The sequence below is a fragment of the Kordia sp. E genome (genome assembly GCF_056033805.1).
Window position 1 is genome coordinate 460,925 of sequence record NZ_JBRASR010000002.1, and the last position, 115,343, is coordinate 576,267.

Below are 115,343 nucleotides of genomic sequence, written 5' to 3' on the forward strand. Positions count from 1 at the left end.
CGTATGGAAAAAAAATCCTATTCAGTCACAGAAGCCAAAGCGAAGCTTCAACAATACTGCGCATATCAAGATCGTTGTCATAAGGAAGTCATTGAAAAACTAAAGTCAATGAACATGATTCCTGAAGCAATTGACATGATTGTTTCTGAATTGATTCAGGATAATTTTTTGAATGAAGAACGTTTTGCAAAAAGTTTTGCCAGAGGCAAGTTTAGAATTAAGAAATGGGGACGTTTGCGTATTGTTAGAGAATTAAAGTTTCGAGCTATTTCTAAGTATAATATTGATACAGCTTTGAAAGAGATTGAAGAAATCGCGTATTTAAATACGCTAGATGAACTTGTTAGAAAACGCGCAAATGCTGTGAAAGAGACAAATTCGTTTAAGCGAAAGAAAAAAATTGCTGATTATTTATTTTATAGAGGTTGGGAATCTCACTTGGTCTACGAAAAGATTAATGAGTTGGAAAAATAGTTCTTATATTTTATATCTTTTTGTGTGTTCGTTTGATGGCTTGCTCATTTTTCCAATCAATCCATTTTTGACCTTTCATTCTTCTCATTAAGTTGTCGTAATGCCTCATGATAAAAAAATTATATACTGCTTTTCCTAAGTTTTTAGGATTTTTAGCAAAAGAGCGTAAACTCATAGAAAAACCTGGCGTTATGTATTTCATATAATGCCAATATCCTTCAGGCATGTATAAAATATTTCCATGTTCTAATTCTGTGGTGTGTCCTTTTGCTTTTTGCAACGCTGGCCATTTTTCAAAGTCTGGGTTTGAGAAATCGATGTCTTCACGAACAATCAAAGAGTGTGGAATTTTATAAAGAAAGTCGTTTTGTTTTTGATCAAATAGAATACATTGTTTTTTCCCTTCAAAGTGAAAGTGAAATATATTTGCCAAGTCAATATCGTAATGCATAAATGTATGTGAATTTGTTCCACCAAAGAACAACATTGGCAACGATTTTATTAGTTTCAAACCAAAATCTGGATATACAAAATCATCTTGAAGTGCAGGTACTTCTTTTAGTATGTTCCAAAGAAAGATGCGATATTTTGTAGGTTCACGCTTAAGTAAATCTACATATTCTGACATTTTCATTTTCGCATGTGGTTCGTTAAAACCATCTTTATAATCTACAGGTCTGTCGTCATATAAAGGCACTTCTACATTACCCGCAATTTCTTTCATATAGGCTAAACTCCATTTGTGATATGCAGGCCAACCTTCTATAAAATTTTCTATCACCACAGGTTTTTGTGGAGTAAAGTAATTTTTTATAAAGTCTTCTTTGGTAATTGTTTTAACCCTTGGAATTTCTTGCAGATTCAATTTCAATATTCTAACGTTAATTAAAGCTAAGTTACTAAATTGTTACGTAATTAGATATTTTGAGCATAAAAAAAGAGCTCATTTCTGAGCTCTTTTATGTTAATACTTTGGTAATTTTTTATTGTTTTTTCTCTAGTATTGCCGCTTTCATTTTCTCCTTCGCTTCTTCATTTCGGTCAATTTTATGATCAGGTCTTGACCATTTTGGCTTTTCACCTAATGACTCGTATGCTGAGTCTTTTGCTTCTACCGTTTGTGGCTGTGTCTTTTTTGTGAATGGTTTTTGAGGATTTAATCCTAACATTTCAAACATTTTCATGTCTTCATTTACATCCGGGTTTGGTGTTGTTAGTAATTTATCTCCTGCAAATATTGAATTCGCTCCTGCAAAGAAACACATTGCTTGTCCTTCTCTACTCATGCTTGTTCTTCCTGCCGATAAACGCACTTGTGTTTCAGGCATTACAATTCTAGTTGTAGCTACCATACGAATCATTTCCCAGATTTCTACTGGTTTTTCATTTTCTAATGGTGTTCCATCAACTGCAACTAAAGCGTTAATTGGAACAGATTCTGGTTGTGGATTTAATGTTGCTAATGCTACGACCATTCCTGCTCTGTCAGCTACAGATTCTCCCATTCCAATAATTCCACCACTACAAACTGTTACATTTGTTTTACGAACATTGTCAATCGTTTCTAAACGATCTTCATATCCACGTGTTGAGATTACTTCTTTATAGTATTCTTCCGAAGAGTCTAAGTTGTGATTGTATGCGTATAATCCGGCTTCAGCCAAACGTTGTGCTTGATTTTCAGTTACCATTCCTAACGTACAGCAAACTTCCATGTCTAGTTTATTGATTGTACGTACCATTTCTAGTACTTGATCAAATTCTGGTCCGTCTTTTACATTTCGCCAAGCTGCTCCCATACATACACGTGAGCTTCCTGATGCTTTAGCTCGTAAAGCTTGTGCTTTTACGTGGCTAACTTTCATTAAATCATTTCCTTCAATATCGGTATGGTAACGTGCTGCTTGCGGGCAATAGCCACAATCTTCTGGGCAACCACCAGTTTTTATAGATAGTAATGTAGACACTTGTACTGTATTTGGATCGTGATGCAATCTGTGTACAGTCGCTGCTTCATATAGCAATTCCATCATTGGTTTGTTGTAAATTGCAATGATTTCTTCTTTAGTCCAATTGTGTCGTATGTTGTTCATAAAAAAGTTATTTGGTGACAAAAATAGTTATAACCATTTAGATTCTGCTTCTGTTGCGTCTAAAATATCAATTTTTAATATTCCAGCAATTTGTTTCGCCATTTTAAACGCATCGTCTTTGTTTTTTGTTGTGTATGCTTTGATGCGGTGATTTCCATTGTAAAATAAGTTTAATACAATAACATCACTTTTTACATTTGCTTCTGCAGATCTAGAACGAATGGTTATGGTTTCGGTTGTACTAAACACAGAAACATATTCTATTTCAGGTAAGTCTTCCCATTTTCCGAAACGAAATCCTAAGACTTCAATAAATGTTCTGTATTTTTCTATTTTTAAATCAATCTCAGTTCCATCCTTGTGTAAAAAAAATACAGAAATCCCGCAGACTATGAACCCATAATAGCCGCCTGCAAGTACTGAAAGTGCTCCAACAGAAAAAATAAAAACCCCAAAAACAATTTTTATTACTGGAGGTTTTCGCTTGAATTCTATTTTGTCATTATTCATTTATAAATTTTGTAAATAGTTTGTAAAATTTTTCAGTTTCTTCTAAGTATGGATTGTGCCCACTTTGCTCAAACATTACGAATTTTGCTTGTGGCATAAATTGCTTGTATTGTACTGCAAATTCTGGTGTAGAAACTCCATCATAACGACCAGCTATGATTAATGTCTTCGCTTTTACATCTTTTAATTCTTTTCGATAATCTTGATTGATCATACTTCCAGAAACATCAAAATCACCATCTTTTCCAATGATAGAAACATATACGTCATTTGCCCAACCACGATGCTTGTATGATGGTTTGTTTTGCTTGAGTTTTGTATTGTGATAGTATACATATTTGGTTGGAAAACTTCCGTAGACTTTTGAGAATTCAGGATCGCTTGAAACGTATCCTAATGCTCGAAGTGAATCTACTTTTTTCCACTTTTCGGGAAAATGTGTTTTTGCATAGCGATTGTAGCTATCGCAGTTTGCTTGCCACATTGCGCCACTATGAAAACCGTTAATCAACACCATTTTGTCTACATTGTCTTTGTATTTGATAGCATATGCTTGCGCAGGAACTGTTCCATAGGAATGACCAACTAACGAGATTTTTTTGAATCTTAAAAGTTTGCGTAGTTTTTCAATGAGTTCAACATCGTTTTCAACTGAGTATTCAGATTTATCTTTGGCGTCATCACTTTTTCCTCTTCCTAAGAAGTCAAAAAATACAACTGTATGTGTTTTGTAATACTGTCCAAAATTCCCTTCTAAATAGTCGTGTGAGTTTCCTGGACCGCCAGGTAAAAAGAAGATTGGATCACCTGTTCCTTTTATTTCAACATTTATTTTGTAACCATCAATTGTGTAGAATTTTGATTCAAATTTATCATAAATGTTTGCTTCTTGTTGTGCATAGATTGAAGAAGTTGCACTGAATAAAATTATAATTAAAAGACGTGACAATAGTTTCATATAGCTAGTGGTTTCTTGTAAATATAGCTATTTGACGGGAAAAGATGAATTATGTTACATAAGTAGAAAAGCATATGTAACCTATGCTTCTATTTTTTACTATAAAATTAGAATTCCCCGAAAATAATCACTTCCGAGGAATTAAATAAAATTAATAAGATGATCAGAACTTCTTCTGACCATAACTGACCGAAGTTAGCTTATGAATTAGAACGGAGAGCATGAAACAGCTCTACTACAACTAGGTCTGAAAGTTCCTCTACCACCTTTTACGTGATTTAATTCATCAAATTTAAAAACAGAGATTGCTTTTTTATTAAGACTCAACGATTTAAGATTCTTTTTTTTCATTGTATTGATTGTTTAAATGTAACCTACTCTATTAAAGGTTTTCGGTTTTCCCTTATTGAAATAAACATGTTAGTTATGCTTAGGTTTCAATACGAATGTCAATCATTTTAAGGTTAAATAAAATATTCATATCGCGAGATTAAAGAAATTAGGGTACAAAAAAAGTCTTGTGAAATACAAGACTCTTTTTATAGATTATAATAAGTTCGTTATTATTTAGAATGAGACTGGCAATTTTGCTGAAAAGTGACATTATCAAAATCTGTTGGAATACTTGAACCACCTTTAATTTGTTCGATAGTTTCTAAGTTTACTGTAGCTATCGTTGTTTTTTTGAAACTAATTTTTGTTACATTTTTTTTCATAATTGAAAAGGTTTTGATTATCTGATCTAAATATATGTTCTAGATGAAAATTAACGAAATTATAATACCCGATTTTAGGTAAAATAGGGCGCATTTTTAATGATTAGCAGCTTCCATCTTATTCAATTCTTTTATGTAGTAAGATGGGTTTAATTGTGTTTTATTTTTAAAATGTTTCACAAAAGAATCATCGCTTTTATATCCAAGTTCTGTTGCAATTCCTTTTATTGAGAATGACCTGAATTTTCTATCATTTTTTAATCGTTTTAAAACGTATTCTATTCTTAAATCATTGATGTAATCGTTGTAATTTTTCCCTTTATAATTATTAATTATTTGAGATAAATACGTAACATTTGTTTTTGTCCTTTTTGCGATAGATTGTAAACTACAGTTCGCATTTAAGAAATATTCCTGAGTTTCTAGCTTATCTAATCGTACAATTATTGCTTTAACAGTAGTATCATCAACAGGAATATTTTTTAGTTCATTTTTAGTTTTTTTAGGAAATGTTTCTTTTCCCTGTTCTTCCAAGATTGAGATTTTTTTAAGCAATGTTTTAAAAGTTACTCGATTTGTCTTTTGCTTTTTAACATATAGAATTAGTGTTAGAAAAAAAGCCGAACTAGCTATTACAATTCCCCATAGCATATAATTCATTGTCTGTTTGTCTTCTTTTCCTTGATTTCGCAATGCCACAATTTGAAGCAAAATACTTTCATTGTCCTGTTCATAGAATTTGTTTGCCGCTATATCTTTATTGTGTCTTGCTGTATTATTTATATTTATTACTTTGTTTAGTATTATTGTCGCTTCTTTATAATTTTCCTGTTTTGAGTAACATTTAGCTAGTAAGTTAAATGTATTTATGACACTATCCTTTTCTAGATCTTTATCTTTTATAAAAGCAGTAGAATTTAACAAATACTGAATTGCATTATCATATTCTTCAAGATCATAAAAACAACTAGCAATCGCATAATTCGTATTTATTTTAGGAAAAAAAGGATTGGCTATATAGTTTTCTTTTATAATTGCTTCTGCTTTGTATAAACACTCAAAAGCCTGTTTCCACTTTTTTTTATGCCTAAAAAACCTTCCTTTTTTAATGTATAAGTCAACAAGTCCTTCTTGGAAATTTAGTTTTTCTGCCAATGCTATTCCTTTTTCTATATGAGAAAACATTGTATCATAATTGCCTTGTGCCATGTAAGCATCACAAATAGTTGTTAATACTCTGACATGATTTTCTTTATTTTTAAAAGAAGCTTTGTCAATTAAGCTCAGCGCATACACAGAAAATTCTATTGCTTTTTCTTCTTTGTTTATCAAAGGAAGAAAAGCTATTAAACCAGAATATGCAATCAATTCCTGATCTATACTTTTATTCTTTTTAGCAATTGTTAGTGCATTATAATATGCTTCTATCGCTTTTTCACTTTTCCAACTATAGAAATAAGAGTTCCCTAGTTTCATATATGATTTAAATAAGAGATCGTTATTTTTTACCTCTTTAGCAATTTCGATAGCTTCTAAAAAGTAAGATATACTCTTTATATAGTTTTCATTTTTTTGCAATTCACTACCTACATCTATATGATGTTGTAATGTAGTTTTATTATTATTTTGAAAATTAGCAACTACTATTAGTTGCTGTTTTGAATATGAAACAGTCCTTGTTAAAAGAAAAAGGATTCCCAATAAAACAATTCGCATTACTAATAGTTTTTTATCCATTATAAACTAGAAAAAGAAGGTTCAACTTTCCTGATTTCGTAAATATACTAATTAACAATTGAGAATGAAGCACATAAAAAAATCCGCACGATGGCGGATTTTTTGTAATGTGAAAATTGAGAAATTATTATTCTCCTGTTGTTCCTTTATCAGAATCTTTTTTCGGAGTTTCTTTTGAAGGTTTTGGTTCATTTACTGGTTTTACATCTGTTGCTGCTTCCGTAGTAGCTTCAACATTTACAGTAGGCTTCCCTTTATCTGCAAGGTCTTTTCCTTTTAAGTATTCTGGCAATTCCATACCAGCCATGTTAAACATTTCCTGTAATGGCGGAACTGCTTTGTACATTCCTGAGATAAAGTTTGACGTAGACGTTTTACCATCTTTTCCGCCGCCGCCATTTTCCCAAACGGTCACTTTATCAATTTTGATGTTTTTAATTGCCTCAGCTTGTGTTTTCACTAACTCTGGTAATTTGTCAGCTACTAATAATAATACAGCATCTTTTGTATTGTTTCCAGCTGCTTTTACAATTTGATCTAAACCAGCTGCTTGCTTTGTTAATACTTCAAACTGACCTTGTGCTTCTGCTTGTGCTTTAAATAGTATGGCATCTGCTTCCCCTTTTGCAATTCTACGGATGTTTTCTGCTTCAGCTTCTGCATCAATTTCAATTTTCTTTTTGTCGATTTCTGCAGGTACAATAACGTCTGCCATTTGTGAAGCTCTTTCTCTTTCTGCTCTCGCACTTTCTGCTTCACGCTCTGCTGCATACGATTCTTCCAAGGCTTTTGCAGCTTGCACTTTTTCTGATGCAATTGCTCGCTTTTCTGCTTCTGCTTGCTTTTCTCTTCTTGAAGCATCCGATTCTGCAATCGATATTTTTGCTGTGTTTTCTCCATCAATTGCGCGTGCATTTGCTTCTGATGTCTTTATCCGTTCATCTTTTAATGCTTCTGCTTCTCCAATTTTTGCTAAAGCAACTGCATTCGCTGTCTGTACTCTTTCATTTTGGTTTGCGTTTGCTTCTCCAATTTTTGCTTCTGCCATTGCCGCAGCTACTTGTGTTCTTTCGTTTTGAGCTGCGTTTGCTTCTCCAATCTTAGCTTTCGCTTGCAATTCAGATACTTTGATACGCTCATCTTGTACGGCGTCTGCCTCACCAATAGAACCATCTCTGTTTTTCTCAGCAACCGATTTACGAGCTGCGTTTATTGCATGTGCTGCAGCTTCTTTACCAAGTGCTTCAATATATCCAGATTCATCAACGATATCTGTAATATTTACGTTGATCAGTTTTAAACCTACTTTCTTTAATTCCGTTTCAACACTTTCTGAAATATTAGTTAAGAATTTATCACGGTCATTATTAATTTCTTCAATATCCATAGAAGCTACTACTAAACGCAACTGTCCAAAGATAATTTCTTGTGCTAATTCTTGAATTTCATTTTGTCCTAATCCTAACAAACGCTCAGCTGCATTTTGCATAACGCCTGGTTCTGTTGAGATACCAATAGTGAATCGGGAAGGTACGTTTACACGAATATTTTGCTTACTTAAGGCATTTACTAAGTTTACCTCTATTGAAATTGGGGTTAAATCTAAGAATTCATAGTCTTGAATAACTGGCATTATAAACGCCGCACCACCATGAATACATTTTGCAGACTGTCCGCCACCAACTTTTCCATAGACTACTAAGATTCTATCCGAAGGACAACGTTTGTATCTACGAATAAATACCGTGATTATAATAAAAATAAAAAGAGCTATAAAAACAAATAAGATTAATGAAGATGCGCCCGCAAGCGGATTTCCATCACTGCTCTGCAATAATAAGTGTGTCATAAATTTATTGATTTAATGGTTGTACGATTAATATTCCTGTTCCTGTAATGTCTTTAACTTCAACTACGGTTCCTGTTTTTAAGGTTTCTTCACTATCTGCGAGTGCATCCAATTCGCGCAAAGCACCTTGAATGTTGACATGAACTTTCCCTATTTTAGAACGATTGGCTCCAATAGTAAGATATACTTCTCCAACATTTCCAACAGCATTTTCAAGCTTCAACGTTCCGCTACTTACTAATTTATTGATATAATAGATTAAAGCTCCCATAATGAACATCATAATGAGCCCGGCAATAGTAGAAACTAGAATGGTGATTCCTTTTCCATATCCTGCATCCATGCAAGAAATTCCTGCCCAGCTAAAGATTGTAAAGAATGCTACTAAGTTTTTGAAGCTAAAGAATTGAAAACCAATTCCTGTATCGCTTTCTATTTCGGCATCTACATCACCATCAACGCCATCTGCATCACCAACTAAAAATGTAGTGATGAGAACAAATACGAAAATTGTAGATGAAATTCCTGCAATAACCCAATAGAATTTCTCAAAATATGTCAATGCTGAAAACCATTCTGCCATAGCTAAAAGTTTTTAAATAGTTAATTTTTAATGTTTTGTACTAAAATTAGTCACGTGTAAGTAATATAGAAACTGCATTTCCTCCAAATCCAACCGCATTTACCAAAATATTTTTGAGTTGTGCAGGTGGTTTTTCCTCGTCAAGATAAGGAATAGAAATGAATTTTTGATATTGTATCATAAGTATTGCAAGTTCTACACTTAACATTCCTGAAGCTCCAAATGTGTGACCTATCTTCCACTTATTCGTAGTGAGTTTTGGCATTTTGTTACAAAAAATCTTTTTGATTGCATTATATTCTGCTAAATCACCTTTTATTGTTCCAGGTGCATGCATTACAATAGCATCGATTTCTTCAGGTAGATGATTGCCCAAAGCCATACACATCGATTTTTCAAAACATTCTCCATCGGCTGAAATTGAAGTATTGTGCTTTAAGATTTCTGTAGCATACCCAATTCCTCTAATTTTTGCCAATGCATTTGGTTTTTCACCTTTTTCCAAACAGATTGAAGCAGCTCCTTCACCCAAAATCATGGTGTTTCGCTTTTTTTCTAAGTCAAGTGATAAACAAGGATATGCTACTTCTTTTTTTGCATAAATGTGCAATGCTTTCATTTGTGCAATTGTAAACGGTGTTAACGGCGCTTCACTTCCACCAACTAAGAATGTTGAAGCCATTCCCGACTGCAACCAAGCAACTCCATTTAATAAAGCATGCAACGCTGTAGAGCAGGTAATAGAATGTGATATTTGCGGTCCTGTAGTTTGCAAATCGTGCGCAACCCAAGATGAAATATTCCCTAATGTTGTGGTTGGAGAACTTAGTGTTTGTGCGTGTTGACTTTCTAAGAAATCTTTATGATATTTTTCAAATAGTGTTGTGGCTCCTCTTGAGGAACCAATGTTGATTCCGAAGTCATTTTCATCATTCCAACCTGCATTTTTAATGGCAATTCGCGAAGCAAGTATTGCATACAATACACTATTATCAAGACTCTTATATTTAGAATTGGAATTTTTTAACGCTTCTATTTCAGTTTTTGCTGTTGCAGAAAGTGGCGCTGTGTACACATTTTTATTTTGAATTGTTTCTATCTGGAAACAATGTGAATTATTTGTATAATGTTTCCAAATTTCGGCTTGTGTACTTCCCAATGGAGACACCGAACCCAAGCCAGTTATTGAAATACAGTCATGCATCATATAAACATATATTGAGAGTGCTAATATCGTAAGAAATGTGATGATTTACTAACATTTATAGTCTCTATATTTTAGAAATTATATTAGCTTTTACACTTATAAAAAATTAGATATTATATCTTGTGTTTTTTAACCGTGATACAAAACTACTGTTGGATGAATTTTTCTAAAATTTCCTTGTTGTTCCTTTTTCTTCCTTTTTTGCTTTTGGGAAACAACAATGATTCTATTGCTGATTTTAAAAATAAATCTTTAAAAAACCAGCACTTTTTCCTAGAAAACCAAGTAGATGTTAATTATAATATTGAACCTTTTATTAGTGTTTTTTTAAAGAATGCTACCCAAAAAAAAGACACTATATATCTTACCAAAGCGTATTATTTTCTTTATAAATTAAGTAGAAAGGAAAAACAATTAGATACCGCTCATAAACATATAGATACTGCCATTGAAATTGCTAAAATGACAAATAACGATTCTCTGTTAGGTTCTTTTTATCATGCAAAAGGCGCTATTTATAATGCACAGTCAGCGTATTCAAACACTATAAATTATTATTTAAAAGCATACGATATTCTGAGAGTTAATGGAGCTACAAGTAATCGACTTACTTTAGAGTTTGATATTGTTAGCTATAAATTAAAAACAAAAAATACACAAACAACTCTTGATAATTATAAAGGCATTATTCATGCTTTTGATTCTTTAGTGAAGAAAAATCCAAATTCAAGACTCATCAATATACGATTCATTAAAATGCTTTTGAACGTAGGACAATCTTATACTAAAAAAGGATTGTACAACGAAGCTTTTAATTCATATAATAAAGGTTTAAAACTTAGTAATAAACACAATTATTTATTTGGTCAATATATTGCTACTGGAGGAAAAGGAAACGTGCTTACTGCTCAAAAAAAATATGAAGAAGCAATCCTAGAACTTGATAAAGCATTGCTTTTGACAGCTAAATCGAACTTGAAACTCGTAGCGCCTTTTTTATTGTTGGATAAAGGAAAATGCTATTTTGGTTTAGAAGATTATAAAAATGCACTTAAAAGTTTGACAAGTGTAGATTCTATTATTCAAAAAGAAAGTTTGCATTTTATTGGTTTAGACGCAACATACAAAGTATTAGCAGAAACCTATATAAAATTAGAAAATCCTGAAAAAGCAAACACAGCTTTCCAAACTTATATTGATAGAAACAAATTTAGTGCTGAAAAAAAGCTAGAGTTATACCAATCTATTTTTGAAGGATACGATCTTAAGAACGCAGAACAGATTATTAATCGTAAAACTGAAAAAACAAAAATACTGGAAAATCATTTAACCAAAACAATTGCCATTATTGCCTTATTACTAATAAGTTTAATTGGTTTATTTATTTTTTACAAGCAAAAACAACGATCAAACATACTTAAATTTGAATTGCTTTTAAAAGAGTTAGCAACTAAAGAAGGCCATAAATCTTCCACAAGTATTGAACACCCTAGATTTACTTTATCTGATGAAAAAGCTACTGAAATTCTAACTATTTTGGAGAAATTTGAATCGGATTTATCCTTTTTAGATAAAAAATACAACTTAGCTACGTTGGCAAAAAAATGCAATACAAATTCTAATTATTTATCTAAAGTAATTAACCAATATAAAGAAAAAACATTTTCAGAATATATAAACTTTCTTAGAATAGAATATGCCATAAAATCCTTAAAAGAAGATAGAAAGTTGCGTTTTTACACTATACAATCTATTGCAGAAGAAGTTGGTTTTAACAAAGCTGAATCATTTTCTAAAGCTTTTAAAAAAAGGACTGGAATTAATCCTTCTTTTTATATTAAAAATCTTAATAATCAGTAAATATAGGAAAGTCAGAATTTCACGACTTTCATGAAAATCGTGAATCAACATTATGATTTCACTATTGTATAGAGTTTCTTGCTTATATAAACCACATCAAAGTTAACAATATGAAAAACATCAAAAGTAAAAAGTTACAATTAAAGAAAACCACAATTAGACGCTTAGAAACTTTACATGAAGTTAAAGGTGGAACAAGTGCTTTTGGAGGATCAACTGAAGGTTTAGTAAGAGCACTTTCTGTCGATTTACCAATTAATGAATGTCTATAACCACTACTTTGATTAACTCTAAAAAGAGGCTAGTTTTTATATAAAATTAGCCTCTTTTTTTCTTTAGTTTAAGATTTATTCCTTTTGAGAATAGTTGCATCTACTAGCGACACTGATGCATTGGTAAGTCAAGTGATATATTTTGACAAACTCTGTTTTCAACACAATTAGTTTGAAGACTTACTACTGGAACTGGCACTAAAGTAGTCATTCCTCCTTTAATACTATTGTCAAAGTTTGCTATTGTCTTCTTTTCTAATTTCAATGTTTTTAATTCTCTTTTTTTCATTTTATAAAGTTTTTATAATTAGTAATGATCCAAAACTATAGCCGAAAACAATAATTTACAAGACCATACTAACGACTTTCGTGAAAATCGATATTGATTTTCACGAAAGTCGAGTACAGAATATTTATGAATTTTTTAGACCTCTTTTTGTTTTTTGATTATTTTTAAAACTCCTTTGTATTATATTAAAACTGCTATTATGATTTTGAGTTATCGACGAATGCTTTTTACATTTTTTCTCTTTTTTTCTACTATAGTATTCTCACAAGATGATTCACTTGCTGTTTTTAAAGAAAAAAATCTTTCAGAACAACATGATTATTTAAAAGAATATATTGGTCCTTCACAAAATATAGAGGCATACATTGCTGCTTTTTTAAATCAGGCAACTGAAAAAAAAGACACACATTATATTGCTACTTCCTATTATTTTAAAAATCGTATTTACAGAAAATCAAAAGCATACGCTAAAGCACATTTAGCTATTGACAAAGCTATTTTTCTAGCAACTAAGAGTAAAGACGATTCATTATTAGGTTCTTTTTATCATGCAAAAGGTGCTACATTTTATTATCAATCAAAGTATACTGAAACCTTAGATTTTTATTTGAAAGCAGATGAAATTATGAAGACTAAAGGTTCAGTAGAGAATCGGTTAACGCTTCAGTTTGATATTGCAACTTATAAATTAAAGATTACTAAGGAAAAAGGAGCCTTAGCCAAATTTAATAAAATTTTACACGCATTCGATTCGTTACTTTCCACAAAACCTGATTCACGTTTTTTACAAAGACGATTTATAAAAATGCTAAACAGTACAGCATTACGATATACCGAAAAAGGTGTATATGATAAAGCAATTGAACTGTATTCAAAAAGTCTTTCTTTGAGTAAAACGCCTTATTTTATTACTGAAAAATGCATTGCTATTGGAGGTAAAGGAAATGTATACACTACTCAAAAAGAGTATAATAAAGCTATTACACAATTAGATGAGGCACTCGAAATTTCCACAAAAAATCCTGATTTGTATTTAATAACTCCATATTTATTATTTGATAAAGGAAAATGTTTATTTGGGTTAAAAAAGTATGATGAAGCGCTTGAAGTTCTTCAAAAAGCACATACAATTATAACGACCAAACAGTTAAATTTCATCAAATTGGATAAAGTATATCCATTACTAGCTAAAACACATGTGAAATTAGGAAATCATGAAAAAGCAACCACAATATATAGTGAATATATTAAGCGTAATGATTTAAATAAAGATATGCGTTTTGCATTACATCAAACTATTTTTGGCAATGATTTAAAGAATGAAAAAGAGCGTGCTGATAAAGCAGAAGAAACGTCTAGTTTGTTTAAAAAATATTTTATCCAAACTATTGTAGTTGCGGCATTATCTATTTTGATTGCTATTATTTTCTTTGTGTATTATAGAAATGTACAAAAGCAGAAACTGATAAAGTTTCATGAATTGATTCAAGAATTAAAAACGAAGGAAGTTAAAACTCAAAAAGTTACTCCTTCTGGATATGTATTATCTGATGAAAAAACCGCTAAAATATTAGACAATTTGGAAGTACTTGAAGCAAAGCTGTTTTTCCTAGACAAAAAATATAACCTTACTACGTTAGCAAAAAAATGTAACACAAATTCCAGCTATTTATCAAAAGTAATTAATTCACATAAAGGAAAAACGTTTTCAGAGTATATGACTGATATGCGCATTACATATGTATTAAATGCACTGAAAGATGATAAAAAACTACGTTCTTATACGATTCAATCTATTGCAGAAGAAATAGGTTTTAAGAAGTCAGAGTCATTTGCAAAAGCATTTAAGAAACAAACTGGATTCAATCCTTCTTTTTACATCAAAAACCTTGATAATCTATAAATTACAACATAACCTTAGTAATCTATTTTTATAAAAATCGAGAGTAAGTATTGGGATTGTAATACGAAATTGATTTACTTCATGCTTATTAATTAACTCTAAAACTTGTATTATGAAAAGTAAAACTTATAAAAAGTTATCCCTTAAAAAAATCACGATTTCTACACATGAAATTTATGGCGGTACAGATGATGAAATTAAGTCTAGTGCATTTGATGAACCTACAGAAACTCCAACTCCAATAAATGAAGAGTCTAGATTAATTAGCGCTAATAATGAAACCTGCGTTTAATACTCTTCGTTAATAAAAACAAAAGCTCTTGAGTTATTCTCAAGAGCTTTTTTGTTGTTATACACACGGATGTACTGACAAACAAGGATTTGGAATGTCTGTATTTCCAGTAAATGAGTTTTCACAAAGTCTGTGTTCTTTAGTTGGCTCAACTGGACATAAAATTACAGAGATAATTCCTCCTTTAGCGCTTTCTAAATTAGAGATCAATTTCTTGTTTAATTTTAAACTTTTTAAACTTCTTTTCTTCATAAAAATATAATTTTAAGATTAATAATTTGATTCAAAACTATATTGAATTTCAACGCTTTACAATCTGTTATTCACTGCTTTTATAAAAATCTAGGTTGTTTTTATAAAAATCGATTCTATAAAAATTACTATTACATCTGTAACATTTTCTGTATTTTAGAACTTATCTATAGAACTCTTAAAAAAATAGTATGGATTACAACGACGATTTTCAAGAACCTAGAAAAAATTGGTGGCAACGCAACTGGAAATGGTTTGTACCCACAGGTTGTTTAACGCTAATAGCCGTTTTTATAATTTTTATAGCTGTAATGTTTTTTACGGTGACATCAATGTTAAAAGAATCTACTCCATATGTTGATGCGTTTGAAAACGCAACAACTAATAGCTATGTTATTGAACAACTTGGTGAACCTATTGAACAATCTGCATTGATTCAAGGACAAATTTCTGTTTCTGATACTGAAAGTGATGCAAATATTCGTGTGCCGTTAAAAGGTCCAAAAGGTGGCGCTTTGCTACATGTTATTGGTACAAAAAACAACGAGGTTTGGAGTTACAGTAAAATGAAGATCTATTTTGTAACTAGCAAAGACAGTCTTGATTTGTTAGAATGATAGTTTTATATTTATCATTAAATTAGATTGGAACAGAACCTTGAATTAACATTTTTTAAAGCTCATTGAGAGTTTCTCGTATCGAATTGTATATTTTTTGTAATTGTTCGTCAGTGGTAATGTATGGCGCTAAAATGTATATCGTATTTCCTAACGGACGCAAACAAACACCTTTATTCATAAATGAACTGAATAATTGATCACGTAAGTTTCCGTAACGTTCCATTGTAATATTTAAATCGAGCGCATAAATCTGTCCTAGTTGTCGTGTTGAACCAACTTTTGGGTGATTTTTTATACTTGCGTCAAAAGCTTTGTGCGAAGCTTCAATTCGCTTCATGCTATTTTGAATGTCTTCTGATTGTAACAATTCAATTCCCGCTATAGCGGCAGTACACGCAACCGGATTTCCCGAATATGTATGTCCATGAAAGAATCCTTTTTTCATATCATCAGCATAGAAAGCATCGTATACTTTTTGACTGCAACTTGTAATTGCCATTGGCACCATTCCGGCAGATAATGCTTTGGAAAGACACATGATATCTGGTTTTGTTTCTATATACTCAGAAGCAAAGTTTTTTCCTGTTTTTCCAAAACCAGTCATTACTTCATCTGCAATCGTTACCACATTATGTGCTTGTGCAATTTTTAAAATTTCGTTGATGTGTGTTGCTTCATGCATTTTCATTGCCGCAGCACCTTGCACTAAAGGTTCGTAGACAAATGCAGCAACTTTATGTTCTGTAATGAGTTTTGTAAAAAGTGCTTTTACTTCATCTATATTTTCAGCATTTGGAACAGGAATTCGAGCTACATCAATAAAGAATTCTTCAAAAGGTCCATTGTAAACCGATAATCCTGAAACTGACATTGCGCCAAAAGTATCACCATGAAAACCGTTTTCCAACGCAATGATTTTTGTACGTTTTTCATTTTGATTGAAATGATATTGCAGCGCCATTTTTATTCCAACATCAATTGCCGTAGAGCCATTGTCTGAAAAGAATAGTTTTTCTTGATTCTCTGGAAGAATTTTAATGAGTTTTTCCGAAAGTTCCACAGCTGGTTTATGCGTAAATCCTGTAAAAACTACATGATCTAAGGTTTTCATTTGCTGATGAACTTTGTCAATGATATACTCATTACAATGTCCGTACATGCATGTGTACCAAGAAGCAATTCCGTCAATATATTCGTTTCCGTTTTCATCATACAAAACTGCGCCTTTTGCTTTTGTAATTGCAATATGATTTGGATGCGATTTGTGCTGGGTTAGCGGATGCCAAAGGTGTTTTTTATCTCTTTCTTGTAAACTCATTATAACTTTTCTTTGAATAGTTCCGCGTATTCGCGAATTACATTTTGATCAAAATACGGTTCTTCTTCAATGCGTCCAATTACGGGAACATTGGTCATTTTTTTGATAATTGCTTCTGTAGTTGGATGTTCGTTTCCACTAAAAATAATAGAAACATTAAACCCTTTTTCTTTCAATAAAGCAACCGTTAATAAGGTATGATTGATACTTCCCAAATAGTGACGTGAAACCACAATAACGTGATATTCTGGCTTTATAATATCTAAAACAGTGTGCTCATTGTTTAATGGAACTAATATTCCGCCAGCACCTTCAACCACTAAATGATTTTCCGTTTTAGGTTCTGTAATCTTTTTAAGATCAATTGTAATATTATCAATTTCTGCAGAAGCATGTGGACTCATTGGCGTATTGAGCGCATAACTATTTTTGTGAATTTTAGTTTTATTATTTGAAATGTATCGTTCAATTTTATGACTGTCCGAATTCTCTAAATCGCCTGCTTGTATTGGTTTCCAGTAATCAGCTTCCAACGCTTCTACTAAGATTGCGGAAGTGACAGTTTTACCAACTTCCGTAGAAATTCCTGTGACAAATATTTTTTTCTGCATTTGTTATTTTGCTTTCTTATTGAAAATTTCTCCACATTCTCCACACAAATAACGTGTTGGTTCAAAGAATGGAAATAATAAATAGAGTAGTTTTTTTCGTGGTGGTGCAATTAATATCCGATTTTCTTTACAGTTTGGACATGTAATTCTGTTTCCTTGCCTGTCAACTTCATATTCACGAAGTTCGTTATACAATGCTATTGCCTCGTCTTTATCTTTTATATGAACTTGCAATTTCACACCTCCAATTGCATTGCTTATTAACGGATCAGCGTCAAGCGTATGCTCATCTTTTAGAAAGACTTCAATACCTTGCGATTCAAATCTTCCTTTCATGACCTGTGCTTCCGCTGTGAAATCAAAAGCAGCTATTGTATAAAAATCGTTTTCCATAGTATTATTTGTAATATAAACTTGAGAGTGTGTTGATCATTTCTTTGATTTCTTGTGTCGAATTGTACGCGTGTAAACAAAATCGTAAACGTTCTTTTCCTTCTGGAACTGTTGGTGATAGTATTGGTTTTACATCAAATCCTTTTGCTCGCAATGCTGCTGCTGCTTTCTTTACGTTATCATTTCCAGGTATGATATAACAATGAATTGCAGATTCACTTGGAATGAATTTTAGCAGTTGCGTTGCTTGCATAAATGTAAAAATTCGAAGTTTTAAACGTTTTACATCTATACAATCTACCAATTTATCATACGCTATTTTTATCGTTGCAATTGCATGTGGTGATAAACCTGTTGTGTAAATAAAGCTTCTTGCAAAGTTGATTAGATAGCTTTTTAATTCGTTACTTCCTAAAATAACAGCTCCATGGCAACCTAATGCTTTTCCAAATGTATATATACGAGCAAATACTTCTTGCTCTAAGCCTAATTGTTGCAATAATCCTTCTCCATCATCTCCAAAAACACCTAATGCATGCGCCTCATCTACAACAAGGTAACAATTGTTTTTATTACAAAAGTTTACAAACTCAACTAAGTTTGGTGAATCTCCATCCATGGAAAACACAGATTCTGTAACTATATATATTTCTTGAGAATCTTCAAGTTGTTTTGAAATATTGCTGACTTTTTTGGCTACATCTTCTAAGTCATTATGCTTGAATTTGTATGATTTGGCATTACTCATGGCAATTCCATCACGAATGGACGCATGAATAAATTCATCATATAATATTATATCTCCACGCAATGGAACAGCTGAAAAGAAGCCAATATTTGCATCATATCCCGAATTGAATAGCAAGGCAGCTTCACTATTGTGAAATGTACAAATTTGTGCTTCTACTTCTTCATACAGTTCTGAATTTCCAGAAAGCAATCGTGAACCTGTTGCTCCATTATGTTTTAGATTTCGATCGACTAAAAGTTGATGTGTTTTTTCAAAAATCGATTCCGATGTTGCAAAACCTAAGTAATCATTAGACGAAAAATCGATTGGTTTTTTTTCTATTGAAAGTGAACGTAATGTATTTTTTTGAGTACGTTCTTGAATTTTAGCTTGAAGCCTTTTAGGTGTTCTCATAACTCAATCCATTTTGAATCATTTGCGACCGTTGCGTCCAATAAATCTATTCGTAAAGATGTTGCTAATTGTTTTCCAGTTTCCATTGCTTCTTCTTCATCAAACATGTGATATATTTTGAAATGCTTGTTTCCTAAATACCATAAATTGATTTCAAAGATGCCTTCTTCTTTTTGAAATACCGAAATGTATTCGAGTTCAGGTAATGGATTCCATTTTCCTAGTTTGAACCATAAAACTGCACGTTCATGCTTATATAAATTATTTTTGAAATCGAAATAGTACGTTTGAATTACAGAGTAATAAAAAGCAGCTAATAATGCCACTGCTCCAATTTGTATCAAATCCATTTGTTTTAGCACATATTTCCTATCAAAAGAAAATTCCAACCAAAAAAAGAAAAGAAAAGCACTACCAATCACAACAGAATATAGAAATGCTGCTATGATATTATGCCAAAGCGATCTTTTCCCTTGTGATATGATAACTTCATCTTTCATAGTGTAAAAATACTGATTATGTTTTATGTACGCTGATCTATTTTATATCAATTTTATCACCTAAAAATTTAGGTTGTTTACCAATAATTAAATCTAAACACATAGCAACACGCGCCAATAATTCTCTAGCTTTTACTTTGAAACCATTGCGCCCACCAACATTTTTTGCATTGAAACCGACTGCGTTTATCCCTTTGGCTTTTGCAATGGCAATAGCGCGTTCATTGTGAAATTGTTGCGAAATGATGGTAATGTTTGCTTGCTGAAATATTTCTTTACTTCTAATCACAGAATCTAAGGTTCTAAATCCTGCATAGTCAAGAATAATTCGCGATTCAGGGATTCCGGCAGCAATTAAATCTTCTTTGAACGTTGTTGGTTCATCATAGGTTTTACTTCCATTATCTCCACTTACCAAGATATAACTAATCTTTTTTGCTTTGTATAATTTTACAGCTGCGTTAATTCTGTATTTATAGAATAAATTTATATTTCCATTTTGCAGATACTTTCCAGTTCCTAAGAGCAAACCAACTTTGTTTACAGGGATTTCAGCCGTTGTATTAAACGTTTTCCCTTTGGTACTGATTTCAACATATGCATTACAACAAACGATTCCTATTAGTATTAAAAGAAGACTTATTCCAATTCGCTTTGCCCATTTTTTCATAATTATAAAGATACTTTTTATTCCATAAAAAAAGCACCAAACGAATCCGTTTGGTGCTTTTATATATTTTAACTTGAAATTTTACTTAGTCTGCAAGTACAATTACTCTGTTGTCTTTCATTTCAATAGTTCCAGAGTTGATAGATAATGTTAATACTTTATCATCATCATTGTGAGGAACAATACGTCCGTGTAAATCATCTAATTCTAAATGACTTTGCGTGTGCGTATGAATTTTAACGATTCCTTCTTTTAATAGAGATACAATTGGTGCGTGACCATTTAACATTTGAAATTCTCCATTAATTCCTGGAACAGCTACAGAATCTACTTCTGAACTAAATAAAGTCGCTTCAGGTGATACTATTTCTAAATACATATTTTTCAATTATGAATTATGAATTAAGCTTCTGCTAGCATTTTCTCTCCAGCTTCAATCGCTTCTTCAATTGTTCCTTTTAAGTTAAAAGCAGCTTCAGGTAAGTTATCTAATTCTCCATCCATAATCATGTTGAATCCTTTGATAGTTTCCTTGATATCTACTAATACACCTTTAAGTCCTGTAAATTGCTCTGCTACGTGGAAAGGCTGAGATAAGAAACGTTGTACACGTCTTGCTCTACCTACGGCCATTTTATCTTCTTCAGATAATTCTTCCATACCAAGAATTGCAATAATATCTTGTAATTCTTTGTAACGTTGTAATAACTCTTTTACACGTTGTGCACAGTCATAGTGCTCATCTCCTAAGATGTCTGCTGTTAAAATTCTAGATGTAGAATCTAATGGATCTACCGCTGGGTAAATACCAAGTTCAGCAATTTTACGAGACAATACTGTTGTTGCATCCAAGTGAGCAAACGTTGTTGCTGGTGCTGGATCCGTTAAATCATCTGCAGGTACGTAAACCGCTTGTACAGATGTAATAGAACCTTTTTTAGTTGATGTAATACGTTCCTGCATTGCACCCATTTCAGTTGCTAATGTTGGTTGGTATCCTACCGCTGATGGCATACGTCCAAGAAGTGCTGATACTTCAGAACCTGCTTGTGTAAAACGGAAGATGTTATCTACGAAGAAAAGTACATCTTTTCCTTGTCCATCTCCAGCTCCATCACGGAAATATTCTGCAATTGTTAATCCTGATAAGGCAACACGTGCACGTGCTCCAGGAGGCTCATTCATTTGTCCAAAAACGAAAGTCGCTTTAGATTCTTTCATGATGTCTTTATCTACTTTAGATAAATCCCATCCACCTTCTTCCATTGAGTGCATAAAATCATCACCATACTTGATAATTCCTGATTCTAACATCTCACGTAAAAGGTCATTTCCTTCACGAGTTCTTTCTCCTACTCCTGCGAATACAGAAAGTCCACCGTGTCCTTTTGCAATATTATTAATTAACTCCTGAATCAATACTGTTTTACCTACTCCGGCTCCACCAAATAATCCAATTTTACCACCTTTTGCGTATGGCTCAATTAAATCAATTACTTTAATACCAGTAAATAAAACTTCTGTAGAAGTTGATAAGTCTTCAAATTTTGGTGCTTGTCTGTGGATAGATAAACCGTCATCACCTGTTTTAGGCAATTCTCCTAATCCATCGATAGCATCTCCAATAACGTTAAATAATCGACCGTATACATCGTCGCCAATAGGCATTTTGATTGGATTTCCAGTAGGAAGTACATCTGTACCTCTACTTAGACCATCTGTAGAATCCATAGAGATTGTACGAACAGTATTTTCACCAACGTGAGACTGTACTTCAAGTACTAATTTTGTACCATCAGCTTTCGCTATTTCTAATGAATCGTAAATTTTTGGAAGTTCGTTCCCAGCGCTGAATTCTACATCAACAACAGGACCTATAATTTGTGCAACTTTACCTGTAACTTTTGACATTACTTAAGTGTTTAATGTTTAGGTTATTAAATACTGAAAAATGGATTTCATATTTTATGCTAAAACATGACCTTTTTTCGCGGTGCAAAGATATATTTTTTTACTTAAAACAAATAGTCTTTTCATTATGTTTTTTTAGAATTCTGAAAAATATTTTATTTCTACACGTATTCATAGGCTTTACAAGTAGTTCAGATTTTCACTACAGATTTTTATTTGAAGACATCTTTATATAACATCTGCAAATTTATTTCTATATTTCAAGCATCAATATTGCAATTCAATACAACCTTTTATCTTTACTTCCCCCAATTTATTTTACAATACGCTTAAGTGGCGCTAAGTTTAAGAATGAAATTTTGATCGTTACCACATGACCAAAGCATCGACTATTTTTTTAAAAAAACTTTCGGAAGGAAAACAAGAAGATATCATTTTATTGTATCAAGAAGTTTTCCCAAAGATTGAGCGTTTTGTATTGCGCAATAATGGTTATGCGTCAGATGCAGATGATATTTTTCAGAAAGCATTGTTGCAACTTATTGTTCGCTATAGAAAAGAAGTTTTTGAGATTACAACTTCTTTTGATGCTTATTTTTTTAGTGTGTGTAAAAATTTATGGAGACGAGAATTGAATGCTTCAAAGCTTACAGTAAACAATCTTGAAACGATTGAAAATTTGAGCGACACTTCAAATACAGCATTTGCAATTGTTGAACAAGAACGCTACGAATTGTTTTCGGAAAAATTAGCTTCTTTATCAGAGAACTGCATGAACATCTTGAAGCTGTTTTTTGTAAAGACTTCTTACGAAACGATTATGCAAAAATTTGATTATACTTCTGAGAATGTTGTAAGGCAACGTATTTTTAAGTGTAAAAAACGATTGATTGAGTTGATTCAAAAAGATAGCCGCTACACTAATTTAAAAGACTTATGAAGATGGAAGACGATATATTGATTGAACAGTTTTTACGAAATACACTTTCCAAGGAAGAGAGAGCTTCTTTTTTAGAACGAATGAAGTCAGATGATGCTTTTAAAGAACAAGTGCAACTGGAAGAACAATTAGTGAACACGTTAGGAGAAACCTATTGGAGTTTTGCTCATAACGACTCACATGCTAGAGTTGAAGCGTATAAAAAAATGCTTGAGAGTGCAGAAACTAAACAATTGAAAGAAAAGATTGCTGCAGCTATTCAACAGTATAAAGACAAGCAAATTGTTAAGCAAAAACCAAGTCGTATTTTTAAGTTGCGTTTTATCCTTAGAATTGCAGCATTGTTTTTAATTTTCTTTTCCATATTCTGGTATTTTTCTAAAGATGAAAAAATAGATTATGATGCTTTGACAGCAAATGCATGGAATAAGAATGTTGGATTAGATTTTACATTGAGAAGCAATCCTTCTGATACTATTAAAATAGATTTAGAGAAAGCGCTCAATTTTTATAAAATGAAACAATATGATAATACACTTATCGTACTTGAAAAATATACTGCTTCAAGCAATCAATATAAAGATGTTTTGATATTGCGCGCTTTGGCAAATTATAAATTACAGAAACCAAAAATTGCATTTTCCTCCCTAGATAGTTTAAAAGTATATAATCCTGATGTTGCTAATTGGTATAAAGGACTTATCCATTTAGACCAAAAAAACCATGAAAAAGCAGCATTGTACCTAGAAATACCTTCTGAACCAAATCAAGAAATTAAACTTAAATAATAGATGAAGAAGATTATTTGTTTTGTATGCACGTTCTTTTTTATAGGAACGCTTATTTACGCACAATCAAAAGATACAAGTGCAAAAAGTTATTTGGAAAAAGGAGAACAGTTATTGTTTTACGGAAAGTATGACGAAGCAATTTTGGAGTTTCAAAAAGCGCTCACAATATCAACGAATTCAAATGATTACGCAGATGTTGCGACTTCTTATAATGGATTATCGCAAGCATGCAATTACAAATCACAATCGAAAGAAGCGTTTCAATACGCACAAAAAGCATTACATTTTAGTAAAAAAGATGAAGCACTTGGCAAACGCGCAAAAGCAAATGCACTGAACAATATGGCTATTGCTCAGGGAAAAATGCGCAATCCGGAAGAAGCACTCAAAAATCACACAACTGCTTTAGAAATTCGACTAGCTCATTTTAAAGATGAAAAACTACAATTAGCACGTTCGTATTTTAATGTTGGTGTTGCTTTTCATCATAATAGAAATCTGGAAGAAGCATTAAAAAAACTAGATGCTGCTTTAGCAATTGAATTAACTGATTCGCCACAAAAAACAATTCTCCATGCAGATATTTACCAAGCTAAAGGATATTTACAGTATGATTCAGGGCAGATGGATACAGCATTTTCATTGTTTCAAAAAACTGTTGATTTAGCTCAAAAAGTCTATGAAAATGATCATCCATATTTCGGGAAAGTCTATAATAGTTTAGGCTTAATTTATTCCAACAAAGAAGAATTTAACAAAAGTCTGGAGTATTATAAAAAAGCACTGAGTGTTAGTATTAAAAATTATGGTGTAGACAATCACGATGAGCAAGTACGCATTCATTTTAATATTGGCACTATTTATCAACGACAAGGTTTAACAGAAAAAGCGTTGTTTCACACACACAAAACCTTGGATTTAGGAGCGCGATTTTATGGCGCTGATCATCCAAAAATGTCTCTTCCGTATAGTCAACTCGGAACTATTTATGGTGACGAAAGAGGCATTCCATATTTAAAAAAAGCAATTGGTATTTGCCTAAACGCGCCAAAAATAAATTATGTAATGTTGACTTTTCAGTACGAATATCTTTCACATATTTATTATCAACTTAAAAACTACACAGAAGCACTCAAGTACAATGAAAAGTCATTAGCAATTCGGCAAGCTCGCGGAGATAAGAATATAAATACGATTCGTAATTATAATAATATTGCCAAAATTCATGTAGCTATGAAGGATTTTGACAAGGCTTTATTGTATAATCAAGAAGCACTTGAAAGTAATCATCTCACCAAAATAACAACTACAAACCGATTTTCGGTTTCGAGTTATGTAAATAGCGATTTGCTACTTGAAACCCTAAAAACCAAAGCTGATATTTTATTGTTATTGTTTGAAAAAACTAATAAACTAGCATATTTAGTAGAAAGTAACGCGTTTTATAAAGAAGCTGCTTTGTTTATTAATATGGTCCGAAAATCAAAACAAAATCATCAAGATAGGATTGTCTTTTCTGAAATCGTAAAAGCTGTGTATGCAAAAAACGTACAAACAACCGTAATGCTTCATGAGCTAGAAGATACTTCTATTTCGTTGGAGAATTCATTTTATAGTTCCGAAAAAAGCAAAGCGCATGTATTGCGAGAATTGTTAAAGAATGCAGCAGCAAAACGCAGTTCCAATCTTGATAAGAACATTCTAACATTAGAAAAAAACATAAACATTGAACTTGCCCGATTGCAATCAAATATTTTAAAAGAAGCTAACCGAAAGGAAACTGATTCCGTAAAGTTATATGCATTAGAAGGATTGTTTTTTGATGTTTCTAAACGAAAAGATTCACTTGAGAAAAGTATTGAAATTGCGTTTCCAACTTATTATACTTCTGAATCTAAAGACTCCATCATTCAACTCGAAACACTTCAAGAAAAACTAAATGATAGTACTACACTTTTAGAGTTTTTTAAAAGCAAAAATCACTTATATGCTTTTATCATTTCTAAAAACACATTTCATGTAGAAAAATTAAAAGTTGATAGTTTAGATTCCAAAATTGAAGAGTTTAATACTGCGATTATTTCCAAAGACCAAGAGAAGTTTACACAAAATGCATCGTATTTATATAGACAGTTACTTGCACCAATTAAAAAACATTTTGTAGGTAACGAATTGATTATTATTCCTGATGAATCACTTTGGTATTTACAGTTTGATTTATTGTTGACAGAAGATTCAAAACACACTAAAAAACCAGCTTATTTGCTATATGATTACGCTATTAGTTACGCCAATTCAGCAAGTTTATTGTTTGAAGAAACTAAAATAAATGATCTAGATAATTTACAAAATGATTGTATTGCGTTTTCATACACGAGTAAAGATAGCATTCAAAAAAACACAAACGTTATTGCATTATCAGATTTACGAAATTCCAATATTGACTTACCTGGCACTAGAAAAGAAATTACAGAAATTTCTAAAATTTTAGAAGGCTCTTATTTTTATGGTTCTAATGCCAACGAAACAAATTTTAAGCAATATGTCGCTAAATTCAAGATTATACATTTAGCACTTCATGGAGATATTGACAATCAGAATTCAAATAATTTAAAAATTTATTTTTCTGAAGGAAGCGAAAACGAAGATGACCAATTATTTGGTCATGAAATATACAATTTACAGATTCCAGCGAGTTTGGTAGTTTTGAGTGCGTGTAATACTGGAAACGGTACTATTAATAAGGCAGAAGGTATTCAAAGTTTAGGAAACGCGTTTCAATACGCAGGCGCGAAAAGTTTATTATTAAGTAGCTGGGAAATTTCAGATAAAACGACGCCTGAATTTATGGGTTATTTTTATAATCATATTAAAGCAGGTTTGCCTAAACATAAAGCCTTACAACAAGCAAAAATCGATTTCCTTCACCATACAGATCAGTTTACGAGCGCGCCATTTTATTGGGGAAGTTTTTATGTGTTAGGAAATACTGATCCTATTATTTTTGAACCACATACTACAATTATACCAACTATTTTGATTATAGCTGGCATCTTTCTTATACTGATACTTTTATATGTTTTTAGACGATTTTGGAGAAAAGCCCAATTCAAGCCTTAACAATTCAATAAACTTTCTCAATATAAAATATTGAGTGCTTTCAAAATATTTTTTACCAAAAAAAGTATTATTCACTATTATTCAAAATAACATTTAAACGAGTAAAAATCAGTTTCTATTTTTCATTTTCTTTGCTTGCCCAAAGAAAACGAAACAAAAGAAAAGGCACTTTTCCAGAGGTATTTTTAGCCGAAAAAGCTAAAACCGTAAATCTTTCTCTAAATTTTCTCCAAGGTTTCAAAAATTTTTAACGAGAAAGTTTTACTACACTGCGGAAAAGAACAAAACAAGATTACTTGACTCTTCATTTAACTTTAAAAGTTAAAGTTTTTCTTTTTTTGAAAAAAAGTCAAAAAAACTGGGTAACAAATCTGTTTTTTCTGAACTATAAGATATGGGGATCTTTTGTTTTATATCGAAAAATAGAAACACACACGTTACAAGCACTCTTTTTAATACCTTTTTCTTTCTTTTCGATTTACTTAAAAAAAGTATTCCTTCACATTATTTCAATACCGAAACCAAACAATTCTATTATATCCCCTTTCCCACATTAAAACCAAATAAAGTATTGCTAACTACTACACAGCAGTATTTTCAAAACAATATTCTTTCGCGAAGAATAGACACACTAGTGAGTGTCTTTAAATGTTCACTTTTAAAGTTAAATTTTACAATTTTATATTATGAAAAAAAGAAATCTTAAATCATTAAAACTTAACAAAAAATCAATTTCAAACTTTGACAACAGTGAAATTATTGGAGGAACTGGCGTAACTAACGTTTTTGAATGTCCTTCTATATTAGTAAAACCTCATTGTTTTTCACGTCCGTCTGACTATTCAGCATGCAACTGTCCATCAGCAATATGCTAATTGGAATTTTGCAAAAACAATAAAGCAAATTAGAATTGCTTTTCTATAAAAAAATAGGCTACCAAATTGGTAGCCTATTTTCATTTTTATAAAGTATATTTTTTATTTAGTTAATTACCCAAGAAATATAGTATTGAGAACCGATGGTTCCAACTCCTGGTGCACTAACATATTCGTGTCCTAAAACGTTAGCCGCTCCTAATTTGAACGTTGACTTTTTGTAACGATAGTTTACTTGTACATCCACTAATGAACGTGCAGATACGGTTCCGTCAGCAAATGTTGATTCCCATAAGAAAGCATCATTCCATCTCCAGTTAAGGTTGAATCCAAAGTTTTTGAAAAGGTTTCTGTTTCCAAAAGACGCTTTTACTTTGTGCTCTGGCGTATTGAAGTTTGTTTCAAAATCTGGATCACTTGCCTGATCGAAATCAAGTTTTGCGTACGTATAGTTTACACCAAAATCATAATCTCCAAATAGTTTAGTATTTACTCCAATTGCCACACCATATGAATTAATGTCTGCATTAGAGTTTGAGTATAATTGAAAAGGTGTAAAATCACCATTTCCTGCTGCAATTAATGCATTTGGAGTTGGCGCTCCACCAACTGGTGTTAAATCTGTAATATCTGAAAAATCTACATTACCATAGTTAGGAACAATTACTGTTCTGTTCGCAATGAAGTCTTTGTATAAGTTGTAATATGCACTCACATCTACAGAGATATTGTCATATACAATTCCACGATATCCAACTTCAAAAGCAGTTACTTGTTCTGGCTTTACAAACTCTACATTCGCTTGTTGTAACAATGCTGGATTTGGCGCTCCTGCTGCTGCACTTGCTCCAAATGCCTGGAATGATGAAAGTGTATATGAGTTATTGTATGCATCATTTCCTGAAAGCGTTACTGTTCTGTCTAATCCAAATGCTTCTAATCCTGCTGGGAAATTGTTTGTAATTGGTCGTGTTGTATAACGATCTAAGTTATCTGGAGCCGATCCTACTAAGATTGCGTTTCCAACATCTAAACCAATGTATTGATCCTGTGTAGTTGGGTTACGGAATCCTGATTGGGCAGATGCTCTAAAGTTGTGTTTTTTAGCTTCATCTGGAGAGAATACTAATGATAATCTTGGAGAAATGTTTCCGTCAAAGTTTTGTGCTTTGTCATAACGAATAGATCCAGTGAATTTCATTTTATCCTCCCAAAACTTTTTCTGAACTTGTACATACGCACCATATTCGTCATATCGAATTGGTCCGTCATAATCTGTAAAGATTGTTCCTTCAGAGTTTAATACATATTCACGGTACGATCCACCAACTTGAATATCGGCAAAATCGATTAAGTGTGAAAAGTTATAGTTTACATCAGAGTGATATAGTTTTGTATTGTCAATAAACTTAGCTCCTGTAAGTAAATCTCCATCTGCTGTTACTGTATTTAAAGCTGAGCGGAATCCTGCTGTTCCTGGTTGAAGACGACCTGTATCTGCCAATCCTCTTGCAAACGCATGCGCTACATCTGGGTTTCCTGGTGTTACTCCTGGAATTGCACCTGTGATAGCTCCTAAATATCCTGTAGCATATTCTGTAAACCATTGCTGATCTGATTTCCATCTTCTGTTTACGTTGATCGCTGCAAAACGTGTATCATACGAGTTTCCTGCTTTTTCAGCAGTTACATAACCTCTTATAAAGAAGTTGTTGTTACGAATTTCTAATTTGTGCTGTTGCATAAAGAAATCCTTGATAGAGTATCTGTTTGCTCCTTGATAGATAGTATTTCCTCTACCAATTTTAGAATTCCATATGATTGTGAAGTCGTCAGCAAAAGGCTTGTAGTGTAATGCTAAATCCATTTTTACACTTTCCGCATCATAATCCATTAGGTCACGCTCTTCATAACCCGTTCTAGAGATTGCTGCAGAACCAAATGTTCCTGCTGGCGCACCAGATAAAGCATCAAAATTTAAGGTTGTAGAAACCTCATCTCCGTATATGTTTAGTCCATTAAAGTTTGGATCACTTTGTCTGTTTCCTTCAATTGCATTCCCTGTTGTAGCATCGTAGTTTGTATAGTCTGTTGCAAACCACTCTGTACCACTTAAGAATGAGAAAGAAGCTTTTACTGCTAATTTATCGGAAAATGCATATGCACCTCTTATTCCGAAATCAATAAAATTATTATCACCTGCATTTTCAGAAGATGTCATTCCAGTTTTTGCATAGAAACTAAGTCCTTGTTTTTCATATGGATCTTTACTACGCATAAACATAATTCCGTTAAAAGCATTTGCTCCATATAATGCAGAAGATGCTCCTGGAAGTAATTCTACTGTTTGTACGTCTAGTTCAGACATTCCTAATAAGTTACCTAAAGCAAAGTTTAAGGCTGGTGAAGAGTTATCCATTCCATCTACTAGTTGCATAAATCGAGTATTAGCAAACGTAGCAAAACCTCTAGTATTTACAGATTTGAATGTTAAACTGTTTGTATTAACATCCACACCTTTTAAATTTTCTAAAGCATCATAATAACTTGGAGAAGAAGAGTTTTTTATAGCTCTTGCATCCATTCGCTCCACAGTTACTGGAGATTCACGAATTCTTTCAGGTGTTCTTGAGGCAGATAATACAATTTCATCTAGCTCTGTTCCTTCTTGAAGAACGATTGTTACTTCTTCATTGTTTTTTGTAATTTCTACTGTTGAAGAATCAAAACCAACACTAGTTACGCTGATTTTAAAAGGTGGTTCTTGATTTACCTTTAATTTAAATTTACCATCGAAATCGGTGCTTGTTCCTGTAGAAGATCCTACTACGACAATATTTACGCCTGGAATCGGATTGTTATTGCCATCAACAACTTTTCCGCTAACATTGGTTTGTGCAAATAATCCGACACAAACCAACATAGCTAAGATTGATAGATATGCTCTCATAAGTCTTTTTGGTTTAGTTATTATGAGAACAATATACACTTTTTTTGAGGTATCTCTAAAAAAAGTGTTAATATTTTAAAGTTATTCTACTGTTACCGATTTTGCTAAATTTCTCGGTTGATCTACATTACATTCACGCATAACAGCAATATAATACGACAAAAGCTGCAATGGAATTGTAGTTAATAATGGCGTTAATAATTCTAATGTTTCAGGAATTTCAATAACGTAATCTGCTATTTTCTTGATAGATTTATCGCCTTGCATTACGACAGCAATAATTTTTCCTTTTCTAGATTTAATCTCTTGAATGTTACTTACTACTTTGTCATAGTGACCTTTACGTGTAGCAATAACTACTACTGGCATTTGCTCATCGATCAATGCAATAGGTCCATGCTTCATTTCTGCTGCTGGATATCCTTCTGCATGGATGTATGAAATTTCTTTTAGTTTTAATGCGCCTTCTAATGCTACTGGGAAGTTATATCCTCTTCCTAAGTATAAGAAGTTTGTAGCATCTTTATAGATGTTTGCAATCGTTTTTACATGATTGTCTGACGTCAATGTTTTTTCAACTTTAGCAGGAATTGCGTCCATTTCAGATAAATACTGATGAAATTCTGATTTAGAAATTGTTCCTTTTTTCTGAGCTAATTTTAATGCGATTAGTGTTAATACAGTAATTTGTGTTGTAAATGCTTTTGTAGAAGCAACTCCAATTTCTGGACCTGCATGTGTATAGGCTCCAGCATGTGTTTCTCTTGAAATAGATGATCCAACTACATTACAAACTCCAAATACAAAAGCTCCTTTGCTTTTTGCAAGTTTGATAGCAGCCATTGTATCTGCAGTTTCTCCCGATTGAGAGATTGCGATTACTACATCATTTTCAGTGATCACAGGGTTTCTGTATCTAAATTCAGAAGCATATTCAACTTCAACAGGAATTCTTGTTAAGTTTTCAAACACATATTCAGCCACTAATCCTGCGTGCCATGATGTACCACATGCAACGATTAATATTCTGTTTGCATTTAAGAACTTTTCAATATTATCATCAATTCCGGCCATTCTAATAATACCATCATTGGCTAACATTCTTCCTCTGAACGTATCCAAAATTGCTCTTGGCTGCTCATAAATTTCTTTTAACATAAAGTGATCGTAACCACCTTTTTCAATTTGCTCAAGGTTTAATTGTAATTCTTGTACGTATGGATCAACTAAAGAATCATCTTTAATTTTACGAACTTTTACTTTTTTACCTCTACGAACAATTGCCATTTCTTCATCTTCAAGATAAATAGCATTGTTTGTATATTCAATGAATGGAGATGCATCAGAAGCGATGAAAAATTCATCTTCTCCTACTCCAATTACTAACGGACTTCCTAAACGTGCTACTACAATTTCGTCTGGTTTGCTTTTATCAAACACTGCAATTGCATATGCTCCAACTACTTGGTTTAAGGCAATCTGAACTGCTTTTCCAAGTTTTACGTTTTCGTTCTTTTTTACATCCTCAATTAAGTTTACTAAAACTTCTGTATCTGTATCTGAGTGAAATACATATCCTCTATTGATTAACTCTTGTTTTAATGGCTCATAGTTTTCAATGATTCCATTATGAATAATTACTAATTCACCTGAGTTAGAATAGTGTGGATGTGAGTTTACATCATTAGGCTCTCCATGAGTAGCCCAACGTGTATGCCCTATAGCTAGCGTTCCTTCATTAGAAATTTCTTCTTTTACACGTTTTTCTAAATCAACAACTTTTCCTTTTGTTTTGGATAGTTTTATGTTTTTACCATCATAAATAGCAACACCTGCACTATCATATCCTCTGTACTCAAGTCTTTTTAATCCTTTTAGCACTACAGGATATGCTTCTCTATGACCTATATAACCTACAATTCCGCACATAATTTTTTCTTAATTATTGATATTTAATTGGTTTCTGGGATTGAATAAAATATTTCCAAACTTAGTCGTTTGTCTGCTGGCGAAGCAGCTGTATTACCATATAATATTGTTCCAAATGGATTCATATTTGATACTGTTGGGACAAATTCTTGTTCAGAACTTCCAGTATTTTCGCGACCGCTTGAAATAATTCGAATATCAGAAGATGAAACCAACCCAAGTCTTACGTTAGTTGAATCTCTTCTGATTAAATTGTTAATATGTTCTGTGATTCTAATTTTGTATCGAACACCATCTCCATCATCATCGCGTTCTAGAATTCCACCATGTAAAAATTTAGAAAGCCCTACAGATGTTGCACTTACTGACATGTCAACATTGTAATCTGCTAAAGGAATATTGTCATCCATATTGTATAAATAAATACGTTGTGGATCTTGCTCATCTCCTTGAATAGCTTCATTTACATGAAATACCAAGCTTGCATCATTTATAATCCAGTTTTCCTCTCTTATTTCTTCTAATTGATCTGCAACACCATTATTGTCTGTGTCAGGTCCAAAAAGATCTATAACTGCCATAGAACCTTCTCCACCTTTTAAATATATATTATCATTTGACGCTTCAACATTTGGAAATGGTGCTAACGGCGTAAATGTGTTTACAATATTACCTGTAGACAAACCTAATGAATATGAACCTGTTTGAAGTAGTACATCATCATCATCAGGATCATCATTCCCTTGTGTTTCAAGTTTCCAATATTGATATTCAATAACAATGTTTGCATTTTGAAAATCGAGCATCATTAACAAATCAGAATCCTGTCCTATTGTAAGTTGTATACCTCTAAATAAATCTTCAGCTCTAAATACATTATTGTTTGAAAGTTTTATACTTCCCTCATTATTAATAATTCTATCTTGAAAAAATTGTGTATCTAGTTCTACTCGTATTCTTGGTGACAATACCTCAACAACTACTTCTTCACCTGTTTCATTATCTAATTCTGTAATTTCAACTTGATCTTCATTCACAGTAATATCATCTTGAAATAATGTCATTCCTGTATAAATTGAAAAATCTTCATTAGAATAGTATGCTTGCAAATCTCCTTCTTCATCTACACTTCTTAGAAAATGTGTAAACTCATTCACCGTAAATGTAAATGACTGTGTAATGTCTCCATAAATAGAATCAACCGCTGTTGTGATGCTTCCATCAGTTTCAGTCGTACTATTACTAAAGTAAGGAATGTTTAAGTATACTTTTGTTACTGTCTCCTCTTCTTCTAAATCGGAAGAATCTGCATCTTCATCTGCTTGTGATTTTTCTCCAAATGTAGGATCTTCATTTCCAGATATTAAATTTGCTTGTACTGTAAGACTAGCCACTGTTGCACCAAATTCATCATTTGTGTTTTTACCCAATTGATATACTGGCAAACCATTAGTTTGTATTGGCGAAATACGTCTGTTAGCAACAGTCATAATCGTCTGGTCGTAGAGATTTGTAGAAAAATTATTGTTTTCAATAATTTCACCTCCAACCGTACTAAATTCATCGTCACACGCAATAAAGCCTACAAGTATTAATAATACTACTGAGGCACTTGTGAGTGTCTTCTTCAATTTGTTCATAATGTAATTTAATTAACCTTAATTTAAAACTTTTGTATTGTAAAAATCTGTGTATGCATCGGCAAATTCTTCACTGTTTTTATATTCAAGAACTGGCTTTTCAAGACCTGTGAGATATTCTTGAACATCAGCAGGAATTTCCTCAGATGCAATTACCACGGCATCCGAATGATCCACAGCAACTTTAAGAAGGTTAGAGTAGTTTGGCTCAGCTAATATTTCCACATTACCATCACCGATATTATCAAACTTGATTTTGTTTAGCATTTCTTTATCTAAAGTTCCATCAAATTCTTGTTTATAAACCGAAGTTACAATTTTACTATCTGTAAACAATGGTTCGTCTTTATAATATTTTCTTAAATATAAAGGCAATAAAGAAGCCATCCAACCATGAACGTGGATGATGTCTGGTGCCCAGTTTAATTTTTTCACAGTTTCAATAACACCTTTTGCAAAGAAAATGGCGCGTTCATCATTATCCGGAAATAAATTCCCTTCTTCATCTGTAAATGTAGCTTTTCGCTTGAAGTACTCTTCATTGTCAATAAAGTAAACTTGAATTCTCTCTTTTGGAATAGATGCTACTTTAATAATTAATGGCATATCCATGTCATTAATTACTAGGTTCATACCAGATAAACGAATTACTTCATGTAATTGATGTCTTCTCTCATTGATATTTCCAAAACGTGGCATAAATATCCTAATTTGTCCACCTTTACTGTTTACCATTTTTGGTGCTTCAAACGACATTGACGAAATTTCTGTTTCTGGCAAATATGGTACTACCTCAGATGAAACGTATAAGACTCTTTTATTATTCATAAAAATACTTTTCCTTTAATAATTAAGCGTAAAACATGCAAAATTACAAAAATTATGTAGATTAACAGTAATATATTAAATTTGCAAGCTGTTAATTTTTTGCAAAATGACTATACACTACTCTCAAAACACGCTAAAACCGTTCATTCAACGCCTGAAATCTGAAGGGAAAAAAATTGGTTTTATTCCCACAATGGGCGCGCTTCACAAAGGACACATATCTCTTGTAGACAACGCTATGACTGACAATGATATAGTTTTCGTAAGCATTTTTGTGAATCCAACTCAGTTTGACAACGCCTCCGATTTACAAAAATACCCAAGAACTTTAGAAGCTGATGTTGCATTGTTAAAAACAGTAGGAAATAATGTGTATGTATATGCTCCAAGTGTGGAAGATATCTATAATTCTGATGTAAATTCCGAAAAATTTAGCTTTGATGGACTCGAATTTGAGATGGAAGGCAAATTTAGAACTGGACATTTTGATGGTGTCGGAACGATTGTAAAACGTCTTTTTGAAATTGTTACACCTGATAATGCATACTTCGGTGAAAAAGATTTTCAACAATTAATGATTGTCAAAAAATTAGCCTCTAAATACAAATTACCCGTAAATGTAGTTGGTTGTGAAATATTCAGAGAAACTTCTGGCTTGGCGATGAGTTCTCGAAACAAACGTTTATCAGAGGAAGCAAAAAAAGAAAGTGCTTTCATTTACAAAACACTTTTGGAAGCAAAAGAAAAATTTGACACAAAAAGTGCATCTAAAGTAAAGGAATGGGTTCAGAAACAGTTTGAAAAACATTCGCTATTAACGTTGGAATATATTGAAATTGCAAACATTAAAAACCTAAAAACTGTACAACGAAAATCTAAAAACGAAACATATCGCATATTCATTGCTGCTTTTATTGAAAACATTCGTTTAATTGATAACATTGCACTGAATTAAAAACTTTAAAATCATTAACTTTGCCCCATGCAAGTAAACGTAGTAAAATCTAAAATACACAGAGTAAAAGTCACAGGAGCTGATTTAAACTATATTGGAAGTATCACAATTGATGAAGATCTTATGGATGCTGCAAACATTGTTCAAGGAGAAAGAGTTCAAATTGTAAATAATAATAACGGAGAACGCCTTGAAACATATGCAATTCCTGGTCCAAGAGGAAGCGGGGAAATTACTTTAAATGGTGCCGCAGCTCGTAGAGTGGCCAAAGGAGATATTCTTATCTTAATCACGTATACGTGGATGGATATCGAAAATGCAAAACAATTTAAACCTTCTCTTGTTTTTCCAAACGAAGCAGATAATACTCTCACATAATTGAAAATATCAGTATCAAAATTATTAAAAATAATACTCCCACTTTTTTTGGGAGTTTTTTTAGTTTGGTACTCACTATCCAAAACACCGCTTGATGAATTGATCAATCATTTCAAAAAAGCAAACTACACATGGATTGCACTTGGCGTATTTTTTGGAATTTTAAGTCACCTTTCTAGAGCTTATCGCTGGCAATATATGCTAGAACCTATGGGTTATAAACCAAAATACCCTAATAGCATTATGGCAGTTTTTGTGGCGTATTTGGCAAACTTAGGAATTCCAAGATCTGGCGAAGCGTTACGCGCTTTAACATTTACAAACTATGAAGGCATTCCATTTGAAAAAGGATTTGGAACTATTGTCGCAGAACGTGTTGCCGATTTAATCATTATGTTATTTGTAATTACTGCAACACTTTTTATTCAGTTCGATTTTATTTGGGAACTACTAATGACAAAATTAGATCCTACAAAAATTATTTTACTAATCGGAGCTGGAGTCATTGGCGGAATTGGACTGATTATTTTTATAAAAAAGGCAAAAAAAGGAATCGCCCTAAAAATCAAGAATTTCATCTTAGGAATTTATGAAGGTGCAACCAGTATCTTGAAAATGAAGAATAAATGGGGATTTATTTTCCACACACTTTTCATTTGGGCAATGTATGTTCTCATGTTTTATGTTACGATGCTTTCTGTAGAAGAATTAAACGGACAAGTTCCTGCCGGAGCTGTTCTCATTGCATTTATAGCAGGAAGTTTTAGCGTCGCAGCAACAAATGGCGGAATTGGCTTATATCCTATTGCTATTGCTGGCGCATTCTCCCTATTCAACATTGCACGTGTTCCAAGTGAAGCTTTCGGTTGGATTATGTGGTCGTCACAAACCTTAATGATCATAATTTTAGGTGGTTTATCATTTCTTTATTTACCTATTTTTAATAGCAAAAAATAATCTTTACCTTGCTATCATAAACTAACCTATTTCTAAACATGAAAAAGTACATCTGGCTTCTTATTGCACTTGTATCTGTTACTTTCGCAAATGCTCAAACCAAAATTGAACAATTAAAATCTAAAAAATTAAACGAAACTAGAGATATCCAACTGTATATTCCTGAAGGGTATTCAGATGAAAAAGTATATCCTATTATTGTTGTGCTTGACGCGAATTACCTCTTTGAGAGCGTTGTAGCAAACTCTCGATTTTATAGTTATTGGGATGAAATGCCTGAATCTATTGTGGTTGGAGTTAATCAATACAAAACAGAAGATCGTCAACGCGATTGCATGTATGAAGATGCAAGTGGATTGCCAACGGAAAAAGGAAGCAAGTTTTTTGAATTTATTGGCATGGAATTGATCCCATATATTGAAAAAAATTACAATACAGCTAACTTTAAGATGATTGTTGGACATGACCATACCGCAAATTTCATCAACTACTATTTATTCAAAGATGTTCCATTGTTTGATGCCTATATTAACTTAAGTCCATCATTTGCTCCAAAAATGGAAGATCGTATTGCAAAACGCTTGAGCGAGTTTGAAGATAAAAAGTTTTTCTATCTAGCAACAGCAGAAGAAGACAATAAAAAAGATGCTAAAAGAATTCGTGCGTTAGACGCTTCACTAAAGGAATTAAAAAAAGACAACATCTTTTATTATTATGACGATTTTAAAGATGCAAATCATAACTCATTAGCCGTACAAGCAATTCCAAGAGCTATGAGTCAAATATTTTCTATGTATCGACCAATTAGCGTTAAAGAATACAAAGAAACCATCTCAAAACTGAACACATCACCATATTTATACTTAACAGACAAGTACAAAACCATCAAAGATCTTTTTGGATTTGAAAAGCGTGTTTCTGTAAATGATTTTATGGCAATTTATTCTGCAGTTCGTAAAGGTAAAGATGTAGAAGATCTTAAGCTTTTAGCAAAACTTGGCAAAAAAGAATATCCTGATACGGCATTATTTCATTTTTTCATGGGAGAATATCATGAAAAAAATGGCTCGCCTAAAAAAGCATTGCGCTTGTATCAAAATGGTTTTAGCATGAATGCGATAGATTTTATCACAAAAGATTTAATGCTTGACAAAGCTGAAAAACTAAAACAAGACTTCGGTTGGTAATATGGCAAAAGTAAAAACGACCTTTTTCTGTCAAAACTGTGGATCACAATTCGCAAAGTGGCAAGGACAATGTACTTCGTGCAAACAATGGAATACAATTGTTGAAGAAGTAATTCAAAAAGAAGTAAAAGCCAATTGGCAAAAACAAGAAAAGGGTGTTTCTAGGGTTTCTAAACCTACACTGATTCACGAAATAAGTTCAGCTACAGAAAAACGCTTACCAACTTCTGATCAAGAATTAGACAGAGTTTTAGGTGGCGGAATTGTACCTGGCTCATTGATTCTTTTAGGCGGTGAACCTGGCATCGGAAAAAGTACGTTGTTACTACAAATATCTTTAAAATTACCATATAAAACGTTATATGTTTCTGGAGAAGAAAGTCAGAAACAAATTAAAATGCGCGCCGAACGTATCAGTCAAAAAAACTCCAATTGTTTTGTATTGACTGAAACAAAGACGCAAAACATCTTCAAGCAAATTGCAGAAATTCAGCCTGATATTGTCATTATTGATTCCATTCAAACACTGCATTCTGACTATATAGAATCGTCTGCAGGAAGCATTTCTCAAATTAGAGAATGCACAACTGAGTTAATCAAATTTGCCAAAGAAAGCGGAACACCTGTATTATTAATTGGACATATTACGAAAGACGGAAATATTGCAGGTCCGAAGATTTTAGAACACATGGTAGATACCGTTTTACAGTTTGAAGGCGATCGAAATCATGTATATCGCATCCTTCGTTCCTTAAAAAATCGTTTTGGATCAACATCTGAACTTGGAATCTACGAAATGCTTTCCGATGGTTTACGCGAAGTAAGCAATCCATCAGAAATTTTAATTTCTAAAAATGCGGATGAACTTAGCGGAACAGCTATTGCTGCAACTTTAGAAGGTGCACGACCATTAATGATTGAGATTCAAGCATTAGTGAGCACCGCTGTTTATGGAACGCCACAACGAAGTACAACAGGTTATAATGCCAAGCGTTTAAATATGTTATTGGCAGTTTTAGAAAAAAGAGCTGGTTTTAAACTTGCTGCAAAAGATGTATTTCTAAATATTACTGGCGGAATTAGTATTGATGATACTGCTATTGATTTGGCTGTAATTGCTGCAATATTATCGAGTAATGAAGATGAAGAAATCTCTAAGACAAATTGTTTTGCTGCCGAAATTGGATTGGCTGGAGAAATTCGTCCTATAAACAGAATTGACCAACGAATTCTAGAAGCTGAAAAATTAGGTTTCAAACGCTTTTTCACTTCAAAACACAACAAAATATCACTTAAAAACACAAAAATAGAAATCGTACTAGTTTCAAAAATAGAAGATTTAGTTTCACATTTATTTTAACACAATTAACTCACTATCAAATTCTTATTTGTTTTTATTCGACTAAAATTAGCATTTTATCGAAAAGAAGTTTTAAAACATTCTTACTAAACAATATTAAGGTATTATGCAGAGTTATTTAAATGTAAGATTACCTAGAAAAACCAGAAAAGGGAATATGACGTGATGTCTATTCCCTTTTTTTTCATTTGTCATTCCATACTTAATACGGAATCTATTTTTAAGGTGCTGGATTTGGAATACTATTATGAATCGCGTTGATTTCGTTTATAATTTCATCTGATAAATCCACATCAATACTTCCTATATTTTCTTCTAACTGCGTAAGATTGGTTGCACCAATAATATTACTTGTTAAAAACGGTCGTTGATTCACAAATGCTAACGCCATTTGCGGTAAACTTAAACCGTGCTTTGCAGCCAATGCAGCATATTTCTCTGTTGCTTTTGTAGCTTCCTCTCCACTGTAACGCGCAAATCGTGGAAATAAGGTTAACCGTGCATTTTCTGGCATTTTTCCACCTAAGTATTTTCCAGACAATACACCAAACCCAAGTGGCGAATAGGCTAATAAACCAATGTTTTCACGCATAGCAACTTCTGCCAAACCAGTTTCAAAACTTCTACATAATAAAGAATATGCATTTTGAATCGTAACCATACGTGGCAATCCTTTTTTAGATTCTTCCATGTAGCGCATTGTTCCCCAAGGCGTTTCATTTGAGATTCCAACTTGACGAATTTTACCTTCTTTGATCAATTCATCTAAGGCTGCTAAACTTTCATGGAAATTGTCTTCCCAAGGATCGTTTGGATTGTGTGCATAATCACGTTGTCCGAAGAAGTTTGCCTGACGTTCTGGCCAATGCAGTTGGTATAAATCTAAATAATCGGTTTGCAAACGTTTCAAACTATTTTCAACAGCATCTTTAATCGCTTCTGGCTTGAAACCATTTGTTCTAATATGCGCTGTATAATCACCAGGACCTGCAATTTTAGAAGCCAACACTATTTTATCTCGGTTTCCAGTTTTCTTAAACCAAGTTCCAATAACACGCTCCGTTTCCGCATATGTTTCAGCAGTTGCTGGCACTGGATATAATTCGGCAGTATCAAAAAAATTGACACCTTTATCAAAAGCAAAGTCCATTTGTTCGTGACCTTCAGCTTCTGTATTTTGATTTCCCCAAGTCATCGTTCCTAGGCAAATCTTACTAACTTTTATGTCTGTATTTTGTAATGTTGTGTATTTCATTTTTTCTTTTTCAACTTATTTTTCAAGCAATTTGTGTGATGCTGAATCAAGTTCAGCATGACGAAAACAATAACAGGTTTATCTATCAAAATTACACATCTACCTCAACCAAAATAGGACAATGATCTGAGTGTTTAGCTTCAGACAAAATAGTAGCTCTAGCAATATTTTCTTTTAATGGTTCACTTACCATATTATAATCTAATCGCCATCCTTTGTTATTCGCACGCGCATTTGCACGGTAACTCCACCAACTGTAATGATGTGGTTCTTTGTTTAGGTGACGAAACGAGTCAATAAATCCGCTATCGATCAAACTTCCAATCCAGGCGCGTTCTTCTGGTAAAAACCCTGAAACACCTTTCATTTTTGGGTTGTGAATGTCAATTTCTTCATGACAAATATTGTAATCGCCACAAACCACCAAATTTGGTAACTCGGCACGTAATTCTGTCAAATATTCTTTAATTTCGTCCATGTACTGAAACTTGAAATTGAGTCGCGCATCATTAGTTCCTGATGGCAAATACATGCTCATGATAGAGATTCCATCATAGTCTACACGTAAGTTACGACCTTCAAAATCCATTGTTTCAATTCCTGTTCCATATTCAACATGATTTGGCTCTTCTTTACAAAGAATTGCCACTCCACTGTAGCCTTTTTTTTGTGCACTAAACCAATAGTTGTATTTATATCCTGCTTCCGCAAAAATGTCTAAATCGAGTTGTTCTTTTAGTGCTTTAATTTCTTGCAAACAGATTACATCTGGATTTGCTTGTTGCAACCATTCAATAAATCCTTTTTTTATTGCTGCGCGAATTCCGTTTACGTTATATGATATTATTTTCATAACCTATTTTACTTTTGCATCAGATGAAGTGTATCGTATCTATCTTTTTCAATTAAAATTTAAAAACACTAAGCAACTTCTGTTATAAATATTTTAGTTTTTCTTTTTCTTTGCTTTCCCAAAGAAAAGAAACAAAAGAAAGGGAATTTTTAGTTCATGCATTCTTATTTTATGTTTTGGTATTCATGAATGCAAAGCATTTCCAGAGGTATTTTTAGCTGAAAAAGCTAAAATCACAATTGCTTTTCTAAATTTTCTCCAAGGCTTCAAAAATTTTTAACGAAAAACAATCGTTATACTTCGGAAAAAGAAATAGTACTTTTATTCTTTTGAGAACTCTATTCTTCTTCGTTATCGTTTAATCTACGTTCTAGTTCTGCCTGAAATTCTTCCATTACAGGTTTTACAGTACTTTCAGGAAGATCAGCAATACGAATATACATCAATCCATCAACCGAATTATTGAATAATGGATCTACATTAAAGGCAACTACTTTTGCATTTTGCTTTACATATTTTTTAATTAGTACAGGCAAACGCAGGCTTCCCGGTTCAAGTTCGTCGATAATTCTGTCAAACTTTACTAAATCGGCTGCAGTTTCATCAAAAATAAAGTCTTTGTCAGCATCTTTAAGCTTGACTTTAAATTCTTTTTTCGGATGAATATATTGTGCAATGTATGGATCGTAATAGTGTGATTTCATGAATTCAATCATGAGTGATTTTGAAAAGTTTGAAAACTGATTACTGATACTTACACCACCAATTAAATATTTGTGTTCAGGATGACGCAATGTTGTGTGTACAATTCCTTTCCAAAGTAAGAATAATGGCATTGGTTTTTGCTGATATTCTTTGATGATAAATGCTCTTCCCATTTCAATGGATTCACTCATCATTTTGTGCAATTCAGGCTCAAAACGAAATAAGTCTTGTAGATAAAAACCATCAATTCCGTAGTTTGCATATATTTGACTTCCTAAGCCCATTCTATACGCACCAACTACTCGTTTGGCTACAGTATCCCACAAAAACATATGGTGATAGTAATAGTCAAACTTATCTAAATCAATTGCCTGATTGGTTCCTTCTCCAATTTCTCTAAAAGTAATTTCTCGAAGTCGTCCTATTTCACGTAATAAGTTAGGAATTTCTGAAGCTTCTACTAAAAATACTTGATAGTTTTTACTTGTCAATAAGTGGTGCTTATTTGACAAACCTTCTACTTCTTGCTGAATAACTTCTGCCGAAATTGGCGTGATTATTTCTTTAGGCGCTTTCGGTATTTTTGGTATTTTTAATGATGTTGGTACTTTACTAAGTAAGTTTTCTTTTTCATACGCATTGGACAACATGTATGTTTTTTTACGTAGAAATTTTGTGTAATCTCCTAAATCTGAATATTCATCTTGTGCTTTTAACGAAATTGGTTTTCCGATACGAACTTTGATGACTCTATTTTTTTGTGTGAGTAATTCTGAAGGTAATTTTGCAGTTCTGAATGTATCACTTATTCTTGATAGCCTGTAAAAGAATCGACTGTTTTTCGCGTGAAAATAAATTGGAACTATAGGAACTTTTGCTTTTTTGATTAATTTCATTGCTGATTCTTCCCATGGTTTATCAACAATTAATCGCCCATCTTTATACGTTGAAACTTCTCCTGCCGGAAAAACACCTAATGGTCTTCCTTCACGCAAATGCATGATGGATTGTTTGAAACCTGCCAAACTCGATTTTGCGCCTTTATGTTCCTCAAAAGGATTTACAGGCATCACATATGGTTTCAATGGATCAATTCGGTGTAATAAGAAATTTGCAATGATTTTGTAATCAGGTCGTTGCTCTATCATGAGTTTTAGCAACAGAATTCCGTCAATTCCACCAAGTGGATGATTGGAAATTGTAACATACGCTCCATCTTTGGGAAGACGTTTTAAATCTTCCTCAGGAATTTCAAATTTAATCTGAAATTCGTCCAGCAAAGCATTCAAAAACTCTAAGTCGCTCAAATGCTTATGCTTATCATACACTTTATTCAAATTAGATATCCGTAATACTTTCATAAGAATCCAACCTACGAAGGTTCCAATGAATCCGTATTTATCTAATTTGATTGCTTTTGCAACTTCTTTTGCAGTTACCAATCCCATATATTTACTTTAAGGCGAATTACAAATATAGGAAAACAACCTTAATTTGTATGATTTATTTCACAACTAGCTGAATGGTTTGTTCTGCACGTTGTTCTAATAAAATTTCTTTGTCTTTTTGTAATCCTCCAATTGCTGCTTTTGTAAAGTGTCTAATGGTATATAAAGACACGTTTTCGTGATGTGTTACTTTAAATTTTGAACGTAAAGTATTGAGCAATTTTTCTAAATTATTAAACTTATTATCTACACAAACAGAGAAACTAATTGCTGAATTTTGGATCACATCAACTTTCATTTTACAATCGTGCAATAACTTGAATATTTCACTAATATTTTCTTCTACAATGAATGAAAAATCTAGTGAAGAAAGTGAAATTAGCACTTGATTCTTTTTAACAATAAAACATGGAACATTTGGCTTAATTCCAACACCTTTTGCAACAGTAGTTCCATCTCCTTTTGGGTTTAAAAACGATTTCACATATAATGGAATCTCTTTACGTTGCAATGGTTGTAATGTTTTTGGATGAATGACAGAAGCTCCATAAAACGCTAATTCAATAGCTTCACGATACGAAATATCATGTAATAATTGTGTATTTTCAAAATACCGTGGATCTGCATTCAAAACGCCAGGAACATCTTTCCAAATTGTAACATTTTCAGCATTTAAACAATACGCAAAAATTGCTGCTGTATAATCCGATCCTTCTCTTCCTAATGTTGTCGTAAAATTGTTTGGATCACTTCCAATGAAACCTTGTGTAATATTGAGCTTATTGGTATTTACTTTTTGTTTGACTTTTTCCTGTGTAATTTCCCAATTTACTTTTGCATCACGATAGTTTGTATCCGTTTTAATCATTTCACGAACATCTAACCAAGTATTATCTACTGAAATACTATTTAAATATGTGCTCACAATTTTTGTTGAAATCAGTTCTCCAAACGAAACCAATTGATCGTATACATAGTTATAATCAGGTGATTTGTTTCTACCTAAAAACCCTTGCATTTCTTCGAATAATTGCTTGATTTTCCCAAATATTTGATGGTTTTCATTTGGAAATAACTCTAGCAAAATTTCATTGTGATATTTGGCAATTTCCTGAATAGAAGCTTGCAATTCTTTGCTTTCTTCAAAGTAATTTTTAATCACAACTTCGATTGCATTTGTTGTTTTCCCCATGGCAGATATGATAATAAGCGTATTATCATGTCCAACTTCTTGTAATACTTTGACAAGATTTTTAACGCCATTTGCGTCTTTCACAGATGCGCCACCAAATTTGAATATTCTCATTGTACTTTTTTTAGTATTGAGATTTAGCTATAAGAATTGAGACATTTTCAGATAATCTCATTACTTAATTCTAATATCTCATAACTGATTTATATTTATATTTTTTTATTCGTCAAGTATTGTTCAATTCCTTTTTCGTTTAGTTGCACTACATGCCAATCGCGTTTTACATCAGCTCCGATATGTTCGTAAAACTCAATCGCTGGCGTATTCCAATCTAACACTTCCCAACCAATTCGCTTGACTCCTAAACTGTTTCCAAATTTAATGATCTCGGTTAATAAAGCGCCGCCAATTCCTTCACCACGAGCTTTTTCGTTTACAATTAAATCTTCTAAATGCAACACTTCTCCTTTCCAAGTCGAATAACGCATGTATACCAATGCAATTCCCAAGACTTCTTCAGGCGTTTCAGCCACAAAACAATGAAACTTTGGTGAAGTGCCGAAACCATCTTTACGCAAATCTTCTGGTGTAATAATAACTGCCTCTTCTTCTTTTTCAAAAATGGCTAATTCTCGAATTAATCGAAAGATTGCATCAACATCATTTTCAACGGCTTTTCGGATTGTATAGTTCATAAATTTTGAAATATTTACACAAAGGTAACAAGGCTTAAATTATAATTTTAACGAAAACGTTATAGTTTTACAAAATTATCGATATTTGTGATCTGAGAAACAAAGTAGACAAAATGGCTAAAAAAAATCAAACGTTAGGAGAGTTTATTATTGAAAATCAATCTGAGTTCAAGTACTCTTCGGGAGAATTGTCTCGATTGATCAATTCTATTAGACTTGCGGCAAAAGTTGTAAACCACGAAGTAAACAAAGCTGGCTTGGTTGATATTATTGGCGCTGCTGGCGAAACCAATATTCAAGGAGAAGATCAACAAAAACTTGATGTATATGCAAATGAAAAGTTTATACAAACACTAAACAATAGAAATATTGTTTGTGGAATTGGCTCTGAAGAAAATGATGATTTTATCGCAATTAATAGTTTAGATGAGAATAATCAGAATAAATATGTTGTTTTAATTGATCCGTTAGACGGTTCTTCCAATATTGATGTAAATGTTTCTGTCGGGACTATTTTCTCTATTTACAGAAGAGTTACTCCAGTTGGAACTCCTGTTACTATTGATGATTTTCTACAGAAAGGGAATGAACAAGTAGCCGCTGGTTATGTAATTTACGGAACATCAACAATGTTAGTATATACAACTGGACATGGCGTAAATGGTTTTACTTTAAATCCAGCAATTGGAACGTTCTACTTATCGCATCCAAATATGCAATTTCCAGAAACTGGAAATATTTATTCTATCAACGAAGGTAATTATGCACACTTCCCGCAAGGTGTAAAAGAATATATTAAGTATTGCCAAGAAGAAAAAGAGGACAGACCATATACGTCGCGTTATATTGGTTCGTTAGTTTCTGATTTTCATAGAAATTTGATAAAAGGTGGAATTTATATTTATCCACAAACATCTAAAGCTCCAAATGGAAAGCTTCGTTTATTGTACGAATGCAATCCAATGGCATACTTAGCTGAACAAGCAAATGGACTAGCAACAGACGGTTTTCAACGCATTATGGATATTAAACCAACAGAGTTGCATCAACGTGTTCCAATTTTCTGTGGAAGTCGCAAAATGGTAGAAAAAGCAAATGAGTTTATGAAGAACTCATAGGAAAAGTACTAACTTTCCTAAAAATTACTATTTTTGTGTAAAACCTATTACGATAAAATACTTCTAAATGGCAACAAAAGGTAAAAATACCGCAGATGCTGATCAAACAAACACGAACGTTTCTGATCCATCTACTAAGATTGAAGCAATAAAGAATTTAATTTTTGGAGAAAACATTCAAGAGTATAATTCTGAGTTTGACAATATCAAGAATGATATTCTTGCCAAAAAGGAAGCGTTAGAAAATCTTATTGAAGAAGTTCGCGGACAATTGATGCAGAATATAGACAACCTAAGTACTGATCTTAACATTCGTATTACTGAATTGGAATCTAATATTGAAAATAAATTGGATGACATGGACGAGAAAAAAGTAGACCGAAGACATTTAGGACAATTACTAGTAAGCCTTGGGGAAAAGATAGGAAAAGAGTAAAATCCAACATAAATCTTATTGTGTATTTATGACGGAAGCTGATAAATTAGCGTTATTAAAAGACTTATTACTCACGGATGATCGTGTGTATACGGAATCTATACACGCTAAAATCAAGCAACTTGAAGATTTAATTCACAAACAACAAAAGCTTTCTGTCAAGGTAAATCCTATTATTGACGAGAAGTTAGAAGAGTTTATAGAACAAATTCCTGAGACTCTTGGTCCAACAATTACAAAAACTCTTGGTGAACAGATTAAAAATTCCAAAGATCAAGTTGTAGAAGCATTGTATCCAATTATGGGTAAAATGATTAAAAAGTATATTTCGCAAGAAATTAGCTTGCTTACTGAACGCATCAACAATCAACTAGAAGATAGTTTCTCGGCAAACAGTTGGAAACGAAAGTTTAAATCGTGGTTTGGTGGTGTCAAAGAAGAAGAATTATTACTGAGTGAACTATCTGCTATCTCACAAGTAGAACAGGTATTAGTCATTGAAAAAAATTCAGGCATGCTTATTGGTCAGTATGCTAAGACAGAAACAATTGATAAGGATATGATTTCTGGAATGTTAACAGCTATTAAAAGTTTTGTTGAAGACGCTTTTAATGAAAAAAGTCAAAATTTAGAGTTGATTGAGTACGAATTGTATCACATTCATATTCAAAGCTTTGTATCTTTTTACGTTGCTGTTGCTATTTCTGGAGAATATAATCTTATCTTTAAGAACAAAATCCAAGATATAATCTTTAATTTTACAGATAACTTCCTAAATTTATTTGATGATTTGGGTGAAATCAAGGAAAAAGATATTACTAACGAATTAGAATTCTACTTTAGTACGAATGAAAGCCTCTAAAAAAATAATCTTACTCGGTCACTTTGGTGTTGGAAAATCCTCGTTGATTCGACAATTTGTCGAAAACACGTTTAATTCTGATTATAAAGTAACTATTGGAGTTCACATCTTAAAAAAAGAAGTTGAAATTTCAACCGACGAAACTATTTCTCTTATTATTTGGGATTTAGAAGGGTATGACGACATCAAAAAAACAAGAGCATCGTATTTACTTGGGACACATGGATTTATTTACGTGTTTGATGTAACACGACCTGCAACGTTTGAAAATTTAAAAGACGATATCGAATATTTAACAAATCAATATGCTAATACACCTCTAAAGATTGTTGGAAACAAAGCAGACTTAGTTACTAAAACTTATCTCAAAGAAAACAAAAACACTTTTGGTGTACAACCTGACTTTTTTACCAGTGCAAAAACAGGTGATAAAGTAGATGACTTATTTACTACATTGGCAAAAGAACTTGTGAAATAATTACTATGCTAGAAACGTACAGAGGAAAGTATTTTCATCCTAGAACACAGTTTATAACTATTGACGTTGAAGGAAAAGTATTGGAAAGTGATAATTTTTTATTTTCACTGAAAAAAGGAGACGAAATTAGTACAGTAAGCCCTTTTTTTGAAGGACTTTCTAATTATTTTGATGTTACTGAAGACAACGATATTAAGTTTACATGTGTTCATTTAGAGAATAAAGACAAGAAGGAATTTACTTGTGATATTGAATTTAAAACATTTGCCAATGAGCAAACTACATTGGTCATTATTCACGATTTTTCTGATCATTATCAATACTATCAAGAAGTTGCACAAAGCAGAAATGAATCTGTAATCAACTCACAAGTTTTAGAACTTCAAAACAAATATCTCAAAGAAAAAGAAGACTTTAAAAATACCTTCATTGCAAACTTTAGTCATGAATTGCGCAATCCATTAACTGGTGTTACTGCGTTTTGTTCTGTATTACAGAAAACAGATATGTCTACAGAACAACAGGATTATGTAGAGGTAATAAAATCATCAGCAGATCATTTAAAAAATATGATTGGTGACATCTTAGAAATGTCAAAAATTGAAGTTGGAAAGTTATCTATTGATGAAGAGCTATTCAATTTTCATGAGCTTATTGAAATGTTAGAGTTTACGTATAGCGTAAGAGCAAAACAAAAAAATATTGCCTTTGAAGTAGATTTTGATGAAAAAATTCCACGTTTTTTTGAGGGTGACAAAACGCGCATCAAGCAAATTTTTGAAAACTTATTAGAAAATGCTTTCAAATTCACAGCAACAGGAAAAGTAACATTTTCAATACAAGAAAATCAACGAAGAGCTCGAAAGGTAAACCTAAATATTAGCGTAAAAGATACAGGAATTGGAATTCCTGCTGAAAAACTCGATATTATATTTAATAGCTTTACACAATTAGATAGTTCTCAAAAATATTCAGGCACTGGTCTTGGATTGACTATCATCAAAGGATTGTCCGAATTAATGGATGGAAAAGTTTCTGTAGAAAGTAAAGAAGGTGAAGGTTCTACTTTTAAAATAAATATCAATTTCAAATATCCAATCAATCAAGAAAATACATCGTTAGAAAACAAATCTGATATTGAACATAAAAATTCTTTATCAAAAAAGAAATACAATATATTATTAGCAGAAGATTCAGAATTAGCGCAAATGGCTGTTTTGAAAATTTTAGCACAAGAAGGACATTTCTTTTTAGATATTATTAGTAATGGTGAAGATGTTATTGAAAGTGTAATTCACAACGAATACGATCTAATTTTGATGGACATTCGCATGCCAGGAACTAACGGAGACGAATTGACAAAAATGATTCGTTCACTTCCTGTTCAAAACTGCAAAACCATTCCTATTTTGGCAATTACTGCTAATTTATACGATGACGATAAGAAACGTTATAAAAAAATGGGTATGAATGATATCATTGAAAAACCATTTGATGAAATAAACTTGTTGAAGAAAATTTACAAGCATTTGAAGTAATAGATTCCGCATCAAGTGTGGAATGACAAAAAATAAAAAAACCGAGCAATTTGCTCGGTTTTTTACTTTATATCAAAATCGTTTCATATTAACGATTCATATTTTTGATTTCATCTTTAAAATCATCAGCATCTACACCTTTACTCACTAACATTAATGCTTTGTGTACTACATAAGCAACGTTTTCTGGAGAAAACCCTAATCCAATTCCCAAACGCTCTAAAATAACCGTTTGCTTTGGTCCCAACTCATGATCTGCGTATACCATGCGCGTTAAATCGAACAAACGATCTAAACGTTCGTTGTACATTGTTGGTGGATTTACAGGATGCGTTCTGTAATCTTTTAAAATTTCTTTGTAATTACTTTCAGAGATATCTAAATTTCTAGCCATTCTATCTAAAAATGCTTTTTCCTCATCTGTAATAACATCATCACTCATAGCAATACGAACAATTGCTGCAAAATGATCTTGGTTTCTTTCACGAAATCCGCTTGAATATAAATCTGATATAGACATTTCTTAATTTTTAGTCCTGCAAATATAAATAATCTATCTTCTTTTTAAACAAAATTTTAGGTTCATTTTCTATGGATTATCCTTGTTTGGATAGTATATTTGTGTCTAAATTTTTTCATCCGTGAGTATATCTAAAATCTCGCAACATTTTTCACAATCTCCTGAACTTAGGAAATTGGGGCAAGCTATTGCCAAAAATCAAGAAAAAGTACATGTAAAAGACCTTACAGGATCGAGTTTATCGTTTGTTGTTTCCGAAGTTTTTAAACAAAGTGAAATGCCTTTTTTGTTTATCTTAAATGATAAAGAAGAAGCCGCGTATTACTTAAATGACTTAGAACATTTACTGAATGATAAAGATGTACTTTTTTATCCAGGAAGCTATCGCAGACCGTATCAAATTGAAGAAACCGACAATGCCAATGTATTGTTACGAGCGGAAGTATTGAACAGAATCAATTCACGCAAGAAACCTTCATTAATTGTAACCTATCCTGATGCGTTGTTTGAAAAAGTGGTAACACGAAAAGAGTTAGAGAAAAATACACTCAAAATTTCTTTAAATGATAAATTATCAATCGATTTTGTCAATGAAACCTTGTTTGAATACAACTTCAATCGAGTAGATTTTGTCACAGAACCAGGAGAGTTTTCAGTTCGTGGTGGAATTGTAGATGTATATTCATTTTCAAATGACGAACCATATAGAATAGAGTTTTTTGGCGATGAAGTGGATAGCATGCGTACGTTTGATGTAGAAACGCAACTTTCAACAGAGAAAGTAAAGAAGATCAGCATTATTCCAAATGTTGAAAATAAAGCCTTGCAGGAATCTCGCGAAAGCTTTTTAAAATACATTCCAGGAAAAACGATTGTTTTTGCAAAAAATACAGAATTACTTTTTGGTCGAATTGATAAATTATTCGGAAAGGCCAAAACCGCTTTCGCTGAATTATCGGAAGAAATTAAACACAATACACCGGAAGAATTATTCTGCACAGCAGCATTAATACAGCGTCAATTTTTAGACTATACTATTGTAGAATTGACCGCAAATCCGTTATTGAAAGCAGATACTTTTATTGCTTTTCACACAACGCCACAACCTTCATTCAATCGTCAGTTTGACTTATTGATTGAAAATTTAGACGAAAACCACGCAAAAGGATATACCAATTACATTACTTGTGTAAGTGAACAACAAGCAAAACGTTTTCATGATATTTTTGATGATGTAGAACAAAAAGTACATTATGAAACCATTGTACTTCCACTTTATCAAGGGTTTATTGATCACAATCAAAAAGTAGTTTGTTATACAGATCATCAAGTATTTGAACGTTATCATAAGTTTCATTTAAAGAATGGATATGCTAAAAAGCAAGCCATTACACTAAAAGAATTGACCAATTTAGAAGTTGGCGATTATGTAACACATATCGATCATGGAATTGGAAAATTTGGCGGTTTAAAGAAAATAGATGTTGAAGGGAAAAAGCAAGAAGCCATTAAATTAATTTATGGTGAACGCGATGTTTTGTACCTCAGCATTCATTCATTACACAAGATTACAAAGTTTAACGGAAAAGATGGAAAACCACCAAAAATATACAAGTTAGGTTCTGGCGCTTGGAAAAAACTAAAGCAAAAAACCAAAGCACGCGTAAAGCATATTGCATATAATTTAATTGAATTGTACGCAAAGCGACGCATGAAAAAAGGAATCCAGTACGGACCCGATACACATTTGCAACACGAGCTGGAAGCTTCTTTTATTTATGAAGATACACCAGACCAGTTTACAGCAACACAAGATGTAAAAGCAGACATGGAAAGCGAACGTCCAATGGACAGATTGGTTTGTGGAGATGTTGGTTTTGGAAAAACAGAAGTTGCTATTAGAGCTGCGTTTAAAGCAGTTGACAATGGCAAACAAGTTGCTATTTTAGTACCAACAACTATTTTAGCGTTTCAACATTTTAAAACGTTTACTGAACGTTTAGAAGATATGCCAATTACCGTTGATTATTTGAATCGTTTTAGAAGTACTAAACAACGAAATGAAGCTATCAAAGGACTTGAAAATGGTAGTGTTGATATTATTATTGGAACACATCAATTGGTGAATAAAGCAGTGAAATTTAAGGATCTTGGTTTATTAATTATTGATGAAGAGCAAAAATTTGGCGTTGCTGTAAAAGATAAGTTGAAAACCATTAAAGAAAACGTAGATACACTTACATTAACTGCAACTCCAATTCCGAGAACCTTGCAATTTAGCTTGATGGCTGCACGTGATTTGTCAGTCATTAATACGCCGCCGCCAAACCGTTATCCGATTGAAACAAACGTGATTCGTTTTCAAGAAGAAACCATCCGTGATGCGGTGAGTTATGAAATTCAACGTGGCGGACAAGTATTTTTTATTCACAATAGAATTGAAAATATTAAAGAAGTTGCAGGAATGATTCAGCGTTTAGTTCCTGATGCAAAGATTGGAATTGGGCATGGGCAAATGGACGGAAAGAAGCTCGAAAAACTCATGCTAGCTTTTATGAATGGTGAATTTGATGTGCTTGTATCCACAACAATTATTGAAAGTGGTTTGGATGTTCCGAATGCAAATACTATTTTCATCAATAACGCTAATAATTTCGGATTGAGTGATTTACACCAAATGCGCGGACGTGTTGGACGAAGTAATAAGAAAGCATTTTGTTATTTTATAACACCGCCAGATTCTGTAATGACACAAGATGCACGAAAACGAATTAATGCATTGGTACAATTTTCTACCTTAGGAAGCGGATTTAATATTGCCATGAAAGATTTGGAAATTCGTGGTGCAGGAGATTTATTAGGTGGAGAACAAAGTGGATTTATCAATGAAATTGGATTTGAAACGTATCAAAAAATATTAAACGAAACCATAGAAGAACTCAAGGAAAACGAGTTTAAAGAATTATACGAAGATCAAGAAAGCAAGAAAGAAAAGGTATATCTGAAAGAAACACAAATTGATACAGATTTTGAATTGCTGTTTCCAGATGCGTACATAAATACTGTTACAGAACGCTTGGCTTTGTATAATAAACTGAGTACATTAAAAACTGAAGAAGAATTGCAGGTTTTTGAAAATGAATTGATTGACAGATTTGGACCATTACCAGAACCCGCAATTTCCTTATTAAACTCGGTTCGTATGAAATGGATTGCTACGAAATTAGGCTTGGAAAAAATTATTATGAAAAAAGGAAAATTGGTTGGTTATTTTATTTCTGATCAACAATCAGATTTCTACCAAAGTCCTAACTTTACTAAAGTATTACAGTTTGTACAACAAAATCCTTCCATTTGTAAAATGAAAGAAAAACAAACTCGAAATGGATTGCGTTTATTGCTTACTTTTGAGCGAATTACGTCTGTAAAAAAAGCATTGCATGTATTACAAATAGCAATTTAATTGGTTTGGCTCAATTATTGGGTAGTAACAATTGTGATTAAAACATTAAGAATATGATTAGAAGATTACTTTTTATACTGTGTATGATTCCGATGCTTTCGCAAGCGCAGAAAAGCATTTCAGGAACTTTTTCACCTGTGGAAGATTATAAATGGTTTATTCTGTATAAGCTAAAAACGACTCATCAAGAATATATTGATAATGGAAAAATTGTTGATGGAAAGATGAATTATACGTTTAAAGTCGATGCATCAAAAGGTATGTATCGCTTGGTATATGGAATGCCGCAAGAATCTGAGAATTTCGATTTTATTTATAGCGGAGCAGAAGATATTACATTTGTTTTTAATGAAGAAGGTTCAGATTTTACCATTTCTAAAGAAAATAAATTGAACACCTCTTATTTTTCAAGTGTGAATTTGATTAAAAGAGAAATTAATCAGTATTACCAAAGCGGACAAACGAACAAGGAAGCGTTTTTAACGATTTTTAAAACATTAGAAGACACACAAGGTATTTTCGAAAAAGAAGCCGAAGGAACGATAGCTTATGACTTTATAAAAGCAAGTCGCGCATATATTCCAATGAAATATGAAGAACCTGCTGAAATGGTTGATAATATTAGAGTACATTACTTTGATCATGTTGATTTTTCAAATCCACAATTGCAGAATTCAGATTTTATTGCAGATAAGGTTTCAAATTATGTGTTTACAGCATTGCCTTTGAAAGAATATACAGGAGATGAATTAACGGAAGCGTATAAAAAGAATATTGAAGTTGTTTCAAAAAAGATCGCAACTGTTTCTACTGAGTATCAAAAAACATTGTTTAATGTGCTTTGGGAACAAATGGTTGTGTTGGAAAATGATGCGATTGCAATTTATGTCGCCGACACTTATTTAATTCCGTTAGCAAAACAAGAGAAAGATGTTGAATTAGTTAAAAGATTAGAAACGCATAAACGTTTGGCTTTTGGTGAAATTGCTCCAGAAATTACATGGGTAAAAGATAATGAAACACAGAAGTTGAGTGAACTAGAAGGCGCAGAAAACTATATTATCGTTTTTTGGAGTAGCACGTGTTCACATTGTTTGAAAGAGTTTCCAAAGCTGAAAGCCTTTGTGGAAAGTAAGGAAAAAGGCAAATTTGAAGTTATTGCCATTGGTTTGGAAGATGAACGCGCAAGTTGGGCAAATGAAACATCATTTTACCCAAACTTCATTCACATTTTAGGATTGGACAAGTGGGACAATGAAATCGGAAATACCTATGATGTAAGTTCAACTCCTACATTTTTCGTATTAGACAAAGACAAACGTATTATTGGAAAACCATATGGTGTAAAAGAATTAGAAGAGTTTTTCCAAGAAGAAGAATAAGTGCATTTTATAAAAAATAAAAAAGGCTTGTAACTTAAATTAGTTACAAGCCTTTTTTATTTGTGTTTATTATATTTCTAACAATCATTACCAAATGTATTTAAATCTGGATCACATGGATTTCTAGGATCCGATTTAGGATATGTACGTGTTCCTCCTTTAATTTCTATAGCATAAGCGTTAGATAGTCTTGCAATATTCATTTTTTTTAGATTGAATGTTTTCTTTTTCTGTGTTCTCATAAAATAGTTTTAAAGTTAATACTTCAAGTTATTATTTTTTGGAAAACTTCATACTGTCTATCACATTTTTTTAACATTCAATCTTTGTAGTTTTTGTATTTGTATTCTTAAAATTGTTTAATTCGAGTTTCGAAACTAGATATTTCGAAATATATGATTCTTTGAATTATCAGTTCTTTTTAACTGATGTAAACCTCGTAAATAATAACCTTTATAATGATAAAAAAATAGAGGAATATAAAATTCCTCTATTTCGATATTCTATTCTGTAACTACAAAAAAATTATGGAGTACAACCTTGGCTAGGCGCTAGCTCATGCGAATCAACAATTGCTGGTTTACACTCAGAACCTACTCGCTCTAATGATTTTAAATGACTTTGAGATGTACATGTTATTATAGGCTCACTATGCAAATAACATACAGGTGGTTGTGAATCTGGACACGTTATCACAGTTGCAACAGTACCTCCATAAATAAATTTTTGATTAAGGTTTGCAATTTTGAACTTTTTCAAGTTGAGGGATTTCTTTTTAATTTTCATAATATATCGATTTAATAAATAATTTGGTTAAAACTACTAATCTAACCTCTAAATAACCTTTAAAACAGGTAATTAAATACAATAATTCCGTGAATCGTCAGTTACTTTTTTGATCTTCTATAACTTTTCGAATAAAATAAGAAGGTTTTAACCCTGTTTTCTTTTGAAAGGCTCTTGAAAACCCTTCAGGATTGGAAAATCCTATATCTTCAGCAATTGCCCGAATGGTATATTTACGATACTTGGAGTCCTTTTGAATTTGATTTATAAAATAGTCAATTCGCAAATCGTTAATGTAGCTTGCAAAATTCTTATTCTTATGAGAGTTTATAATTTTTGATAAATACTTGGAGTTTGTATCTATAATTTTTGCAACATCTTTTAAGGAAATTTGATTGGTAAGATATGTTTCTTCTTGTTCAAATATGTGTAATTGCGTCAAAATATGCTGAACTATTTTCTCATCAATATCCATAGAAACTGGCTGTACTTTTGCTTCTTTGATTTCAATTTGTTCTTCTATAATTGAGTTGGATGTATTTATAATTGCCTCATATCTTTTCTTGTATTCTTTTTTTAAGCGGTAGTAATATAGTAATCCACCTAAAGCTAAAAGGCAAACCAATAAACTTATGATAATAATCCATTTTTTTTCTTCCGAAATAACCTCATTTTCCTTCTTTAAATTGATAATGATTTCTTCGCGTTCGGCAACATATTTAGGAATATCATATTTTTTTACAATTGTTTTTAAAACATATCCATAGTCTTTGTCTGTAATACTATCAACCTTCAATAATTGATTGGTATAATATAACTGTGCTTTTTCGTCTTTTTTGACTTTGCTATCATTAATCAAATATTCATAAGCAGGAATTAATGATGGATATAGATCATTTGTAGTATTTAAAATTGAATCATTTTTTTTAAAATAATACAATCCTTTTTCTTTTTGTCCTAGGTTGTAATAGGTATTTCCTAAATAGTAGTTCATAAAAGCGACATTCACTTTCATTACATGCGGAAGCGCTTTTTCTAAACTATCCAAGGAAGCTCCATAATCTCCTTTTTTATTTAAATTGATTCCTTCATTCATTACAAAGGAATAATACATAGGATCGTTCTTTTGTTTTTTTGACCAATAAATACCTTCTTCATTAATAGCCTTTCCTTCTTCTATCCTACTCATTTCAAAATAAATACAGGATAATTGATATAGTATTGAAGTGTAGCTAGCATCATCTTTTCTTTCAATATTCTCTTCATATGTTTTACATTCAAGAAGTAATGCTTCTGCTTCTTTATAGTCTCCAATATGTCGTTTAAGATACCCAATATTGTATTTTATAGCAAATTGGAATTCTATATCGCCGTTTTGTTCCGCATAACGCTCAGCCTCTATAAAACTATTGATTGTTCCTTTTAAATCTTTTTGGAGATATAATGTAGCTCCTTTATTCATGAAAGCTTGCACGGGAAAAACAGCATCACCTTTTATATGTTTGGTATAAAATATAGTGCTATCTAAATACTGTAATTTTTCTTCAATATTTGGATTATTACTTGCTAATAGATAAAAACCTCTTCCTATAAGTTCCTTATTATGTGTCTCTTTTGCTTTTTCTAAATATGCTTTTGCGCGTTTTTTTCTTTGCTCAGGTTTTAGTTCTTTAATTTTAAATTCATTTCGCAACAATTCAAATTCATCAAACATGGGATGCTGTTCTTGTGCAAACATGTTCATTCCTAGAAATAAAAAACTTAATAACAATAGAAAATTCTTCATAAAAACTGTCTTGGATTTGAACAAATATAATTGAAAAGAAGGCTGATTTATGTATTTTAATTCCAAATTATACCACAATTCACCGAATTATAGTACTGATTCTATAAATTGTACATGGCTTCTGTTGACTGGCATTAAATTTACTTGTTATTTTGATATTCTATTGAAAAGGAGCTATCTATAACTATATTAAAATCAACAATCTATGAGAAAACAAAAACAGGAATTCTGCTGATATTCATACCTTGCTTTTTGTAAAGTATACAATTGAATATGATATTGCGAATGGAAATAATTGTACTCAGTTTTATAAAAGAGAGAATACTATAATTAATAAATTATTCCCTCTTTTATAAAGTTATGCAACACTAACTATAATTTTTTAGAAGCTTCTAAAGCATTTATCTTGATTAACTGAGTTACCTGGACGGCTTCCAAAACAAAAATCACTACAATCATTACCCGCATCTGAAGCTGGTATTGGTGGATTTTCACATGTAAGTTCAAATCCTATCGTTTCACAAAGAGTATTAGCTGAGACAACATCATCATCTCCTCCACCTTTAATAAAGTTTACATTTGCTATTTTAACTTTATTAAACTTCAATATTTTTTTATTTCTTTTCATCATGTATTTATTTTTTAACTTAACTAAGTTTTAATTTGTTAATGTAAACAATACCCCAAGTAACATTCATTTTCACCTGCTGAATTCTGGTAAGGTTTCACAGCGGAGACGTAACAACCATCGCTACATAAATTTCCAGGAGTACTAGCCTCATTTGGTGGTGGTGGTGGACAATCAACTCCACTATGACAAACATTTATTCCAGTTGCAGGACTACCTGTATTATCTCCACCTTTAATAAAGTTCATATTAGAAATCTTAATCTTTTTGAGCTTTAGAGTTTTTTTTCTTCGTTTCATATTATAAATAATTTTTAATTAACAATGTTCTGACATGAAAATAGTTCGAGTATCTGGTTGATTTGTAAAGCAAATGTCACTATAAACACAGGCATCACTACATAGATTTCCAGGAGTACTAGCTTCATTTGGTGGTGGACAATCAACTTCACTTTGACAAACATTTATTCCAGTTGCTGGACTGTCTGTATCTCCTCCACCTTTAATAAAGTTCATATTAGAAATCTTAATCTTTTTAAGAATTAATACTTTTTTACGTTTTTTCATACTATTGATTTTAGAGAATTAATGTTCTCAAAACTAAATTTTTCAGGTGTTAAAAAAAGTTAAAAGCTCAATATACAGACTATAATTCCGCGAATTATTGTTTATTTTCTTTACTTTCTCTAATCTTTTTGATGAAATACGAAGGTTTTAATCCTGTCTTTTTTTGAAATGCTCTTAAAAAACCTTCAGGGTTTGAGAAACCACCTTCTTCAGCAATAGCACGAATGGTATATTTTTGATATAGAGGATCATGTTGCATTCGATCAATTAAATAATCAACTCGTAAATCATTGATGTAAGTTGCAAAGTTTTTTTCTTTGTACGAATTGATAATTTTTGATAAGTATTTTGAGTTTGTATTTACAATTTTTGCGACGTCTTTTAATGAAATTTGATTGGTGAGATAATGGTTTTCTTTTTCAAAAATATCTAATTCTTCTAAAACTTCTTGTACTATACCTGTGTCAATATCCTTAATTACAGGCTGCAACTCTGCATCTTTAGCTACAATAGTTTCTTCTATACTTATATTTGATTGTTTTATAATGTCATCATAGCGCTTCTGATATTCTTTTTTCAATCTATAGTAATACAAAATCACTAACGCAATTATGAATAACACAACCAGTATACTTCCAAAAATAATTTGCTTCTTATCGTTTCTTAATTCTTCTATTAAAGTATTTCTACTCTCAATTAACTCTGGAATATCATACTTCCTTATAATTGTATTGGACAAATACTTATAATCAGCATGAATTATACTATCCACTTTTAACAACTGAGTCGTGTAATATAATTGTTGCTCTTTATTTTTTTCTTTCTTAGCATTTTTAATCAAATATTCATAAGATGTACGTAGCGGTGGAAATAAGTCATTCGTTTTATTAAAAAAACTATCTACTTTTTTAAAGTAAAACAGTGCTCTTTCTTTTTTTCCTATTCTATTATAACTTTTTGCTAGATAGAAATGAGCAATTACGCGATGTGACTCTCTTATTAAATTTGGAGCTCCTTTTTCTATGCTATCGATAGAAGCCTTGTACTGTCCCTTTATCTGTAAGCTGATACCTTCATTCACTACAAAATTATTGTATAAATCATATTTTTCATCCTTCATTTTCACCTGAATACCTTGTGAGTTTATTTCAGAACATTTAGCTGCTTGCCCAGATTCATAATAAATAGAAGAAAGTTGAAATAATACATTTTGATATCGGGATATATTGATATCCTTTCCTTTGGCTTTTTCGTATACTTGACATTCTTTAAAAAGTTTTATAGCTTCTTCATAATTCCCTAATCTTCTTTTAAGTAAAGCTATATTAAACTTAATGTCGTATTGAGACTTAATATTACCACTAGTTTTCGCTAAAGTTTCCGCTAAAATATATTTATCTAATGCACTCGTATAATCATTATTTAAACTAAAAAGCACTCCTTTATAAAAATAAGCTTTCATAGGAAATATGGAATCTCCTTTTAAATTTTCAGTGTAAAAAAGAACACTATCTATATAAAGTACTCTTTTTTCTAATTCCGTATTCTTGAAACTAAGTAAGTAATAAGCTCTTCCTATCAACTCCTTTCGTTCACTTTTTTGTGCTTTATGTAAATAATTACGAATAAGTGTTTCTGCTGTTTCAGAAGTTACTTCTTTTTTCACCACCACTTTTTTCAATGCTTTGTATTCATCAAACAATGCATCATTTTTTTGCGACTGACATAGCATCCCATATAACAAGAAACAGAAAAACAGTAAATACTTATTCATATAAATTGTTGTGTTTATGGCAAATATAACTGAAAAGGGGCATGTTTATTTTTATCTACAGTGCAAGTTTTATGACAATTCCGTGAATTAAGGGTGAAATTCAAGGAATTGTATTGACCTTCAATTGACTAGCATCAAAATTAGTCATTGTTTTGCTACTGTGATCACATTACAAAATTATTAATCAAACCTTATACATATGAAAAAGCGAAATGTAAAAAGCTTACGATTAAACAAGAAGAAAGTCGCTGACTTTAATCCAATTATGGGAGGAAGACCTCCTAAATCACACTTTAATCAAGAATGTGAAGGACCAGTAGTTCAATCAGATGCATCATGTTTTATAGAATCTAACTGTATTGGATGTACCGTTCATGATACCGTGAATTGCCAAGCTAATACTGATGCTACAGTATGCAATTGGGGCTCTTGTAATTGCTAATAATTTAAAACTCATATTATGAAAAAACAAAATGCAAAAAGCTTAAAGCTCAACAAAAAATCAATTTCAAGTCTAAAAGAAGTTTTAGGTGGTAGACCACCATTATCATTTCGCCAAACAGAATGTACATGTAGTCCTTCTCAACTTACGCATTGTCTTGCAGGTTGTACTAAGGTAAGCTATGATGCAAGTTGCTAATTTAAATATCTATAATTATGAAAAAAACAAAAACATCATTTAAAAAAATCAATCTTAAGAAATTCACTATTGCCGAACTAAATAAGCAGAACAGTATAATTGGTGGTGCTACCAACAGATGCACTTCTCAAGGTTGTGCTAACTACGAATGTAAGCCCAGAAGAACTGTATAAACTCTTCATTTACAATTACTAATATTTAAAACTTACGATTATGAAAAAACGAAATTTAAAAAGTTTAGTATTAAACAAAAAATCAATTTCCTCATTTGAAGAGGATTACCAAAAAGTAAAAGGTGGCCGTACAGTAAATCAAACCTGTGAAGCCAATGGGACCTTAGGTAGAAATTGTCAGATTTGTCATGAAGTCTAATATTTATTAGTAACACTTTACACCGTGAGTTCTTATTCACTTTTCTACTAAAAAATTAATTCAAAAACTTTATTAATTATGAAAAAACAAAACATCAAAAATTTAAAGTTGAACAAAAGTTTGATTTCAAATTTCGAAAACGTTTCAGGCGGTAGGCCGACGAAATCACATTTTGAAACTGAGTGCAATAATTGTAGTCCATCTGAACAAACAAATTGTTTGCATTGTGATATAACTGCTCCAAATCATATTTGTACAACATTTATAGATTGCACTTTAGATTGTTAACATTTTAAAAACAAGTATCATGAAAAAACAAAAAATCAAAAGTTTAAGACTTAACAAAAAGTCAATCTCAAATTTCAATTCTTTAACTATCCGCGGAGGAGACAGATATGAGTCTGTAAGAATCTGTGAAGCACCTGCAACAGATACATGTTCCATAAACAACGTTGCTTGTAATACAGGTACTGGTGGCGGTAGCGGTCATTCTGCTAACTGTTCAAATAATTGTGGTACACAATTACAAGATACATGCGGTTGCGTAGATCCAGGTGGTACTTCTAATTTGGCAAGTCCTTGTTAATATCAAAATAAATTAAACCTTAAACACAAATATTATGAAAAAACGAAATCTTAAAAACCTAAAATTGAATAAAAAATCAATTTCAAACATTAATACTGATACTTCTGATGTAAAAGGTGGAAGAACATACAGATGTGGCGCAAGTTGGATTACTAGATGTGATGCTTCTCATTGTTATTGCTTATAATTTAACTATATATCATGAAAAAAAGAAAAGTAAACAGTTTGCGTTTGAACAAAAACAATGTTTCAAATTTGAATAATGTATTTGGAGGAAGAGCTCCAGGTAATGGATCTGTCTCTGATCCAATTGGAATAACAGATGGATGTCCACCATCATTACCACACACAGATTGCAATTGCGGTTCTAATTTCAATTTAGGTTGCGGTTCAATTATTAATCATTGTAGGTAATAAACAATGTACAAATAAATATTTTTAGATTACTGTTAGTTAGAGTGGGCTTCTAAAAAGAAGCCCGCTTTTTTTCGTTAAAAACGTTTCATCAAAAATGAATTCTATCGAAATCTTGAAAAGGTGTAAATCAAAAATTTACACAAAAAACTCAAAATTGAGTTTCTATATATATAAAATCCCGCTCATTGCTGAGCGGGATTTCTCGTAAAACTAAATTACGCTTTGGAGTTTTAAATTTCAGGATCTGATAAATTAATTTCTCTAAAAAGAAAAATACCCTTTCAATTTATCGTATCAACTAAACAGAAATCACAAATCTTCCACGCAAGTCTTTATGCTATACAAAACATAAAATTTTGTAATAGATATATTGTTTTTCACTTCAGTTTTTAAATAAATGTGATAGCCGTTTTTATGTACAGTCTATCATACTTACAAAAATGTGTAAAAATTAAAATGCAATTATTTGTCTATAATCGATTCTTCACAGAATCTGCAAAAAAGTGGTCGTTAGGGGGTAACGCTATACGGAAATAAATAATCAAGTAATACTACTTATTGAATTTGTTCTATCACGAACAATATTCAACTTAATATCTAAATTTACTCAAATGTTATCTATTTACAAAACAAATAACCGAATTTATATTCAACCTTAATAGCGTAGAAACACCTGTTTTTAAGAATTGAGGAGAAATACGCGCAGAAATTTCAATATATAATGCTACAGTGATTTCAGGTTTTTAATTACGGTAAATGCCTTATCTACTTGTTCATCATTTACTAAAATAGTAAACTCATTTGTTGTAGAAATTACCTCGTAAATATTTACACCTTCCCAAGATAAACGTTGAAAAATGAAATAATAAATACCAGGTACATTCACATTATCTTTTGGCAATTTAACGGTAATAGAAGATAAATTCTCTTGCTTTTCTAGAAGAATTTCATGCTTAAAAGCTGTTCCTACTAATGCTGCAACTTCACTACTTACTACAATATTAGACTCATTAACACCACGAGAAGAAGTATAAAAAACAGTATTCAACCCTTCAATTTCTGACATAAAAGCTGCCTGATTTTTTAAAAGTGTTTCAGAAACTTTAAAGGTATAATCATTTAAAGATGATCGGACTGTGATTTCTCCAATATTACGGACAAATTTCAACACACGATGCGTTACTCTAAATTCCAATTCGGATGACAATCGTTTTAGAGCCATTACTATAGCTCCGTTTTTGACTTCTTTCCCTAATTGATGCTCAATCTCCGGTTTAATTAATCGTGATAAAGATGTCAAATTGATAATACCTTGTGATAAAGCACTTGATAAAAATGGCTTAGTTTTTATGTACTCTTCTACAATTGAGGAAATGGTTTTCATTAAGTCTATAATTTTAGTAGACTGCGAAAATACAAACATAAAAAGAAGTTTCAAAACAAATTGTTATAATTATAACAGTAAATTTCAAAAATGATAAAATGCATCTTCCATGTGTTTTATTGTGACATTATTTTTGTCATGTAATATTGCGATAATATCAAATCTTACTTCAATATCCAAATCATTAGAAACAACATACTCATCAACAGCCTTCACCAATAATTTTATTTGTTTGGGCTTTACAAAGTCTTCCGGATTGCCAAAATCGGCTGAAGTCCTCGTTTTTACCTCTACAACTGCCAATATATTCTCCTTCTGTGCAATAATGTCAACTTCCGCTTTCTGAAAACGATAATTCCGCTCTAAAATTTCATAGCCATTCTTTTGTAAATAATTGACAGCCAACTGTTCTCCTTCATTTCCTAAATCATTATGTGTTGCCATATATGGTTCTATTTAATTTCGAATAAAATACGTATCTTATTCTTGTTAATCAATAGTTTACATCAAAAAAAACACATACCGCTATTAATTTTTATGATAAAAAACAATCGATTTCATTTCTAATTGCTACTATCTTTAAGCTAACTAAAAACTATACGATATGAATGCAAAATACGATCATATTGGAAACGGATACAACAACACTCGAAAAGCTGATCCTTATATACTAGACAGACTTCACTATCATTTAAATCCAATTAAAGAAGGCGTGTATTTAGATATTGGTTGTGGCACAGGAAATTACACCGCAAAACTGCATCAAAAAGACATTCAATTTATAGGTATTGATCCTTCTGAAAAAATGTTAACGAGTGCTAAAAAAGCACATCCAAACATTACTTGGAAACAAGGAAAAGCAGAAAATATTCCATTAGAAGATGCTAGTATTGAAGGCGCTATTGGAAGTTTAACATTACATCATTGGGATAGTTTAGAAAAAGGATTTTCAGAATTATACCGTATCCTAAAACCATATTCAAACTTGGTGTTTTTTACGTCAACGCCAATACAAATGCAAGGATATTGGTTGAATCACTACTTTCCAAAAATGTTAGAAGATTCCATCAAGCAAATGCCATCATTGGAACAAATTTCAAATGCGATGCAATTAGCTGGATTTAAAAATATTTATACAGAAAAGTACAATATTCAACCCAACTTACAAGATCAATTTCTATATGTTGGAAAAGAAAACCCTAAGCTCTATTTAGAGGCAACTATTAGAAACGGAATTTCTTCTTTTTCACACTTAGCCAATCAGGAAGAAGTTCAAAAAGGACTCGAACAACTAGAAAAAGACATTAATTCTGGAGCAATCAATACCATCATACACAATTATGAAAACCGTGATGGTGATTATCTTTTTATTTTGGGTCAGAAAGAAAATTAAAACGTCAATTTTACTTCTGTGCCAACTTCTAATGTAACTTCTTTTCCAAAAATCATTGCACGATTATCATCTATATGTCCTGCTGGAAAATTAAAACAAATTGGAAAATCATATTCCGAAGTAATATCTAAAATAATTTCATGTACATCCTTTCCAAACGGAATTGTGTTATCATGCATATCAGTCATTCCACCAATAATTAATCCAGCCAAACCATCAAAACAACCATTATGTTTTAGGTTCATCAACATGCGATCAATATGATACAAATATTCATCTAAATCTTCTAAAAATAGAATTTTTCCACTTGTGTTAAGGTTCAAATCTGAGCCAGTCATACTATACAACATACTCAAATTCCCTCCAATTAATTGGCCTTTTGCATTTCCTTTTTTATTTGCAGCAGTACTTGGAATTGTATAGTTTAGGCTTTCGCCGAATAATACATTCTGCAAACTTTTAATTGATTCGGGCGAATTCTTTGCAACATTAATTGGCATGGTCGCATGCAACGTTTCGAAATTTAACTGTTGTCCTTTGCAATGTAGTACAGTCACATCAGAATAGCCAATAATCCATTTTGGCTTTTGTATAAATCGTGAAAAATCAAGTTGATCAATCATACGAATCGTTCCATAGCCGCCGCGTGCGCACCAAATAGCATCAATATGATCATCATCTAAAAACTGTTGAAAATTTAAGGCTCGCGTCATATCATCACCAGCAAACTGGTTTTTTTCAAGATCAATAGTTGTTCCTAGAACAACTTTTAAATCCCAACTGTGCAATAGCTCAATAGCAGCTTCTATTTCCGTAATGGAAATCTTCCGTGCTGTCGATAAAATGCCGACAGTTGCTCCTTTATGTAGTGTTTTCGGTTGGTTCATATACTAAAAGTATGAGAAAATATACAGATTCCTTTTTTCAATCAAAACTAAATTCTTTTTTAGACGATCTGCAAAAAAACTCGTTTTTGTGACTTTTGCACCTTCAATTAATACGATTTCATTTCATTTTCAATACAAAAATCACATAGGAATCCTTATTTTTGCACGTTAATTAGACGATTTTCAATTGAAAATCTAATTTTATTGAATTGAAACAAAACGAAATGACTCAAAATCCGAAACGATATACAATTACTGCTGCTTTGCCTTACACCAATGGACCTATTCATATTGGACATTTGGCTGGTGTGTATGTTCCTGCTGATATTTATGCGCGCTACTTGCGATTAACTGGTAATGATGTTGCTTTTATGTGTGGAAGTGACGAACATGGTGTTGCCATTCCAATGCGTGCTAAAAAAGAAGGTGTATCTCCGCAAGATATCATAGATAAATATCACGGAATTATCAAAAAGTCATTTAAAGACTTCGGAATTTCGTTTGATAACTATTCTAGAACTTCAGCGGAAATTCATCATGAAACTGCTTCTGACTTTTTTAAGAAGTTATACAAAGATGGTGAGTTTATTGAAGAAGTTACCGAACAACTATATGATGCAGAAGCTGATCAGTTTTTAGCAGATCGTTTTGTGGTAGGAACATGTCCAAAATGTAACTACGAAGAAGCGTATGGTGATCAATGTGAAAATTGTGGAAGTTCGTTAAGTGGAACTGAACTTATTAATCCAAAATCGGCAATTACTGGAAATGTTCCAACATTAAAGCAAACAAAACACTGGTTTTTACCTTTAGATAAATATAGCGACTTCTTAACGGAATGGATTGTGGAAGGTCACAAAAAAGACTGGAAACCAAATGTATACGGACAAGTAAAATCGTGGGTAGATGATGGTTTAAAACCTCGTGCCGTAACACGCGATTTAGATTGGGGAATTCCTGTTCCGGTTGAAGGTGCAGAAGGAAAAGTATTATATGTTTGGTTTGATGCGCCAATCGGTTACATTTCGGCAACGAAAGAATGGGCTGAACGCGAAGGAAAAGATTGGGAACCATACTGGAAAGATAAAGACACAAAGTTGGTTCACTTTATAGGAAAAGATAATATTGTGTTTCACTGTATCATTTTCCCATCTATGTTAAAAGCACATGGCGATTATATTTTACCAGACAATGTGCCTGCAAACGAATTCTTAAACTTAGAAGGAAACAAATTATCAACATCTAAAAACTGGGCAGTTTGGTTACACGAATATTTAGAAGATTTCCCAGGAAAAGAAGATGTATTGCGTTATGCGTTGACCGCGAATGCACCCGAAAGTAAAGACAACGATTTTACTTGGAAAGATTTTCAAACAAGAAACAATAGCGAATTAGTTGCCATTTTAGGTAACTTTATCAATCGTGTTGTCGTTTTGACACATAAATATTATGACGGAATCATTCCTGAATATACTGGCGAATATGAAGAATTGACGCAAGTAAAGCATTTTCCAGCAATCATTTCAAGTTCTATAGAACGTTACCGTTTTAGAGAAGCAAGTCAGGAATTAATGAATTTAGCTCGACTAGGAAATCAATTCTTGCAAGCAAATGAACCTTGGAAAAAAATCAAAGAAGATCCTGAAGCAGTAAAAGGTATTATGTATGTTGCATTACAAATTGCTTCGGCAATTGCTGTATTATCTGAACCGTTTTTACCATTTACATCAAACAAATTAAAAAACATTTTAAACCTTGATGCTGACTTAGGATGGAATGATATTTCAACAAAAGAAGTATTAATTCCAACAGGACATAAAATCAATCCAGGTGAATTGTTATTCGCAAAGATTGACGACAAGGAAATTCAAGCACAATTAGACAAGCTAGAAGCAACAAAGAAAGCAAACGAAGCGGCTAATAAAGAAGTAGTTCCACAAAAAGAAGAAGCTACTTTTGACGATTTTACAAAGTTAGATTTACGTGTCGGAACTATTATAGAAGCTGAGAAAGTTCGTAAAACGAAAAAACTATTGAAACTTATTGTTGATACAGGTTTAGACAAACGAACTATTGTTTCTGGAATTGCAGAAAGCTTTACACCAGAAGAAGTAATTGGAAAAAAAGTAACCGTTCTCATCAACTTAGCACCGAGAGTAATTGCGAAAGTAGAAAGTCAAGGAATGATTTTAATGACCGAAACGCCTGAAGGCAAATTGGTATTTGTAAATCCTGATGAAGAAAATGTTAAAAACGGAGAAACAATTAATTAATGAGTTCATCTAATCCTGAAAATCATTGGAACACCGTTTATGAGTCTAAAGATGATGCGCAGTTAGGTTGGTTTGAATCTAATCCTGAAACGACATTAGAACTAATTGCAAAAGCAACACTTCCGAAAGATGCTAAGATTTTAAATGTTGGCGCAGGAACAACAACACTTATTGATGTACTTTTAGAAAAAGGGTATTCAAATTTGTTAGCTTCTGATATAAGTGAAGTTGCCATGCAAAAACTACAGCAACGTATTTCTGAAAAGTATACATACAATTTAGAATGTATTGTTGATGATTTAACGGCTCCAACTAAACTGAATCAACTTTCAAATATTGATGTATGGATTGATAGAGCTGTTTTACATTTTTTCTTAACTGAAAAAGAACAAAAAGCCTATTTTGACTTAGTTAGAAAAACTGTTCGCTCAAAAGGATATGTGTTAATTGCTGTTTTTGCTTTAGATGGCGCTGAAAAATGTAGTGGATTGCCTTTATATAAGTATAACGCTGAAATGCTTTCTGAACAATTGGGTTCTGACTTTACATTACGTGAACATTTCAATCATACGTATATCAATCCATTTGGAGGAGAACGTCCATATATATTTACACTATTTCAAAAAAATTAAACATCAATATTCCTTTAGTTAGAATAAATTAAAATTATAGTGTGTATAAGTAAAACTCGCTTGTAATGCGTATTTTTACATAACCGAAAAAAAAGAAAAGCTATGTTATCAAAGCAAATGCAAGATGCGTTAAATGCGCAAATCAAAATAGAAGCCGAATCTTCACAAGTATATTTAGCAATGGCAAGTTTTGCAGAAACACAAGGTTTTGAAGGTGTTTCTTCATTTATGTATATGCATTCAGATGAAGAGCGCCAACACATGTTGAAATTTGTAAAATATGTAAACGAACGCGGAGGACATGCTATTGTTTCAGAATTAGCAAAACCGCCAGTAGAATATGGTTCATTAAAAGAAATGTTTGAAGAATTATTTGCTCATGAAGTAAAGGTTTCAAAAAGCATCAACGATTTAGTTCATATCAGTTTGCAAGAACAAGACTATGCAACGCACAACTTCTTACAATGGTATGTTGCAGAACAAATTGAAGAAGAAGCATTAGCGCGTACAATTTTAGACAAAATCAACTTAATTGGTGATGATAAAGGTGGACTGTACTTGTTCGATAGAGATGTACAAGCAATTACTGTACAACCTTCTACAGGTCCAGCAGTATAAAAATATATTACTTATAAAATATAAAAGCGATTGGTCACTCAATCGCTTTTTTTATTTGCAATAAATAATTTAAGAATGACAAAAATTCAATCAGAGAATACCATTAAAAAAGTTAAAAACAGACTCCTTCATTTTGGAAAAGTTAGTTTGAGCATAGAACTAACCGAAACAAACATGCTAGAAATTGAAGAACGATTTTCTGATGAAAATATTCCAAATTTCAGTCAAGGTCAAATAATTTCAATTCCTAAGAAAGGATTCGAAGTTTGGAAAGAAGGAATTCGTAAAGGAATTGAATATGCTCATCTCAAAATAAATAAAAAGAACGGATTAAAAGTAATTATTGATAATGCAGAAGGGTTAGTAACTGATACTAATCCTACAATAATTGGGTTTTCAGCTTGTAGAGTGATATTAGAAAAATTACCAAACTCAGAATCTCAACATGAACTTGAGCAATTAGAAAAGTTAGTTTTTTCAAGTTGGGATTATGAATATGATGCAATACCAAACTTTATAGAGAAAACAATAATCGGAAAAAAGCAAACTACATCAAGGTATAAAAAAAACATTTGAAGTTACACTTCTACAACAGACATAAAATACGTTTTAGAACTTCGTCAAACCGAACTTGATTCGGTTTCACATAATCATAAGAAAATAAGATGAGATTCTGAATCAAGTCCAGAATGACAAATTATTATTTTAAAAACAGTAGTTTCAATTGTCATTCCTGTGAAGGCAGGAATCCATCAAGAACACAAGTAGATTCCGCAACAAGTGAGGAATGACAATAATTTATAACTCAGATAAGTCTAAAAAACTATCGTATCAATTGTTTCGCTTTCGCTTGAATAATCTCAGCAACAGGTTTATTTTCAATATTACTTTCCAACCACGATAAAACATCTAAATACAAAAATGCTCTACGCTCATACGGATCATCCTCAAAAGGTTTCAACTTTGCATGTAACTCTTTGAAAGCATTCTTAATTTGATGCGGATATATATCACCTAAACCCTTCAAAAAGGTAATCATTTCCTTTTGGACTTCATGCAAGTCGTCCATCTTCAACAAATACTTATAGGTGCTTTTTAGTTGTGTCTCTAAATGGTAATCCAAGCCTAATTCATAATGCGCTACCAAATTCAAAATTCTGGAAAAGCATAACAAATCTTCACGTACTTTCAACGATTTATCATTAATTATCTTCTGCAAATACAAAATACAATTCTTATTATCACCTGTTCCAAAATACAAGGAAGCAATCTTATAATAGAAAATCATTACGTGATGCTGATCAATTCGATTCTCGAAAACAGCAATCTTTTCATTCACTTCGTCTACCAAATACAGTCCTTCACTAAATGTTCCTGTTAAAAAGTGATAATTCAGCTTATTCATATACACATACAAAAAGCTCAATACACTTGTATTATCATTCTGTGGAATAACGCCATGTTCAATATCCTGCTCTAATTGAAGCAATACTTCTTTAAACTTTACTTCATGTTTTATATAAAATAACGATTCAAGCAGATAGTGATTTCCTTTCAAATAAAACACAGGGTTAATCTCAATCATCTTAGGATACTTCTTGAATAAATCTACCCATTTATTAGCATACTTATAACACGATAAAAAATCTTGTGTCAAAAAACTATACCACAAATGTGCTTTATACAACCATAACCGTTCTCTAAATCCGAGTGTATTCAAATCTAACTTTGGCAAGCGATTATGAAAATACTTAGTTACTTCTTCATGATCTTCTTCATTCTTTACATAGCCAACTTTTAGTAAAATTCCATACAACTGTAACGATAAGTTTGAAAGTTGACTCGTTAAAGTATTTTGAATACTTAAGGCTTCTGCTTGTGCCGTTAACTCTTCCGCACGTGTAGAAATACTTCGTGTAATGTATTGTGTTTCAATAATTTTTTCGAGTTCTACAATTTCATATGCGATATTCTTTTCTTCGTGTTCTAAAGCAAGTACTTTGGCTTTGTCAAGCAACTTTAAACTCTGCGAATACAATCCTTTATTATATAAAATAGTAGCATAATCGAGTTGTTCTCTAATAGTGATGCGAATATTATGTTGTGCAGGATTCAAACGCAAACTTCTAAGAATCTGTTTGTACAAGTTTGCTTTCAAATTTGACAATTGTTGTTTTGTAACAATATTCTTCTTCAAAATGGCTTGTTCATCGTACACATTGCTCTTGTCTAAAAAAGTAAACAATGCTAAAAACTTTGCATTCGTATTTCCGTCAAATCGTCCAACGTACAGCTTAAATTGTCGCTTCTCGGATTTCGACAATGATTTAATCAAAATAAATAATGATTCCTTTTGTTGGTTTGGCATTGTAAAAAATTATTTTTTAAAATACTGACAATCAATATTTTAAATTACTTTTTTAGGGTTTTAGCTAGTGTAAAATCAAATAATAGATCATCCACTTTCGAATACACAAAGTATACATTCGTATGGATAAAAAGAAATAAACGCTAAAAATATTCGTACATGAGTTCAAATCGAGTCCATATTTTTGATACTACATTAAGAGACGGTGAACAAGTTCCAGGTTGTAAATTAAATACTGCTGAGAAGTTGATGATCGCTACCCAATTAGACATTTTAGGTGTCGATGTCATCGAAGCTGGATTTCCTGTATCGAGTCCAGGAGATTTCCAATCAGTTCAAGAAATTGCCAAACTGGTAAAAAATGCAACTGTTTGCGGACTCACTAGAGCCGTAGAAAATGATATAAAAGTAGCCGCAGAAGCACTAACATACGCGAAAAGACCACGAATTCATACAGGAATCGGAACATCCGAATCGCACATGAAATACAAATTCAAAGCAACTCCTGATCAAATTATAGAACGTGCAGTTGCTGCCGTAAGATATGCAAAATCATTTGTTGAAGATGTAGAATTCTATGCAGAAGATGCAGGAAGAAGCGATAACGAATTCTTGGCAAGAGTTTGTGAAGCTGTTATAAAAGCTGGTGCTACGGTACTAAATATTCCAGATACTACAGGTTATTGTTTGCCAGATGAATATGGCGCAAAAATAAAATACTTAAAAGAAAACGTTTCTGGAATCCACAACGCAATACTTTCATGTCATTGTCATAACGATTTAGGATTAGCTACTGCAAACTCAATTGCAGGTGTTACAAATGGTGCACGCCAAATAGAATGTACCATCAACGGAATTGGCGAACGTGCAGGAAATACTTCGTTGGAAGAAGTAACCATGATTTTAAAACAACATCCGAGTTTAGAATTAAACACAAACATCAACTCAAAAATGTTGACAGAAATCAGTCAATTAGTTTCTGATACGATGGGAATGCCAGTACAACCAAACAAAGCTATTGTTGGTACAAATGCATTTGCGCACAGCTCAGGAATTCACCAAGATGGTGTAATTAAAAATAGAGAAACATACGAAATCATGAACCCAACTGATGTTGGCGCAACTACTTCTTCAATTGTATTAACTGCAAGAAGCGGACGTGCTGCATTAGCCTATAGAGCAAAAAATGTTGGATACGATCTTACCAAAAGAGAACTAGACAAAATATATGCTGACTTTTTACATTTTGCTGACAAGCACAAAGAAGTTACGGATACAGACATTCATCAAATTATAAAAACAAGTACTGTCTCTAAAAGAATGTACGCTTAATCCATACTAATGAAAAAAACATTATTCGACAAAGTTTGGGACACGCATGTAGTAGACAGCATTCCAAATGGTCCACAAATCTTATACATTGACAAGCATTTAATTCATGAAGTAACGAGTCCGCAAGCCTTTAATGAATTAAAAAACAGAAAGATTCCAGTTTTTAGACCAAAACAAATTGTCGCAACTGCGGATCACAATACGCCTACGGTAAATCAACATTTACCTGTAAAAGACGAATTATCACGAAACCAACTACAACAACTACAACAAAACTGTGACGAGCACAACATAGAATTATATGCTCTTGGACATAAATACAACGGAATTGTACATGTAATGGCACCCGAATTAGGAATCACACAACCTGGAATGACGATGGTTTGTGGTGACAGTCATACATCTACACATGGTGCTTTTGGCGCTATTGCTTTCGGAATTGGAACAAGCCAAGTAGCACAAGTATTTGCAAGTCAATCGTTATTATTGAAGAAGCCAAAAAAGATGCGAATTACGGTGAATGGTGATTTACAACAAAACGTACTTCCAAAAGATGTTATTCTCTATATCATTTCAAAACTCGGAACCGATAGTGGAACACAACATTTCATAGAATTTGCAGGCGATGTATTTGAAAACATGTCTATGGAAGGACGAATGACAGTTTGTAACATGAGTATTGAAATGGGCGCACGTGGCGGAATGATTGCTCCAGATGAAACAACATTCAATTATGTAAAAGATAAGAAGTTTGCGCCTAAAGGTGCTGATTTTGATGCAAAAGTTGCGTATTGGAAAACGTTGAAAACGGACGCTTCCGCAGAATTTGACACTGAATATACATTTGATGCTTCCGACATTACACCAATGATTACGTTTGGAACAAATCCAGGCATGGGAATGAAATTAACAGCACACATTCCGGAAGAAAAAGATGCGAACTTAGAGAAATCATTGAATTACATGAATTTCAAAAAAGGCGCTTCATTAGTCGGGCAAAAAGTAAACTATGTCTTTATCGGAAGTTGTACCAACTCACGAATTGAAGATTTTAGAGTTGCCGCAAACTATGTAAAAGGAAAACAAAAAGCACCAAATATTAATGCTTGGCTTGTACCAGGTTCACAATTGGTGGTAAAACAAATAGAAGAAGAAGGTTTAGACACCATATTTGAAGCAGCAGGTTTCAAACTTCGTCAGCCAGGATGTTCGGCATGTTTGGCTATGAACGATGATAAAATTCCTGATGGCGAATACTGTGTTTCTACCTCAAACAGAAACTTTGAAGGAAGACAAGGACAAGGCGCACGCACATTATTGGCAAGTCCATTAGTAGCAGCAGCAACTGCGATTGCTGGTGAAATTGTAGACGTAACCGTTCCTGTATTAGAAGAAGTATAAAAAAATAAGCTATGAGTACATTTAACACATTTACATCTACAGCGTATCCATTACCTGTAGAAAATATAGATACCGATCAAATTATTCCTGCGCGTTTTTTAAAAGCAACAAACCGAGCTGGTTTCGGTGAAAACTTATTCAGAGATTGGCGTTTTCAAAAAGATGGAAATGCCAATCCTGATTTTGTATTGAATCAAAAACAATATACAGGTTCCATATTGGTTGCAGGACACAATTTTGGTTGCGGTTCAAGTAGAGAACACGCAGCTTGGGCATTAAAAGACTTTGGATTTAACGTAATTATTTCCAGCTTTTATGCAGACATTTTCAAAGGAAATGCTTTAAACAATCATGTATTACCAATTCAGGTAACGCCTTCATTTTTAGAAACACTATTACAAACTATACAAAACGATCCAACAACACAATTAGAAGTCAATTTAGAAGCACAAACACTTTCTATTGGAGCAGATAAAACTTCATTTGAAATTGATCCATACAAAAAAATGTGTCTTCTAAAAGGTTATGATGATATTGACTTTTTAGTCAGTAAGCTTGACAAAATTGAAGCGTTTGAACAACAACATATCTATTAATTATGAACTTACACATTGCAGTACTTTCGGGCGATGGAATTGGACCTGAAGTCACAAATCAATCTATAAAAATAATAAAGGCTATAGCCGAAAAGTATCAGCACAATTTCACTTTTGAAGAAGCGTTGGTTGGTGCTATTGCTATTGATGAAACTGGCGAACCATTGCCACAAAAAACATTGGATTTGTGTTTAGACGCTGATGCTGTTCTGTTTGGTGCCATTGGTGATCCAAAATACGATAATGATCCTTCAGCAAAAGTACGTCCTGAACAAGGTTTATTAGCTTTGCGAAAATCATTAGGCTTATACGCAAACATTCGTCCTGTAAAAGCATACGATACACTATTGGACAAATCGCCTTTGAAAGAAGAAATTATCAAAGATACTGATGTAGTGATTTACCGCGAATTGACTGGTGGAATTTACTTCGGAAAGAAAACACTCAGTGAAGACGGCAACAGCGCTTCTGATCTATGCGAATATTCTAAAGAAGAAATAGAACGCGTGGCACATTTGGCTTTCAAAGCTGCGCAACATAGAAACAAAAAACTAACACTTGTTGACAAAGCAAACGTATTGGAAACATCTCGTTTGTGGAGAAAAGTAGTCACAGCTATGGCTCCAAAATATCCAGATGTTGCGTTAGATTTTCTATTTGTAGACAATGCCGCAATGCAAATGGTACTTAACCCAAGTCAATTTGATGTGGTTTTGACCGAAAACATGTTTGGTGATATCATTTCGGATGAAGCAAGTGTTATTGGTGGTTCTATTGGATTATTAGCCTCAGCTTCTATCGGAAATAAATATTCATTATTTGAGCCAATTCACGGTTCATATCCACAAGCAACAGGAAAAGGCATTGCCAACCCAATTGCTTCCATCCTATCGGCAGCTATGTTATTAGATCATTTCGGATTAATAGAAGAAGCCGAAACGGTAAGAGATGCTGTAGAACGCGCGATTGATTTAGAAATTTGCACGCCTGATTTAAACGCAAACGGCGGCTATTCTACAGAAAACGTAGGAACATTTATAGAAGAATTTATCGAGAATGTCGATACATTACAAATAAACTCTGGAAATATCAGAGTTGGACAATCTACCATAATTTAGTGATTTAGCATGCCTATATTCCCTTTCGATTTGCCCGAAAGGGAATATTTTTAATTCTACTAATGTCATTAATATCTTAAAAATTTAGATCAAGAATCTATTTAAAAAATCACAAATCAACACCTTTCCTTTCAATCTGAAAGCACAAAACCTTCTTATCAACAAAATTATTAGAATTGTTCATTGAATCTTACTGTAAGCATCGTTCTAATGAAATGATTTTAATATTTTTACCGCTTATATAATTATCACATGGAAACCGCTCAGAAAAATTACGTATTCGATTTCGATAGTACACTTACTAGTGTAGAAGCATTAGATGTTTTAGCCGAAATTACTTTGGTAAATAATCCGAAGAAAGACGAAATTATTGAAGAAATTATTGAAATCACCAACTTAGGAATTGATGGTGAAATTTCCTTTACAGAATCCTTAGAGCGACGCATCAAATTATTGCATGCGCACAAATCGAACTTGGACGAATTGATTCGTAGATTATCGCAAGAAGTTTCAAAATCTATCGAAAACAACAAAGAGTTTTTTGAAAGCTTTTCTCAAGATATTTATGTGATTTCATGTGGATTTAAAGAATTCATCGATCCGATCGTAAAAAATTATAATATTCCTGCAGATCGTGTGTATGCAAATACATTTGAATATGATGCAGATGGTTATATCGTAGGATTTGATCAAGAAAATATTTTATCACATCACAATGGAAAAATTCAATGTTTAAAAGACATGAATTTAGAAGGAGAAATTCAAGTAATTGGCGACGGTTACAGTGATTATGTAATGCGTGAAGCTGGTGTTGCCGATAAGTTTTTTGCGTTTACCGAAAATGTTTCAAGAGATAAAGCTGTAGATAAAGCGGATCATGTAACGCCAAACTTGGATGAGTTTTTATTTGTAAATGATTTACCAAGAAACATTTCTTATCCAAAAAACAGAATCAAAATACTATTACTCGAAAACATTCACTCTGATGCGTTTGATCGTTTGGCAGATGACGGATTTAGTGTGGAAATATTATCGCATAGTTTATCTGAAGACGATTTAATCGAAAAAATAAAAGATGTACATGTATTAGGAATTCGTTCTAAAACACATGTCACACCAAAAGTTATTAAAGCTGCTAAAAAACTACTCGCCGTCGGAGCTTTTTGTATCGGAACCAAGCAAATTGATTTAGATACGTGTAAAGAACACGGAATTGTAGTATTTAATGCGCCGTATAGCAACACGCGTTCTGTTGTTGAATTGGCAATTGGACAAATCATCATGTTAATGCGAAGTGTATTTCCTAGAAGTACCGAATTGCACAACGGACAATGGAATAAAACGGCAAAAGGTTCGCGTGAAGTTCGTGGAAAGAAGCTTGGAATTGTTGGATATGGAAATATCGGAAAACAATTATCTGTCTTAGCAGAAGCCATGGGAATGAACGTTTATTATTATGATATTGAAGATCGTTTGGCACTTGGAAACGCACAAAGATGCAACTCTTTAAAAGAATTACTTTCCATTTCGGATGTGGTTTCATTACACGTAGATGACAATGCTGCAAACAGAGATTTCTTTGGCAAAACACAGTTTGACCAAATGAAAGATGGCGCTATTTTAATAAACCTATCTAGAGGTTTTGTTGTAAATATTGAAGCACTCAAAGAAGCGATGGAATCTAAAAAGATTTCTGGTGCAGCTGTTGATGTATATCCACAAGAACCAAGAGCCAATGGTGCTTTTGAAACACCGTTGAAAGGCTTGAATAACATGATTTTAACACCGCATGTTGGTGGAAGTACGGAAGAAGCACAACGCGATATTGCTGATTTTGTTCCGAATAAAATTATGGCATATGTAAATTCTGGAAATACCGTTGATGCTGTCAATTTCCCGAATATTCGTTTGCCACGACAAACCAATGCACACCGTTTCTTGCACATTCATAAAAATGTTCCTGGAATTATGGCGAAAGTCAACAAAGTATTGGCGAAGTACGAACTAAACATTACAGGACAATATTTATCAACCGATAACAAAGTAGGATATGTTATTGTTGATGTAGATAAGGAATACAACAAAAAGGTAATGTCGGCGTTGAAGAAGATAGAAAATACAATTAAGTTTAGAGTGTTGTATTAGGAAGAGTCAAGATTCAAGATCGCTTTGCTCATAGAATATAAATTGTCATTCCTGCGCAGGCAGGAATCCATATAATAACAAAATAGATTCCGCAACAAGTGCGGAATGACAAATACTTATAAATAATTTTTCAGGAAGAATAAAGATTCTAGATCGCTTCGCTGATAGCGTATAGATTGTCATTCCTGCGCAGGCAGGAATCCATATAATAACAAAGTGGATTCCACAACAAGTGCGGAATGACAAATACTTATAAATAATCATTTTAGGAAGAGCCAAGGTCGCTTTGCTCATAGAATATAGATTGTCATTCCTGCGCAGGCAGGAATCCATATAATAACAAAATAGATTCCGCAACAAGTGCGGAATGACAAATACTTATAAATATTTTCAGGAAGAATAAAGATTCTAGATCGCTTCGCAGATAGCGTATAGACAGTTATGAGCGTCAGATCGAGTGGTTTTTACATTGAAAAAGAATTTGAAATGAAAAAATTGTATCGAGATCTAATTTTATAACTATTAATATTATCACTTACTTTTACTTCTCGATACAATTCGCTTTGGCGAATCACTCGAAGAGACGATCATAACTCCTAAACAATAACTTTTTGAAACCAGAAAAAGAAGCAGTATACTATTCTCCATTAGAAGAAAAACTAAATATCCTTTCGCATGGCTTGGGTGTAATTTTAGGTATCATTGCGTTGGTATTTTTAATACAACATTCCGTTCAAAATGGTGAAACAATCCATTTGGTAAGTTTTTCGATTTACGGATTGAGCATCATAGTACTATACCTAGCTTCTACTTTATATCACAAAGCAACTAAAGCTACGCTGCGGAATCGATTACGTGTATTTGATCATGCAGCTATATATCTGCTTATCGCAGGAACCTATACACCTTTTGCACTTATTACCTTAGAAGGCACAACTGGCTGGATTATTTTCGGAACCGTTTGGGCATTTGCCGCGGTTGGAATTACACTAAAACTCTTCTTTACAGGCAAGTTTGATAAACTTTCTACGATGATGTATGTTTTTATGGGTTGGATTATTGTTTTTGCAATAAAGCCACTTATGGCAAATTTGTCAAGTGAAGGATTATTTTGGCTCATGGCTGGTGGCATTGCGTATACAGTTGGCGCTATTTTGTATAGTATTCAAAAACTACCTTTTAATCATGCTATCTTTCATGTCTTTGTACTAGCAGGAAGTATTTTTCACTTTATTTCGGTGTATTATTATGTGTTGCCAATTACGTAGTTTATAGTAAAAACCAATAATTTATTTTATCAGAAAGCTTATTGCAGATCTGCGAGAACGCTCCAAACACATTGTATAGTTATACTGAATACCTTATCTTTAATAAGAATACCAGCGTGTATACATAATGCTAAACAACAATTGTGAAAACTGAAAAACACATCTCTGAATACCTTAAAAAAGATAAAATTCAACGTCTTATCTATTTCGTAATTTTACTCTTATGGTTATTTGTCGGTCTCGATTTTGTAAAATACAAATATGACTTCAGCCCTTTTAGAGTGGATATGTTGACTATAATTATTGTGCCTACACTACTACTAGCAGCACCAATAGTACTGAATAGAAAAATAGTATGGATTGGTGCTTTCGGGTTTTCAGTATTCTATTCGATTTGGACAACTTACAAAGTGATTTTTAATTTTCTAGCTGATTTAAATCGTGATTATGCACCAAGTTCTTTTTGGCGCCTCAAAAATATTTGTATATCAATTTCAATAATTCTGATTTTATTTTTTATTAGTTGGATACTATGGAAAATGAAACCTCTGAATAAAACTACTGCACACAACAATTGAACTCATTAAATCGTATAAAATGGAAAGTTTACACCAGAACATCGAGAATCATTATCTCAAAAAAGGACTTTATGAGGATATTATCAAGCGTCTTAAAGAACAAAACATTGCGCTCAATAGTGTAAAGAGAACTGACATTGCAGGTGTTGATGAGTTTCACGTACGTGGAGCAGCAGTCTCTAAAGAGCTCGCCAATAGCATTGAATTAAACGGACTTACTGTTTTGGACGTAGGTTGTGGATTAGGAGGACCTTGTAGAATGCTTGCAGACGAATATAATTGTCAAGTTACAGGAATAGACCTTAGCAATGAATATATCCGAACAGCCAATAAATTATCCGAACTCGTACAGCTAAGTACTAAAACAACTTTTATACAAGGAAACGCAACCGAACTTCCTTTTAAGGATAACACTTTTGACATTGTTTGGACACAGCACGTTCAAATGAATATCCCAGACAAGAAAAAGTTTTATTCAGAAATAAACAGAGTATTAAAAACTGGTGGATATTTTCTCTTTTACGATATCCTAAAAAAAGGAGATGGTGAAGTCAGTTACCCGATGCCTTGGGCTAGCAATGCAAATCTTAGTTTCTTATTTAAAGCTGAAGAGATGGATGGTTTTTTGAAAGAACTTGGCTTTACAAAAGAACAATCAACGAACCAAACCCAAGCTGGAATTGAATTTTTTGATGCGCTCGTTGCTAGATTAAAAGAATTTGGACCTCCAAGAATAGGACTTAATGTCCTCATGGGCGAAACGACAAAACCAAAATTAATGAATCTTCTAGCTCATTTAAAAAATGGTGCATTAGAACTTAAAAGTGGTGTTTATAAAAAATAAAAGTGGTTTACAAAAGCTCATTTTCGCATTGAACTAACATTAAATAAAGCGCCTCGCACAGTTGCGAGACAAAATAAAATGCGTTGGAAAGCTTCCTGCAGCACTGCGAGACGGTTTCAAACGCGTCGGAAAGCTTGCCGCAGGTCTGCGAGAACGTTTCCAACATTCAGAGAAGCTTCCTGCAAAGTTGTAATGGCATTCCCTGAACTCAGGGGAGCTTGTTACAGAACCGCAGGAGCGTCCCCTGAACTCCCGAAAGCTTGCCGCATTGCTGCGAGACCGTTTCGGAAACGTTTTTATTATGAATTCTTCAATAAAACATATAAAAGTGATGGTTATGTTGCGGATTTCGTAAAACACTTCTTTTTACGTCATTGCAAGGAGTTCCGACGAAGCAATCTGTTTTGTAGAATTAACGAATAGTAGCTTGCTTCACTGGTGCTTATGCTGCCCTAATTGATTAAACCCTAGGTAAACCACATTGCACAATTGTACTATTTGTATTATTTTTAGAGGAAATAACAGGAATTTAGACGAAAAGTTCCTGTTATACATACGTTAGCACCAATCAATTAGAAATCAACTAAAAATGAAAGTTACAGCTGAAAAAAATGAAAAGGTTGCCAATATGATATTTGCATCTATTTATCCTCTTTACTGGAATAGATTGGAAAAGCATGGCAGAACAAGAGAAGAGTTCCATCAGGTACTAGAGTGGTTTACTGGTTTTGATGAAGATAAATTACAAACACTTATTGCAGAGAAAGTAACGTTTAGAACGTTTTTTGAAAAAGCAAAAATCCATCTCAATGCACATATGATTAAAGGAGTTGTTTGTGGTTATCGAATTGAAGAGATAGCAGATGAATTTGAAGTGTATAAACAATGTAGACGCATGGAAAAGCTGATTGATGAATTGGCAAAAGGGCGTAAAATGGAGAAGATTTTGCGTAAAGAAAAAAAGTAAAAACCAATGCTAACAAAACCGAAACTGCATTAAAACGGAGTTTAGCCAAACCATTATATATAAGTTAAAGAACGATAACTATTACCAAAGTACTTCTACTGAGCCTTTCAACGAAACTCAAGGTATACTTTGTCGAAGTGTTACGGAAAACCTCATTGTATAGCTGTAATTAATGTCTTACCTTTATTGAAATATTATACAAGTTGTATAATGAACATATGTTTATTATATCTACGTTGGCAGCAATATAAATAAATGAACTCATTCGAAAAATATCAAATAGACTCTAAAGAAGAGAAAGAGCTTTTTAAAAATTCTATAATAATTTTTGATGCTTCTTCCATATTAGACTTCTATTACTATTCGGAACATACTCGTGATGAGATTTTTAATACCGTTTTTAAAAAAATCAAAAATCGCCTTTGGATTCCATTCCAAGTATCGTTTGAATTTATGAAAAATAGAGAAAAGGTTATGACCAAACCTATAGACTCGTATAAAAACTTGTTAACTAAACATTCCGGAAATAAAGACAATGGGCATTTTGATGAAATATTATCAATTGTAAAAAAGTTTCAGAAAAAGGAAGTTTCTTTTGCAAAAGGTCAATTAAAAACTCTAATTCAAAAAACAAAAAAAAGTGACAAACATCCTTATTTTGAAGATAACTATTTTAATGATTTAGAAAAACGTATAGATTTACTTAATAATTATCTAACCTCTACAGATAAAGAACTTAGTAAATTTAGAGAGAAACTTGAAAAAGATATTGAAAAGAAAATCAAAATAATTGAAGGGATTAAATCTAAAGATTCAATAAAAATAAATTTTGATAAATATTTTAAAATTGGTAAAGAACTTGGGTACAACCAATTATTAGAAATAGTTAAAGAGGGTGAATTAAGATATAGAAACCAAATACCACCTGGCTATGAGGATTTTGATGAAAAAGAAGGATTTCAAAAGTATGGAGATTTAATTTTTTGGAAACAAATACTCATATATGCTAAAGAAAAAAATGCATCTATAATACTAGTTACTAATGATAATAAAAGGGATTGGTGGAAATTTGATGGTAAAAAAAACACACAGATTCCAAGATATGAGTTAATAAACGAATTCTCTTCTCAAAGTGCGCAAAAATTCTGGATGTATAACTCAAATGATTTCCTCTATAAGATTAAGGAGATATTAAAATTCAAAATTGATGACTCTACCATTGAGGAAGTAAAAAGTGTTTATAAAGCCAAATCTCATGAATTTGATGATGAAGCAATCGGAATTTGGATTGAAAATAATTTCGACTGGAGAATATTCACAACTTACGATGATGGAGATAAAGAGAAGTCAGAAGGATTAGATTACGTCGTTTTAAATGAAGATAATGAACGAATAGGCTTTTCTATATATAAAGGTAGAGGATCAAGATACACTTCATTGCTCAAACCCTTAAAAGAGGTTTTACTAAAAAAGGATATTTTGATAACTGCCTACAACCTAAATTACCTAACACAAATAATTGTTTGTCAAGATAGAAGCATTGCAGAGAATATTTCAGCTCATATAACTAGAAAGAATCCATCAAAACTTTTTAAGTTAAACCAAAGGGACTTTAATTTGATAATTGGTTATACGAACGAAGAAGGAACAAAATTTTACGATGTTTCGAATTCACAAAAAATATTTGAAACTGAAAATACTACTGCCAACAACGTATAAAATTAATTGCTAGTTATAGCTTACTTACGAAAGTCCTCTCGGATTTTCTATTCGGTTTGTATTTGCTAAATTAGTTGCTTAAACAACGCAACTAATCTTATACAAAACCGTTGTGTGCAATGCTGAGAAATATAAACTAAATGAAAAAAGGAATAGAATTTGAAAAAGAAATTGCAGAACTCTTCTCTCTTTTAGGTTATGAAGTCGAACACAACGTATCAATTAGTGGGCAACAAGTTGATGTCTATTTGCAATTCGAAATCCCAGGAAGCAAAATTAAAAATAAGATAGTAGTAGAATGTAAATATAGGTCTTCAGGTAAAATAGGAAATGAAATTGTAAACGAATTTAGTGGTTTTTGTCACAACATTTTCCAAAAAGGATTAGCAGACTATGGTATTATTGTAACAAATCAAGACTATACTACTTCTGCAAAATTAATTGCTAAAGACTCAAAAATACAATTACTTACATCTGAAGAATTACTCTCAAACGTGGTTAATTTTGATAAGTATTTAAAAAGAGTTGTTTATGAATATGAAAATTATGATGAAATAGTAAAGAACAAAAACTCTTTTCTTATAGACATAATGGAAAGAGCGGACTTAAAAAAATATTATATCGAATCAACCTGTTCAGATGAAATCCAATATGATATATCTATCCCATATATTCCTTATTTTGATGATGATAACTTATCTGATGATGAAGATTTACAATTTGATTACAATGATTTTTTATTAGAAGAATATTTTGCTCTTAATAATAAAGAAAACAGAAAAATAATTGATGAGAAGCCTATAGAAGCTTTCGTTGAAGAATGGTTAAGTAATGATGAACAAAATTATTTAGCCATATTAGGAGATTTTGGGATTGGCAAATCATCATTTGTATTGAATTTGACTTATAAATTGGCTAAAAAATGCCTTGAAAATAAGCTCAACAATCCTATCCCAATATTTATTTCTTTAAGAGATTATCGAAACATAAATAATATTCAAACGCTTATTAAAGATGTTCTAATTAATAAATATGACTTAAATCTAAATAACTTTTCATTATTTAATAAGCTGATTGAAACTAGAAAAATTTTATTGATTTTTGACGGTTTTGATGAAATGGCTTCAACTGGTTCAAAAAGAGAAACTGTAGAGAATCTAAAAGTAATTTGTGGAATCAATTCAAAAAAGACCAATGTGATTTTAACTTGCAGAACTCACTATTTTGAATCTGTACTTCATGAAAAAAAGTTGTTATCTGATGATACGAACAGTAAGTATGGAGCCAAGATTAATTGGAAAAAAGATTTTAAAAAAGTCTATATTAATGAATTTGGAAACGTGCAAATATTATGGTTTTTAAAAAAACATTCTGATAGATATATCGACTTATGGAAAAAAATCGAAACAACATACAACCTTTCGGATTTAGCAAAAAGACCTCTTCTTCTGCAAATGATTGCAGTTACTAAGGATAAAATATTATTATCCGATAAAATAAACATATGTGAACTTTATAAGCTTTATACAGACATTTGGCTAGCTAGGGAGGATTGGAATTCAGTAATAAATGAAGAAGGAAAAAGATTATTTATGGAAGAACTTGCTTTAGAAATAAATAATTCTGAAACCACTACAATAAGCTATAAAAAATTACCTCTTCCAATAAAAGAAAGCTTTACCGAGCAAATAAGTAATAATGATTTCTTAACTGCTCTAGAAAAAGAAATTCGCACTTGCTCTTTTCTTAACAGAGATTCCAATGGGAATTATAAGTTTATTCATAACTCTTTTATGGAATATTTCCTTTCTTGCCTTTTAAAACGAAAAATTGAAAGAGGCGAAAAAATCCCTATTACTACATCTGTTGAAGTAGGAACATTTTTGAGGCATCAAGAAATCCCTGCCGAAAAACTTGCAGATTATCAATACTATTTATTTAATTTATTTGGCTGGGAAAATGTAAGCCATAAGGAAAAAGATATATTAACAGAAACCTTAATAATGGTATTAGAAAATTATGACAAAGTAAATGGAAAAGAATTAGCTAAAGCTATTACATACTTGGGAAGGCGAAATGAAAAACAAACTAAGAGTTTAATTCTAAACGCTCTAGAATACTCTAATTACGAATATGCAAAAGATATGGCAGTAACTTCCTTATTCAAGATGTTTGGAATTAGTATCACTTCTGATGTAAGTGAAATTATAGAAAGAATAGGAAGCCCAAAATACCTTAAAAGACATTACAAAGAAGTTATGCACAGCACACAACACCGTATATAATTTATTGCTGGTTATAACCTACTTACGAAAATTCTCGCAGATTTTCTATCCGGTTTTTATTTGCTAAATTACGTGCTAAACTACGCAACAAACCATATACAAACACGTTGTAGCTAATTTGATGAACGAAACAACATATCACCTTAACCAAGGAATTGAAACGATTTTAGATATTCATTTATATCTTATAATCGGGTTAATAATTTCTACAATATTTTCGTTTTTTATTTTAAAAGGAACGAATAACAGATTAGGGAAATCGATTATTCTAAACTCTTTCTTTTATATATCAATATTAATTTTATATAGATTATCAATTGAAAAAAATCTTCATATAGCTATTTTTAGTGCCGAAAAAAAAGAAGAACCTTGGCTGGTAATATCTCTTATAATCACATTTATAATCATTACATATTTTCAAGTTTTGATATTTAGAAAATGGTTTCAAAAAAAAATAAAAAGTCAATTATTTATCTCAAACTTTATTTTCCTAACAACTATTTTGATTGTTTTCTATCCAAAAAATTATACAAATGATAATATTATTGATTACGACAGAATTTTATTTCTACCAGACAAAAATGAATTTGAATTACTAAATAATACTATTATAAGAATTGACACAGCTTGTACTTCGAAAGATAATTACATTAACGGAAAAGTAAATAATTCTTATAATTTTAGAATACCGATAATTAGTAATAATAATGAAAGAATGAAGTTTGGGTTCCAACTTCTAAATAAATCAAATCAATTTGGAACATCAGAAAATGGGAGTGATTGTAAAGTATTACCATTAAAAAAGTTGAATGACAAAATTATTGTTTTAATTAAACAAAAGAATCCAAATAAAAATATAGGTTGGAAAAAACCAATTATAACTGATACAATAACATATAGAAAAATAAAAGAGGAAAAACGAAAAAATGGTTATTATGGAGATACAGATTGTGATTGTATTGAACATTAAAAAACTAGCTACAACAAAGAACTGAGGTGAAAAACAAGTGAATTTTAATTAATTTTCACTAAAATACTTCTAAAGTTAACATCGTATGGGATTCTGTTTTTATTTACTAAATTAGGTGCTTAAACTACGTAACAAACCATACACAAACACGTTGCACACAATTAAAACAAACCGCATATGAAAAAAACTTTAGCAATATTACTGTTGACGTTATTGCTTCAAAATTGTAAGGAAGTGGAATTCAAAAACGGAGGACAATTTAAAGCGGGAAATAATGATTTGTTCTATGCGCTTTGGATAAGTTTCGAAATGGACTCAATACAATTCTTTGTGGTAGATGAATGGCCAATGGATATCTCTGGAGAAACTCTTGCGGAAAAACAAAATCGTGAAATGTCAGTAAACGGAACTATTGACATTAGAGAGAATGAAATATTAATTACCGAATTGGAAAGCGACTTTCCACCTTCTGAAAGACCAAAACTTAAGAATTTGATAATCAGAAACGGAAAAATTTATGTTGACTGTGAAAATATAACTGAATACGTTTGGGGAAGGACTGATTTAGGTAATTGCGAATCTGAACAAATTGAATTTAGCCGAATGGAAAAATAACTGTGGACAACAATCTGTATAATACCTAAAATATCCTGAAATAAATTTAATATGAACATAAATAATACTCTTATCGAAATTCAAAACTTTGACTTTTTAATAGGGAAATGGAATGTACTTAACAGAAAGCTTAAAGAAAGACTAATAGAATGTAATGAATGGATAGAATTTCCCGCCAAAATGGAAACAAAACCATTTCTTAATGGGTTAGGTTTAATGGACGAAATGAAATCATCTCATTATGGAGACGACTTTATCGGATTTAGCATTAGAATGGTTAATCCAAAAACAAATATTTGGACAATATATTGGGCTGACACTTCAAGTCCTGAAAACTATTTAAAAGAGCAAGTGATTGGAGAGTTTAAAAATGGAATTGGAGAATTTTACGGCAAAGAATTATATCAAGGAAAAGAATACAAATTAAGGTTTACTTGGAAAAAGAAATCTGAAAATACAGCTCTTTGGGAACAAGCATATTTTGATGAAAAAGTAAAAGAGTGGGAAATAAACTGGACAATGGAATTTACCAGAGATAATTAAACCACGCAACAAACCATAGCTGGAACTTTGTAGCAAACTGACTAACTAATTAGTTTACAACAACCTAAAAAATACAACAATACCATAAATTATCCATTTAAGTTAAATCAGTGACTCATTATGAATAAACTTGAAATTAAAAATCACCTCATTCAACAGGAGTTCGCCAAAGTTGACCAAAGTGACCTCAACTATTCTGAATACTTGTGCGGAAATGGACGTGCATGTGATCAAATAATTGATAAAGGAGATGAATCGCAATTAAATGCCATGAACAACATCTCTAGAAAATTGGATAAACATGCCCAAATACAAGAGAAGAATTTAAAGGCTTTAAAAAACATAAACTTCGAACCTAAATCAACAGTTGAGCTTGGAGCAATTATTGAAACAAATAACATTTTTCTAATTGTAGCGACTTCCATATTACCTTTTGAATACGATAACAAGCAATTTGTTGGGGTTTCAATGAATGCACCATTATTTAAATGTTTAGAAGGCAAAATTATTGGAGAAGAATGCATTTACAATGATGTGAAGTTTGTGATAAAGAACATCTTTTAGCAAAAAAAGAATTGATAAAAAAACTGGCTACAACACTGTATTAAATTAATTGCTAGTTATGGCGTACTTACGAAAGTCCGCGAAGACTTTCTATCTGTGATTTATTTGCTAACTTTAGTGTATAAAACACGCAACGAAATCATACACAATCCGTTGTGATTAATTTTAGAAAATGACAATAGAAGAACTAAAATCGAACATTAAATGGTGGGAATCTAAAAGATGGATTTACAACGTTGCTGTCGGGCTTTTTGGAATTTTTGGAATCTATGATGGACTTTCAAGAGGTGAATATTCTTGGACTATAGACGACACAATCGGAATTATAATTTGGGGAATTGGAGCAAATATTTTCTACTCATTAGGAAATTTACTAGAATTGTTTGATTGGTACTATCTGAAAAACAAAATTGGACTAAAAAGGTTTCGAATTATATTTTTTACAATCGGACTTTTATTTAGTTGCTTCTGGACTTTGTGGTGTGGCTGGCTCTACTTTGCTAAACCTCATTTATGGTGAAAAATTATTTTTCTATTCCTTATTTTAATTATAATCAGCTGTAAAAAAGAAAAAAGTCATCCACAGAAATAGCCAGCTTACAACAAAGATGTGTATAGTTATTTGCTAATTGCCTACTTGGAAAATTCCTGCGAAATTTTCTCTAGCACGTTTTTCTTTGCTAAATTAGTTGCTGAAACACGCAACGAAATCATACACGAACACGTTAACTGTCATAGAAAATATGCTATTAGAAAAAGATTGTCGACCTGATGAAAAGTTCCTACCGATATTTGGCTTTGTAAGGTTGAGTGATCTACCAAATTGGGAACAAATAAATTCTTTTGGAAGTGGAGACAAAAACACCGTAGAGATTAAAAGATATTTAAATTGGCAAAAAACAGATAATGAACTTCTGTCCTATAATGGTTATGGATACTGCGATACAGCTCTTCCAAAGAAATATGATTATTTAATAGATTTGAGCTCAGATAAAGGTGGTAATGAAATTGATGCTATAATTACGCAAAATATTTGGAATGGTATTGTACCGATAGGTAGCATAGATCACGGTCACAAAACTTTTGGCGTTATTGATTTTCCAGATGGAATTCCGTCCATTTTGGATAACTTGAAATACTTTAAGGAAACAGATTTCAAACTAAGATTCGCTCTTTGTTCCAAATTGGATAAGGATGTAATAATAAATAAACTAAAAAACGATAGTTAAGAAGATCTATAAGCAATAGCAGCTTTCGACATGCTACTACTCATAGCCGAGACCGTTGTATATAATTTGAAATGACCTGAAATCTTTATGGAGAAATTGATTGGACAAGAGTATCGAAACTTTGACGGAAAAAGAAAATGGGAATTACTTTATGAAGATATGTTGCTCATAATTATTGAGACCAACATAACGTCGAGTAATGATATTAATCTATTAGGTATAGATTCAAATGATTTAAAAGTTAAATGGGCAATTGGTGGATTGCTTAATAGTGAAACGCAATATGATGGAATCGTGAATGTATATATCAAAGATAGTTTTGTACACGCAGGAACTCACAGTGGATTTGACTTAAAATTGAATTATAAAACTGGAAATATTATTAACAAGGTGTTCTTAAAGTAAAAAACTGCCAGTCAACTACATTAGCATAACCAAATACGTTATAGCACATTTGAGAAATGCGTCAAGCAAAAGAAATAATATCGGAAATAGAATCGTACGAAAGTGATGATGGAAATTGGTTGCAATTAGACGAATTAGTAACTGAATTATGGGAAAGCGGAAATCTCGAAATTGGAATTGATGCTCTTTTCAGAATATTTGAAAAAAATCCAACTGACGATGGTGCAGGAGTTTTTTGGACAATTTTACACGGATTGGAAACGCTGGAATATGAACAGAAACTTTATGATTCTTTGATGAAAAAGCCTTCTCTTATGACAATTACAATGTTGAAACGGGTTGAAAATTCGGATTCTGATACTATAGCTGGAAAATCTATATCGGAATTGAAAGTTTTGATAAGGACCAATGCGAAAACCGAATTGGAATTACTGGATGAAATATAAAACCATCCACAAAAAACCACAAGACCAATATTCCAACTTCAAAGAAATTACCTATCTTCCTTTTCATGAAACCCAACAAAACATACCTAAAAGGAAAGTCCGTTTTTATTGTTTCGTTAATCGTTATTGCTATAACGGCACTTACGGTATATTTTACAGGAATCAATTATCATCGAAGTATTACTTCTAATTTCTATATATCGTTAGGAATTATAGCTGCTACACTGTTTCTGTTTTTAACTTACGGATTATACAAAGGAGTTAAATTGATTAATAATTTTCCAAAGTATCGAAACTTTAAAAAAGGTGATATTATTGGAAATACTGCACCAAGTATAGAGATGCCAACGGTTGAGGTTGACGATGGAATTGCGGGTCTTATTTTGTCTGTACTTTTATGGATTGGAATGACTATTTTATTTATCATTCTACTTATAGTGCTCGAAGCCATTTTTTGGTTTTCACTTTTTATCATTTTAGCGATGTTGTATTGGGTGTTTTTTAGAGCCATGCGACTCGTATTCTCGAAAGTTTCGCAAACCAAAGGTGATATCGGAATTGCCGCTATGTATACATTTGGATATACATTTTTGTATATTGGTTGGATCTTTGGAATTGTTTATCTAACGACAGTTTTAAAATAAAAAAACATAATACAACCTCATTAAAAAAACAACACATATGCACGAATGGTTTAGTCTTACAGATTATTTAGGAGAAGGTACTAGCAATCCAACAGACGAACAATTAAAAGCTGCTTTAGCACTTCTATTTGAAGCAAAAGATGACGAACATCCAAACGCTTGGATTACCTGCGGAAGTGAAAAAGGAAAATTATACACCTTAGATGTCTATTCAGGTGGATTTGCTTTATATACCGTATATAACAATGCAGACATGGAAGAAGAACTTGAATATAGAAGAATAGAAAATGTAACCTCAGTTGTTGCTTTTGATCTATGGAAACATCTAATAAACGGTAATCTTTCAGCTATTTAAATTATGAAATTTAACTCTTTACAAGAACTTAAAGCAAAAGTAGCAGCAATAGATGCGCCACTTTATGATACGGATTCAGAAGTTCCGATTGAGAAAGAAAAGATTTATAATGAAATTGCCAAAATCATTAACTTTCAACTCAACAACGTATCATTGATTCCAACGGAATTTCGAAATCTCTTATTATATTTTAATGGAACTAATAGTTATGTTTCTTGTCATTGGTACAATCCTGAAAAGGACGAAGTTTTAGATACTTGTGGTTATGCAGTGGTTACGTTTCTCACCTTTCAAGCAGATGAAGATTTGGACGAAGATATATATCTTTATGGTGTAGTTTTAGAAGCTCTAGCAGAATTCAAGTTGAAATCTATTCATCCTCTAGGCACTTTAAAAATTTATGAAAGTGACGAAGGTGATGAGGTTTTACCAATCGTTTTTTAATTCAATCAAAATATACCAAAAATCATGCAACAACGTGTTACCATCATCGGATTAGGAGTTACAAACTTAGAAGTTTCCAATGCTTTTTATGAAGAAAAGTTTGGCTGGGAAAAGATGAAATCGAGCAATGAAAGTATTTCGTTTTTTCAATTGAATGGATTGTTACTTTCTTTATATCCAAAAGACAAACTTGCCGAAGATGCAACTGTTGATCCTACTGGTTCAGGGTTTAAAGCTTTTACACTTGCCTACAATACACGAAGCAAAGAAGAAGTAGATGAAGTTATTACTACTTTGGCAAACAAAGGTGTAAAAGTTGTAAAACAACCTGAAGAAGTTTTTTGGGGCGGCTATAGTGGTTATATTGCTGATCCGGATGAAAACTTATGGGAAATTGCCTTTAATCCATTCTTAGAATTGGACGAAGCAGGAAATACAATAGAAGAAGTATAAACAAAAAGATATATGGGATTATTTGATTTTTTTAAAAAACCAAAAAAACAAGCACGTTTAGAAGATCTAGAAATTCCGTGCGACGTGGAGTTTCTAATGAATTCTAAGGAACTTATTGAGCACAATGTTGGTGATATTTATTTACCTAGCGGGAAAATTGTTTCAGCCGACCCGTTTATATCTGATCATACGAAACCCTTTGTAAAAACGGTTGAACTAGGCACGTATCCTGTGAATTTGTATTTTAAACAACAAAGTGAAAATCATTACCGAATAGCCTATTCGAAGATAAAATTTAAACAAGAAAAAGCAACACGCTGGATTTTAGCATTAACCGAAGGTGATGAGGTTAAAACAGTACAAGAACTAAAGCCAGGTGAATTTTTAGGGTTTCCAGTAGATGCAGGTTTGGCATTTTTTGCTGACGAAGAAACACATAATGTATACCTAAAAAGATTGACCGAATTATACGCTAGCAGTGAACATTTCAATTATTATGATAATGTGTTATATGAAGAAATGGTAGCCGATTCTTCAAAAAGCAAGTATAGTTCTGATGATGGCGATTGGACAAATCATACTCCAGATAAAAATTTTAAAGGAAATATGATCATTCATTCTTCAGGTTGGGGCGATGGGCATTATCCTGCATATTGGGGATTGAATGCACAAAATGAGATTGTAGAGTTGGCACTAGATTTCTTTGTAACTAATGATGAAGAAGAAGCTATGATGTTAAAAGATAGAGTTCAAAAAGCATTGAAGCAATTACTAACGATGCCTTCAGATAGTTTTGTCATTTTTCAATGCAAGCGTACAGAAAAATTTGTGCAATTTGCACTTACTCAAAACAACGATTTATTGTTTGATTTACCAACACATAGCCTTTCCGATCAAGACAAAAAATTTTTGAAATTAATCGCTACTGCTGAAAACTTTTCTTTTGAACATCAAATTTATAATAAGGTATTAGGAAAGGATACTGAACGCGCAACGGAATTAGTTGCAACAGTTTTTACAAGTGTATATCTGCTGAGTCTGGATGATGATATTGAAGTTAGTTTTAGTTGATAGTATTCTTAAAGTTTATCTAAGTACATATTTTAATTTTTTATTGCAAGTTCGTGCCTATATACAGATGGAGAAATTTTATACCAACCTTTAAAAGCATTTACAAAAGCACTTGGGTTAGAGTAACCAAGCAAATAACTAATTTCTTTAATACTACTTGTTGATGCTAAATATTCTGTAGCCATACTTTTTTTGAGTTCATTTAATAGTTGGCTATATGTTGTATTTTCCTTTTTGAGTTTACGCTGCAAAGCACGTTCTGATATATGTAAATGATTTGCTACGGTATTCAATCTTGGAAAATCAGGATCTAATAATTTATAAATAATCTCTCTTACAACATCAGATATTTTTTCTGTTTTTTCTGTTTGTGAAGACAAACGTTTACAAACTAATTTCTCTAAGTGTACAAACAATTCATAATCGGCATATACAATTTTTTCATCAAGAATCTCAGAAGAGAACTCTATAAAAGTCTGTTCGTTTTTTGAAGCTATTGTACAATGAAATATTCGTTCATACAATGAAACATTATCAATTTCAAATTCGAATACTGCATACGTAGGATGGTATTTTTTTAAGGTTAAAAAATAAATTTCTTTGTATACAAAAGTCATCGAGCTTATGATTAATTGTTTACAAGCAATTGGATATTTTTCTTTAACCTTTCTTTCAATTTCAAAATATAATTTAAAGGTTGTACTCGTTTTTTCAAATCGTAATGTAATTACATTACTAATCAAATTAAAGGCAAATAATGCCTGCTCAATGCCATTCCCAATAGAATTACTGGTTTGTATCAGCTGCCCAACAATACCAAGTGCTGCCATATTAGATTGTTCGCCAAAAAAGAGTCCTAAATTTTGATTCTCTGTTTTTTGAACAAGCAACCGTATTAAAAGCGCAAATTGTTCAAACGAAACAAAGTCGTTATCCATAGTACTAACTTCACTTTGAATGAGTTTTGCTGTGTCGATATTCAATTTTTCCGCATAACTCAAATAACTAATAAATACTGTTTTTGCGATTACTTTTTCATTCATACTTTAAAAGTACACAAAGTATTATCAGGAATAAAATACGTGTCGCATTATCGTAACTGATTGTCGTAAAACAGTATAAAATTCATAGATACTGATTGTTTCTTTGTACAAAAGATAAAGCAAATGGAAAACTTAAAGTTTTGGTTATACTGTAATGCTATATTCTCTATAACAAGTGGATTGTGCTTACTCTTTGCAAATCAATTTCTACAAACGTTTTTAGGCTTTCACAATGCAAGTGTGCTACCTAGCCTTGGAATCAATTTGATTGTATTTGCTAGTTGTATTCTATTCATTATTAAATATTATTTAAAAAATAAAAACCTCATCTCCCTAATTATAGTGTTAGATATTTTATGGGTTGTTGGTAGTGGAATTCTAATTGTTTTTCAACTTTTCACACTATCTACAAAAGGATATTGGTTGATTGGAATAATTGCTTGTATTGTTGGTTGGTTTGCAAAGCAACAATACAAATACAAATTGTAATTACTAGTTATTGGCTATAATTCATTGCAAATTTTGTTTATATGACTTCATTAATGATGAGAAATCATTCATAAGTTTATAAGAAGGTAATGGTGTACTAAAAAATATGATTGTGAGTTATAGCCTTTTCTCATATTCTATTAATAAATTGTAAAAGTTTCATTTTTAGACAATTAAAAAACAACTTCCAACGTTAGCTTTAAAAACTAACCATTATGAAGTTCTTCAAAACCATTAGTATTCTTTCAGTTTTTCTATTTGTAGGCATCTGTTATGCACAAGACAAACCTGAATCAGAAATTGAACATACGATCAATTCAAAAGTTTTTGGTAAAGAACGCAAGGTAAAAGTCTTTTTGCCTAATAGATACAATAGAGATTCTATTTCTAAATATGCAGTAACTTATGTTTTAGATGCACAACATCAAATATTTTGGGATGCTGCCAAAGGGAATATTGGCTATATGGTTGACAATTATTCGGTAATACCAATGATTGTAGTTGGTGTGGTTTCTGATAATCGTGGACCAGAGTTTAACCCAGAAAATTCAAAACTTCAAGAGCATCTTAAAAATGAAGTATTTCCACTGATAGCAAAGAACTATAGGACAGACGGTTTTAGAACGATTTTAGGGCATTCATGGGGCGGCGCTTTTGTTGGGAATACATTGTTTAGTGACAAACGCGATATGTTTAGTGCTTATATAGGAATTAGTCCATCGTTTGGCGATAAAGACAATGTGATTGTAAAACACGCAGATTCTCTATTAAAAAATAATACCACGTTTGGAAAATATCTCTATTTCAGCCATGGTGATGTTGGAAGACGGGAAATAGAGTTTGGCGGTTATGTAAATACTATAGATTCGTTGCTTAAAATATACCCGAATAAAACCATTGCTTGGCAACCAAGACACATAGAACGTGTTGGGCATTGGCAAATTGTTGGTCCATCTATGTGTGATGGTTTAATTAGTATGAGCAGAAATTACTTTGCAGATCAGAAAGTACTGGAAGATTTTGCAAAAAATGGAAACTTAAAAGCACAACTTGATCAATTTAATAAACAACGAAAAGAAGTATTTGGTTATGTGCACGAAGCAAGTACTAACTATTTAAACTTTGTTGGAAACGATTTTAGAGATCAAGATAAATATGATGTTGCTGTCGAAATTTACACATTGGCTTTAGCCAAAAAACCGAATGATGTTAAAGTACATGTAAACATTTGCGATTTGTATGATAAGATGGGCAAAACAGCATTGGCTAAAACTAATTTTATAAAAACCAAAAAACTATTAGAAGAACAAAAAGCCACTGTTAGCGATAATTATTATAAAAACGTCATGGAATGGATTGATGAAAAGTTAGCGAGTTATGAGTAAGTAACTTTTGTCTTTTCTCGTAATTGCGGAATTAACTTTTCTTTCAGTAGTTGCATGTGTCCTTCTGACTCAATAACAAATTGAAATTTATGTTTTTTTCTCTCATGTTGAAATTCAATATAATTATCAGCGCCAAGACTCATCTTCGGATCTCTACTTTTACGAACTCCTTTGTAATCAAAAATTTTAAACTTAATATAGGTGACTTCTGAAAGTGGAAAAACTTCTGTATAATCAAAAGTGATTTCATCTTCATTAAAAAATAGAATGCTATTGACAGCAAGATCATTTCCATCGTAATCTCTATAAGACATAAATCTTCCTATAATAATACAAATTAGACATGTAAGCGCTATTAGCTTTACTGCCAAATAATTAAGTATGTTTAGTTCATATATTTTATGAAAAAGCGCTCCGAAAATTAATAAAAACCCAAATCCCATAAAACCTGCGAATACAACTTTTTCTGAATTTGAAATATCAAACCACACTCCCTTTTTAGAAGTAACTACATCAAAAGCTATTTTTTCCATGTATACATTTTTCTATAAATAATCAGTATCGAAATTTATAAAATGTTACAAAAATCTAACACAACATAATTATACTTTAAGATAATGCTTTTAAAAAAACAGTTACTAATTCCTTTATTAAGTTGTAAACAATTATATCATAGTATTTGTGAAACTAACTTTTGTTTTAGATTGTAATTTCGGAATTACTTTTTCGATAAGCAATTGCTTCTGACCTTCTGAAATTATGATAAATTGGTGTGTATATGTGTTTTCTTCTAACTGAAACGTGATAAAGTTAGCTGCTCCATAACACCGTCTTAGTTTTCCGTTATCATAGGCTAATAAATAGCCTTCAAGAGATTCCGAGATATGAAATTTGATATATTTCACTTTGTCTAGGGAATATACGTTGGTATAATCAATAGTAATTGCGTGTGCATCTAAAAAGAACAACCCTTTTTTTTCGAAATAATCTCCATTAAAAATATCAAAATACTTTAGGACTCCTATCAAGATGAAAATCAAAAAAATTAAACCTATAAAATTAAACGCAGTGTAATCCCGTAAATTTATGTCATAAACTTTATCAGATACAAAAGCAAAACCTAGTAATGACAAAATTCCAGTCAATCCTAGGATAGGAATCCATTTCGATTTAAAAAATCCATAGGAAAATCCTTTTCGGGTCATTATTAAATCAAATACTATTTTTTCCATAATGCTGTATTCCAGTTATACTATATGTATAAAAATAAAATACTATGTTACGAATTCATCTTTAATAATTCTTGATACGCTTTTTCCTGTGAATGAACGGCTTTCTCATCAAGTTTTACGTAGTTGTTTTTCTGTTTCGCATCAATGATTCTTGCTTTTACCGTATCATCCAATTGCCATTGTATATAGGTTTTAATTGTATTATGAATGTCTTTGTCTAGAATTGGCGCAATCACTTCAATACGATGATCTAAGTTACGTGTCATCCAATCTGCCGAACCAATATACATTTTTTCGTTTCCAGCATTTCCAAAGATATATACACGCGCATGTTCTAAAAACTGTCCTAATATACTTTTGATGGTAATGTTTTCGCTTTGCCCTTCAATTCCTGGCACTACACAACAAATACCGCGTACTAATAATTCAATTTTTACACCTGCATTACTTGCTTTGTACAAAGCATCAATCATTCTGATATCTTGAATACTGTTTAGTTTTAGAATGATATACGCTTCTTTTCCGGCTTTTGCAGTTGCAATTTCCTGATCAATCAATTCTAAAAAAGTACTTCGTGTTGTAAAAGGAGAAATCAATAACTTTTTACTTTTCGGAATGATGATCTCACGTTCTAATACCTGAAATACTTGTCTGAGTTCAGAAGTTACCTTTTCGTTTGCAGTCATCAAACCAAAATCTGTATACAACGTTGCCGTTTTTTCATTGAAATTCCCTGTTCCAATGTATCCGTATAATTTTGAAGTTTCGTTTTCTATACGCTCAATACACAATATCTTTGAATGCACTTTGATGCCTGGATAACTATAAATTACATTGGCGCCATTGTCTTCCAAAATCTTTCCCCATTTTATATTATTCTGTTCATCAAATCGGGCTTTGGTTTCTATAAACACCATGACTTTCTTGCCGTTTTTACAGGCATTAATTAAAGCAGTTGTCAATCGGGATTCTTTGGCAACACGGTATAAGGTAATTTTAATATTGGTTACCTTTTCATCAGCAGCCGCTTCTTCCAATAATTCAGAAACATGATCAAACGATTCATATGGAAAATACAACAATCTGTCTTTCGTTGAAATTGCTGTAAACATGCTATTATACTGCGATAATTCTTGATTGCGAACTGGCGGAAGTGTTGGCAATGATAACGCTTTCGCTGTCGGATTCGGAAAACCGAAAAAGTCTTTAAAATTATGATACGTTCCGCCTAAAACAATATCTGTTTCGTTTACGTTTAGTTCTTTTTTCAGCGCGTCTAAAAGTGTTTCTGGTGCTTTTTGATCAATTAGCATTCGTGTTACTTGACCAGTATCTCTATTGCTTAGTGAATTTTTGATTTTCTCCAATAAATTCCCTGAATATTCATTGTCAATGTACAATTCTGCATCACGCGAAACCTTCAAGGAGTAAAACGTATTTTCAGGATATATTGTTGATAATTTATATTTTAAAACGTCATCAATAAACGTAATAACATGTGTGCTATTTTCTGTTGGAAACACTACAAATCGTGCTGTATCTGACGGTATTTTAAATACAAGCAAGTTTCCTTCATGTACAGATACTAAATATAATTGTTCGTTTTCAATGAAAGTATCTTCTGAAGAAATTTTACTATCAAACAACAATTTTTCTTTTAATTCTTTTTGATAATATGCTTCCGCGAATTGTTGTTGTTGTGCATCTGTAAATTGTGTCCAATTTGTTAGTAGAATTCCTTCTGTTTTTAACTCTGGAATGATTTGATTTTGAAAGATGTTACCAAATTCTTCTTGTTGAAGATTGACTTCTTTTTTAATTTTTCGTAATACCTTATTTGGCTTCGTAATCAACTTTTTACGCAAGCCTTTGTCCAATTGTTTAATCTGTCGAATAGCAGAAACTCGCACTTTGAAAAATTCATCCAAATTGGAAGAAAAAATTGCTAAAAATTTAATTCGTTCATACAATGGATTTCGCTTGTCAGCAGCTTCCTGCAACACACGATGATTAAAACGTAACCATGATACATCTCTGTGATAATACTCTTCTGTGCTTAAAGACATTTAAATCAAGCTTTAGTGAATAAAAGTAGTCATTAATATATATAGAACCTTACGTTATAAAATGCTTAACAATATGATAAAGTTATTGACTTAGAAACAAATAGTTAGCTTCTTTTTCCCAAACATGACATATATCATATGACAGGCGCAAACTGCTGCTTACTTTTGAAATATAATTATTAGGTATGTGCAATTTAGTGAATAAATATAATGTGGCTGGTCCGCGATATACAAGTTATCCGACGGTTCCATATTGGAATTTAGATACATTTTCATTAGAAAAATGGAAAATAGCATTGCGAAAATCGTTCAGCGAAAGCAATGATAAAGAAGGAATAAGTATCTACATTCATTTGCCTTTTTGTGAAAGTTTATGTACGTTTTGCGGTTGTAACAAACGAATAACAAAAAGGCATGATGTAGAAACTCCTTATATAAATGCAGTTTTGAGTGAGTGGGCGTTGTACTGTGATCTATTGGAAGACAAACCAATGATTAAAGAACTTCATCTTGGTGGTGGAACGCCCACTTTTTTTTCACCAAAAAATTTACAAAAACTAATTGAAGGAATTCTTTCGCGCGCTACACTTGCCGAAAATTATGAATTTAGCTTTGAAGGTCATCCAAATAATACAACCGAAATACATTTACAGACTTTCTATGACTTAGGTTTTAGACGTGTGAGTTTTGGCGTGCAAGATTATAATGAAACGGTTCAGAAAGCAATTCATCGCATACAACCTTTTCAAAATGTAAAAAATGTTACAGAACTCGCTAGAACGATAGGATATACTTCTGTTGGACATGATATTATTTTCGGATTGCCATTTCAGACAACTGAACATGTTACAGAAACTATTGCCAAAACAAAGCAGTTGGCGCCTGATAGTATTGCTTTTTACAGTTATGCACACGTACCTTGGATAAAAGGAAATGGACAACGCGGTTTTAAAGATGACGATTTACCAACTGCCAATGAAAAGACAGCTCAGTACAATTTGGGTAAGTTTTTATTAAAAGAAGCTGGTTATATAGACATTGGAATGGATCATTTTGCATTGCCAACAGATGCGTTGTATACATCAATGATTGAAAAACGTTTACACAGAAATTTTATGGGATATACTGCCAATAAAACACAGGTTATGATTGGCTTAGGCGTTTCTTCAATAAGTGATAGTTGGTATGGTTTTGCACAGAATGTAAAAGATATTGAAACCTATTACGAATTAGTAAATAAAGATTGTATTCCTGTGGTGAAAGGTCATATCCTTACGGAAGAAGATTTAATTATTAGAAAGCATATTTTGAACTTAATGTGCAACTTTAAAACTTCATGGAATACTGAAACAACACAAATTCCTGAATTGTCAAATATACGCTTGAAATTACAAGAATTTGAAGTTGACGAATTAATACATATTACCAATAATACACTATACATTACCAAAAAGGGAAAACCTTTTGTACGTAACATTTGCATGGCTTTTGACGTATTGTTACAACGAAAAAAACCAGCAACACAATTATTCTCAATGACTATTTAAAAAACTAGATATGAAAAAAATTATTGTACCCGTAGATTTCTCAAAACATTCAGAATTTGCACTGGAAGCTGCCGCAATTATGGCTAAAAAATACGATGCAGAAGTATTGGCATTACATATGCTAGAATTATCAAATGCGCTTATTTCTGACACTGATGGCAATAGACAAGCAGAAGCTGTTTTTTTCTTGAAATTAGCCGAACAAAAGTTTATAGATTTCTTAGACAAACCATATTTAAAAGATGTAAAGGTAACACCAATTGTAAAGCATTTTAAAGTGTTTAGCGAGGTGAATGATGTTGCCAAAGAGCACAATGCAGATATAATTATTATGGGATCGCATGGTTCAAGTGGTATAAAAGAAGTATTTATTGGATCGAACACAGAAAAAGTAGTTCGTCATTCAGATATTCCTGTATTGGTTGTAAAATATAATCCTATTTTGATGGATTTTGAAAATGTAGTACTTGCGTGCGACTTTTCAAAGGAAGCCATTAAACCATATATCAACGCAAAAGCACTATTTTCAAAACTTGGTGCTACGTTGCACTTAGTGTATGTAAACTTACCAGGTGCGAGTTTTAAAAGTTCTACAGAAATGGAAACACGTGTAGAAGATTTTTTAAAGATTGCTGACGGACATACAGATACGATGGAACATATACATTACGTAAGTGATTATTCTATTGAAAAAGGTATTTTAAACTTTGCAAGTATCAAAGGAGCTGATTTAATTGCGGTGGCAACACATGGACGCAAAGGATTGGCACATTTTTTTGAAGGAAGTATTTCTGAAGACATCGCAAATCATTCTACATTGCCAGTAATAACATTCAAAATTTAATTTCTCTATATGAAATTCTTTACAGAATTTCACTCAGAACAACATTCTAATGAAAAAAAGCAGGAAAATTCTAACATTTTCCTGCTTTTTTATACTTAGTTTTTAAATTATGTTTTTGATATTGATTGAATTCTTGTAAATTTAGCTGAAACTATGTATTTGACTTAAACTTAAACCCTTTGAATCAAATTAAACCCTGGACTGTTATTGAACTGTGAAAAATCTACATTACCCTCAAAAAGTATTTAATTCACTTTATTAAATATGATCACACATTTTTAAAGTCATATTTCGCCAGTCCTTAAAGTTACCTTTTAGATAATACTGTGTATTGTTACAGTACTGAAAGCTTTATAAAATAACCTAATGAACCAAAAAAAAACACCTTTTAAACCAAACCCTCTCAGAGACAAAATCATAGAAAGTGATGGAGTTTCTTTTAAATTATGGCTCGAATTTGAAGAAACATGTAGTTGGGAAAATCTAGAAAATGATTTTGCCAATATTGGAGTTGATATGCTTGATGGAAGATATTATGGCATTAATGTTTGGACGTATCAATTTTTACAAACTGCCACTGACTACGATAAAGAAAATAATGACAACCTTCATGGTTTGTATCAAATCCCACCAGATCTTTTCGTCAAAGAATTGACAAGAGATTGTATTGAAAAAACTATTACAGATATATTAAAACAAGGAAGTTTAGAAGATGTATTAAATACTTCCGTCTTTAATTTAAAGTTTATAGAACCGTATTGGGATGCGCTAGAAATAGAAGAAGATCATATCCGGACTTTGATGAATGAACTCAAACTCGAACTTTCTCCAAATCATATTCTATATAACAAAAACGTTGAGCTGATTGCTAAAAAAACGAACAACGATGATATTGTTTTAGAATTAGAAGATAACAGTATTGCTCTTGTACATTTGACTTGGTCTGCAAAACAAGAAGCAGAAGGATTTCCAGTAACCAGAATTTATAAAGACAACTTAGATTTTTGGAAAAACGAAATGCTTGAAGATGTACATCCATTTCAAAAAGAAAATAATCCGCAAGAAAACTAAAATTTTGACGCAACCATTTGAAAAAAAGACATCTATTGTAAAACAATACACATGAAAAAGTTTATACTGTTACTATTAACAATTGGATTATTTTCAAATTGTTCAAATGATGATGACAATCAAACAGATAGTGAGATTGTTGGAGAATGGAAATTAACAAAAGCAATTTTTATTAGTCAAACTGTAAACGAAATTGATTATACAGATCAAAATATCGTATATAATTTTCATTCCAATGGAGTACTTTCAGTTTCTGGAGGAGCAAATGCAGGGTATCCAATTGGTGAGTATGAATACATTTTTGGAGAAGATTATTTAACTGGATCTCCAAATCCTGGAGAACAAATGATCGTACTCGTAAAAATTGGAGAGGCAAAATGGACGTATGATTTCACAAACGGACAAATGAAAATAGGGCAATCATATATAGATGGCCCTGATTTAGTTTTTGAAAGAAATTAGATTATTCATCACGGATGCGTTACAAACAAAGGTTTCTTTAATGTTTTGCTAATTGTTGTGGTAGATGAATGCTTAAATAAACGTTCGAATACAGATTCTTTCTGAACAATTAAACCAATCATATCAATTTCATGTAGCTGCACATAACATGATTTTACATATGCTAATGGTACATTTTGAACAACACAATACTTGTAGTTTATACCTTTACAATGCTTCATTAAATACGATTCGTCATAACGTGGTGCTGTCGTAGGTTTTTCATACACACGAACAATATGCATTTCAATAGTATGTTCTTTCACAATATTTAAAATACTTGTAAACGCTTCACTTTGGATATCATCTTTCGCGTCAAGCAATAACAATAATGTTTTTGGATGATTATACTTTGTATATTCAGGAATTATAAGTGTATTACAATTGATGCTCCGTATGATACTTAACGTATGACTTCCAAAGACAATTTCTTCCATGTTAGAAACACCATTATATCCTGCTACTACTAAATCAATCTTTTTCTCTTCAATAATGCGATAGGTTGCCTGAATAAACGTATCGTAATCAAGAATAGAATGGAATTCATGTTTGTCATTCTGTGACGATTGTTTCAATGTATCCATAAATTTCTGTAAACGATCTTTTTCCGCTTTTAAAACACTATCATATACATTAGCAGTAGCGGAAGACATTAAATCATCCATTGTAAAACTTCCCGATTTGTGCACATGCATAATGTAAAAACAACAGGTTTCGTTTTTTAGAAAATCAATTGCATACTGTGTTGCATTTTTCGAACATGCTGAGAAATCGGTTAATATTAAAATGTTTTTCATAAGATTGTTATTTAATGAATTTCGCTACTGCATTTTGACATATTAAAATTGGTCTAGTAAATAGTTAATTAAATCTGTTGTGGTCAGAATTCCAACAAGTTTTTCATTGTCAGTTACTGGCAATGCATGAAACTCTTTTTTGGCTAATATTTCAGCCGCTTCTTTAATGGTCGTTTGCGAACCTACACTGACCAAGTTTTTCGCCATTACTTGCTCTATGGTAAACATATTATACACAACGGTTTCTACATTTGATTCTTCTTCATACGCTCCATCTGCAAAGCTTATACGTAATAAATCAGTATAACTCAACATTCCAATAATGGCATCGCCGCTTACGACAGGAATGTGACGAATATTTTTTGATTTAAACAAACGTTCTGCTGTGTCTAAATTGTCTGTATGGTTTAATGTGATGACATTTGCTGTCATAATTGTTGAAACTGGAGTTCTTTTCTTCATCTTAATTTAGTTTTAATTTCTATATTAAAAGTACCCAAGAATCAGAAGAATTACTATGATATTTGTCATAGTAAGAAAGGTTTTTAATAGTGTCTTTGAAAAAAATTTAAGCATCCTATGAAAATTTGCAATACACCCTAATTAAAAATTAATGTTTAAAAGAAAACACACCTATTCCTTTGAAATTCATAAAGATTCTTTTAGCTTTAGTTATCATAGAAACATACGGAATTCCGAGTATGTAAATGTTGGTAAGCATTAGATAGATTGGAAAAGAACGAATACATAGAATTTAAAATTAATGATGTAGTTAAGTTTAATGATTTAATTAAACTCCTTGACCTGATTTCTAAATCGAAAAAAAGTGGAGATTATATAACTGATGAATATTGGCTGGGCAAATTTCCAGACTATACTCTTAAGCATTACTATTTTGCAGATTCTGATTTCAAGCCTGAATTTCAAACTAGTGAACCTGATGGCGGAACTTGGCATTTTTATTCAATGACGCAATATCTAGTTAAAAATGTAGATATCGAGTTTTTGAAATGTGAAAATATTGGAGATGGAAAAGGACGGCTTGAATTCTATGCTTATGGATATCCTTATGGCGGAATTACAGGTTTAACTATGTTTCTTAATTCATTTGACTTTAAAGCGACTGAAATAGATGAAGGTGGTGGAATATATCAAGTGGAGTGGAAAAACGAAACGGAATTCGAATTAAAAAAATAAAAAAATTTGACAACAATAGCTATAATTCATTATGGCAAAAAGTTAAAACAAAGTTTAATTTATAAAATAAAGGGCTGGATTTCGGCAGAATAATTCTGTAGATGACTCCACAACGAAATCATGCACAAACACGTTATAAACCATAAAATGAAGACTTTAATAGAAACAGAAAGATTATTGTTAAAGGAAATTACCTTGGACGATAAAGAGGAAATGTTTCGGTTACATTCTAATTCTGACGTACAAAAATATACGGGAGAACCACTCATTGAATCTATTGAAGAAATGGAACAAGCAATACGGGCAAGAACTAACGACTATAAAAAGTATGGATATGGAAGATGGGCTACCTTTCTAAAAAATGAAATGCAGTTTATTGGCTGGGCTGGTTTAGCATATTTGCCTGAATTTGATGAAATTGATCTTGGTTATCGGTTTTTACCTAAGTATTGGGGAATGGGCTTTGCAACAGAAGTATCTCATGCAATTTTGACATACGGATTTGATAAACTCCAATTAAAACGGATAATTGCTATTGCTATGAAAGAAAATAAAGCATCCATAAGAGTAATGGAAAAAGTTGGGATGAAATTTGACAAGTTTGCACCTTATGAACCTGGAAGTAAAGATGTTGCTTGGTATTGGTGTGATAAAAATCTTATCACAAAAAACAAAGAGCATTAAAAACTAGTACTTATGTAAACGATTGACATACTACCTCACGAACTCAATATTAATGGAAGAAATAGATAAGATAAGAGAATTAGTTAATTATAATCTATGGGCTAACAAACGACTATTAACTTGGCTAAAAGCTAATGAACAAAAATTATTGACGAAGGAATGTAAATCAAGTTTTTCTAATATCTTAAAGACAGTAGATCATATTTTGGATGGTCAAATATTTTATTATTGTGTTTTAAAAGAGCAACCTCTTGAAAGGTTATGGGGAAATACTCTTGAAGAAATTCTAAAAGGGCTTATTGAACAATCAGAAGTTTTTGTAGACTATGTTAAAAGTCAAAAGTCATTAAATGAGTCTAGATTCTTGAAAGTAACTACTTTGGAAGGAACCTTCACGCAGTTTGAGTTAATTCAACATTGCATGAATCATAGCACTTTTCATCGAGGACAAATAATTACAATGGGACATCAATTAGGACTCACAAAAGCACCTTCAACAGATATGCTATTCTATTTTATTAAACGAAACAAACAGCTCTGATGAAGCCGAATAGTATAAATTGAAACACGTTAAATATCACTGCCAAAAACTAAAATAAAAATGATAAAAGGACTTTTTGAAACCCATCTATTTGTTGAAAATCTTGAACGTTCAATTGACTTTTACACGAATACATTAAAACTTGAGCAATATCTTTATGAAGAAGATAGAAGAGTTGCACTATTCTGGATAGGAGAACCACAAAAAGCAATGTTAGGTTTGTGGGAAAAACCAAAAGAAGAAATTGACGTAAGGCATTTTGCTTTTGAGTGTGACTGGGATTGGATTTTAAATGAGTCCGTAAACTTTTTGAAATTAAATAATCTAAACTTTTGGAATTTTTTAAACGATTCTACTGAACAACCAATGGTATTTGTGAACATACCTGCAATAGCAATATATTTTTCTGATCCAGATGGACATTACTTAGAATTTATTGGAAAATTACCTGGAAAATATAGACCAGAAAAAGGAAGTTTAGTTTTATCCTATGAAGAATGGTTAGAACTTGAGAAGAATGAAAAATAACAATATACAACGCCGTATAAAGCTAATTGTCATTAAATTAAATGCATAGCCACGCAACCTATCTACAAAAAATGCATCTATACTATAAATCGATTTATATCATGAAAAAAATAATCTTACTTGTATTCATCATCGGAATTGTATCTTCTTGTAGTAATGATGACGATACGAATACAAATTCGGAAGTAGCTGGAAGTTGGATACTTACCAAAATGAGCGGAAGTATTCCAAACTCTACAGTTACAGGTGTTGATATGGAATGGCAAGAAACATATGTATTAAATACGAATCTAACTTTTGTAAAAAAGAGAGAAAGAGATGGAATTATCACAGAAGTTTCAGGCACATATACCGTACTTCTTCCACAAGATACTGGTCGCATACTAGAACTCACTTTTACGAATGATAATAATATTATTGGAAATTGTTCTGCAGACTTGGTTGAACATATGGATTTTCGATCTGACAATTTATTTATAAGTTCATGGCAAGCCTGTGACGGACCAGGTTTACAGTATGAGAAACTGAATTAATCGTTTCTAATTAAGAATAGTTATCTTTAATCTAGTTATCATTTGTAATGGTTTACAAAAAAAGATAAACAAATACATGACAAACTTTAAACATATACTCTTAATTGCTTTTTCTTTAGCATTGTTTTCTTGCGGGAAAAGTTATGATTATAACGCTATAGAAGGATACGACTTTATTAAAAACGCAGAAAAAGCAGTGCAACAAAATGAAATTGCATTAGCAGAAGCATACCTAGAAAAAGCTAGTAATAGTAATTATGGTTCCTGTGGAAATTCATGGATAGAAGCAAAAGTTGGTATTGATTTAGTTAAAGCTCAAATCTTAAATAAAAAAACTCAAATCTTGAATAAAAAAGGCAACTATGATGAAACCTTACAACTATTGGAATCTATTAATAGATGTTATTTAGGAGCGGACTGTAATAAACGTGATTCCTTAAAAATTGAAACACTTTTTCTTAAACATGGTAAGGACAAAGTAGTAAAAGCATTTAAATCGTTGACAGATGTGGATAAGCATGACGACAATGGTTTTGAATCGTATTCAGTATATATAAAAGAATTAGAATATACACTCGCTTTTGGAGAATATCTCCCAAGAATTACTCATAATGAAAACGGAGAACTAACGTTACACGAACCTGTTGACAATAGCTTTGTTAGTGTTGCAAAAGCATGTGGTCTTTATACATTAATTGAAAACTAATTATCATTAATGACAATTCATCGTATTGGTCACCATTCCAGCATTTGGAGCTGGAGAAATATATGGAATTCCCAAACCTAGACCGCGAAGTATAAACAATACTCCAATTAACACAACAAGTACAGGAATGGCTTTTTGAATGCGTTGTTTTATAGAAGTGTTTAAAAATTTACCCAAATAAATAGCCGTTGTCATCAGTGGAATTGTGCCCAATCCGAACAAAACCATATACAAACTTCCTTGGTAAATGCTTCCAGTTGCCACTGCACCAAAAACTGCCATATAGACCAATCCACAAGGTAAAAATCCATTCAAAAAACCAATCGTAAAAAAAGTATCTAGCCTTTTCTTTTTGAATTGTGCACCTAAACTCGACTTGATTTTTGAAATGATTCTATACACAGGTTTTGAAAAATTATACTTGCTAAATGTCTTGTATGGAATACTGATCACAACAATCATTAAAACGCCAATAACAATAGACAATCGTTGTTGCAATCCGAAGATATAAATGCTTTTTCCGAGCAGTCCAAATACGAGTCCAATCGTTGCATACGACAACAATCGTCCTGCATGATACAATACTATTTGTGCTACTTTCTTAATACTATTTGTACGATCTACAGGCAACATAAACGCAATTGGTCCGCACATGCCAACGCAGTGAAAACTTCCCAATAACCCTAATATAAATCCTGCTACTAACATAAAAAAATTATTTTTTCAATTCCGCACTTGATGCGGAATCTATTATTTTCTATTTGTTATTAATTTAAAAGCTATTCTCGATACAATTTTCTAAATAAAAAAATGCTAATCGTCAGATTGAGTGAAATTCTGAAAGAATTTTGTATCGAAATCAATACACTAACAATTCTTTATACAAATACGTTTCGCCTTCATAACTCCAATCAACTTTAATGTCCCAACGACCATCTAGCAAACGATTGTCAGGTATGAGCAATGTGTGGTCTGATAACGAAATGTGCATTTCGAAATCGTATTGTTTGCTTGATGGTCTATATAGGAACACTTTTCCTTTGATTTTATCTTCAGTTAATGATTTTGGGAACTTCAATACAATTCCTGAACTGATACGTTCCCAAGAAATATTTTCAGATAATTTTTGTGCATTCTTCAACTTATCAATATCACTTTGATACTTCAATTCTGCTTCATAATACGATTCGGTCACCAAATCATGATCGTATTGTTTTTTAATATTCATATTAATCACGAAATACATAATGAAACTTATAAAGCCTATGAATGCTAATACAATTCCTGTTCCCCAATTTATTTTCATCTGTTCTATTTTTTATAGCATTTCCTCCGAAAAAACGGAGGTCAGGCTTTCGGCTGTATCTTTTATCTTGTTCTCGATACAATTTTGTTTTTTTCAGCATAGCTGAAATACAAAATCACTCGAACTGACGATAAAAGGATGTCGCCTCTATCCTTAATGCAGTTTTTAGTTTGCAATTCTTATGTCAAGTACCTCAACAAACCTTGCATATTGAATTTACCTAATTCACAATAATAATTATTGAGCTTATCAGATTCCCGTTTTCACAGGAACTTAGTTATAACTCGTTGGACCAATAAAACTTACCGTGGTAGTCTCTATCAATTTATCTTTACTATAAACCTCAACAGTCACTTTATTTTTTCCACTTTTTAATTGCCTCTTCGGAATTTCTATAAACAAAGTTCCTTCTGCAATTCCTTGTCTTGGAATAATAAAATTCTCTGAATTCGTAACTGGTTTTATTGTTCCGCCTTCATACTTGCGAATCTTAAAATGTACATTCGGAATGGAATCTGTCGTCTTATTAATCAATTTATACGTAAATACATTACTGATTCTATTATCTGGCTTTTGTTCATATAACTGACCAGACAATCGTAAGATATTTGCTTCTACATCATTTCTAATCATCAACATACCAATCAATACGCCTGTCAAAATCACTAATACTGCCGTATATCCTTTTAATCGTGGTGTAAACTTGAATTTCTCTTTCTTTTCAATTTCTTCTTCACTTGTATATCGGATCAAGCCTTTTGGCAAGTTTACTTTTTCCATAATGGTATCGCACTCATCAATACAAGCTGTACAATTGACACATTCTAACTGCGTTCCATTTCTAATATCAATTCCCGTAGGACACACATTTACACATTGAAAACAATCAATGCAATCTCCATTTCCTAATTCGAATCTATCTTCATTTTTCTTAAACTTCTTACGTCCTTTTTCACCTTCTCCACGCTTATGATCGTAAGCAACCAATATTGATTTATTATCAAGTAAAACACCTTGTAATCTTCCGTAAGGACACGCAATAACACATACTTGCTCACGAAACCATGCAAATACGAAGTAGAATACTGCTGTAAAAATCAGCAACGGAAATAAGGTTCCTAAATGCTTAAAAGGTCCATCCGTAATATCTTGAATCAGTTGATCGCTTCCAATTAAATATGCTAAAAACACATTTGCGATGATAAACGAAATCACTAAAAAGATAAACCATTTTAAGAGTCGTTTTTTTATCTTCTCTGCATTCCACGCTTGTTTTGCTAAACGAGTTTGCTTTCCTCTATCACCATCAATCCAATATTCAATTCGCCTGAAAACCATTTCTAAGAAAATAGTTTGTGGACAAATCCAACCGCAAAAAATACGCCCAAAAGCAACCGTAAATAATGCAATGAAAATAACGAATATGATCATTGAAATTACGACTAAATGAAAATCTTGCGGCCAAAACGGAAATCCAAAAATATTGAAACGTCTTTCCAACACATTGAACAGTAAAAATTGATTTCCGTTTATTTTGATAAACGGTGCAGCTAGTAAAAATATTAGTAATACATAGCTGACTATTTTTCGCCATTCATAGTATTTCCCACTTGGTTTTTTTGGAAATACCCAAGCGCGTTTTCCTTCTTCATTTATCGTTCCAATGGAATCTCTGAATGTTTCGTTTTCTGGCGTTTCCACAATAACTAGTTGTTAGTTTTTGGTGTTTCCGTTGTTACTTTTATAGAATCATTTACGTTGGTCTTCTCTCCTACTTTTGAAGCATTTTCTCCTTCAGGAACTTCAGGAACCCAAATTTCTCCTTCAGGCGCTTTTGGTTCTGCTGGCGTTGTCCCTTGAAAGTTGAGTACATAACTTGCTACTTGCGCAATTTGAGAAGGTTTTAATTCTTTTTTCCAAGCTTCCATTCCTTTTCCACTTCGTCCTCCTTCAGAGATTGTTTTGAAGACATTGTTAATTCCTCCACCTAAAATCCAATGTTTGTCTGTTAGGTTTGGACCAATTCCTCCACCACCATCAATTTTGTGACAGGCAATACATTTTTCTGTAAAAATGCTTTTCCCTGCACTTATGTCGCCAGGTTCAGTAAGTACAGTAACTGTCTTATAGTCTACTAAGTCTTTTGCTGTTTTTAAGTATTCTTGATATGCTTTGTCTGCTTCTACATATTCAACGGCCAATTCATCATATTGGTTTTCGCCATTAAACACATGATATTTAAACATATATATTACTGCAAAAAAGATAGAAATATAGAAACTGTATACCCACCAAGGCGGTAAGTTGTTATCGAGCTCTTTAATTCCGTCATAATTATGATCCAAAATAATTTCGGCTTCTTCTTCAATTGGTTTCGAGCCAAGTAATTTTATATACGTTTTCTTGCACCAGTTAATCAACTTATATTCTGGCACTTTATTTTTCTTTTCTAGATAGCGCTCTTTTGCAGCTTCATCTAGTCCGTTGAATAGAATATTTTCCATTGCTCCTACAATTCCTTCAATAGCAATCAGTATAAATAATACTAACACTAAGAATAACATAATCATTGGATTATCAATGAATGCTGGTCTGTCGCCAGATTCTACAAAGTATTCGATTCCTATAAACAATAGGAAAAAAATGACGAGTACACGTACCCAAGATGGAATTAGATTTCTCATAGTTTCTGGTTATTATTTTGATTGTCTAATGGAATATTGCTCACACGTGTGATGTATTCTTTTTTTGCTGTGATTACCCACCAAAATAGTATTACGAAAAAGGTAAAGAAGATGAGTAAGGAGATCAGTGGATAGATTTCTATTCCTGTGATGCTCTCCATATGATTTTTTACAAATTTTAGCATGATACTTCGTTTTAGTTTTCTGTTGTTTGTTGCTCGTCTTTTACTTTTATATCTGTTCCTAAACGTTGTAAGTAGGCAATCAATGCCGTAATCTCACGATCTTTTATTGGAATAAACGTTTCACCAGTTGCTGCTGCTGTTTTTTTAGCTTCTTCAAAAGATTTTTTCAAATCAGGATCTTCATATAAGTTTCGTACAATTCCCAACGCTTGTTCGTCCATTGATTTCATTGCATCTGCAATTTCTTCTTTCGAATACGGAACGCCTAATGTTACCATTGCTTCCATTTTGTCTTGCGTTATCGATCTGTCCAAGGCGTTTCTAATTAACCAAGGATAGGAAGGCATAATGGATTTTTCTTCAATTCCTCTTGGATCGTACATGTGTTTGTAATGCCACGAATCTGACTTCAATCCACCTTCACGATGCAAATCGGGTCCGGTACGTTTACTTCCCCAAAGGAATGGATGATCGTATACAAATTCTCCGGCTTTGGAATATTCGCCATAGCGTTCTACTTCACTTCTAAATGGACGTATCATTTGTGAATGACAACCGACACAACCTTCTCGGATATAGATATCTCTACCTTCCAATTCTAATGGTGTATATGGTTTCACTTCCGTGATCGTTGGAATGTTAGAATCAATCATAATCGTTGGAACAATTTGCACAATTCCACCAATTAAGATCGCAATTGTAGCATAAATTGTTAGTTTGATTGGCTTACGTTCTAGCCAAGTGTGCCATCCTTCTCCTTTTGTACGCTTTTTAGAAACACGTTGCAATGCTGGTGCTTCTGCTAACTCGTCTTCTACTTTGTTTTTCGACTTTACAATTGTCATTACAATGTTATACGCTAAGAAAAACATTCCGAAAATGTAT

General features: G+C 32.1%; 122 protein-coding genes (1 of these 122 cut by a window edge). 69 read left to right on the plus strand and 53 right to left on the minus strand.

The genetic code is table 11. The annotated features are described in order from the left end of the window. Positions 1–3: 3 nt before the first annotated feature. Positions 4–474 (plus strand): regulatory protein RecX, encoded by a 471-nt coding sequence (locus tag ACUUYC_RS05040; protein WP_474264383.1) that lies wholly within the window; start codon positions 4–6, stop codon positions 472–474. Between the two features lie 10 nt (positions 475–484). Here ACUUYC_RS05040 and ACUUYC_RS05045 read toward each other — a convergent pair whose 3' ends face one another. From ACUUYC_RS05045 to ACUUYC_RS05090, 10 genes are all read right to left on the minus strand, one after another. Beyond that, positions 485–1,345 carry a cupin-like domain-containing protein gene (locus ACUUYC_RS05045; RefSeq protein WP_474264384.1) on the minus strand — a complete coding sequence of 287 codons (861 nt, stop codon included), beginning with the start codon at positions 1,343–1,345 and terminating at the stop codon, positions 485–487. 112 nt (positions 1,346–1,457) lie between these two features. After that, positions 1,458–2,567 carry a biotin synthase BioB gene (gene bioB / locus ACUUYC_RS05050; protein WP_474264385.1) on the minus strand — a complete coding sequence of 370 codons (1,110 nt, stop codon included), beginning with the start codon at positions 2,565–2,567 and terminating at the stop codon, positions 1,458–1,460. A 27-nt stretch (positions 2,568–2,594) separates the two neighbouring features. Beyond that, positions 2,595–3,077, minus strand: a complete 483-nt coding sequence (locus ACUUYC_RS05055) for a hypothetical protein (RefSeq protein ID WP_474264386.1) — start codon at positions 3,075–3,077, stop codon at positions 2,595–2,597. Continuing rightward, positions 3,070–4,035: an alpha/beta fold hydrolase gene (locus tag ACUUYC_RS05060; RefSeq protein ID WP_474264387.1), complete on the minus strand. Its 966-nt coding sequence runs from the start codon at positions 4,033–4,035 to the stop codon at positions 3,070–3,072. The genes ACUUYC_RS05055 and ACUUYC_RS05060 overlap by 8 nt, the downstream gene beginning before the upstream one ends. A 207-nt stretch (positions 4,036–4,242) precedes the next feature. Further along, a complete protein-coding gene (locus tag ACUUYC_RS05065) occupies positions 4,243–4,386 on the minus strand; it encodes a class I lanthipeptide (RefSeq protein WP_474264388.1) in 144 nt (47 codons plus the stop codon). 212 nt (positions 4,387–4,598) lie between these two features. Continuing rightward, positions 4,599–4,751, minus strand: a complete 153-nt coding sequence (locus ACUUYC_RS05070) for a class I lanthipeptide (protein WP_474264389.1) — start codon at positions 4,749–4,751, stop codon at positions 4,599–4,601. A gap of 96 nt (positions 4,752–4,847) precedes the next feature. After that, positions 4,848–6,467, minus strand: coding sequence for a tetratricopeptide repeat protein (locus tag ACUUYC_RS05075; RefSeq protein ID WP_474264390.1), 1,620 nt, complete (start codon positions 6,465–6,467; stop codon positions 4,848–4,850). Between the two features lie 148 nt (positions 6,468–6,615). Further along, the gene (locus ACUUYC_RS05080; protein ID WP_474264391.1) at positions 6,616–8,337 is read right to left on the minus strand and encodes a flotillin family protein; all 1,722 of its coding nucleotides are present in this window, start codon (positions 8,335–8,337) and stop codon (positions 6,616–6,618) included. Positions 8,338–8,341: 4 nt separating this feature from the next. Next, entirely contained in the window at positions 8,342–8,920 is a 579-nt protein-coding gene (locus ACUUYC_RS05085) for a hypothetical protein (RefSeq protein WP_474264392.1), read from the minus strand. 46 nt (positions 8,921–8,966) lie between these two features. Continuing rightward, complete coding sequence (locus tag ACUUYC_RS05090; RefSeq protein WP_474266352.1) at positions 8,967–10,124, minus strand: beta-ketoacyl synthase N-terminal-like domain-containing protein; 1,158 nt, start codon at positions 10,122–10,124, stop codon at positions 8,967–8,969. A gap of 159 nt (positions 10,125–10,283) precedes the next feature. Between ACUUYC_RS05090 and ACUUYC_RS05095 the strand changes: the two genes are divergently transcribed. Both ACUUYC_RS05095 and ACUUYC_RS05100 read left to right on the plus strand, forming a co-directional pair. Then, positions 10,284–11,987, plus strand: a complete 1,704-nt coding sequence (locus ACUUYC_RS05095) for a helix-turn-helix domain-containing protein (protein ID WP_474264393.1) — start codon at positions 10,284–10,286, stop codon at positions 11,985–11,987. Between the two features lie 110 nt (positions 11,988–12,097). Next, entirely contained in the window at positions 12,098–12,259 is a 162-nt protein-coding gene (locus tag ACUUYC_RS05100; RefSeq protein WP_474264394.1) for a hypothetical protein, read from the plus strand. Between the two features lie 103 nt (positions 12,260–12,362). On the opposite strand, the gene ACUUYC_RS05105 is transcribed toward ACUUYC_RS05100, so the two are convergent. Further along, complete coding sequence (locus ACUUYC_RS05105) at positions 12,363–12,548, minus strand: hypothetical protein (protein WP_474264395.1); 186 nt, start codon at positions 12,546–12,548, stop codon at positions 12,363–12,365. 199 nt (positions 12,549–12,747) lie between these two features. Between ACUUYC_RS05105 and ACUUYC_RS05110 the strand changes: the two genes are divergently transcribed. Together ACUUYC_RS05110 and ACUUYC_RS05115 are read left to right on the plus strand one after the other, a co-directional pair. After that, a complete protein-coding gene (locus tag ACUUYC_RS05110; RefSeq protein WP_474264396.1) occupies positions 12,748–14,451 on the plus strand; it encodes a tetratricopeptide repeat protein in 1,704 nt (567 codons plus the stop codon). 112 nt (positions 14,452–14,563) lie between these two features. Beyond that, on the plus strand, positions 14,564–14,743 hold the full coding sequence (locus ACUUYC_RS05115; RefSeq protein WP_474264397.1) for a hypothetical protein: 180 nt from the start codon (positions 14,564–14,566) through the stop codon (positions 14,741–14,743). A 57-nt stretch (positions 14,744–14,800) separates the two neighbouring features. On the opposite strand, the gene ACUUYC_RS05120 is transcribed toward ACUUYC_RS05115, so the two are convergent. Further along, positions 14,801–14,995: a hypothetical protein gene (locus tag ACUUYC_RS05120; RefSeq protein ID WP_431370356.1), complete on the minus strand. Its 195-nt coding sequence runs from the start codon at positions 14,993–14,995 to the stop codon at positions 14,801–14,803. Positions 14,996–15,186: 191 nt separating this feature from the next. Here ACUUYC_RS05120 and ACUUYC_RS05125 point away from each other — a divergent pair, with 191 nt between their 5' ends. Further along, on the plus strand, positions 15,187–15,612 hold the full coding sequence (locus ACUUYC_RS05125; RefSeq protein ID WP_474264398.1) for a cytochrome c oxidase assembly factor Coa1 family protein: 426 nt from the start codon (positions 15,187–15,189) through the stop codon (positions 15,610–15,612). A gap of 55 nt (positions 15,613–15,667) precedes the next feature. On the opposite strand, the gene bioA is transcribed toward ACUUYC_RS05125, so the two are convergent. The 8 genes from bioA to atpD form a co-directional block, all read right to left on the minus strand. Continuing rightward, positions 15,668–16,933: an adenosylmethionine--8-amino-7-oxononanoate transaminase gene (bioA, locus tag ACUUYC_RS05130; RefSeq protein WP_474264399.1), complete on the minus strand. Its 1,266-nt coding sequence runs from the start codon at positions 16,931–16,933 to the stop codon at positions 15,668–15,670. Beyond that, positions 16,933–17,544 carry a dethiobiotin synthase gene (gene bioD, locus ACUUYC_RS05135; protein WP_474264400.1) on the minus strand — a complete coding sequence of 204 codons (612 nt, stop codon included), beginning with the start codon at positions 17,542–17,544 and terminating at the stop codon, positions 16,933–16,935. The genes bioA and bioD overlap by 1 nt, the downstream gene beginning before the upstream one ends. A 3-nt stretch (positions 17,545–17,547) precedes the next feature. Then, positions 17,548–17,937: a putative signal transducing protein gene (locus tag ACUUYC_RS05140; RefSeq protein WP_474264401.1), complete on the minus strand. Its 390-nt coding sequence runs from the start codon at positions 17,935–17,937 to the stop codon at positions 17,548–17,550. 4 nt (positions 17,938–17,941) lie between these two features. Further along, positions 17,942–19,081, minus strand: coding sequence for an aminotransferase class I/II-fold pyridoxal phosphate-dependent enzyme (locus ACUUYC_RS05145; protein WP_474264402.1), 1,140 nt, complete (start codon positions 19,079–19,081; stop codon positions 17,942–17,944). Then, positions 19,078–19,581 (minus strand): hypothetical protein, encoded by a 504-nt coding sequence (locus ACUUYC_RS05150; RefSeq protein WP_474264403.1) that lies wholly within the window; start codon positions 19,579–19,581, stop codon positions 19,078–19,080. Before ACUUYC_RS05150 ends, ACUUYC_RS05145 begins: the two co-directional genes overlap by 4 nt. Before the next feature lie 37 nt (positions 19,582–19,618). Beyond that, the gene (locus ACUUYC_RS05155; RefSeq protein ID WP_474264404.1) at positions 19,619–20,251 is read right to left on the minus strand and encodes a SanA/YdcF family protein; all 633 of its coding nucleotides are present in this window, start codon (positions 20,249–20,251) and stop codon (positions 19,619–19,621) included. 85 nt (positions 20,252–20,336) lie between these two features. Beyond that, entirely contained in the window at positions 20,337–20,630 is a 294-nt protein-coding gene (locus ACUUYC_RS05160) for a F0F1 ATP synthase subunit delta/epsilon (protein ID WP_474264405.1), read from the minus strand. Between the two features lie 23 nt (positions 20,631–20,653). Further along, a complete protein-coding gene (atpD, locus tag ACUUYC_RS05165) occupies positions 20,654–22,162 on the minus strand; it encodes a F0F1 ATP synthase subunit beta (RefSeq protein WP_474264406.1) in 1,509 nt (502 codons plus the stop codon). 373 nt (positions 22,163–22,535) lie between these two features. Between atpD and ACUUYC_RS05170 the strand changes: the two genes are divergently transcribed. The 4 genes from ACUUYC_RS05170 to ACUUYC_RS05185 all read left to right on the plus strand — a co-directional run bounded on the left by ACUUYC_RS05170 (position 22,536) and on the right by ACUUYC_RS05185 (position 27,888). After that, a complete protein-coding gene (locus tag ACUUYC_RS05170) occupies positions 22,536–23,102 on the plus strand; it encodes an RNA polymerase sigma factor (RefSeq protein WP_474264407.1) in 567 nt (188 codons plus the stop codon). Between the two features lie 2 nt (positions 23,103–23,104). Continuing rightward, a complete protein-coding gene (locus ACUUYC_RS05175; RefSeq protein ID WP_474264408.1) occupies positions 23,105–23,890 on the plus strand; it encodes a hypothetical protein in 786 nt (261 codons plus the stop codon). A gap of 3 nt (positions 23,891–23,893) precedes the next feature. Then, entirely contained in the window at positions 23,894–27,013 is a 3,120-nt protein-coding gene (locus ACUUYC_RS05180) for a CHAT domain-containing protein (RefSeq protein WP_474264409.1), read from the plus strand. Between the two features lie 686 nt (positions 27,014–27,699). Then, positions 27,700–27,888: a hypothetical protein gene (locus ACUUYC_RS05185; RefSeq protein WP_474264410.1), complete on the plus strand. Its 189-nt coding sequence runs from the start codon at positions 27,700–27,702 to the stop codon at positions 27,886–27,888. A gap of 106 nt (positions 27,889–27,994) precedes the next feature. Here ACUUYC_RS05185 and ACUUYC_RS05190 read toward each other — a convergent pair whose 3' ends face one another. The 4 genes from ACUUYC_RS05190 to ACUUYC_RS05205 all read right to left on the minus strand — a co-directional run bounded on the left by ACUUYC_RS05190 (position 27,995) and on the right by ACUUYC_RS05205 (position 35,235). After that, entirely contained in the window at positions 27,995–30,838 is a 2,844-nt protein-coding gene (locus ACUUYC_RS05190) for a TonB-dependent receptor (protein ID WP_474264411.1), read from the minus strand. A gap of 81 nt (positions 30,839–30,919) precedes the next feature. Further along, the gene (gene glmS / locus ACUUYC_RS05195) at positions 30,920–32,767 is read right to left on the minus strand and encodes a glutamine--fructose-6-phosphate transaminase (isomerizing) (protein WP_474264412.1); all 1,848 of its coding nucleotides are present in this window, start codon (positions 32,765–32,767) and stop codon (positions 30,920–30,922) included. Positions 32,768–32,790: 23 nt separating this feature from the next. After that, complete coding sequence (locus ACUUYC_RS05200) at positions 32,791–34,407, minus strand: DUF4270 domain-containing protein (RefSeq protein WP_474264413.1); 1,617 nt, start codon at positions 34,405–34,407, stop codon at positions 32,791–32,793. Positions 34,408–34,425: 18 nt separating this feature from the next. Beyond that, positions 34,426–35,235 carry a glycogen/starch synthase gene (locus ACUUYC_RS05205; protein WP_474264414.1) on the minus strand — a complete coding sequence of 270 codons (810 nt, stop codon included), beginning with the start codon at positions 35,233–35,235 and terminating at the stop codon, positions 34,426–34,428. Between the two features lie 106 nt (positions 35,236–35,341). Between ACUUYC_RS05205 and panC the strand changes: the two genes are divergently transcribed. Genes panC through radA form a run of 5 tightly spaced genes read left to right on the plus strand, consistent with a single transcriptional unit; the run spans position 35,342 to position 40,072 of the window. Continuing rightward, the gene (panC, locus tag ACUUYC_RS05210; protein ID WP_474264415.1) at positions 35,342–36,190 is read left to right on the plus strand and encodes a pantoate--beta-alanine ligase; all 849 of its coding nucleotides are present in this window, start codon (positions 35,342–35,344) and stop codon (positions 36,188–36,190) included. 27 nt (positions 36,191–36,217) lie between these two features. Continuing rightward, on the plus strand, positions 36,218–36,568 hold the full coding sequence (panD, locus tag ACUUYC_RS05215; RefSeq protein ID WP_474264416.1) for an aspartate 1-decarboxylase: 351 nt from the start codon (positions 36,218–36,220) through the stop codon (positions 36,566–36,568). 48 nt (positions 36,569–36,616) lie between these two features. Beyond that, positions 36,617–37,525, plus strand: a complete 909-nt coding sequence (locus tag ACUUYC_RS05220; RefSeq protein WP_474264417.1) for a lysylphosphatidylglycerol synthase transmembrane domain-containing protein — start codon at positions 36,617–36,619, stop codon at positions 37,523–37,525. 38 nt (positions 37,526–37,563) lie between these two features. Then, the gene (locus ACUUYC_RS05225; protein WP_474264418.1) at positions 37,564–38,712 is read left to right on the plus strand and encodes an alpha/beta hydrolase; all 1,149 of its coding nucleotides are present in this window, start codon (positions 37,564–37,566) and stop codon (positions 38,710–38,712) included. Position 38,713: 1 nt separating this feature from the next. After that, positions 38,714–40,072: a DNA repair protein RadA gene (gene radA, locus ACUUYC_RS05230; RefSeq protein ID WP_474264419.1), complete on the plus strand. Its 1,359-nt coding sequence runs from the start codon at positions 38,714–38,716 to the stop codon at positions 40,070–40,072. Positions 40,073–40,292: 220 nt separating this feature from the next. Here the strand turns inward: radA and ACUUYC_RS05235 are convergent, their stop codons facing one another. The 5 genes from ACUUYC_RS05235 to ACUUYC_RS05255 all read right to left on the minus strand — a co-directional run bounded on the left by ACUUYC_RS05235 (position 40,293) and on the right by ACUUYC_RS05255 (position 46,220). Continuing rightward, positions 40,293–41,327 carry an aldo/keto reductase gene (locus ACUUYC_RS05235; protein ID WP_474264420.1) on the minus strand — a complete coding sequence of 345 codons (1,035 nt, stop codon included), beginning with the start codon at positions 41,325–41,327 and terminating at the stop codon, positions 40,293–40,295. A gap of 91 nt (positions 41,328–41,418) precedes the next feature. Continuing rightward, positions 41,419–42,180 carry an exodeoxyribonuclease III gene (locus tag ACUUYC_RS05240; protein ID WP_474264421.1) on the minus strand — a complete coding sequence of 254 codons (762 nt, stop codon included), beginning with the start codon at positions 42,178–42,180 and terminating at the stop codon, positions 41,419–41,421. Between the two features lie 338 nt (positions 42,181–42,518). Beyond that, the gene (locus tag ACUUYC_RS05245) at positions 42,519–44,333 is read right to left on the minus strand and encodes a GNAT family N-acyltransferase (protein ID WP_474264422.1); all 1,815 of its coding nucleotides are present in this window, start codon (positions 44,331–44,333) and stop codon (positions 42,519–42,521) included. 55 nt (positions 44,334–44,388) lie between these two features. Beyond that, complete coding sequence (locus ACUUYC_RS05250; RefSeq protein ID WP_474264423.1) at positions 44,389–45,639, minus strand: aspartate kinase; 1,251 nt, start codon at positions 45,637–45,639, stop codon at positions 44,389–44,391. 95 nt (positions 45,640–45,734) lie between these two features. Beyond that, complete coding sequence (locus ACUUYC_RS05255; protein ID WP_474264424.1) at positions 45,735–46,220, minus strand: N-acetyltransferase family protein; 486 nt, start codon at positions 46,218–46,220, stop codon at positions 45,735–45,737. Positions 46,221–46,333: 113 nt separating this feature from the next. On the opposite strand from ACUUYC_RS05255, the gene fbp reads away from it, so the two are divergent. From fbp to ACUUYC_RS05280, 5 genes are all read left to right on the plus strand, one after another. Then, complete coding sequence (fbp, locus tag ACUUYC_RS05260; RefSeq protein ID WP_474264425.1) at positions 46,334–47,338, plus strand: class 1 fructose-bisphosphatase; 1,005 nt, start codon at positions 46,334–46,336, stop codon at positions 47,336–47,338. A 67-nt stretch (positions 47,339–47,405) separates the two neighbouring features. Further along, positions 47,406–47,774, plus strand: coding sequence for a fructose 1,6-bisphosphatase (locus ACUUYC_RS05265; RefSeq protein ID WP_474264426.1), 369 nt, complete (start codon positions 47,406–47,408; stop codon positions 47,772–47,774). Positions 47,775–47,802: 28 nt separating this feature from the next. Further along, the gene (locus tag ACUUYC_RS05270) at positions 47,803–48,636 is read left to right on the plus strand and encodes a cell envelope biogenesis protein OmpA (RefSeq protein WP_474264427.1); all 834 of its coding nucleotides are present in this window, start codon (positions 47,803–47,805) and stop codon (positions 48,634–48,636) included. Then, a complete protein-coding gene (locus ACUUYC_RS05275) occupies positions 48,623–49,114 on the plus strand; it encodes a Rab family GTPase (RefSeq protein ID WP_474264428.1) in 492 nt (163 codons plus the stop codon). Before ACUUYC_RS05270 ends, ACUUYC_RS05275 begins: the two co-directional genes overlap by 14 nt. A 5-nt stretch (positions 49,115–49,119) precedes the next feature. Beyond that, positions 49,120–50,652, plus strand: coding sequence for an ATP-binding response regulator (locus ACUUYC_RS05280; protein ID WP_474264429.1), 1,533 nt, complete (start codon positions 49,120–49,122; stop codon positions 50,650–50,652). An 88-nt stretch (positions 50,653–50,740) separates the two neighbouring features. Here the strand turns inward: ACUUYC_RS05280 and ACUUYC_RS05285 are convergent, their stop codons facing one another. Beyond that, a complete protein-coding gene (locus ACUUYC_RS05285) occupies positions 50,741–51,172 on the minus strand; it encodes a tellurite resistance TerB family protein (protein WP_474264430.1) in 432 nt (143 codons plus the stop codon). Positions 51,173–51,293: 121 nt separating this feature from the next. Here ACUUYC_RS05285 and mfd point away from each other — a divergent pair, with 121 nt between their 5' ends. Together mfd and ACUUYC_RS05295 are read left to right on the plus strand one after the other, a co-directional pair. Further along, positions 51,294–54,635 carry a transcription-repair coupling factor gene (gene mfd / locus ACUUYC_RS05290; protein ID WP_474264431.1) on the plus strand — a complete coding sequence of 1,114 codons (3,342 nt, stop codon included), beginning with the start codon at positions 51,294–51,296 and terminating at the stop codon, positions 54,633–54,635. A 53-nt stretch (positions 54,636–54,688) separates the two neighbouring features. Beyond that, a complete protein-coding gene (locus tag ACUUYC_RS05295; protein WP_474264432.1) occupies positions 54,689–56,017 on the plus strand; it encodes a thioredoxin-like domain-containing protein in 1,329 nt (442 codons plus the stop codon). A gap of 77 nt (positions 56,018–56,094) precedes the next feature. Here the strand turns inward: ACUUYC_RS05295 and ACUUYC_RS05300 are convergent, their stop codons facing one another. The 7 genes from ACUUYC_RS05300 to ACUUYC_RS05330 form a co-directional block, all read right to left on the minus strand. Then, positions 56,095–56,259, minus strand: coding sequence for a hypothetical protein (locus ACUUYC_RS05300; protein ID WP_474264433.1), 165 nt, complete (start codon positions 56,257–56,259; stop codon positions 56,095–56,097). Between the two features lie 283 nt (positions 56,260–56,542). Further along, positions 56,543–56,776 (minus strand): hypothetical protein, encoded by a 234-nt coding sequence (locus ACUUYC_RS05305; RefSeq protein WP_474264434.1) that lies wholly within the window; start codon positions 56,774–56,776, stop codon positions 56,543–56,545. 124 nt (positions 56,777–56,900) lie between these two features. Further along, the gene (locus tag ACUUYC_RS05310; protein WP_474264435.1) at positions 56,901–58,589 is read right to left on the minus strand and encodes a helix-turn-helix domain-containing protein; all 1,689 of its coding nucleotides are present in this window, start codon (positions 58,587–58,589) and stop codon (positions 56,901–56,903) included. A gap of 382 nt (positions 58,590–58,971) precedes the next feature. After that, positions 58,972–59,220 (minus strand): hypothetical protein, encoded by a 249-nt coding sequence (locus ACUUYC_RS05315; protein ID WP_474264436.1) that lies wholly within the window; start codon positions 59,218–59,220, stop codon positions 58,972–58,974. A gap of 35 nt (positions 59,221–59,255) precedes the next feature. Further along, positions 59,256–59,516 carry a hypothetical protein gene (locus ACUUYC_RS05320; RefSeq protein WP_474264437.1) on the minus strand — a complete coding sequence of 87 codons (261 nt, stop codon included), beginning with the start codon at positions 59,514–59,516 and terminating at the stop codon, positions 59,256–59,258. A gap of 18 nt (positions 59,517–59,534) precedes the next feature. Then, positions 59,535–59,783 carry a hypothetical protein gene (locus tag ACUUYC_RS05325; protein ID WP_474264438.1) on the minus strand — a complete coding sequence of 83 codons (249 nt, stop codon included), beginning with the start codon at positions 59,781–59,783 and terminating at the stop codon, positions 59,535–59,537. A 94-nt stretch (positions 59,784–59,877) separates the two neighbouring features. After that, positions 59,878–61,557 carry a helix-turn-helix domain-containing protein gene (locus ACUUYC_RS05330; RefSeq protein ID WP_474264439.1) on the minus strand — a complete coding sequence of 560 codons (1,680 nt, stop codon included), beginning with the start codon at positions 61,555–61,557 and terminating at the stop codon, positions 59,878–59,880. A 199-nt stretch (positions 61,558–61,756) separates the two neighbouring features. Here ACUUYC_RS05330 and ACUUYC_RS05335 point away from each other — a divergent pair, with 199 nt between their 5' ends. The 6 genes from ACUUYC_RS05335 (at position 61,757) to ACUUYC_RS05360 (ending at position 63,569) form a co-directional block, all read left to right on the plus strand. Next, positions 61,757–61,999: a hypothetical protein gene (locus tag ACUUYC_RS05335; RefSeq protein WP_474264440.1), complete on the plus strand. Its 243-nt coding sequence runs from the start codon at positions 61,757–61,759 to the stop codon at positions 61,997–61,999. Positions 62,000–62,017: 18 nt separating this feature from the next. Next, positions 62,018–62,197 (plus strand): hypothetical protein, encoded by a 180-nt coding sequence (locus ACUUYC_RS05340; protein WP_474264441.1) that lies wholly within the window; start codon positions 62,018–62,020, stop codon positions 62,195–62,197. A 213-nt stretch (positions 62,198–62,410) separates the two neighbouring features. Beyond that, complete coding sequence (locus tag ACUUYC_RS05345) at positions 62,411–62,569, plus strand: hypothetical protein (protein ID WP_474264442.1); 159 nt, start codon at positions 62,411–62,413, stop codon at positions 62,567–62,569. 307 nt (positions 62,570–62,876) lie between these two features. Further along, the gene (locus tag ACUUYC_RS05350; RefSeq protein ID WP_474264443.1) at positions 62,877–63,155 is read left to right on the plus strand and encodes a hypothetical protein; all 279 of its coding nucleotides are present in this window, start codon (positions 62,877–62,879) and stop codon (positions 63,153–63,155) included. 34 nt (positions 63,156–63,189) lie between these two features. Next, positions 63,190–63,342, plus strand: a complete 153-nt coding sequence (locus ACUUYC_RS05355) for a hypothetical protein (RefSeq protein WP_474264444.1) — start codon at positions 63,190–63,192, stop codon at positions 63,340–63,342. Positions 63,343–63,356: 14 nt separating this feature from the next. Beyond that, positions 63,357–63,569, plus strand: coding sequence for a hypothetical protein (locus ACUUYC_RS05360; RefSeq protein ID WP_474264445.1), 213 nt, complete (start codon positions 63,357–63,359; stop codon positions 63,567–63,569). Positions 63,570–64,296: 727 nt separating this feature from the next. On the opposite strand, the gene ACUUYC_RS05365 is transcribed toward ACUUYC_RS05360, so the two are convergent. After that, complete coding sequence (locus tag ACUUYC_RS05365) at positions 64,297–64,956, minus strand: aspartate kinase (protein WP_474264446.1); 660 nt, start codon at positions 64,954–64,956, stop codon at positions 64,297–64,299. Between the two features lie 84 nt (positions 64,957–65,040). Next, the gene (locus ACUUYC_RS05370; RefSeq protein ID WP_474264447.1) at positions 65,041–65,400 is read right to left on the minus strand and encodes a YraN family protein; all 360 of its coding nucleotides are present in this window, start codon (positions 65,398–65,400) and stop codon (positions 65,041–65,043) included. A gap of 160 nt (positions 65,401–65,560) precedes the next feature. On the opposite strand from ACUUYC_RS05370, the gene ACUUYC_RS05375 reads away from it, so the two are divergent. Continuing rightward, positions 65,561–66,349, plus strand: a complete 789-nt coding sequence (locus ACUUYC_RS05375; RefSeq protein WP_474264448.1) for a class I SAM-dependent methyltransferase — start codon at positions 65,561–65,563, stop codon at positions 66,347–66,349. Here the strand turns inward: ACUUYC_RS05375 and ACUUYC_RS05380 are convergent. Continuing rightward, complete coding sequence (locus ACUUYC_RS05380) at positions 66,346–67,236, minus strand: S66 peptidase family protein (protein ID WP_474264449.1); 891 nt, start codon at positions 67,234–67,236, stop codon at positions 66,346–66,348. The two genes, ACUUYC_RS05375 and ACUUYC_RS05380, sit on opposite strands and share 4 nt — an antisense overlap. 224 nt (positions 67,237–67,460) lie before the next feature. Between ACUUYC_RS05380 and metG the strand changes: the two genes are divergently transcribed. The 4 genes from metG (at position 67,461) to ACUUYC_RS05400 (ending at position 71,335) form a co-directional block, all read left to right on the plus strand. Next, positions 67,461–69,509 (plus strand): methionine--tRNA ligase, encoded by a 2,049-nt coding sequence (gene metG, locus ACUUYC_RS05385; RefSeq protein ID WP_474266353.1) that lies wholly within the window; start codon positions 67,461–67,463, stop codon positions 69,507–69,509. Continuing rightward, a complete protein-coding gene (locus ACUUYC_RS05390) occupies positions 69,509–70,141 on the plus strand; it encodes a class I SAM-dependent methyltransferase (protein WP_474264450.1) in 633 nt (210 codons plus the stop codon). Before metG ends, ACUUYC_RS05390 begins: the two co-directional genes overlap by 1 nt. Before the next feature lie 102 nt (positions 70,142–70,243). After that, positions 70,244–70,759, plus strand: a complete 516-nt coding sequence (locus tag ACUUYC_RS05395) for a ferritin (RefSeq protein ID WP_474264451.1) — start codon at positions 70,244–70,246, stop codon at positions 70,757–70,759. A 75-nt stretch (positions 70,760–70,834) separates the two neighbouring features. Next, on the plus strand, positions 70,835–71,335 hold the full coding sequence (locus tag ACUUYC_RS05400) for a hypothetical protein (RefSeq protein ID WP_474264452.1): 501 nt from the start codon (positions 70,835–70,837) through the stop codon (positions 71,333–71,335). A gap of 247 nt (positions 71,336–71,582) precedes the next feature. On the opposite strand, the gene ACUUYC_RS05405 is transcribed toward ACUUYC_RS05400, so the two are convergent. Then, positions 71,583–73,127, minus strand: a complete 1,545-nt coding sequence (locus tag ACUUYC_RS05405) for a hypothetical protein (RefSeq protein ID WP_474264453.1) — start codon at positions 73,125–73,127, stop codon at positions 71,583–71,585. Positions 73,128–73,286: 159 nt separating this feature from the next. Here ACUUYC_RS05405 and ACUUYC_RS05410 point away from each other — a divergent pair, with 159 nt between their 5' ends. From ACUUYC_RS05410 to ACUUYC_RS05525, 24 genes are all read left to right on the plus strand, one after another. Continuing rightward, positions 73,287–74,459, plus strand: coding sequence for a 2-isopropylmalate synthase (locus ACUUYC_RS05410; RefSeq protein ID WP_474264454.1), 1,173 nt, complete (start codon positions 73,287–73,289; stop codon positions 74,457–74,459). A gap of 9 nt (positions 74,460–74,468) precedes the next feature. Continuing rightward, on the plus strand, positions 74,469–75,860 hold the full coding sequence (gene leuC / locus ACUUYC_RS05415; RefSeq protein WP_474264455.1) for a 3-isopropylmalate dehydratase large subunit: 1,392 nt from the start codon (positions 74,469–74,471) through the stop codon (positions 75,858–75,860). An 11-nt stretch (positions 75,861–75,871) separates the two neighbouring features. After that, a complete protein-coding gene (gene leuD / locus ACUUYC_RS05420; RefSeq protein WP_474264456.1) occupies positions 75,872–76,456 on the plus strand; it encodes a 3-isopropylmalate dehydratase small subunit in 585 nt (194 codons plus the stop codon). Positions 76,457–76,458: 2 nt separating this feature from the next. Next, on the plus strand, positions 76,459–77,574 hold the full coding sequence (gene leuB / locus ACUUYC_RS05425; protein WP_474264457.1) for a 3-isopropylmalate dehydrogenase: 1,116 nt from the start codon (positions 76,459–76,461) through the stop codon (positions 77,572–77,574). 252 nt (positions 77,575–77,826) lie between these two features. Continuing rightward, positions 77,827–79,719 carry a phosphoglycerate dehydrogenase gene (gene serA, locus ACUUYC_RS05430; protein ID WP_474264458.1) on the plus strand — a complete coding sequence of 631 codons (1,893 nt, stop codon included), beginning with the start codon at positions 77,827–77,829 and terminating at the stop codon, positions 79,717–79,719. 611 nt (positions 79,720–80,330) lie between these two features. Continuing rightward, entirely contained in the window at positions 80,331–80,987 is a 657-nt protein-coding gene (trhA, locus tag ACUUYC_RS05435; protein WP_474264459.1) for a PAQR family membrane homeostasis protein TrhA, read from the plus strand. Positions 80,988–81,130: 143 nt separating this feature from the next. Continuing rightward, positions 81,131–81,565 (plus strand): hypothetical protein, encoded by a 435-nt coding sequence (locus ACUUYC_RS05440; protein WP_474264460.1) that lies wholly within the window; start codon positions 81,131–81,133, stop codon positions 81,563–81,565. A 19-nt stretch (positions 81,566–81,584) separates the two neighbouring features. After that, entirely contained in the window at positions 81,585–82,409 is an 825-nt protein-coding gene (locus tag ACUUYC_RS05445) for a class I SAM-dependent methyltransferase (protein WP_474264461.1), read from the plus strand. A gap of 589 nt (positions 82,410–82,998) precedes the next feature. After that, positions 82,999–83,376, plus strand: a complete 378-nt coding sequence (locus ACUUYC_RS05450; RefSeq protein WP_474264462.1) for a DUF2200 domain-containing protein — start codon at positions 82,999–83,001, stop codon at positions 83,374–83,376. Between the two features lie 255 nt (positions 83,377–83,631). Then, on the plus strand, positions 83,632–85,095 hold the full coding sequence (locus tag ACUUYC_RS05455) for a PIN-like domain-containing protein (RefSeq protein ID WP_474264463.1): 1,464 nt from the start codon (positions 83,632–83,634) through the stop codon (positions 85,093–85,095). Between the two features lie 140 nt (positions 85,096–85,235). After that, positions 85,236–87,380, plus strand: coding sequence for a restriction endonuclease (locus ACUUYC_RS05460; protein WP_474264464.1), 2,145 nt, complete (start codon positions 85,236–85,238; stop codon positions 87,378–87,380). A 121-nt stretch (positions 87,381–87,501) separates the two neighbouring features. Then, positions 87,502–88,350 carry a hypothetical protein gene (locus tag ACUUYC_RS05465; RefSeq protein ID WP_474264465.1) on the plus strand — a complete coding sequence of 283 codons (849 nt, stop codon included), beginning with the start codon at positions 87,502–87,504 and terminating at the stop codon, positions 88,348–88,350. Between the two features lie 234 nt (positions 88,351–88,584). Further along, positions 88,585–88,965 (plus strand): hypothetical protein, encoded by a 381-nt coding sequence (locus ACUUYC_RS05470; RefSeq protein ID WP_474264466.1) that lies wholly within the window; start codon positions 88,585–88,587, stop codon positions 88,963–88,965. A gap of 51 nt (positions 88,966–89,016) precedes the next feature. Beyond that, positions 89,017–89,508 carry a hypothetical protein gene (locus ACUUYC_RS05475; protein ID WP_474264467.1) on the plus strand — a complete coding sequence of 164 codons (492 nt, stop codon included), beginning with the start codon at positions 89,017–89,019 and terminating at the stop codon, positions 89,506–89,508. Positions 89,509–89,628: 120 nt separating this feature from the next. Beyond that, positions 89,629–90,072, plus strand: a complete 444-nt coding sequence (locus tag ACUUYC_RS05480) for a hypothetical protein (protein WP_474264468.1) — start codon at positions 89,629–89,631, stop codon at positions 90,070–90,072. Positions 90,073–90,244: 172 nt separating this feature from the next. Further along, complete coding sequence (locus ACUUYC_RS05485; RefSeq protein WP_474264469.1) at positions 90,245–90,592, plus strand: hypothetical protein; 348 nt, start codon at positions 90,245–90,247, stop codon at positions 90,590–90,592. A gap of 223 nt (positions 90,593–90,815) precedes the next feature. Continuing rightward, positions 90,816–91,301, plus strand: coding sequence for a hypothetical protein (locus ACUUYC_RS05490; RefSeq protein WP_474264470.1), 486 nt, complete (start codon positions 90,816–90,818; stop codon positions 91,299–91,301). 87 nt (positions 91,302–91,388) lie between these two features. Further along, a complete protein-coding gene (locus tag ACUUYC_RS05495; RefSeq protein ID WP_474264471.1) occupies positions 91,389–91,706 on the plus strand; it encodes a hypothetical protein in 318 nt (105 codons plus the stop codon). 56 nt (positions 91,707–91,762) lie between these two features. Next, a complete protein-coding gene (locus ACUUYC_RS05500) occupies positions 91,763–92,152 on the plus strand; it encodes a hypothetical protein (RefSeq protein WP_474264472.1) in 390 nt (129 codons plus the stop codon). A gap of 65 nt (positions 92,153–92,217) precedes the next feature. Then, complete coding sequence (locus ACUUYC_RS05505) at positions 92,218–92,796, plus strand: hypothetical protein (protein ID WP_474264473.1); 579 nt, start codon at positions 92,218–92,220, stop codon at positions 92,794–92,796. 37 nt (positions 92,797–92,833) lie between these two features. Further along, positions 92,834–93,151 carry a hypothetical protein gene (locus ACUUYC_RS05510; RefSeq protein ID WP_474264474.1) on the plus strand — a complete coding sequence of 106 codons (318 nt, stop codon included), beginning with the start codon at positions 92,834–92,836 and terminating at the stop codon, positions 93,149–93,151. Positions 93,152–93,154: 3 nt separating this feature from the next. Next, the gene (locus ACUUYC_RS05515) at positions 93,155–93,595 is read left to right on the plus strand and encodes a hypothetical protein (protein ID WP_474264475.1); all 441 of its coding nucleotides are present in this window, start codon (positions 93,155–93,157) and stop codon (positions 93,593–93,595) included. Between the two features lie 24 nt (positions 93,596–93,619). Further along, positions 93,620–94,048, plus strand: a complete 429-nt coding sequence (locus tag ACUUYC_RS05520; protein ID WP_474264476.1) for a VOC family protein — start codon at positions 93,620–93,622, stop codon at positions 94,046–94,048. Between the two features lie 12 nt (positions 94,049–94,060). Beyond that, positions 94,061–95,119, plus strand: coding sequence for a DUF4241 domain-containing protein (locus ACUUYC_RS05525; RefSeq protein ID WP_474264477.1), 1,059 nt, complete (start codon positions 94,061–94,063; stop codon positions 95,117–95,119). Between the two features lie 32 nt (positions 95,120–95,151). On the opposite strand, the gene ACUUYC_RS05530 is transcribed toward ACUUYC_RS05525, so the two are convergent. Continuing rightward, on the minus strand, positions 95,152–96,162 hold the full coding sequence (locus ACUUYC_RS05530; RefSeq protein WP_474264478.1) for an AraC family transcriptional regulator ligand-binding domain-containing protein: 1,011 nt from the start codon (positions 96,160–96,162) through the stop codon (positions 95,152–95,154). Positions 96,163–96,285: 123 nt separating this feature from the next. Between ACUUYC_RS05530 and ACUUYC_RS05535 the strand changes: the two genes are divergently transcribed. Both ACUUYC_RS05535 and ACUUYC_RS05540 read left to right on the plus strand, forming a co-directional pair. Next, positions 96,286–96,651 carry a hypothetical protein gene (locus ACUUYC_RS05535; protein ID WP_474264479.1) on the plus strand — a complete coding sequence of 122 codons (366 nt, stop codon included), beginning with the start codon at positions 96,286–96,288 and terminating at the stop codon, positions 96,649–96,651. A gap of 215 nt (positions 96,652–96,866) precedes the next feature. After that, positions 96,867–98,036 (plus strand): alpha/beta hydrolase-fold protein, encoded by a 1,170-nt coding sequence (locus ACUUYC_RS05540; protein ID WP_474264480.1) that lies wholly within the window; start codon positions 96,867–96,869, stop codon positions 98,034–98,036. On the opposite strand, the gene ACUUYC_RS05545 is transcribed toward ACUUYC_RS05540, so the two are convergent. The 3 genes from ACUUYC_RS05545 to ppk1 form a co-directional block, all read right to left on the minus strand. Next, positions 98,027–98,569 (minus strand): hypothetical protein, encoded by a 543-nt coding sequence (locus tag ACUUYC_RS05545; RefSeq protein ID WP_474264481.1) that lies wholly within the window; start codon positions 98,567–98,569, stop codon positions 98,027–98,029. The genes ACUUYC_RS05540 and ACUUYC_RS05545 overlap by 10 nt on opposite strands. 132 nt (positions 98,570–98,701) lie before the next feature. Beyond that, the gene (locus ACUUYC_RS05550; RefSeq protein WP_474264482.1) at positions 98,702–99,268 is read right to left on the minus strand and encodes a hypothetical protein; all 567 of its coding nucleotides are present in this window, start codon (positions 99,266–99,268) and stop codon (positions 98,702–98,704) included. Positions 99,269–99,315: 47 nt separating this feature from the next. Continuing rightward, positions 99,316–101,334, minus strand: a complete 2,019-nt coding sequence (gene ppk1, locus ACUUYC_RS05555) for a polyphosphate kinase 1 (protein ID WP_474264483.1) — start codon at positions 101,332–101,334, stop codon at positions 99,316–99,318. Positions 101,335–101,519: 185 nt separating this feature from the next. Between ppk1 and hemN the strand changes: the two genes are divergently transcribed. From hemN to ACUUYC_RS05575, 4 genes are all read left to right on the plus strand, one after another. After that, positions 101,520–102,881 (plus strand): oxygen-independent coproporphyrinogen III oxidase, encoded by a 1,362-nt coding sequence (hemN, locus tag ACUUYC_RS05560; protein ID WP_474264484.1) that lies wholly within the window; start codon positions 101,520–101,522, stop codon positions 102,879–102,881. Positions 102,882–102,891: 10 nt separating this feature from the next. Then, positions 102,892–103,725, plus strand: a complete 834-nt coding sequence (locus ACUUYC_RS05565; protein WP_474264485.1) for a universal stress protein — start codon at positions 102,892–102,894, stop codon at positions 103,723–103,725. A gap of 366 nt (positions 103,726–104,091) precedes the next feature. Then, positions 104,092–104,796 (plus strand): hypothetical protein, encoded by a 705-nt coding sequence (locus tag ACUUYC_RS05570; protein WP_474264486.1) that lies wholly within the window; start codon positions 104,092–104,094, stop codon positions 104,794–104,796. A gap of 51 nt (positions 104,797–104,847) precedes the next feature. After that, positions 104,848–105,258 (plus strand): hypothetical protein, encoded by a 411-nt coding sequence (locus ACUUYC_RS05575; protein ID WP_474264487.1) that lies wholly within the window; start codon positions 104,848–104,850, stop codon positions 105,256–105,258. 8 nt (positions 105,259–105,266) lie between these two features. On the opposite strand, the gene ACUUYC_RS05580 is transcribed toward ACUUYC_RS05575, so the two are convergent. Together ACUUYC_RS05580 and ACUUYC_RS05585 are read right to left on the minus strand one after the other, a co-directional pair. After that, complete coding sequence (locus tag ACUUYC_RS05580) at positions 105,267–106,094, minus strand: universal stress protein (RefSeq protein ID WP_474264488.1); 828 nt, start codon at positions 106,092–106,094, stop codon at positions 105,267–105,269. Between the two features lie 42 nt (positions 106,095–106,136). After that, a complete protein-coding gene (locus ACUUYC_RS05585) occupies positions 106,137–106,556 on the minus strand; it encodes a CBS domain-containing protein (RefSeq protein WP_474264489.1) in 420 nt (139 codons plus the stop codon). Between the two features lie 267 nt (positions 106,557–106,823). On the opposite strand from ACUUYC_RS05585, the gene ACUUYC_RS05590 reads away from it, so the two are divergent. From ACUUYC_RS05590 to ACUUYC_RS05615, 6 genes are all read left to right on the plus strand, one after another. Continuing rightward, positions 106,824–107,291, plus strand: coding sequence for a hypothetical protein (locus ACUUYC_RS05590; RefSeq protein ID WP_474264490.1), 468 nt, complete (start codon positions 106,824–106,826; stop codon positions 107,289–107,291). Positions 107,292–107,438: 147 nt separating this feature from the next. Further along, positions 107,439–107,975, plus strand: a complete 537-nt coding sequence (locus ACUUYC_RS05595) for a GNAT family N-acetyltransferase (protein ID WP_474264491.1) — start codon at positions 107,439–107,441, stop codon at positions 107,973–107,975. Between the two features lie 52 nt (positions 107,976–108,027). Beyond that, positions 108,028–108,516: a DinB family protein gene (locus ACUUYC_RS05600; RefSeq protein ID WP_474264492.1), complete on the plus strand. Its 489-nt coding sequence runs from the start codon at positions 108,028–108,030 to the stop codon at positions 108,514–108,516. Positions 108,517–108,576: 60 nt separating this feature from the next. After that, the gene (locus tag ACUUYC_RS05605) at positions 108,577–109,044 is read left to right on the plus strand and encodes a VOC family protein (RefSeq protein WP_474264493.1); all 468 of its coding nucleotides are present in this window, start codon (positions 108,577–108,579) and stop codon (positions 109,042–109,044) included. 101 nt (positions 109,045–109,145) lie between these two features. Next, positions 109,146–109,577, plus strand: a complete 432-nt coding sequence (locus ACUUYC_RS05610) for a hypothetical protein (RefSeq protein WP_474264494.1) — start codon at positions 109,146–109,148, stop codon at positions 109,575–109,577. A gap of 76 nt (positions 109,578–109,653) precedes the next feature. Further along, positions 109,654–110,283: a hypothetical protein gene (locus tag ACUUYC_RS05615; RefSeq protein ID WP_474264495.1), complete on the plus strand. Its 630-nt coding sequence runs from the start codon at positions 109,654–109,656 to the stop codon at positions 110,281–110,283. 6 nt (positions 110,284–110,289) lie between these two features. Here ACUUYC_RS05615 and ACUUYC_RS05620 read toward each other — a convergent pair whose 3' ends face one another. The 6 genes from ACUUYC_RS05620 to ccoN form a co-directional block, all read right to left on the minus strand. Next, positions 110,290–110,991, minus strand: coding sequence for a sulfite exporter TauE/SafE family protein (locus ACUUYC_RS05620; protein ID WP_474264496.1), 702 nt, complete (start codon positions 110,989–110,991; stop codon positions 110,290–110,292). A gap of 151 nt (positions 110,992–111,142) precedes the next feature. Continuing rightward, positions 111,143–111,589: a FixH family protein gene (locus tag ACUUYC_RS05625; protein WP_474264497.1), complete on the minus strand. Its 447-nt coding sequence runs from the start codon at positions 111,587–111,589 to the stop codon at positions 111,143–111,145. Positions 111,590–111,862: 273 nt separating this feature from the next. Next, entirely contained in the window at positions 111,863–113,290 is a 1,428-nt protein-coding gene (ccoG, locus tag ACUUYC_RS05630; RefSeq protein ID WP_474264498.1) for a cytochrome c oxidase accessory protein CcoG, read from the minus strand. A gap of 5 nt (positions 113,291–113,295) precedes the next feature. Continuing rightward, on the minus strand, positions 113,296–114,273 hold the full coding sequence (locus ACUUYC_RS05635) for a cbb3-type cytochrome c oxidase N-terminal domain-containing protein (RefSeq protein WP_474264499.1): 978 nt from the start codon (positions 114,271–114,273) through the stop codon (positions 113,296–113,298). Then, a complete protein-coding gene (locus ACUUYC_RS05640) occupies positions 114,270–114,458 on the minus strand; it encodes a CcoQ/FixQ family Cbb3-type cytochrome c oxidase assembly chaperone (protein WP_474264500.1) in 189 nt (62 codons plus the stop codon). Before ACUUYC_RS05640 ends, ACUUYC_RS05635 begins: the two co-directional genes overlap by 4 nt. A gap of 11 nt (positions 114,459–114,469) precedes the next feature. Beyond that, on the minus strand, positions 114,470–115,343 hold the 3' end of the coding sequence (ccoN, locus tag ACUUYC_RS05645) for a cytochrome-c oxidase, cbb3-type subunit I (protein WP_474264501.1). It continues 1,325 nt past the right edge of the window; only the last 874 of its 2,199 coding nucleotides appear in the window; its start codon lies beyond the right edge, outside the window; the stop codon is at positions 114,470–114,472.

What these genes read in the sequence shown, in the direction of transcription:
- ppk1 (WP_474264483.1), bottom strand. Translation starts at nt 101,334, where the DNA reads ATGTCTTTAAGCACAGAAGAGTATTATCACAGAGATGTATCATGGTTA.
- ACUUYC_RS05105 (WP_474264395.1), bottom strand. Translation starts at nt 12,548, where the DNA reads ATGAAAAAAAGAGAATTAAAAACATTGAAATTAGAAAAGAAGACAATA.
- ACUUYC_RS05500 (WP_474264472.1), top strand. Translation starts at nt 91,763, where the DNA reads ATGCGTCAAGCAAAAGAAATAATATCGGAAATAGAATCGTACGAAAGT.
- ACUUYC_RS05375 (WP_474264448.1), top strand. Translation starts at nt 65,561, where the DNA reads ATGAATGCAAAATACGATCATATTGGAAACGGATACAACAACACTCGA.
- ACUUYC_RS05320 (WP_474264437.1), bottom strand. Translation starts at nt 59,516, where the DNA reads ATGAAACGAAGAAAAAAAACTCTAAAGCTCAAAAAGATTAAGATTTCT.
- ACUUYC_RS05240 (WP_474264421.1), bottom strand. Translation starts at nt 42,180, where the DNA reads ATGAAAATAATATCATATAACGTAAACGGAATTCGCGCAGCAATAAAA.
- ACUUYC_RS05170 (WP_474264407.1), top strand. Translation starts at nt 22,536, where the DNA reads ATGACCAAAGCATCGACTATTTTTTTAAAAAAACTTTCGGAAGGAAAA.
- ACUUYC_RS05605 (WP_474264493.1), top strand. Translation starts at nt 108,577, where the DNA reads ATGATAAAAGGACTTTTTGAAACCCATCTATTTGTTGAAAATCTTGAA.
- ACUUYC_RS05300 (WP_474264433.1), bottom strand. Translation starts at nt 56,259, where the DNA reads ATGAGAACACAGAAAAAGAAAACATTCAATCTAAAAAAAATGAATATT.
- ACUUYC_RS05325 (WP_474264438.1), bottom strand. Translation starts at nt 59,783, where the DNA reads ATGAAAAAACGTAAAAAAGTATTAATTCTTAAAAAGATTAAGATTTCT.
- ACUUYC_RS05395 (WP_474264451.1), top strand. Translation starts at nt 70,244, where the DNA reads ATGTTATCAAAGCAAATGCAAGATGCGTTAAATGCGCAAATCAAAATA.
- ACUUYC_RS05095 (WP_474264393.1), top strand. Translation starts at nt 10,284, where the DNA reads ATGAATTTTTCTAAAATTTCCTTGTTGTTCCTTTTTCTTCCTTTTTTG.
- ACUUYC_RS05485 (WP_474264469.1), top strand. Translation starts at nt 90,245, where the DNA reads ATGACAATAGAAGAACTAAAATCGAACATTAAATGGTGGGAATCTAAA.
- ACUUYC_RS05615 (WP_474264495.1), top strand. Translation starts at nt 109,654, where the DNA reads ATGACAAACTTTAAACATATACTCTTAATTGCTTTTTCTTTAGCATTG.
- ACUUYC_RS05360 (WP_474264445.1), top strand. Translation starts at nt 63,357, where the DNA reads ATGAAAAAAAGAAAAGTAAACAGTTTGCGTTTGAACAAAAACAATGTT.
- ACUUYC_RS05265 (WP_474264426.1), top strand. Translation starts at nt 47,406, where the DNA reads ATGGCAACAAAAGGTAAAAATACCGCAGATGCTGATCAAACAAACACG.
- ACUUYC_RS05090 (WP_474266352.1), bottom strand. Translation starts at nt 10,124, where the DNA reads ATGCATGACTGTATTTCAATAACTGGCTTGGGTTCGGTGTCTCCATTG.
- ACUUYC_RS05070 (WP_474264389.1), bottom strand. Translation starts at nt 4,751, where the DNA reads ATGAAAAAAAATGTAACAAAAATTAGTTTCAAAAAAACAACGATAGCT.
- ACUUYC_RS05540 (WP_474264480.1), top strand. Translation starts at nt 96,867, where the DNA reads ATGAAGTTCTTCAAAACCATTAGTATTCTTTCAGTTTTTCTATTTGTA.
- ACUUYC_RS05055 (WP_474264386.1), bottom strand. Translation starts at nt 3,077, where the DNA reads ATGAATAATGACAAAATAGAATTCAAGCGAAAACCTCCAGTAATAAAA.
- ACUUYC_RS05550 (WP_474264482.1), bottom strand. Translation starts at nt 99,268, where the DNA reads ATGGAAAAAATAGTATTTGATTTAATAATGACCCGAAAAGGATTTTCC.
- bioA (WP_474264399.1), bottom strand. Translation starts at nt 16,933, where the DNA reads ATGAGTTTACAAGAAAGAGATAAAAAACACCTTTGGCATCCGCTAACC.
- ACUUYC_RS05460 (WP_474264464.1), top strand. Translation starts at nt 85,236, where the DNA reads ATGAAAAAAGGAATAGAATTTGAAAAAGAAATTGCAGAACTCTTCTCT.
- ACUUYC_RS05445 (WP_474264461.1), top strand. Translation starts at nt 81,585, where the DNA reads ATGGAAAGTTTACACCAGAACATCGAGAATCATTATCTCAAAAAAGGA.
- ACUUYC_RS05345 (WP_474264442.1), top strand. Translation starts at nt 62,411, where the DNA reads ATGAAAAAACGAAATTTAAAAAGTTTAGTATTAAACAAAAAATCAATT.
- ACUUYC_RS05450 (WP_474264462.1), top strand. Translation starts at nt 82,999, where the DNA reads ATGAAAGTTACAGCTGAAAAAAATGAAAAGGTTGCCAATATGATATTT.
- ACUUYC_RS05405 (WP_474264453.1), bottom strand. Translation starts at nt 73,127, where the DNA reads ATGCCAAACCAACAAAAGGAATCATTATTTATTTTGATTAAATCATTG.
- ACUUYC_RS05140 (WP_474264401.1), bottom strand. Translation starts at nt 17,937, where the DNA reads ATGGAAAACGATTTTTATACAATAGCTGCTTTTGATTTCACAGCGGAA.
- ACUUYC_RS05400 (WP_474264452.1), top strand. Translation starts at nt 70,835, where the DNA reads ATGACAAAAATTCAATCAGAGAATACCATTAAAAAAGTTAAAAACAGA.
- ACUUYC_RS05115 (WP_474264397.1), top strand. Translation starts at nt 14,564, where the DNA reads ATGAAAAGTAAAACTTATAAAAAGTTATCCCTTAAAAAAATCACGATT.
- ACUUYC_RS05160 (WP_474264405.1), bottom strand. Translation starts at nt 20,630, where the DNA reads ATGTATTTAGAAATAGTATCACCTGAAGCGACTTTATTTAGTTCAGAA.
- ACUUYC_RS05640 (WP_474264500.1), bottom strand. Translation starts at nt 114,458, where the DNA reads ATGCTAAAATTTGTAAAAAATCATATGGAGAGCATCACAGGAATAGAA.
- ACUUYC_RS05480 (WP_474264468.1), top strand. Translation starts at nt 89,629, where the DNA reads ATGAATAAACTTGAAATTAAAAATCACCTCATTCAACAGGAGTTCGCC.
- ACUUYC_RS05635 (WP_474264499.1), bottom strand. Translation starts at nt 114,273, where the DNA reads ATGAGAAATCTAATTCCATCTTGGGTACGTGTACTCGTCATTTTTTTC.
- leuD (WP_474264456.1), top strand. Translation starts at nt 75,872, where the DNA reads ATGAGTACATTTAACACATTTACATCTACAGCGTATCCATTACCTGTA.
- ACUUYC_RS05530 (WP_474264478.1), bottom strand. Translation starts at nt 96,162, where the DNA reads ATGAATGAAAAAGTAATCGCAAAAACAGTATTTATTAGTTATTTGAGT.
- ACUUYC_RS05490 (WP_474264470.1), top strand. Translation starts at nt 90,816, where the DNA reads ATGCTATTAGAAAAAGATTGTCGACCTGATGAAAAGTTCCTACCGATA.
- ACUUYC_RS05410 (WP_474264454.1), top strand. Translation starts at nt 73,287, where the DNA reads ATGAGTTCAAATCGAGTCCATATTTTTGATACTACATTAAGAGACGGT.
- metG (WP_474266353.1), top strand. Translation starts at nt 67,461, where the DNA reads ATGACTCAAAATCCGAAACGATATACAATTACTGCTGCTTTGCCTTAC.
- ACUUYC_RS05495 (WP_474264471.1), top strand. Translation starts at nt 91,389, where the DNA reads ATGGAGAAATTGATTGGACAAGAGTATCGAAACTTTGACGGAAAAAGA.
- panC (WP_474264415.1), top strand. Translation starts at nt 35,342, where the DNA reads ATGACTATACACTACTCTCAAAACACGCTAAAACCGTTCATTCAACGC.
- panD (WP_474264416.1), top strand. Translation starts at nt 36,218, where the DNA reads ATGCAAGTAAACGTAGTAAAATCTAAAATACACAGAGTAAAAGTCACA.
- ACUUYC_RS05335 (WP_474264440.1), top strand. Translation starts at nt 61,757, where the DNA reads ATGAAAAAGCGAAATGTAAAAAGCTTACGATTAAACAAGAAGAAAGTC.
- ACUUYC_RS05365 (WP_474264446.1), bottom strand. Translation starts at nt 64,956, where the DNA reads ATGAAAACCATTTCCTCAATTGTAGAAGAGTACATAAAAACTAAGCCA.
- ACUUYC_RS05600 (WP_474264492.1), top strand. Translation starts at nt 108,028, where the DNA reads ATGGAAGAAATAGATAAGATAAGAGAATTAGTTAATTATAATCTATGG.
- ACUUYC_RS05575 (WP_474264487.1), top strand. Translation starts at nt 104,848, where the DNA reads ATGAAAAAGTTTATACTGTTACTATTAACAATTGGATTATTTTCAAAT.
- ACUUYC_RS05465 (WP_474264465.1), top strand. Translation starts at nt 87,502, where the DNA reads ATGAACGAAACAACATATCACCTTAACCAAGGAATTGAAACGATTTTA.
- ACUUYC_RS05535 (WP_474264479.1), top strand. Translation starts at nt 96,286, where the DNA reads ATGGAAAACTTAAAGTTTTGGTTATACTGTAATGCTATATTCTCTATA.
- ACUUYC_RS05315 (WP_474264436.1), bottom strand. Translation starts at nt 59,220, where the DNA reads ATGATGAAAAGAAATAAAAAAATATTGAAGTTTAATAAAGTTAAAATA.
- ACUUYC_RS05250 (WP_474264423.1), bottom strand. Translation starts at nt 45,639, where the DNA reads ATGAGAATATTCAAATTTGGTGGCGCATCTGTGAAAGACGCAAATGGC.
- ACUUYC_RS05245 (WP_474264422.1), bottom strand. Translation starts at nt 44,333, where the DNA reads ATGGGATTGGTAACTGCAAAAGAAGTTGCAAAAGCAATCAAATTAGAT.
- ACUUYC_RS05285 (WP_474264430.1), bottom strand. Translation starts at nt 51,172, where the DNA reads ATGTCTATATCAGATTTATATTCAAGCGGATTTCGTGAAAGAAACCAA.
- ACUUYC_RS05080 (WP_474264391.1), bottom strand. Translation starts at nt 8,337, where the DNA reads ATGACACACTTATTATTGCAGAGCAGTGATGGAAATCCGCTTGCGGGC.
- ACUUYC_RS05610 (WP_474264494.1), top strand. Translation starts at nt 109,146, where the DNA reads ATGAAAAAAATAATCTTACTTGTATTCATCATCGGAATTGTATCTTCT.
- ACUUYC_RS05145 (WP_474264402.1), bottom strand. Translation starts at nt 19,081, where the DNA reads ATGAGAACACCTAAAAGGCTTCAAGCTAAAATTCAAGAACGTACTCAA.
- ACUUYC_RS05380 (WP_474264449.1), bottom strand. Translation starts at nt 67,236, where the DNA reads ATGAACCAACCGAAAACACTACATAAAGGAGCAACTGTCGGCATTTTA.
- ACUUYC_RS05585 (WP_474264489.1), bottom strand. Translation starts at nt 106,556, where the DNA reads ATGAAGAAAAGAACTCCAGTTTCAACAATTATGACAGCAAATGTCATC.
- ACUUYC_RS05125 (WP_474264398.1), top strand. Translation starts at nt 15,187, where the DNA reads ATGGATTACAACGACGATTTTCAAGAACCTAGAAAAAATTGGTGGCAA.
- ACUUYC_RS05180 (WP_474264409.1), top strand. Translation starts at nt 23,894, where the DNA reads ATGAAGAAGATTATTTGTTTTGTATGCACGTTCTTTTTTATAGGAACG.
- ACUUYC_RS05570 (WP_474264486.1), top strand. Translation starts at nt 104,092, where the DNA reads ATGAACCAAAAAAAAACACCTTTTAAACCAAACCCTCTCAGAGACAAA.
- ACUUYC_RS05520 (WP_474264476.1), top strand. Translation starts at nt 93,620, where the DNA reads ATGCAACAACGTGTTACCATCATCGGATTAGGAGTTACAAACTTAGAA.
- ACUUYC_RS05235 (WP_474264420.1), bottom strand. Translation starts at nt 41,327, where the DNA reads ATGAAATACACAACATTACAAAATACAGACATAAAAGTTAGTAAGATT.
- ACUUYC_RS05225 (WP_474264418.1), top strand. Translation starts at nt 37,564, where the DNA reads ATGAAAAAGTACATCTGGCTTCTTATTGCACTTGTATCTGTTACTTTC.
- leuC (WP_474264455.1), top strand. Translation starts at nt 74,469, where the DNA reads ATGAAAAAAACATTATTCGACAAAGTTTGGGACACGCATGTAGTAGAC.
- ACUUYC_RS05085 (WP_474264392.1), bottom strand. Translation starts at nt 8,920, where the DNA reads ATGGCAGAATGGTTTTCAGCATTGACATATTTTGAGAAATTCTATTGG.
- ACUUYC_RS05200 (WP_474264413.1), bottom strand. Translation starts at nt 34,407, where the DNA reads ATGAACAAATTGAAGAAGACACTCACAAGTGCCTCAGTAGTATTATTA.
- ACUUYC_RS05565 (WP_474264485.1), top strand. Translation starts at nt 102,892, where the DNA reads ATGAAAAAAATTATTGTACCCGTAGATTTCTCAAAACATTCAGAATTT.
- ACUUYC_RS05580 (WP_474264488.1), bottom strand. Translation starts at nt 106,094, where the DNA reads ATGAAAAACATTTTAATATTAACCGATTTCTCAGCATGTTCGAAAAAT.
- ACUUYC_RS05595 (WP_474264491.1), top strand. Translation starts at nt 107,439, where the DNA reads ATGAAGACTTTAATAGAAACAGAAAGATTATTGTTAAAGGAAATTACC.
- ACUUYC_RS05270 (WP_474264427.1), top strand. Translation starts at nt 47,803, where the DNA reads ATGACGGAAGCTGATAAATTAGCGTTATTAAAAGACTTATTACTCACG.
- ACUUYC_RS05065 (WP_474264388.1), bottom strand. Translation starts at nt 4,386, where the DNA reads ATGAAAAAAAAGAATCTTAAATCGTTGAGTCTTAATAAAAAAGCAATC.
- ACUUYC_RS05505 (WP_474264473.1), top strand. Translation starts at nt 92,218, where the DNA reads ATGAAACCCAACAAAACATACCTAAAAGGAAAGTCCGTTTTTATTGTT.
- bioB (WP_474264385.1), bottom strand. Translation starts at nt 2,567, where the DNA reads ATGAACAACATACGACACAATTGGACTAAAGAAGAAATCATTGCAATT.
- ACUUYC_RS05620 (WP_474264496.1), bottom strand. Translation starts at nt 110,991, where the DNA reads ATGTTAGTAGCAGGATTTATATTAGGGTTATTGGGAAGTTTTCACTGC.
- ACUUYC_RS05545 (WP_474264481.1), bottom strand. Translation starts at nt 98,569, where the DNA reads ATGGAAAAAATAGCTTTTGATGTAGTTACTTCTAAAAAGGGAGTGTGG.
- ACUUYC_RS05390 (WP_474264450.1), top strand. Translation starts at nt 69,509, where the DNA reads ATGAGTTCATCTAATCCTGAAAATCATTGGAACACCGTTTATGAGTCT.
- hemN (WP_474264484.1), top strand. Translation starts at nt 101,520, where the DNA reads ATGTGCAATTTAGTGAATAAATATAATGTGGCTGGTCCGCGATATACA.
- atpD (WP_474264406.1), bottom strand. Translation starts at nt 22,162, where the DNA reads ATGTCAAAAGTTACAGGTAAAGTTGCACAAATTATAGGTCCTGTTGTT.
- ACUUYC_RS05350 (WP_474264443.1), top strand. Translation starts at nt 62,877, where the DNA reads ATGAAAAAACAAAAAATCAAAAGTTTAAGACTTAACAAAAAGTCAATC.
- ACUUYC_RS05185 (WP_474264410.1), top strand. Translation starts at nt 27,700, where the DNA reads ATGAAAAAAAGAAATCTTAAATCATTAAAACTTAACAAAAAATCAATT.
- ACUUYC_RS05625 (WP_474264497.1), bottom strand. Translation starts at nt 111,589, where the DNA reads ATGAAAATAAATTGGGGAACAGGAATTGTATTAGCATTCATAGGCTTT.
- ACUUYC_RS05205 (WP_474264414.1), bottom strand. Translation starts at nt 35,235, where the DNA reads ATGAATAATAAAAGAGTCTTATACGTTTCATCTGAGGTAGTACCATAT.
- ACUUYC_RS05310 (WP_474264435.1), bottom strand. Translation starts at nt 58,589, where the DNA reads ATGAAGAATTTTCTATTGTTATTAAGTTTTTTATTTCTAGGAATGAAC.
- leuB (WP_474264457.1), top strand. Translation starts at nt 76,459, where the DNA reads ATGAACTTACACATTGCAGTACTTTCGGGCGATGGAATTGGACCTGAA.
- bioD (WP_474264400.1), bottom strand. Translation starts at nt 17,544, where the DNA reads ATGCAGAAAAAAATATTTGTCACAGGAATTTCTACGGAAGTTGGTAAA.
- glmS (WP_474264412.1), bottom strand. Translation starts at nt 32,767, where the DNA reads ATGTGCGGAATTGTAGGTTATATAGGTCATAGAGAAGCATATCCTGTA.
- ACUUYC_RS05455 (WP_474264463.1), top strand. Translation starts at nt 83,632, where the DNA reads ATGAACTCATTCGAAAAATATCAAATAGACTCTAAAGAAGAGAAAGAG.
- fbp (WP_474264425.1), top strand. Translation starts at nt 46,334, where the DNA reads ATGGCTAAAAAAAATCAAACGTTAGGAGAGTTTATTATTGAAAATCAA.
- ACUUYC_RS05060 (WP_474264387.1), bottom strand. Translation starts at nt 4,035, where the DNA reads ATGAAACTATTGTCACGTCTTTTAATTATAATTTTATTCAGTGCAACT.
- ACUUYC_RS05120 (WP_431370356.1), bottom strand. Translation starts at nt 14,995, where the DNA reads ATGAAGAAAAGAAGTTTAAAAAGTTTAAAATTAAACAAGAAATTGATC.
- ACUUYC_RS05155 (WP_474264404.1), bottom strand. Translation starts at nt 20,251, where the DNA reads ATGAAAAAATGGGCAAAGCGAATTGGAATAAGTCTTCTTTTAATACTA.
- serA (WP_474264458.1), top strand. Translation starts at nt 77,827, where the DNA reads ATGGAAACCGCTCAGAAAAATTACGTATTCGATTTCGATAGTACACTT.
- ACUUYC_RS05340 (WP_474264441.1), top strand. Translation starts at nt 62,018, where the DNA reads ATGAAAAAACAAAATGCAAAAAGCTTAAAGCTCAACAAAAAATCAATT.
- ACUUYC_RS05475 (WP_474264467.1), top strand. Translation starts at nt 89,017, where the DNA reads ATGAACATAAATAATACTCTTATCGAAATTCAAAACTTTGACTTTTTA.
- ACUUYC_RS05100 (WP_474264394.1), top strand. Translation starts at nt 12,098, where the DNA reads ATGAAAAACATCAAAAGTAAAAAGTTACAATTAAAGAAAACCACAATT.
- ACUUYC_RS05175 (WP_474264408.1), top strand. Translation starts at nt 23,105, where the DNA reads ATGGAAGACGATATATTGATTGAACAGTTTTTACGAAATACACTTTCC.
- ACUUYC_RS05280 (WP_474264429.1), top strand. Translation starts at nt 49,120, where the DNA reads ATGCTAGAAACGTACAGAGGAAAGTATTTTCATCCTAGAACACAGTTT.
- ACUUYC_RS05150 (WP_474264403.1), bottom strand. Translation starts at nt 19,581, where the DNA reads ATGAAAGATGAAGTTATCATATCACAAGGGAAAAGATCGCTTTGGCAT.
- ACUUYC_RS05075 (WP_474264390.1), bottom strand. Translation starts at nt 6,467, where the DNA reads ATGCGAATTGTTTTATTGGGAATCCTTTTTCTTTTAACAAGGACTGTT.
- ACUUYC_RS05190 (WP_474264411.1), bottom strand. Translation starts at nt 30,838, where the DNA reads ATGAGAGCATATCTATCAATCTTAGCTATGTTGGTTTGTGTCGGATTA.
- radA (WP_474264419.1), top strand. Translation starts at nt 38,714, where the DNA reads ATGGCAAAAGTAAAAACGACCTTTTTCTGTCAAAACTGTGGATCACAA.
- ACUUYC_RS05355 (WP_474264444.1), top strand. Translation starts at nt 63,190, where the DNA reads ATGAAAAAACGAAATCTTAAAAACCTAAAATTGAATAAAAAATCAATT.
- ACUUYC_RS05525 (WP_474264477.1), top strand. Translation starts at nt 94,061, where the DNA reads ATGGGATTATTTGATTTTTTTAAAAAACCAAAAAAACAAGCACGTTTA.
- ACUUYC_RS05330 (WP_474264439.1), bottom strand. Translation starts at nt 61,557, where the DNA reads ATGAATAAGTATTTACTGTTTTTCTGTTTCTTGTTATATGGGATGCTA.
- ACUUYC_RS05110 (WP_474264396.1), top strand. Translation starts at nt 12,748, where the DNA reads ATGATTTTGAGTTATCGACGAATGCTTTTTACATTTTTTCTCTTTTTT.
- ACUUYC_RS05515 (WP_474264475.1), top strand. Translation starts at nt 93,155, where the DNA reads ATGAAATTTAACTCTTTACAAGAACTTAAAGCAAAAGTAGCAGCAATA.
- ACUUYC_RS05040 (WP_474264383.1), top strand. Translation starts at nt 4, where the DNA reads ATGGAAAAAAAATCCTATTCAGTCACAGAAGCCAAAGCGAAGCTTCAA.
- ACUUYC_RS05275 (WP_474264428.1), top strand. Translation starts at nt 48,623, where the DNA reads ATGAAAGCCTCTAAAAAAATAATCTTACTCGGTCACTTTGGTGTTGGA.
- ACUUYC_RS05370 (WP_474264447.1), bottom strand. Translation starts at nt 65,400, where the DNA reads ATGGCAACACATAATGATTTAGGAAATGAAGGAGAACAGTTGGCTGTC.
- ACUUYC_RS05295 (WP_474264432.1), top strand. Translation starts at nt 54,689, where the DNA reads ATGATTAGAAGATTACTTTTTATACTGTGTATGATTCCGATGCTTTCG.
- ACUUYC_RS05510 (WP_474264474.1), top strand. Translation starts at nt 92,834, where the DNA reads ATGCACGAATGGTTTAGTCTTACAGATTATTTAGGAGAAGGTACTAGC.
- ACUUYC_RS05255 (WP_474264424.1), bottom strand. Translation starts at nt 46,220, where the DNA reads ATGAACTATACAATCCGAAAAGCCGTTGAAAATGATGTTGATGCAATC.